At 53.1% G+C, this 99,900-nt stretch carries 108 protein-coding genes, 1 tRNA gene, 2 pseudogenes and 1 other annotated feature (1 of these 112 cut by a window edge); of the genes and pseudogenes, 41 read left to right on the plus strand and 70 right to left on the minus strand.

Going from position 1 to position 99,900, the window contains the following annotated elements; all coding sequences use genetic code 11:
* From OGY62_RS08115 to OGY62_RS08280, 34 genes and pseudogenes are all read right to left on the minus strand, one after another.
* Positions 1–160: pseudogene (locus tag OGY62_RS08115) on the minus strand (phage tail protein) (its annotated part extends 260 nt beyond the left edge of the window); the annotation flags it as partial.
* A 58-nt stretch (positions 161–218) separates the two neighbouring features.
* A complete protein-coding gene (gene gp17 / locus OGY62_RS08120) occupies positions 219–566 on the minus strand; it encodes a tail completion protein gp17 (RefSeq protein ID WP_200040029.1) in 348 nt (115 codons plus the stop codon).
* Positions 563–1,012, minus strand: a complete 450-nt coding sequence (locus OGY62_RS08125) for an HK97-gp10 family putative phage morphogenesis protein (RefSeq protein ID WP_286459503.1) — start codon at positions 1,010–1,012, stop codon at positions 563–565. The genes gp17 and OGY62_RS08125 overlap by 4 nt, the downstream gene beginning before the upstream one ends.
* Positions 1,009–1,347 carry a phage head closure protein gene (locus tag OGY62_RS08130; protein WP_286459504.1) on the minus strand — a complete coding sequence of 113 codons (339 nt, stop codon included), beginning with the start codon at positions 1,345–1,347 and terminating at the stop codon, positions 1,009–1,011. Before OGY62_RS08130 ends, OGY62_RS08125 begins: the two co-directional genes overlap by 4 nt.
* 8 nt (positions 1,348–1,355) lie before the next feature.
* Positions 1,356–1,682 carry a head-tail connector protein gene (locus OGY62_RS08135; protein WP_286459505.1) on the minus strand — a complete coding sequence of 109 codons (327 nt, stop codon included), beginning with the start codon at positions 1,680–1,682 and terminating at the stop codon, positions 1,356–1,358.
* Between the two features lie 48 nt (positions 1,683–1,730).
* Positions 1,731–2,939 (minus strand): phage major capsid protein, encoded by a 1,209-nt coding sequence (locus OGY62_RS08140; RefSeq protein ID WP_286459506.1) that lies wholly within the window; start codon positions 2,937–2,939, stop codon positions 1,731–1,733.
* Positions 2,940–2,948: 9 nt separating this feature from the next.
* On the minus strand, positions 2,949–3,797 hold the full coding sequence (locus OGY62_RS08145) for a head maturation protease, ClpP-related (protein ID WP_286459507.1): 849 nt from the start codon (positions 3,795–3,797) through the stop codon (positions 2,949–2,951).
* A gap of 13 nt (positions 3,798–3,810) precedes the next feature.
* Positions 3,811–5,118: a phage portal protein gene (locus OGY62_RS08150; RefSeq protein WP_286459508.1), complete on the minus strand. Its 1,308-nt coding sequence runs from the start codon at positions 5,116–5,118 to the stop codon at positions 3,811–3,813.
* The gene (locus tag OGY62_RS08155) at positions 5,118–6,860 is read right to left on the minus strand and encodes a terminase large subunit (protein ID WP_284885615.1); all 1,743 of its coding nucleotides are present in this window, start codon (positions 6,858–6,860) and stop codon (positions 5,118–5,120) included. Before OGY62_RS08155 ends, OGY62_RS08150 begins: the two co-directional genes overlap by 1 nt.
* Positions 6,814–7,278, minus strand: coding sequence for a phage terminase small subunit P27 family (locus OGY62_RS08160; protein ID WP_125340033.1), 465 nt, complete (start codon positions 7,276–7,278; stop codon positions 6,814–6,816). Before OGY62_RS08160 ends, OGY62_RS08155 begins: the two co-directional genes overlap by 47 nt.
* Before the next feature lie 181 nt (positions 7,279–7,459).
* Positions 7,460–7,801, minus strand: a complete 342-nt coding sequence (locus OGY62_RS08165; protein ID WP_284885616.1) for an HNH endonuclease — start codon at positions 7,799–7,801, stop codon at positions 7,460–7,462.
* Positions 7,798–8,388, minus strand: a complete 591-nt coding sequence (locus OGY62_RS08170) for a hypothetical protein (protein ID WP_286459592.1) — start codon at positions 8,386–8,388, stop codon at positions 7,798–7,800. Before OGY62_RS08170 ends, OGY62_RS08165 begins: the two co-directional genes overlap by 4 nt.
* On the minus strand, positions 8,370–9,827 hold the full coding sequence (locus OGY62_RS08175; RefSeq protein ID WP_286459509.1) for a glycosyltransferase family 2 protein: 1,458 nt from the start codon (positions 9,825–9,827) through the stop codon (positions 8,370–8,372). Before OGY62_RS08175 ends, OGY62_RS08170 begins: the two co-directional genes overlap by 19 nt.
* An 18-nt stretch (positions 9,828–9,845) precedes the next feature.
* Positions 9,846–10,073 (minus strand): hypothetical protein, encoded by a 228-nt coding sequence (locus OGY62_RS08180; RefSeq protein WP_099433592.1) that lies wholly within the window; start codon positions 10,071–10,073, stop codon positions 9,846–9,848.
* Between the two features lie 28 nt (positions 10,074–10,101).
* Positions 10,102–10,470, minus strand: coding sequence for a hypothetical protein (locus OGY62_RS08185; RefSeq protein WP_286459512.1), 369 nt, complete (start codon positions 10,468–10,470; stop codon positions 10,102–10,104).
* Positions 10,448–10,654, minus strand: coding sequence for a hypothetical protein (locus tag OGY62_RS08190; protein WP_058669108.1), 207 nt, complete (start codon positions 10,652–10,654; stop codon positions 10,448–10,450). Before OGY62_RS08190 ends, OGY62_RS08185 begins: the two co-directional genes overlap by 23 nt.
* Positions 10,611–10,880, minus strand: coding sequence for a hypothetical protein (locus OGY62_RS08195; RefSeq protein ID WP_199947855.1), 270 nt, complete (start codon positions 10,878–10,880; stop codon positions 10,611–10,613). The genes OGY62_RS08190 and OGY62_RS08195 overlap by 44 nt, the downstream gene beginning before the upstream one ends.
* 6 nt (positions 10,881–10,886) lie before the next feature.
* Positions 10,887–11,501 carry a glycoside hydrolase family 19 protein gene (locus tag OGY62_RS08200; RefSeq protein WP_286459517.1) on the minus strand — a complete coding sequence of 205 codons (615 nt, stop codon included), beginning with the start codon at positions 11,499–11,501 and terminating at the stop codon, positions 10,887–10,889.
* The gene (locus OGY62_RS08205) at positions 11,501–11,779 is read right to left on the minus strand and encodes a phage holin family protein (RefSeq protein WP_286459519.1); all 279 of its coding nucleotides are present in this window, start codon (positions 11,777–11,779) and stop codon (positions 11,501–11,503) included. The genes OGY62_RS08200 and OGY62_RS08205 overlap by 1 nt, the downstream gene beginning before the upstream one ends.
* Positions 11,769–12,161 carry a phage holin family protein gene (locus tag OGY62_RS08210; RefSeq protein WP_047462987.1) on the minus strand — a complete coding sequence of 131 codons (393 nt, stop codon included), beginning with the start codon at positions 12,159–12,161 and terminating at the stop codon, positions 11,769–11,771. Before OGY62_RS08210 ends, OGY62_RS08205 begins: the two co-directional genes overlap by 11 nt.
* 161 nt (positions 12,162–12,322) lie before the next feature.
* Positions 12,323–12,889 carry a hypothetical protein gene (locus OGY62_RS08215; RefSeq protein ID WP_286459521.1) on the minus strand — a complete coding sequence of 189 codons (567 nt, stop codon included), beginning with the start codon at positions 12,887–12,889 and terminating at the stop codon, positions 12,323–12,325.
* 12 nt (positions 12,890–12,901) lie between these two features.
* A complete protein-coding gene (locus OGY62_RS08220; RefSeq protein WP_286459523.1) occupies positions 12,902–13,822 on the minus strand; it encodes a hypothetical protein in 921 nt (306 codons plus the stop codon).
* Positions 13,823–14,013: 191 nt separating this feature from the next.
* On the minus strand, positions 14,014–14,850 hold the full coding sequence (locus tag OGY62_RS08225) for an antitermination protein (protein ID WP_286459526.1): 837 nt from the start codon (positions 14,848–14,850) through the stop codon (positions 14,014–14,016).
* Positions 14,851–14,934: 84 nt separating this feature from the next.
* Complete coding sequence (locus tag OGY62_RS08230; RefSeq protein ID WP_286459528.1) at positions 14,935–15,861, minus strand: hypothetical protein; 927 nt, start codon at positions 15,859–15,861, stop codon at positions 14,935–14,937.
* Between the two features lie 42 nt (positions 15,862–15,903).
* A complete protein-coding gene (locus tag OGY62_RS08235) occupies positions 15,904–16,296 on the minus strand; it encodes a single-stranded DNA-binding protein (protein ID WP_200096265.1) in 393 nt (130 codons plus the stop codon).
* The gene (locus tag OGY62_RS08240; protein WP_286459532.1) at positions 16,293–18,434 is read right to left on the minus strand and encodes a DUF927 domain-containing protein; all 2,142 of its coding nucleotides are present in this window, start codon (positions 18,432–18,434) and stop codon (positions 16,293–16,295) included. Before OGY62_RS08240 ends, OGY62_RS08235 begins: the two co-directional genes overlap by 4 nt.
* A gap of 9 nt (positions 18,435–18,443) precedes the next feature.
* Positions 18,444–19,103, minus strand: coding sequence for a hypothetical protein (locus OGY62_RS08245; RefSeq protein ID WP_286459533.1), 660 nt, complete (start codon positions 19,101–19,103; stop codon positions 18,444–18,446).
* The gene (locus OGY62_RS08250; protein WP_286459535.1) at positions 19,096–19,479 is read right to left on the minus strand and encodes a hypothetical protein; all 384 of its coding nucleotides are present in this window, start codon (positions 19,477–19,479) and stop codon (positions 19,096–19,098) included. Before OGY62_RS08250 ends, OGY62_RS08245 begins: the two co-directional genes overlap by 8 nt.
* A gap of 90 nt (positions 19,480–19,569) precedes the next feature.
* Positions 19,570–19,875, minus strand: coding sequence for a hypothetical protein (locus OGY62_RS08255; protein ID WP_286452439.1), 306 nt, complete (start codon positions 19,873–19,875; stop codon positions 19,570–19,572).
* A complete protein-coding gene (locus OGY62_RS08260) occupies positions 19,872–20,621 on the minus strand; it encodes a hypothetical protein (RefSeq protein ID WP_286459537.1) in 750 nt (249 codons plus the stop codon). The genes OGY62_RS08255 and OGY62_RS08260 overlap by 4 nt, the downstream gene beginning before the upstream one ends.
* On the minus strand, positions 20,614–20,841 hold the full coding sequence (locus OGY62_RS08265; protein ID WP_286459539.1) for a hypothetical protein: 228 nt from the start codon (positions 20,839–20,841) through the stop codon (positions 20,614–20,616). The genes OGY62_RS08260 and OGY62_RS08265 overlap by 8 nt, the downstream gene beginning before the upstream one ends.
* Positions 20,834–21,004 carry a hypothetical protein gene (locus OGY62_RS08270; RefSeq protein WP_286459540.1) on the minus strand — a complete coding sequence of 57 codons (171 nt, stop codon included), beginning with the start codon at positions 21,002–21,004 and terminating at the stop codon, positions 20,834–20,836. Before OGY62_RS08270 ends, OGY62_RS08265 begins: the two co-directional genes overlap by 8 nt.
* Positions 20,997–21,395, minus strand: coding sequence for a CHC2 zinc finger domain-containing protein (locus tag OGY62_RS08275; protein ID WP_286459542.1), 399 nt, complete (start codon positions 21,393–21,395; stop codon positions 20,997–20,999). The genes OGY62_RS08270 and OGY62_RS08275 overlap by 8 nt, the downstream gene beginning before the upstream one ends.
* On the minus strand, positions 21,388–21,675 hold the full coding sequence (locus tag OGY62_RS08280; protein WP_286459544.1) for a host cell division inhibitor Icd-like protein: 288 nt from the start codon (positions 21,673–21,675) through the stop codon (positions 21,388–21,390). The genes OGY62_RS08275 and OGY62_RS08280 overlap by 8 nt, the downstream gene beginning before the upstream one ends.
* A gap of 193 nt (positions 21,676–21,868) precedes the next feature.
* Here OGY62_RS08280 and OGY62_RS08285 point away from each other — a divergent pair, with 193 nt between their 5' ends.
* Positions 21,869–22,054: a YlcI/YnfO family protein gene (locus tag OGY62_RS08285; RefSeq protein WP_286459546.1), complete on the plus strand. Its 186-nt coding sequence runs from the start codon at positions 21,869–21,871 to the stop codon at positions 22,052–22,054.
* Between the two features lie 79 nt (positions 22,055–22,133).
* Here the strand turns inward: OGY62_RS08285 and OGY62_RS08290 are convergent, their stop codons facing one another.
* The 6 genes from OGY62_RS08290 to OGY62_RS08315 all read right to left on the minus strand — a co-directional run bounded on the left by OGY62_RS08290 (position 22,134) and on the right by OGY62_RS08315 (position 26,050).
* Positions 22,134–22,751, minus strand: a complete 618-nt coding sequence (locus OGY62_RS08290; RefSeq protein WP_286459548.1) for a BRO family protein — start codon at positions 22,749–22,751, stop codon at positions 22,134–22,136.
* Positions 22,752–22,814: 63 nt separating this feature from the next.
* On the minus strand, positions 22,815–23,012 hold the full coding sequence (locus OGY62_RS08295) for a helix-turn-helix transcriptional regulator (protein WP_286452433.1): 198 nt from the start codon (positions 23,010–23,012) through the stop codon (positions 22,815–22,817).
* A 210-nt stretch (positions 23,013–23,222) separates the two neighbouring features.
* Positions 23,223–23,906 (minus strand): hypothetical protein, encoded by a 684-nt coding sequence (locus tag OGY62_RS08300; protein ID WP_286459550.1) that lies wholly within the window; start codon positions 23,904–23,906, stop codon positions 23,223–23,225.
* Between the two features lie 9 nt (positions 23,907–23,915).
* A complete protein-coding gene (locus tag OGY62_RS08305) occupies positions 23,916–24,281 on the minus strand; it encodes a hypothetical protein (RefSeq protein WP_286459552.1) in 366 nt (121 codons plus the stop codon).
* Positions 24,282–24,619: 338 nt separating this feature from the next.
* Positions 24,620–25,807: a tyrosine-type recombinase/integrase gene (locus tag OGY62_RS08310; protein WP_286459554.1), complete on the minus strand. Its 1,188-nt coding sequence runs from the start codon at positions 25,805–25,807 to the stop codon at positions 24,620–24,622.
* Between the two features lie 166 nt (positions 25,808–25,973).
* A tRNA-Arg gene (locus OGY62_RS08315) sits at positions 25,974–26,050 on the minus strand.
* 257 nt (positions 26,051–26,307) lie between these two features.
* Here OGY62_RS08315 and fimW point away from each other — a divergent pair.
* From fimW to fimZ, 4 genes are all read left to right on the plus strand, one after another.
* Entirely contained in the window at positions 26,308–26,901 is a 594-nt protein-coding gene (fimW, locus tag OGY62_RS08320; RefSeq protein ID WP_047458307.1) for a fimbria biosynthesis transcriptional regulator FimW, read from the plus strand.
* Positions 26,902–27,079: 178 nt separating this feature from the next.
* Complete coding sequence (locus OGY62_RS08325) at positions 27,080–27,805, plus strand: EAL domain-containing protein (RefSeq protein ID WP_286459556.1); 726 nt, start codon at positions 27,080–27,082, stop codon at positions 27,803–27,805.
* A gap of 19 nt (positions 27,806–27,824) precedes the next feature.
* Positions 27,825–28,547, plus strand: coding sequence for a fimbria biosynthesis regulator FimY (gene fimY, locus OGY62_RS08330; protein ID WP_115614992.1), 723 nt, complete (start codon positions 27,825–27,827; stop codon positions 28,545–28,547).
* Between the two features lie 601 nt (positions 28,548–29,148).
* Complete coding sequence (fimZ, locus tag OGY62_RS08335) at positions 29,149–29,781, plus strand: fimbria biosynthesis transcriptional regulator FimZ (protein ID WP_012133449.1); 633 nt, start codon at positions 29,149–29,151, stop codon at positions 29,779–29,781.
* A 55-nt stretch (positions 29,782–29,836) separates the two neighbouring features.
* Here fimZ and sfmF read toward each other — a convergent pair whose 3' ends face one another.
* The 6 genes from sfmF to fimA all read right to left on the minus strand — a co-directional run bounded on the left by sfmF (position 29,837) and on the right by fimA (position 35,927).
* Positions 29,837–30,349: a fimbria assembly protein gene (sfmF, locus tag OGY62_RS08340; RefSeq protein ID WP_058668729.1), complete on the minus strand. Its 513-nt coding sequence runs from the start codon at positions 30,347–30,349 to the stop codon at positions 29,837–29,839.
* Between the two features lie 15 nt (positions 30,350–30,364).
* Positions 30,365–31,372: a type 1 fimbria D-mannose specific adhesin FimH gene (fimH, locus tag OGY62_RS08345; RefSeq protein WP_049011840.1), complete on the minus strand. Its 1,008-nt coding sequence runs from the start codon at positions 31,370–31,372 to the stop codon at positions 30,365–30,367.
* A 13-nt stretch (positions 31,373–31,385) separates the two neighbouring features.
* Positions 31,386–33,998, minus strand: a complete 2,613-nt coding sequence (locus OGY62_RS08350) for a fimbrial biogenesis usher protein (RefSeq protein WP_286459558.1) — start codon at positions 33,996–33,998, stop codon at positions 31,386–31,388.
* 31 nt (positions 33,999–34,029) lie between these two features.
* Positions 34,030–34,722, minus strand: coding sequence for a type 1 fimbria chaperone FimC (gene fimC, locus OGY62_RS08355; RefSeq protein ID WP_101743900.1), 693 nt, complete (start codon positions 34,720–34,722; stop codon positions 34,030–34,032).
* Between the two features lie 44 nt (positions 34,723–34,766).
* A complete protein-coding gene (fimI, locus tag OGY62_RS08360; protein ID WP_286459593.1) occupies positions 34,767–35,300 on the minus strand; it encodes a type 1 fimbrial protein subunit FimI in 534 nt (177 codons plus the stop codon).
* Between the two features lie 75 nt (positions 35,301–35,375).
* Positions 35,376–35,927, minus strand: coding sequence for a type 1 fimbrial major subunit FimA (gene fimA / locus OGY62_RS08365; RefSeq protein WP_130028237.1), 552 nt, complete (start codon positions 35,925–35,927; stop codon positions 35,376–35,378).
* 576 nt (positions 35,928–36,503) lie between these two features.
* Here fimA and folD point away from each other — a divergent pair.
* Together folD and ybcJ are read left to right on the plus strand one after the other, a co-directional pair.
* Complete coding sequence (folD, locus tag OGY62_RS08370) at positions 36,504–37,370, plus strand: bifunctional methylenetetrahydrofolate dehydrogenase/methenyltetrahydrofolate cyclohydrolase FolD (protein WP_286459560.1); 867 nt, start codon at positions 36,504–36,506, stop codon at positions 37,368–37,370.
* A 1-nt stretch (position 37,371) separates the two neighbouring features.
* Positions 37,372–37,584 carry a ribosome-associated protein YbcJ gene (gene ybcJ, locus OGY62_RS08375; protein ID WP_047458327.1) on the plus strand — a complete coding sequence of 71 codons (213 nt, stop codon included), beginning with the start codon at positions 37,372–37,374 and terminating at the stop codon, positions 37,582–37,584.
* 98 nt (positions 37,585–37,682) lie between these two features.
* Here ybcJ and cysS read toward each other — a convergent pair whose 3' ends face one another.
* The gene (gene cysS, locus OGY62_RS08380) at positions 37,683–39,068 is read right to left on the minus strand and encodes a cysteine--tRNA ligase (protein WP_049011837.1); all 1,386 of its coding nucleotides are present in this window, start codon (positions 39,066–39,068) and stop codon (positions 37,683–37,685) included.
* A gap of 173 nt (positions 39,069–39,241) precedes the next feature.
* On the opposite strand from cysS, the gene ppiB reads away from it, so the two are divergent.
* The 5 genes from ppiB to mnmH all read left to right on the plus strand — a co-directional run bounded on the left by ppiB (position 39,242) and on the right by mnmH (position 43,335).
* A complete protein-coding gene (ppiB, locus tag OGY62_RS08385) occupies positions 39,242–39,736 on the plus strand; it encodes a peptidylprolyl isomerase B (RefSeq protein WP_003021875.1) in 495 nt (164 codons plus the stop codon).
* Positions 39,737–39,738: 2 nt separating this feature from the next.
* Entirely contained in the window at positions 39,739–40,461 is a 723-nt protein-coding gene (lpxH, locus tag OGY62_RS08390) for a UDP-2,3-diacylglucosamine diphosphatase (RefSeq protein ID WP_012133460.1), read from the plus strand.
* A 118-nt stretch (positions 40,462–40,579) separates the two neighbouring features.
* Positions 40,580–41,089 carry a 5-(carboxyamino)imidazole ribonucleotide mutase gene (gene purE / locus OGY62_RS08395; RefSeq protein ID WP_049011469.1) on the plus strand — a complete coding sequence of 170 codons (510 nt, stop codon included), beginning with the start codon at positions 40,580–40,582 and terminating at the stop codon, positions 41,087–41,089.
* Positions 41,086–42,153, plus strand: coding sequence for a 5-(carboxyamino)imidazole ribonucleotide synthase (purK, locus tag OGY62_RS08400; protein ID WP_012133462.1), 1,068 nt, complete (start codon positions 41,086–41,088; stop codon positions 42,151–42,153). The genes purE and purK overlap by 4 nt, the downstream gene beginning before the upstream one ends.
* A 99-nt stretch (positions 42,154–42,252) precedes the next feature.
* Positions 42,253–43,335, plus strand: coding sequence for a tRNA 2-selenouridine(34) synthase MnmH (gene mnmH, locus OGY62_RS08405; protein ID WP_286459562.1), 1,083 nt, complete (start codon positions 42,253–42,255; stop codon positions 43,333–43,335).
* 61 nt (positions 43,336–43,396) lie between these two features.
* Here mnmH and OGY62_RS08410 read toward each other — a convergent pair whose 3' ends face one another.
* The 6 genes from OGY62_RS08410 to ybbA form a co-directional block, all read right to left on the minus strand.
* A complete protein-coding gene (locus OGY62_RS08410; protein WP_012133464.1) occupies positions 43,397–44,056 on the minus strand; it encodes a methionine ABC transporter permease in 660 nt (219 codons plus the stop codon).
* The gene (gene sfbB, locus OGY62_RS08415) at positions 44,049–45,065 is read right to left on the minus strand and encodes a virulence-associated ABC transporter ATP-binding protein SfbB (RefSeq protein ID WP_283315505.1); all 1,017 of its coding nucleotides are present in this window, start codon (positions 45,063–45,065) and stop codon (positions 44,049–44,051) included. Before sfbB ends, OGY62_RS08410 begins: the two co-directional genes overlap by 8 nt.
* 62 nt (positions 45,066–45,127) lie before the next feature.
* Entirely contained in the window at positions 45,128–45,958 is an 831-nt protein-coding gene (locus OGY62_RS08420) for a MetQ/NlpA family ABC transporter substrate-binding protein (RefSeq protein ID WP_286459564.1), read from the minus strand.
* A gap of 294 nt (positions 45,959–46,252) precedes the next feature.
* Entirely contained in the window at positions 46,253–47,395 is a 1,143-nt protein-coding gene (locus OGY62_RS08425; protein ID WP_024130578.1) for a porin, read from the minus strand.
* Between the two features lie 302 nt (positions 47,396–47,697).
* A complete protein-coding gene (gene ybbP / locus OGY62_RS08430; protein WP_114847727.1) occupies positions 47,698–50,112 on the minus strand; it encodes a putative ABC transporter permease subunit YbbP in 2,415 nt (804 codons plus the stop codon).
* Positions 50,109–50,795 carry a putative ABC transporter ATP-binding protein YbbA gene (gene ybbA / locus OGY62_RS08435; RefSeq protein ID WP_012133471.1) on the minus strand — a complete coding sequence of 229 codons (687 nt, stop codon included), beginning with the start codon at positions 50,793–50,795 and terminating at the stop codon, positions 50,109–50,111. The genes ybbP and ybbA overlap by 4 nt, the downstream gene beginning before the upstream one ends.
* Here ybbA and tesA point away from each other — a divergent pair.
* Genes tesA through OGY62_RS08450 form a run of 3 tightly spaced genes read left to right on the plus strand, consistent with a single transcriptional unit; the run spans position 50,766 to position 53,103 of the window.
* Complete coding sequence (tesA, locus tag OGY62_RS08440) at positions 50,766–51,389, plus strand: multifunctional acyl-CoA thioesterase I/protease I/lysophospholipase L1 (protein ID WP_248622836.1); 624 nt, start codon at positions 50,766–50,768, stop codon at positions 51,387–51,389. The two genes, ybbA and tesA, sit on opposite strands and share 30 nt — an antisense overlap.
* A gap of 28 nt (positions 51,390–51,417) precedes the next feature.
* Positions 51,418–52,188 carry an SDR family oxidoreductase gene (locus OGY62_RS08445; protein WP_286459567.1) on the plus strand — a complete coding sequence of 257 codons (771 nt, stop codon included), beginning with the start codon at positions 51,418–51,420 and terminating at the stop codon, positions 52,186–52,188.
* A 60-nt stretch (positions 52,189–52,248) separates the two neighbouring features.
* Positions 52,249–53,103 carry a co-chaperone YbbN gene (locus OGY62_RS08450; RefSeq protein ID WP_058668720.1) on the plus strand — a complete coding sequence of 285 codons (855 nt, stop codon included), beginning with the start codon at positions 52,249–52,251 and terminating at the stop codon, positions 53,101–53,103.
* Between the two features lie 72 nt (positions 53,104–53,175).
* Here OGY62_RS08450 and fetB read toward each other — a convergent pair whose 3' ends face one another.
* Together fetB and fetA are read right to left on the minus strand one after the other, a co-directional pair.
* Entirely contained in the window at positions 53,176–53,955 is a 780-nt protein-coding gene (gene fetB / locus OGY62_RS08455) for an iron efflux ABC transporter permease subunit FetB (protein WP_047458353.1), read from the minus strand.
* A complete protein-coding gene (gene fetA, locus OGY62_RS08460) occupies positions 53,942–54,619 on the minus strand; it encodes an iron efflux ABC transporter ATP-binding subunit FetA (protein ID WP_047458355.1) in 678 nt (225 codons plus the stop codon). The genes fetB and fetA overlap by 14 nt, the downstream gene beginning before the upstream one ends.
* A gap of 149 nt (positions 54,620–54,768) precedes the next feature.
* Between fetA and OGY62_RS08465 the strand changes: the two genes are divergently transcribed.
* Positions 54,769–55,686, plus strand: a complete 918-nt coding sequence (locus OGY62_RS08465) for an SPFH domain-containing protein (RefSeq protein WP_012133477.1) — start codon at positions 54,769–54,771, stop codon at positions 55,684–55,686.
* Positions 55,683–56,135, plus strand: a complete 453-nt coding sequence (locus tag OGY62_RS08470; protein ID WP_047458358.1) for an NfeD family protein — start codon at positions 55,683–55,685, stop codon at positions 56,133–56,135. Before OGY62_RS08465 ends, OGY62_RS08470 begins: the two co-directional genes overlap by 4 nt.
* Here the strand turns inward: OGY62_RS08470 and cueR are convergent, their stop codons facing one another.
* Positions 56,136–56,552: a Cu(I)-responsive transcriptional regulator gene (cueR, locus tag OGY62_RS08475; RefSeq protein ID WP_012133479.1), complete on the minus strand. Its 417-nt coding sequence runs from the start codon at positions 56,550–56,552 to the stop codon at positions 56,136–56,138.
* A 282-nt stretch (positions 56,553–56,834) separates the two neighbouring features.
* Between cueR and OGY62_RS08480 the strand changes: the two genes are divergently transcribed.
* The 10 genes from OGY62_RS08480 (at position 56,835) to ybaK (ending at position 68,347) form a co-directional block, all read left to right on the plus strand.
* On the plus strand, positions 56,835–58,961 hold the full coding sequence (locus OGY62_RS08480; RefSeq protein ID WP_012133480.1) for a TonB-dependent receptor: 2,127 nt from the start codon (positions 56,835–56,837) through the stop codon (positions 58,959–58,961).
* A gap of 2 nt (positions 58,962–58,963) precedes the next feature.
* On the plus strand, positions 58,964–59,788 hold the full coding sequence (locus OGY62_RS08485) for a heme/hemin ABC transporter substrate-binding protein (RefSeq protein WP_049010046.1): 825 nt from the start codon (positions 58,964–58,966) through the stop codon (positions 59,786–59,788).
* A 20-nt stretch (positions 59,789–59,808) separates the two neighbouring features.
* Positions 59,809–61,146: a heme anaerobic degradation radical SAM methyltransferase ChuW/HutW gene (gene hutW / locus OGY62_RS08490; protein WP_112002139.1), complete on the plus strand. Its 1,338-nt coding sequence runs from the start codon at positions 59,809–59,811 to the stop codon at positions 61,144–61,146.
* 12 nt (positions 61,147–61,158) lie between these two features.
* Positions 61,159–61,653, plus strand: a complete 495-nt coding sequence (hutX, locus tag OGY62_RS08495; protein ID WP_012133483.1) for a heme utilization cystosolic carrier protein HutX — start codon at positions 61,159–61,161, stop codon at positions 61,651–61,653.
* The gene (chuY, locus tag OGY62_RS08500; RefSeq protein WP_286459570.1) at positions 61,653–62,276 is read left to right on the plus strand and encodes an anaerobilin reductase; all 624 of its coding nucleotides are present in this window, start codon (positions 61,653–61,655) and stop codon (positions 62,274–62,276) included. Before hutX ends, chuY begins: the two co-directional genes overlap by 1 nt.
* A 50-nt stretch (positions 62,277–62,326) precedes the next feature.
* Complete coding sequence (locus OGY62_RS08505; protein WP_049008811.1) at positions 62,327–63,319, plus strand: FecCD family ABC transporter permease; 993 nt, start codon at positions 62,327–62,329, stop codon at positions 63,317–63,319.
* Positions 63,316–64,086: a heme ABC transporter ATP-binding protein gene (locus OGY62_RS08510; protein WP_115181890.1), complete on the plus strand. Its 771-nt coding sequence runs from the start codon at positions 63,316–63,318 to the stop codon at positions 64,084–64,086. Before OGY62_RS08505 ends, OGY62_RS08510 begins: the two co-directional genes overlap by 4 nt.
* Positions 64,087–64,224: 138 nt before the next feature.
* On the plus strand, positions 64,225–66,729 hold the full coding sequence (gene copA / locus OGY62_RS08515) for a copper-exporting P-type ATPase CopA (protein ID WP_286459575.1): 2,505 nt from the start codon (positions 64,225–64,227) through the stop codon (positions 66,727–66,729).
* Between the two features lie 143 nt (positions 66,730–66,872).
* Complete coding sequence (locus OGY62_RS08520; protein ID WP_047458383.1) at positions 66,873–67,667, plus strand: TraB/GumN family protein; 795 nt, start codon at positions 66,873–66,875, stop codon at positions 67,665–67,667.
* Between the two features lie 200 nt (positions 67,668–67,867).
* Positions 67,868–68,347: a Cys-tRNA(Pro)/Cys-tRNA(Cys) deacylase YbaK gene (gene ybaK, locus OGY62_RS08525; protein WP_012133493.1), complete on the plus strand. Its 480-nt coding sequence runs from the start codon at positions 67,868–67,870 to the stop codon at positions 68,345–68,347.
* An 81-nt stretch (positions 68,348–68,428) separates the two neighbouring features.
* On the opposite strand, the gene ushA is transcribed toward ybaK, so the two are convergent.
* Complete coding sequence (ushA, locus tag OGY62_RS08530; RefSeq protein ID WP_110494581.1) at positions 68,429–70,081, minus strand: bifunctional UDP-sugar hydrolase/5'-nucleotidase UshA; 1,653 nt, start codon at positions 70,079–70,081, stop codon at positions 68,429–68,431.
* A 174-nt stretch (positions 70,082–70,255) separates the two neighbouring features.
* Here ushA and fsr point away from each other — a divergent pair, with 174 nt between their 5' ends.
* Positions 70,256–71,476, plus strand: coding sequence for a fosmidomycin MFS transporter (fsr, locus tag OGY62_RS08535; RefSeq protein ID WP_012133495.1), 1,221 nt, complete (start codon positions 70,256–70,258; stop codon positions 71,474–71,476).
* A gap of 279 nt (positions 71,477–71,755) precedes the next feature.
* Positions 71,756–73,432, plus strand: a complete 1,677-nt coding sequence (gene ybaL / locus OGY62_RS08540) for a YbaL family putative K(+) efflux transporter (protein ID WP_012133496.1) — start codon at positions 71,756–71,758, stop codon at positions 73,430–73,432.
* Positions 73,433–73,522: 90 nt separating this feature from the next.
* Here ybaL and gsk read toward each other — a convergent pair whose 3' ends face one another.
* Positions 73,523–74,827, minus strand: a complete 1,305-nt coding sequence (gene gsk / locus OGY62_RS08545) for an inosine/guanosine kinase (RefSeq protein WP_012133497.1) — start codon at positions 74,825–74,827, stop codon at positions 73,523–73,525.
* Between the two features lie 152 nt (positions 74,828–74,979).
* Here gsk and aes point away from each other — a divergent pair, with 152 nt between their 5' ends.
* Entirely contained in the window at positions 74,980–75,939 is a 960-nt protein-coding gene (gene aes / locus OGY62_RS08550; RefSeq protein WP_286459578.1) for an acetyl esterase, read from the plus strand.
* Between the two features lie 2 nt (positions 75,940–75,941).
* Here the strand turns inward: aes and hemH are convergent, their stop codons facing one another.
* The 8 genes from hemH to OGY62_RS08590 all read right to left on the minus strand — a co-directional run bounded on the left by hemH (position 75,942) and on the right by OGY62_RS08590 (position 84,121).
* Entirely contained in the window at positions 75,942–76,904 is a 963-nt protein-coding gene (gene hemH, locus OGY62_RS08555; RefSeq protein ID WP_048902402.1) for a ferrochelatase, read from the minus strand.
* A gap of 176 nt (positions 76,905–77,080) precedes the next feature.
* Positions 77,081–77,725: an adenylate kinase gene (adk, locus tag OGY62_RS08560; RefSeq protein ID WP_012133500.1), complete on the minus strand. Its 645-nt coding sequence runs from the start codon at positions 77,723–77,725 to the stop codon at positions 77,081–77,083.
* A 237-nt stretch (positions 77,726–77,962) separates the two neighbouring features.
* Complete coding sequence (gene htpG, locus OGY62_RS08565; protein WP_286459579.1) at positions 77,963–79,837, minus strand: molecular chaperone HtpG; 1,875 nt, start codon at positions 79,835–79,837, stop codon at positions 77,963–77,965.
* 109 nt (positions 79,838–79,946) lie between these two features.
* Positions 79,947–80,552 carry a recombination mediator RecR gene (recR, locus tag OGY62_RS08570; RefSeq protein WP_012133502.1) on the minus strand — a complete coding sequence of 202 codons (606 nt, stop codon included), beginning with the start codon at positions 80,550–80,552 and terminating at the stop codon, positions 79,947–79,949.
* Positions 80,552–80,881 carry a YbaB/EbfC family nucleoid-associated protein gene (locus OGY62_RS08575; RefSeq protein WP_001515903.1) on the minus strand — a complete coding sequence of 110 codons (330 nt, stop codon included), beginning with the start codon at positions 80,879–80,881 and terminating at the stop codon, positions 80,552–80,554. The genes recR and OGY62_RS08575 overlap by 1 nt, the downstream gene beginning before the upstream one ends.
* A 45-nt stretch (positions 80,882–80,926) precedes the next feature.
* A complete protein-coding gene (dnaX, locus tag OGY62_RS08580) occupies positions 80,927–82,852 on the minus strand; it encodes a DNA polymerase III subunit gamma/tau (protein WP_286459581.1) in 1,926 nt (641 codons plus the stop codon).
* Positions 81,530–81,594, minus strand: a sequence feature (DnaX frameshifting element). It overlaps the preceding gene by 65 nt.
* Before the next feature lie 189 nt (positions 82,853–83,041).
* Positions 83,042–83,593 carry an adenine phosphoribosyltransferase gene (apt, locus tag OGY62_RS08585; protein WP_012133504.1) on the minus strand — a complete coding sequence of 184 codons (552 nt, stop codon included), beginning with the start codon at positions 83,591–83,593 and terminating at the stop codon, positions 83,042–83,044.
* A 150-nt stretch (positions 83,594–83,743) separates the two neighbouring features.
* A complete protein-coding gene (locus tag OGY62_RS08590) occupies positions 83,744–84,121 on the minus strand; it encodes a DUF454 family protein (protein ID WP_012133505.1) in 378 nt (125 codons plus the stop codon).
* Between the two features lie 69 nt (positions 84,122–84,190).
* On the opposite strand from OGY62_RS08590, the gene priC reads away from it, so the two are divergent.
* From priC to OGY62_RS08605, 3 genes are all read left to right on the plus strand, one after another.
* Positions 84,191–84,718 carry a primosomal replication protein N'' gene (gene priC, locus OGY62_RS08595; protein ID WP_286459583.1) on the plus strand — a complete coding sequence of 176 codons (528 nt, stop codon included), beginning with the start codon at positions 84,191–84,193 and terminating at the stop codon, positions 84,716–84,718.
* A gap of 14 nt (positions 84,719–84,732) precedes the next feature.
* Positions 84,733–84,900 carry a pleiotropic regulatory protein RsmS gene (gene rsmS, locus OGY62_RS08600; RefSeq protein ID WP_012133507.1) on the plus strand — a complete coding sequence of 56 codons (168 nt, stop codon included), beginning with the start codon at positions 84,733–84,735 and terminating at the stop codon, positions 84,898–84,900.
* Positions 84,901–84,969: 69 nt separating this feature from the next.
* Positions 84,970–85,917 (plus strand): Rpn family recombination-promoting nuclease/putative transposase, encoded by a 948-nt coding sequence (locus tag OGY62_RS08605; protein ID WP_060815857.1) that lies wholly within the window; start codon positions 84,970–84,972, stop codon positions 85,915–85,917.
* A gap of 36 nt (positions 85,918–85,953) precedes the next feature.
* Here the strand turns inward: OGY62_RS08605 and mscK are convergent, their stop codons facing one another.
* Both mscK and acrR read right to left on the minus strand, forming a co-directional pair.
* The gene (mscK, locus tag OGY62_RS08610; RefSeq protein ID WP_049009802.1) at positions 85,954–89,316 is read right to left on the minus strand and encodes a mechanosensitive channel MscK; all 3,363 of its coding nucleotides are present in this window, start codon (positions 89,314–89,316) and stop codon (positions 85,954–85,956) included.
* Positions 89,317–89,435: 119 nt separating this feature from the next.
* Entirely contained in the window at positions 89,436–90,089 is a 654-nt protein-coding gene (gene acrR, locus OGY62_RS08615; protein ID WP_012133511.1) for a multidrug efflux transporter transcriptional repressor AcrR, read from the minus strand.
* Between the two features lie 141 nt (positions 90,090–90,230).
* On the opposite strand from acrR, the gene acrA reads away from it, so the two are divergent.
* From acrA to OGY62_RS08645, 6 genes are all read left to right on the plus strand, one after another.
* Positions 90,231–91,424, plus strand: a complete 1,194-nt coding sequence (acrA, locus tag OGY62_RS08620; RefSeq protein ID WP_012133512.1) for a multidrug efflux RND transporter periplasmic adaptor subunit AcrA — start codon at positions 90,231–90,233, stop codon at positions 91,422–91,424.
* 22 nt (positions 91,425–91,446) lie between these two features.
* A complete protein-coding gene (gene acrB / locus OGY62_RS08625) occupies positions 91,447–94,593 on the plus strand; it encodes an efflux RND transporter permease AcrB (protein WP_012133513.1) in 3,147 nt (1,048 codons plus the stop codon).
* Positions 94,594–95,094: 501 nt separating this feature from the next.
* Positions 95,095–95,469 carry an Hha toxicity modulator TomB gene (gene tomB / locus OGY62_RS08630; protein ID WP_012133514.1) on the plus strand — a complete coding sequence of 125 codons (375 nt, stop codon included), beginning with the start codon at positions 95,095–95,097 and terminating at the stop codon, positions 95,467–95,469.
* A gap of 27 nt (positions 95,470–95,496) precedes the next feature.
* Entirely contained in the window at positions 95,497–95,715 is a 219-nt protein-coding gene (hha, locus tag OGY62_RS08635; RefSeq protein WP_002892050.1) for a hemolysin expression-modulating protein Hha, read from the plus strand.
* A gap of 183 nt (positions 95,716–95,898) precedes the next feature.
* The gene (gene maa, locus OGY62_RS08640) at positions 95,899–96,450 is read left to right on the plus strand and encodes a maltose O-acetyltransferase (RefSeq protein ID WP_012133515.1); all 552 of its coding nucleotides are present in this window, start codon (positions 95,899–95,901) and stop codon (positions 96,448–96,450) included.
* A 113-nt stretch (positions 96,451–96,563) separates the two neighbouring features.
* Complete coding sequence (locus tag OGY62_RS08645; protein ID WP_024130587.1) at positions 96,564–97,034, plus strand: YlaC family protein; 471 nt, start codon at positions 96,564–96,566, stop codon at positions 97,032–97,034.
* A 77-nt stretch (positions 97,035–97,111) separates the two neighbouring features.
* On the opposite strand, the gene ykgO is transcribed toward OGY62_RS08645, so the two are convergent.
* Both ykgO and OGY62_RS08655 read right to left on the minus strand, forming a co-directional pair.
* Entirely contained in the window at positions 97,112–97,252 is a 141-nt protein-coding gene (gene ykgO, locus OGY62_RS08650; RefSeq protein ID WP_003859006.1) for a type B 50S ribosomal protein L36, read from the minus strand.
* 1 nt (position 97,253) lies between these two features.
* A complete protein-coding gene (locus OGY62_RS08655; RefSeq protein ID WP_012133519.1) occupies positions 97,254–97,514 on the minus strand; it encodes a type B 50S ribosomal protein L31 in 261 nt (86 codons plus the stop codon).
* A 225-nt stretch (positions 97,515–97,739) separates the two neighbouring features.
* Between OGY62_RS08655 and OGY62_RS08660 the strand changes: the two are divergent.
* Both OGY62_RS08660 and OGY62_RS08665 read left to right on the plus strand, forming a co-directional pair.
* Positions 97,740–98,570, plus strand: a pseudogene (locus OGY62_RS08660) (CSS-motif domain-containing protein); the annotation flags it as partial.
* A gap of 90 nt (positions 98,571–98,660) precedes the next feature.
* Positions 98,661–99,862 (plus strand): IS3 family transposase gene (locus OGY62_RS08665; protein ID WP_096913407.1). Its coding sequence is split into 2 segments (ribosomal slippage): positions 98,661–98,976 and positions 98,976–99,862, totalling 1,203 coding nucleotides; the frame shifts between segments, so codons are not numbered across the junction.
* Positions 99,863–99,900 lie beyond the last annotated feature (38 nt).

The raw sequence follows: 99,900 nt of genomic DNA on the forward strand, positions 1-99,900 counted from the left end.
TCGTAACGTCGATGTCCTGCTTTTGCCCACCAGTAAATTGCACTTCTTTGATCGTGCAATGGAGGTCAAGAAAGGTTGCATCGTCGACAGTTTCTGACGTTACAGGGGCAGAGGTAATCTGAATCTTTGTGCCCTGAGATTTTTCATAAAGTGAGGACATAACTGTCTCCTGGATAAAAAGAAACCCGCCGAAGCAGGTCTGTATGGTTACTGATGAATCAGGCGACGACCTGAAATTCTAGCGAGGCTCGGTAATAACGATTTTCTGGCTCATAGCCAGGGATTTTGGATACATTGGCTGGCTTAAGAGGCAGAACAGCCTGCAATGCCATATCCCGAATGGTGCGCGCCTCTATAATATCCAGAGAATAAACATCAATCTGGACAGAAACACGGGACTCAGCCTGCCCACATAAAACATCAGAGGACACGTCTGAAATAATGGAAAACACCACCCACGGCGGCGTAAGGGATGGCTCCCCATTGCTGGTTAAAGGTGCAACGTAAGGATAAACCTGCCCTCCGGCGAGATGTTCCAGCAAAGGGGAAATATCATCTTCCGTCATTTGCTCAATACCTCATCGATAGCCTGATTCATTCGTTTCAAAGCAACCTGTGCCGCCAGTTCCTCTTTGGTGTCAAAAGCGGGACGAACAAAAGGATGTGGCGGCATGTTAATCGTCCCCATCTCGACAAATCGCCAGTAGAAAGCATTGCGTCTGTCGCTGGGCTTCATCGAGTTATCGCTGTTTCCAGTTCGCATATTTCGACCACGAATATGAACACCGGAAGAGATTTCTCCCCGTCTCCGTGAACGTTGTGTCAGCACAACAACGTTTTTTTTCAGTTTTCCGGTTTTCTCCGGTGCTCTGGCAATGACTTCCTCTTTCAACACCTCGGCTCCGGCGCGAGTGGCATCGCGCAGAACCTTGTTATTCTCAGCGCGGCTGAGCAACTCAAGATCGCGGGAAATGTCTTCAAGACCAGAAAAATCAAGATTAATATCAATCATTTTTCAGCCCCCTGTTTGCACAGTATCTCCATCTGAACCCCTTTTGCATCAGGAATGGGAGGGCCGATGATATTCAAAATCGCGCCTTTAAATGGGCCGGTATTAACCTTCAGGCGTGACGCTGCGGTAATGTCGCGCCTGAAACGAATCCATACGCGGATCGTTGCCTGTGCGCTCTCGGCACCTGCGGCTACCAGTTCACGCCCGCTTATCCCCTTCACTTCCGCCCATGTGGTTCCGCCATCATGCCAGGTTTCTACGGGCTGACCTGACGGCGCTCTGGTGGTCGTAGCGTTCTGAATGGTAACCTGATCTCGCAATCTTCCTGCTTGCATAACACCTCCTACAATCCATAAATCCTATAGGGCTGCAAAAGTGCTTCTACGGCGAAAGGAATTTCTGACGTAATGTTTCCGATGTTCACTGCTTCCCGGTTTGCATACCAGTGGCCGATAAGCAGGAGCATGGCCGCCTTAACATCATCATTGAGCAGAATAGGGTCCGGGTCGTCTGCGTAGCCAGGGGAGCTTTGATTTTCATAGAGCGTTCGCCTCGTCCATGTCTGGACGTACCGCGCAGCCGCACCGGTGTATAAAGTCAGCAGAGCATCATCACCTGTGAAATCGGTATCAATGCGGCAATGCTGTTTCACCACATTTTGATCAAGCATTTGTTTGCCCCGAAAAAAAGCGGCCCGAAGGCCGCCTGTCAGTGGTTATCAGCTACCAGCCCCGGAGAAAGTACCGAAGACAAATGCTTCAGGACGTTTAACAGCCAGTGCCAGACGTTCTTCGCAACGAATGGTGATCATGTTTTTCTCAAAGTCGTCGGCGTTTTCGGTAGAAATAACCACATTCGTTTCTTCACGATCGAAGATTTGCGCACCGGCATTAAATGCCCCGACCAGGAATTTACCCAGGAACTTAGCGGCCTCAGTCGCAACCACCGGCAGCCCCCACAGAGTGGGTCCGGTCAGCGCCGCCGGGTTCGCCAGAATGTAGCGGCCCAGGCTGTCTTTGGTCAGTTCGATTTTCGCCCAGTCAATGAAGTGCAGGACATGCCCGGACGCCGGGAAGCGAGCCAGTTGCGCCTGCAACATTGCCAGACGGAGATCGTCAATCCCGTTCTGCTGCTCAACCTGGAAGGCCGGATTAAACGGAGAAGCCTGCGGAACAATCCCGTCGAGATGGGCGCCAGTACCATCACCAAAGAGAATTTCCTGCTCTTCAACGAACTTCAGGCCATAACGCATTTCGGCGTCAATGGTGGACTGCAACTGCGCGAAATCGTCCAGGATCTGTTTGGATGCTTTAAACAGATGCGCGACGGTGGTCACTGGCGTGATCTTCGTTGCGAACTGAATATCGCTGTATGGCTTCTGCGTATTTTCAGGAACTACCGCAGCATTGTTGGTAAATCCGGTCTGTTGCACCCAGAAGATAGCCGGAGAAGAAGTACGTCCCGGCGCGATCAGATCGCGAATGAAAAGACGCTGTTTCGGCGCGGTATCAATGCCGGGCAGTCGCTGCGGCTCAACCACACCTTCGGGAATGTCGGTAGAAATGGTTGCGGCTTTGACCGGAATGCTGACACGCTTGCCACCATCAATACTGGCAGCGAATGTTTTCAGTGCTTCAGCAGAGATAACCTGATGACCGACCGTTTCAACAACCTGCTTTGCATTTGCCAGCGGCATCTGCGCAACGTGTTGTTCCAGTTCACCCACGGCGGCTTTCAGCGTTTTTTCAGCTTCACGAAGGGCATTAAATTCAGAAGCCATCTTGTCTACCGCCGCTTTTGTCTCCTCGGACAGCGCACCTGACTTTTTGGCCTCTTTCAGCGCGTCTTCTGCCTTTGCATTAAATTTGCTGGTTGCCTCTTCAATGCTGGCGGTGACTTTTTTCAGAATTTCATTTACTTCAGACATAAAAGGTCCTTATTTGATTAACGCAGCCAGTGCGTTTTCAAGTGAATTTAGGGTTTCAGGTTTAATGTCGTCGGCAGCGCACGGCGTACCGTCAGGGTTGGTAACAGCGCCAGGCATGCCACCGGAGAGGGCCTTAATCAGTTTCCGCCGCTCAGAGCGCGGAGTGTTGGTTTTTGCCAGCAGCGCATCGAGTTTTCTCAGCGCCGCGGCGGGTGATTCATCACCGTCACTGACGGCATCGGCAGAAAGAAGGCTGTCAGCAAGCCCCTTTTCAACGGCATCACTGCCGCCGATGTAGCTTTCTGCATCCATCAGTTTCTGTACTGTCTCCATTTCAAGACCGGAGCGGGCAGCGTAGATATCTGCCATTGCTTTATCGAAAGGCTCAAGCGAGACGGCCAGTTCTGCAAAGTCGTGACGATTACCTACAGCAAACACCCAGCAGTTGTGGATCATCAGGAAGGCACCACGGCCAATCTGAATTTCATCACCCGCCATCGCAATTATCGAAGCCGCGCTGGCAGCAATGCCCAGCACTTTCACGGTGACCTTCCCCTGGTACTCCCGCAACAGGTTGTAAATCGCCAGGCCTTCGAACATGTCGCCGCCGGGAGAGTTGATGTTAACGGTCACATCAGCGCCATTCAGCGAACGAAGCGCACCGGAAATGCGTTTTGCTGTCACACCTTCATCCCAGTAATCTTTCCCGATCACATCAAAAATTGAGATGGTGTTGTCATCGCCCGATGCTGCACGAATGCCACCATTCCAGCGCTCAAGCGCTGCTGGCATCGGCTCGCTGGTAACACCCGCGCAGGGACGTCCCGCCGGTGCTACCGGAAGTTGTTTTTTACTCATCAGGAAAGTGCTCCTAAGCGGCCTGTTTGAGAGGCGACTGCTCGTAAGGAATGTCAGGGAATACGTGGTTGTGCAGTTCTCTGATAGCGATCGCCTGAACTGCCGGGTTACTGTTTTCGAGGTTTTTAAGTTGCGTGAGATTAAGCTGAACAGTGTAAATATCACCACCCTCTATCGGCGGCATATTTTCAAGGCGGCGAACATCATTACGCGACATCCAGCCATTCTGCAAAGCACTGGTATAGTACGCTGCACGCCCGGCGCTGTCGGCGCGCAGAAGCCCCTCAACGGAAAACTCTGCAAATAAATCCTCATCGCTGTTCAGAAGGCAGCGCGAGATTTCCTGTTCAATATTGACCAGCAAAGGGCGCAGTGTATGAGTCAGGAACAGCATATTCATGCCTTCAAGACTCGAAGCCCAGCTGGACTGTTTTGTCGTGTGACCAACCATAAAGGGCGGCACGCGAAACCAGCGACAGATTTCTTCGATGCTAAAGGAACGGCTTTCCAGCAATTGTGCGGCTTCCGGGTTCATCGTGACATTCTGGTATGTCAGTTCATTTTCCAGAACCATCAGTTTCCCGGCGTTTTTAGAGCCAATAAAGGACTGAAGACTCTTACGAAGTCTTTCACGCTGATCCTTATTCAGCGCTGTTTTTGAAGAAAGGAAACCGGTACTTTGCAGGCCGTTTTCGAAGATTTTCGCCGCCGCCTCATCCACCGACATGGCCGCGCCGAAGACGTCAACCCCGGCCATTGTCGGCATCATGCCGCACACGCCATCAAGACCAAACCCGCGAATGTGCATCATCCTGTCTACAGGAATGATCCGCTCAACGCCGTTTTCCGTGTAGGTGTACTGTAATTTTCTACTATCGAGCCGCTTTACAACCATATTCTGAGGAAGCAGTGGAACCAGCGATACCAGCTTGCTGCCGATGAACAGCTTTTCGACAAAAGCATTACCACGCAGACAAACGCTGGCCACAATCATCAGCATGAAGCGGGAAGGTGTCATTTCCGGGTTAGGACGCCTGCATAATATCTGGTAGGCAGGGTTGTTCTGGGCCAGCTTTCGTGATCCATCCGCCTGCCTCTCGTAAATTTTAAGCGGAAGCGTGGAGACAGACTCGCTCAGGAGCCTCACGCACGCCCATACAGCAGAAAGCCGGATAACTTTGTCAGCGGTGACTACTTTTCCGCTACTGCTGGTTCCGAACCACTCCCGCCAGAATTCACCAGTCGTCAGGCTTATTGGAACACCAAGCCAGTTTAAAAGAGCGCTCTTTATGCGCCCTGGTTGCTGTTTATTCTTCGCCATCAGATACCCACTATGATCGGATCGTCAAAAAAGCCCTCAATATCGCCATCATCCTCTTCATCTCCTTCTGCTGCGCCAATCGCCATCGCACCAGAAACAACGCCATCTATACGGCCATTACTTCTGCGCTTGCTGAAAACCCGGTTGCCGTTTTTATCCTCTTCAATAACAGCATTCGCGGCACACCATCGCAGGCAGGGATTCAGAACAATACTGATTCGCTTCTCCATAATCAGTTGCTCAAACAGCTCAATTGAGTGCGGCATCCACAAACCTGATTCCGCCGATTTACCAAACCCCTGCCCGTGCGGCACAAGAGGAACCGTAACACCTTCGTCATCCAGTTCAGGAGTCAGATAGTCAATGTGATAGCGGTCGAAAGCGACTTTTCGTATATCAAACATCGCAGCCAGCTCAGCCATGCGCTTTGCGACAAATCCGTAGTCAATGGCCGTGCCGGGAGGCGCATGGATATGACCATCACGCTCCCACACATCGTAAGGAACCCGATCAACGCGAGCGCGATCGTATAAAGTATCTTTCGGGGTCCAGAACTCTGTCAGCATTACGCTGATGTCAGGAAAATAGAGAGACAGTGATGTAAGGTCCCGCTTGCCCGATAAATCCAGCCCGCCATAGCAAGTTTTACCCCGTAACTGCTCAATACTGATTTCCTTTTCACAGGCCATCCAGATATCGCCGCCGATCCACGGATTCTCTGCATCCACCCACTGACAGAAGTTCAGTCGGCGCACCAGGCTTTCTTTCGCAGGCATGCCGCGGGCATCTTCTACCTGCTCGCGCAAGTAATCAGGGAGAAAGGTATGCCCCATTGATGGGTTAGCTTTCCCCCAGCATGACTCATCTTTAAAGGGATCGTCGCCTTCATCCAGTGAACAGATAAAGGCAAAGAACGCATCATTTTCACGCTGACCAGCGGCTACCTTCTGCCCGTACTGGTGGTAGTCGTAGCAGACGCTGGTTTTGTCATGTCCGCTGTTGGTTATCATAAAAATTAACGCCTGCCGCCGACCTTTAGTCCCGGCACGCATCATCTCAACCGCACGGTTATCTTTATGCTCGTGAATCTCATCAATCAGGGCGCAGTGAGGACGCGGCCCCGACTGCCCATCATCAGAGCTGATAGGCCTGAAGAAAGAACCGTTTTGAAGAAACGCCAGGTTCCACTCTTTACCGGCTCCCCCTGATTTCTGAATTCTGGACAGAAGCGCAGGCGACTGATCAACCATAGCCACAGCATCACGAAACAGGATCATAGCCTGGTCTTTTTTCGTCGCGGCGGCGTACACTTCTGCGCGCGGCTCTTTGTCAGCCATCATGCAGTAAAGGCCAACCCCCGCCGCCAGCGGCGATTTACCAGAACCTTTCCCGGACTCAACATACACTGTGCGGAAACGACGCGTGCCGTTCTCACGCTTCCAGCCGAAAACAGAGCCGACGATAAAACATTGCCAGGGCAGAAGAATAAATGGCGCACCTTCGTGCTCACCGCCATTCAGTTTCAATACCTGAGCAAAAAAGTTGATAGCCCGCGTAACCGATTCAACATCCCAGGTCAGACCGCGTTTTTTCCCCTCTTTTAAATCACGCAAATGGCGCTTACAGGCATTACGGATATCAGGGCCGGCAACTACTTTTCCCTCTGTTACATCCATTGCATACTGAGTTGCAGGATCAACCGAAGAACTGGTTGAGCGGGTCTTCTTCTTTTTCTCCACCATCAACTTTCACCTTCGTTCTGGCGGCCGGGGTAAGACCGAATTCAACCAGGTAACTTTTAAAGCGGCGATCCGCGTCGGCCAGCATTGCAACCGCCGGGTTAGCCTTAATTAAAAAACCGCCTTCAGTCTGAACGGTATACGTCCTCCCCTCGTCAGCGATCGTAAGCCGCAACTGGAGTATGTCGGCGTAAATATCGCAAAGGCGCTCCAGCGCCAGCACGTCAGCCACGGTAAGTACGCCCATACCGTCAAGCAGCACAGTGAGTTTTCCCCAGGCGACTTTTCCCCAGTCGGTAAGGTGGGCCGGAGGGCTGGGTATTTCTCTCGCGGGCTGGGGCTCTTTATCGTTAAGTTTTCGCTTGCCCGGATTGCCGGTCACCACTTTCAGGTGGGACGGTTTCGGGCGACGTCCTGCCATCGGAACCTCCCGGAAAAAAACTTTTCATTTCGCGGTTATGCACAAAAAGGACGAGCGGCGGTCATTTGGGGTCAGGCTTCTGAACTTTTGACCCGCCCCTCCCCATCAGATGAGAATAGATATCATTTGATTCGAAATGATTTCATTTGCAATCATTTTCCCACCAAAATGAGATTTATTATCATTTGAACCAGTGTGAGTTAGGATCAAGCGGCACGCCATGCTCATCACATCCGATGACGGCGCCGCGTTTTTCCATCCGCTGCTTTGTTGAGTCGTGATGCTGCTTGCAGAGTCCCTGCCAGTTCTTACGGCTCCAGAATAGCTTTTGCGCCTTCGCTATTGCCCCGGCGTCTCCGCTGTTCAGCGCCTCTTTCAGCTTGTGCGGAATGATATGGTCAACGACGGTTGCCGCCGTCACTCTTCCCTGCTCATGGCACATCACACACAGGGGATGCTCGCGGAGAAAGGCAAGTCGTTCACGATCCCACTTGCTGCCATAGATGCGCGGTTCTTTCTTCATGCCAGCCTCCACGCCCGGCGGCGCTCTGTGCGCGGTGTTCTGTCTGGATGACGCTCTACAGGTTCACCGTCGGCATGATCCACCAGTGAGTAACACGGATAGACCACTGCGCCGCCATAAGCATCACCCACTGCATAATCAGCAGGCTTGCTGCTGTCCCAGCGATACAGCACGCGGTTAATATGTTGAGGCGGTACGCTATAGCAAACGCCATGTATCAGGCGCGGTAGCGTGATATGGTGGGACTGAATCTTGTCAGCCACTATAAACCGTTCGGCAATCTGCATCTGGTACTGCGGTGGACGGCCAGTGCCCAGATAGAAGCTCACCAGTGAATCGGGGAAGCGGTTAAGCCACTCGCCCACCAACTCAGCAAACCCAGTCACAGGTATCGCGTCGTCTTCCAGAATCACTACCCGACAGGGTTGGCAGGCAGCCCATTCCAGCGCGCGGCGGTGATTCCAGTTAGCACCACGGTCACTGTTATCAATTAGCAGGACAGCACCGATAGACTCAGCCAGACACAACGCCTGCTTGTACCTTGAGTGGTGTCCGACCACCACAAACTTCACTTGTGTTTCCACCAGGCGTACTCCTTACCAACACCATCAGACTTGAACACGGTGTGGATGCGCGGGCCGATTACTATCCGATCACCGAAAGACTTCGCCACGATACCGAACGCCAGCATGTCACCTACAGCTGCGACATCCCGTTCTTTCTTCCAGAAACGATAACTCTCGATCCGGTAGTAAAGGCGAATAATGCCGTGGGCGAACGCCATAACATCGGCGCGGGTGCCACCCAGCAGACCAGCGTTAAGCATCACATCGTTGCGGTGTTGTTCGATGAACTCCTGATAGATGCGTTCCGGGTGATTCTGTCTTGCCCAAGCGTCGGCGTAGGTCTTCGGTTCTGAACCGACATAAACCTTGCCTGGTTCCATCTCATCCCACGGCGCACAAAGCATTTCGACATCAGTACCATCGGTACACCAGACGAACCGGTATTCAGGATGATCGCGCAGGTACTGCCAGATGTGCAGCCAGCGCCGGAAATAGACGTTCATCGCGACATCTGGAACTGTCACCAGTTGAGCACCATCAGGAGCGGCGGTTAGCTGATCGGCCAGCACTACGGCATCGGAACCCCGGATTGATTTAGCCCAGGTGGTCAGCACCGCCGGGTCAGGCTGCATTCTGCTACCGCGCTGCGGATCGGGCTGACTGGTAAGCAACGTTGTGATCACAACGTCGCGCTGGCACCGGTATTCAACGTAACCGGTAAATCCCGTATCGCGCCGCGAGTTGTGGATCTTCACGTTACGTTCCACCAGCGCTTTCCGGTCTGCCGTTGGTACTGAACGGTCTACGGCTTCATGCTCATCGAGCGAATGAATCAACTTATCTGAGCCGATTACATCGGCATAAGCCCACGTCGTCAGCCCGGCGTTATGGATGCGCAGGGCAAGGTCACTGTGTTCGTACATGCCGCGCCCGTAAATCCAGTCGAAGCCACCGACACGCTCGATAGCACTGCGGTGGTAATACAGCATCACGCCACGCTGCCCCGTGTACGCCACATGTTTATCGTCGCTATAAAGCACAGCGAGATCGTTAAGCTTGCGCGGTCCGGCAAGGTCGAGGAACTGATACGCCAGATGCGGCTCAGGTGATTCGATATACGGAAGATGCCAGCCATCGGCAATCGGCCATGCGTCGTCGTCCCACAAAAACAGATGCTCGCACCCGGCATCAATCAGCGCTGTAAGGCTGGCATTCTTCGAAGCAACAATGCCTAGTGATGTTTCATTGCGAAGCAACTGCACACCAGCAGGAACCACGGCAGCAGGTTTTGACCCGTCGTCTATAACAACCACCAGCGCGCCAGCAGGTAAAAACTTCATATGCTGAGTCAGGGCGCGGCTCAGAACGTCAGCACGATTGTGCGTTGAGATTGCTATTCCGATACGGGCAGAAGAATTACAGACAGGCGCATACGGGACATTATCAATAATGACCTGCATATTTTCTCCGGTAGGGAATTATCGGCGTTGAATGATTACTGTCCCGTAAAGCGTCTGCCGCTTCACTTCGCCGTTTTCTGTTGTCACGTAACCACGCTCATCGAGAACCGCTGAGATCACTTCACCTTTCTCATCATCAGCCGTGTAGACGTGCTTAACCTCAACGCCATCGAGAAAGACAGCGTATCGCTCGACTCCGGGATTAATCTTCCTGCCGGGATCGTCATCCAATACAGTGAGACGCATATGACCTCCTGTTAAATACCACGGCGTCTTATGCCCCAGACGCACCACCTGGACGGCATTCATTACGAATGGCTTTGCGGATAAAACTGGTTAGGTCATCCATCGCTTTCTGATGTTCAGCAACGTTCTTTGCTACATCTTTAGCCGCACAAGCAGCAGCATTATTCTGCGCGTTTTCAAGCACCGCTTCGAGATTGGTATCAACACCAGAGTGAACTTCGAACCGATCAGCGGTAAAAGTTACCGTGTTCTGTGCTGGCTTATCTTTGCGAACACCAAGGCTGATGTTGTAGATATTGGTCGCCGAGCGAGTATCTTCGGGGTCCGCAGCGTGAATTACATCGCCAATGAATGCGTTATTGATGTAATACGCTTCACTTAGGTTCTCTGCGTTCACGAGCAGACTCCTTCTTGCAGTTAGCCTGCACTGATTTGTTATGCGTCAGGATGTCTTTCTTGGTCTGCTTATCCAGCACATCGATGTCGTGATCGGTGAGATAGATGATATTCACCCAGTCACAGGCCGTGTCCGTTACTTCATGTTTTGCGGGTAAAGTTCTCACGCAACTCGCGGTCAACATCGTCATCAGGAAGATGATTAACAGTCTGCTGTACATCCCTGGCTCCTTTTGTTGTCTCTACCCGGCGTTCTGCAACGGCTTCAGTGGCTGCTGCACGCTCTTCAGTGCGTTGCTGGTTCGCTTTTGTCTCAGCGATGTTAGTACCGCGTGATTTACCCAGACCAAAAGCACCTGCAATTGCGGCCAGCACAGCAACAGCCAGGCCGATAATCATTTCAAGTCCCATATGACCTCACACCAGGGCGGCTTTTGCTTTGGCGTAACGTTCACGGCGGTCTTTAATGCCGTTCTGCCCACCGTTGATGATCTGCGTGACGCGTTCCACATCACCCGAATACAGGAGGCAACCGCGCAACGTGAAGTACCATGCTGCCGAACGGGCCGCATGTCGCTCTTGCGTTAGCAGTTCCGGCGTACTGACAAGGTCAAGTTTCAACGCTGTACCGCACCGGGTATAGTTCTCACGGCCAGTGATTTGCAGCAGGCCGCGACCGCGATATTTCCAGCCATCACCCTGGCTGTGATTACCCATGCGGTCACCGTAAACCAGATTGGCTATTTGCGGTTGGTGGGCGACCTGCTTACCATCGACGCGCCCCAGCATTTCACACTGATACGGCGTCAGGCGTTTACCAAAGGTTTTTTTCAGCCCGTCTACCGAGTAGTTAAAACTCTCTGCCAGTGAGGTAAAGCCAGCAGACTCATGTCCAACTTGTGCAATGAACATGGCCTGATCGTTAACTGCTGTAATTCCAAATTCTTTCATTGCCGCGTCGATGTGCGGAAACCAGCGCGCAGCTAATCCGGCGCTTATATCAGCCGCCTGCTGAAACTGTGATTGGTTCATTAGTGCCTCAGCGTATCTATGAGACGCGCCACATTGCCTCGTGACCTAAGCACGGCGGCGCAGATGATCAAATTAACGATGACTACCATCCAGTGCGATTCCTGATAGAGACCGAACAGATACCGGAATGGGACGCTGGCATATACCAGCACTGTGAAGTAGGCCACCAGCGATATCAGAGGGCGATGTCTCGCGCCGCCACGCTGGTAGAACATCAGCGCAACCACAATCACCCCACAAATTAACGCATTAAAGAAAGCAGAAGGATCATTTAACATTGCCCCCTCCTCCGCGCAGACGCGAAAGCATACCGAACAGGCTGTTCAAATCCTGACTGTTGATGAATGTCAGCACCTTGATAGTGATGGCCGATACAATCACGGCGCCGAGAGCATCAAGCGGGCGATCACTGTAGCCTGTCCATGCTGAGAGTTTTGAGCCTAATAATCCGGCCCCAAGCACACCAACAATGAACGATGTCATGAAGTATGCAGCCAGACGACCACGGGTAAGATTTGCAGCCGTTGCAACGTAGAAAACCGCGCCACCAAACGCACCAAATACAACGCCAAAATCGGTATGAGTGAAGATTCCGTAAATTACGGAACCCACCAGCCCACCTCCGAGCATCGCGCCGGAGCCAGTTACAGGATCGGACATTTAGCCCCCTCTATTGCTGTGAGTCCTCTCAGAAATGAGGGGAAATAGAATCAGGCTTCACGGGCTGGATTTATCAACAAAGCACGTAGTGAGTGATTCCCGCGAGCCTGAACACGAAAAAGGCCGCCTAAGGGCGGCCTCATAAAGATTGGAAACTTACTTTATGACTGATGAAATCTTACAGCAAGAAAGTAAAGACCAAGCAGAGTGGTTGTTATGATATTCATTAATATGAATAAATACACCCCCACGAAGATAGTTTTAAGCCATATGATTACTTCTGAAGACAAAAATGTTAGTAACCATAAATGGAACGGCTTACCCACCAATATTGAAACCATTCCCAGACAAAAAAGCATAAAGCTTACAAGAGCAAGGTATCCAAATAGGTAACAAACAAAGCGTCTGCGAGTTAGCTCCACAGTGATTTTTTGACCACGAAATTTTTCCACCAAAGTAGGCGGATCACCAGCCATCACTTCATCAATGGATGGGCTTGAAAAGGTTGCTACAGCGGCCAACGCAGCAATGTAAAAACCTATCAGTACTTGAAGTAAACCATTAACTTGAAGAAGAAGTCCATTGGTTGCTATCAGAGGTATTTTGTTAGCATGGTAATGATACACAATCGTTACAATAAATGACACCGCGCAGGGTACTTTGAAATCATACCAATTCTTTTCCTCATGCTTGATAAGGAGATAGCTTAGCGGCGAAAAAAGTTTCATCTGAAACTCCCTTTAAAGTAACCCAATCATCTTTGTTTCAAGCTGAAGATGTACTCTGCTTTCACACTGGTTGATTAAATTACCTAATATGATTTTCTCACTTTTAGTGAATAGTTTAGTTGCTGCGTCCTCGTTACGGTCCAGATCTAAGCTGGCTTGTTTACCGTCTTTAGAGTAACTAATTGAAACTTTGGAATATCCTGATTGTTGTCCTTTCCTTCTCAAGATCTCTAATAATCTTTCTTTGTCTTTTAACGGCGGCTGCTTAATGATTTTGTACCTTACGGATCTTTCTGAGAGTTCAGTGTACGCTGTTTGGTCCAGACCGCCTTTTCTTCTTGTGCTCACAAGTTTAACATTATGAAGTTTTGCCCCTTTCAGGGCATCCATCAGTGTCTGTGAGCCGTGAGAGTATATATCTAGCTTTGGCCTATGTTGGCACATGGCCTTCGTTGCGGGGTTTTTGAACTCACAACCAGTAAACGCCTCTCTGAGCATTGCGTTTAAAAATGGTTCAAGAACAGATTTACTTATACCCGGAACGGACTCTACAAGCGTTTTGTAATGGTCTGCTGAATGGGGCTCAACAGTGGTGGAAATCACAATGTGGCAAGACACCGCGATGCCTTCCCCTGCAAGCTTGGGTTCTACCCTGAGGTTACCTGTTGTCAACTCACCAAAAACAGGATCAGAACCATTCTTGTCACTGAGCTGAATTAGCATGGTGGCTTGGGCTACGCCAGCAATATACTTCATTTCTGAAATTCTAAGCGCCCTAGTCCCATTGTTGTACAGCTTCACGGCGTTACCGGAGTTCACCAGCAGACTGAGCTTTGTAAGTATGTCCGTAATAGGAATACTTGGAGCAGCTACGTGTGTAGGCGTCAAAGCAAAGTCAAAAAAAGAAACCCAGCGTTCATTATTGGAAAGCACATCGTCACCACTTAGATTTTTAGTTCTTGCCTATACAATAACTTAGCAATACCAAAAATAAAGTGATCACAAATAAAAAAACCCGCAACGTGGCAGGTTTTTAGAGGTTAATTATCTACAGGCGTTATACTCCATAATTAGAAGCATACACGACAACTTCGGACAAAATCAAGCTTTGTGAAGTGAAAGTGCTAAATTTTGTCCACATCATCACTAAAACTGGTCGCTTTTTGAAAAGCAGTATCGGCCTTATGCTCTTCCCGGCTGCAAATGTCCACCAGCGACTCAAGAAACGGCTTCCAGTTGCGGGTCCATGTTCTGACGTGCAACTCTGGTACACGCTTCAGAATCGCTTTGTACGCAGCCGTGGACGGCACAGAAGAAAAGCCATTCCCACCACAACGTTCGCAGGTTTTGAACACTGGCGCCCCATGCTCTTTCGTAGCCTTGCGATCGAGTACCTCTCCTTTACCACCGCAGCGACACCGGGCGCTTATCGTTCCCTTACCTTCACAAACTTCACAGACAGCCGGGACACTCTCTGTGACCTCGTTCCATTGCTCCCAGTCTGAAGGACGAACAGCGCGGGACTTGCTGGCCCAGTATGGAGCTTTACCCCACGGGTAAGATACCTTGCGGATTGTCCGGGTCACCGTTACACGCCCGGAACCATTGCAACTGTGACATGTCGCGCTGGTGGCCGCAGAACGGGAATACTCAGAAAATGCAAACTGCGCCAGTACCTGCATGCACCAGCCGAACTCAGTCCCTGCGGCCTTTCTGACATTCTTCGGAGCCGTCGCCATCGCGTGACGCGCCAGTGCCTGAACCGCCAGTTGTTCATCCGTCTTGCTGATCCCCGCTTTGCCGAAGAAAGCAGCCAGGCCGAATCGTGCACGACTGCTGGTGGTGCCGATGGCCGCCATAACATCAGTGCCGGTGATCCGATCCGGAGAGGTTCCTTTCACGCCGTCGCTGATGTGCATCCCCTGAGGGCTGAAATGTTTAAGGGCAGACTCAAGCTTCACAATAATTTCCTCCGGCGATGGGATGCTTTTATTATCTCATTTATTGCAACATTCATCCATTTTGATGCAATAAATGAAATATAATTAATCACCCTGATGTGAGCCGATCAGGTTCAGATAAACGCCGTCCTGGCGCCTGCCCATATCTGCAAAGTTCTCACTCTCCAGATACCATTTGAGTACATTCAGCGCCTCCTCGCGGCTTATCGGCCTGATGGTTTCCAGCTGTTTTTCCAGCCAGTTTTCCCTGTGCCAGATGTGTGAACTCTCCCAGGTGTACTCGTTGGGATGCAGTTCTTTGTACGCTGCCACCCGCATCTGCGACAACCAGTCCCAGTACTGGTATTCCCGGACTACGTCGCTGAGGGTATAAGGTGCCGGAAGCACGTCTGTATAAATAAACTCTCCGTCTCCCTCCCGCATGTAATCACAGTAAATCCCCTGGTAAGGCCCATACCGGGACTCAATGAGACACTCAGCCGGAACAGGATCAAAAACAGCCTCATGACTGCCAAAAGCACCACGAACCTTCGCGGCCTTCTCCCGCTGTAATTTCGCATTGCTGATGAAATGCTGTGGGTTATCGAGCCACATTGTCGAAAACACGGAGGTCCAGCCCGCGCCGTTCTGCTGAAGGTATCGCGTATACCGCTCCTGTGCCTCTTTCGGTGTGATGGTCAGTTTCTCCAGCGCCGCTTCCGCTGCGGCAATATGGACAGGCTCGCCCGTTTTGATAACCTCCAGCACCCACAGGTACGCATCCGTCTGTTTATGTCCGGTGATCACCTGCTGCGGTGGCAGGGGCTTAACCGTCGCCAGTTCAGTGCTGTATTTTGGTTCCGGTATAGTGAAGAGCACCCGGTGTTCAGGGTTGTCCCGAAATAACCCGGAACGGCGGCAGATACTTTTCACGGTATTGATATTGACGCCCGTTTCGCGCGAGATGGTTTTGTACCCTTTGCCGCTACGTTTAAGATCGAGTACGGTTTCTTTTATATCTTCTTTTTTCATATGCACACCCTGTATTCGGGCGGGCTTCCCCGCCCCCGGCAATCAGAAAGGCACGTCATCCGAAAAATCATCTTCCGGTGCCGGTTGCCCGCCTGCGCTTTTCTTCCGGCCTCCCGGACGGACAGTCCTGGCGCTGATCACTGAATCCGCCACCATCTGATAGCCCGTCTGCAACACACCATTATTCCCTTTCCACTGACTGGCCTGCATATTCCCGGAAACACTAATCAGGTCACCTTTCTGATGTTTCAGCAGATAATCAGCCTGTTTGCCGAATGCCGTTACCGCCAGCCAGAATGTAAGTTCACCACTCTCGGCATCCCGGCAGGGGAGAGACACCGCAAGCCGGGTAAATGCCATACAGTTACCGTTGCTGATCGTTTTGCTCTGCACATCGACCACCAGCCGGCCATGTGCCGCGATATGTGCTGTCACTGGACTGCCTCCTCACTTTCGTCAAGCTGAACCAGTAAATATGAACGCAGGCGAATATTCCCCAGATGCCGGAGCCGCGGGGTCAGCGTCTGATAGCCTTTATCACTCGGTGATTTTTTCAGTATTCCGGCATCACACAATGTGCGTGCAAACTGTCCGCTGTCGAATCCCCTGGCAACTTCAGCCTTAAACACCGAAGGTAAGACATAAAACAACACCGGATCATCATGATGATTTCCTTTATTCCGGTATCCGGCCAGCTCGCTAATCGGCAGACTTTGTTCGTCATAGGGTAACGGAGCAAACCTGCGCATACCGAAGGTACTCAGGAACTGCACTGCCTGTTCAATAATCTGTTCAATCTCTTTGTTACCTGTACCAAACACGCTAATCCACGCGTTATAGCTGTGCTGAATGGCATCCCGGCAGTGCTGCTCATCCCAGCCTGTAATTACCTTTCCGAGCAGCAGCGCAGCCTCAAGAATGGCAAACCGGGAAGCCACACGGTGAACCTGCTCGCCATAATCGGACGGGACAAGATTACGCCAGCGCTCTTCCGCTGACCGGACTATCGCAACGGCCTCTTCGCGGTTTTCTGCCAGCCATCTGATCCACTCCCGCCCGGCGGCGCCATGATGATTCTGGTAAGCATCCTTAATGGCATCGGCATGTTGCTTGCCATTTTTGTGCCCGTGGAAAGCAACAGCGCGACTCATGGGAATGTTGAGCAGACGCACCAGTTGCCCCGCTTTAGCCTTGCGACCCGCTCCGGTCACGAACGTTTCCATATCCACTTCACCGGTACTGACCGCCACTGTGCGCCAGCGTTTCAGCTCACGGTTACCCCCTTCTTTGGCCCCCTGTAGTTTTCCGGTTCCGTTGAACAGGGCATAAGCTGACTTCCAGACCTCCACCGGATCGGCTCCCTGGCCGATTTCATCCAGCGGCATGAGAGCATCATTGTGAGCCGCAGCTTCATTTGCCAGCCCCAGCGCGGTTCCGTACCAGGTCAGGCGCAACACATCCGGATTGCCATACAGACTGGAGGCAACGTTGGCCGTGGTGGTTTTACCTGCGCTGGACTGCTCATAGAAATGGATCCCAAAGCCATCAGCACCAGACAGCCCGATAAGTGGAGCGGCCAGCGCAGCCGCAACGGCCGTCATCATCGACCAGTTACCGTCAGCGAGAGCCCCCACACTGTCGCGCCAGCTTTTACTGTCACCTTTAATCGTGTACCCGGCTGCCGCAGAGCTGCGCCCGTTAAAGAGCACCGGATGTTCAGGTTTTCCAATGATTTCGCCATCCGGCATGATATAGGCGCCACACTGCCAGCCGGTGGCATGTGCAACCCGCCACAACTGACCTGTACCGCTACGCTGCATCCAGTCAGCCAGGACAGCCCGGAGGTTATTTTTGGTCGTGACATTCACGCCGCCCGCCTTTAACATCCGCCACCCTTCCCGTTCACCAATATCCGCCTGCGGAATGGCGCGGGTTACTGGTGTATTTTCGCCTTCCGGCTGCCAGCGCAGGATCAGATAACGATCCCGGCCGTCACTGCCAATACTCACCACGTCCAGCGGAGAACACAGCCAGCTTTCGTTACTGATAATTTCGCCACTTTCCTTATCGACTTTTGGCGTAACCCAGAAGACACCATCATCGCGGCTTTCAACGCGCGGCTTAAGTTCATCATCAGTTTCTGACGCCGTGCCTTTTTTGAACGCAGGAAGTTGCAGAACCATGTGTTCTCCACGCTCAGACTGCTCACGTAACCTGGACAGATATTCTCTCCAGTCTTCAGGGTGGCGGTCAGGAATACCCTTGTATAATTTCGCCTCCTGCACGCCCGCCAGCGCCAGTTTTTCACCAATGGCATTAATCAGAACCGGCTCAATATCACCTGCCAGATAGACGCGGGCAGAACGACGTCCGTCATCAACAATTCTCAGGTTCCCCAGCTCCTGGAGTTGCTTCGGGCCAAGATAAACCGGAGGCGTTGAGTCCCGTGCCACCTGTTTACCCATCCCCTCTTCCCAGCCTCTGGCGTGAGAATAAGCCTCAGATCCGGCAAAAATAACGGCTTCAGTAAACTTATCCTCTGGCAGGCACTTAAAATTAGGTGCTTTTTTCATCATAAGCCCTCAGTGAACTACCGGTGCCGCCGGAATACCTTCCGTTTGCAGCGTCTCAATAAAACCGTCATGAAGAAGCGCCATCCCCTTCAGTCCCTGTACCGACATGCGAAATCCGGTCACCGGATCGTGCTCAAGCATGCTCCGATAAATTGCCATCGCCATTTCCGCAGCCTTTTCTGTTGGAAACATTTCATACGCCAGCCCCTCGATATGATGTGCCAGAGCAAAACGTTCCGACCACGGGTAGATGACGATGCCGCCACGTTCTCCGGTATACACCGTGACCTCTTCAGGCTCTCCCTGCTCATTTTTCACGCTGACCTTTCCGTTGGCATCCCGCATCTCGCGGATATACACGGACACCACCACCCAGCGCCAGAGTACAAGGTGCTGCTCATCCGTCAGCGTGAAGCAGCCCGTACTCATTCCCGCCCACAGCGCGGCCGCCAGGCGCATGCCTGACACCGGATCCGCGTCATACCGTCCGTTGTCCAGTTCCTCAATGACCGTTCCGGGGGATTCTGATTTCATAAACTGATCGCTGCCGTCCGCCTGGCAACAAAAATAAAGAATGTTATTTTTCTCCGCTTCCGCACGACTTATTTCTCCGCATTTATCATGCGGCTCCGTATTACCCCTGACGTTTTTCATCTCTGTATTACGCATGATAAATCTCCAGGCCAAAGTTATTATCTTTGGGGTTATCCAGCGCCGCTGTCACCGCTTCTTTCATGACTTCATTCATGAACTCAACCCCTTCTGATGTCAGGCGACTGTTGTCTTTGGTCAGCATCCCTGCGTAGGTTTCGCTCAGCATCGACAGCCCTTTATCCCTGCCGAACTTGCGGAAGCACTGGAGTTCAATGCTGTTGATAAGGCAACTGGCTATTGCCTCCCCTGTCAGGTTATCCAGCGCCACGACCTGTTTTTTCACCATCAGGTTGAGAACTGCTGATCCACTGTTACGCAGACGACAATAATGAATAAAGGCGTCAGCGATATGCTTCCGGTTTAATTCAAGAGAATTATTTGACTGGCTCATAAATATTGTTTCTCCTGCCATCAGGGCGAGTAATCCCCCGACCCGATGGCCGTTAATTTCTGGATAAAAACTTATAGGGTTATGCCGGAATTATTTCCCGCTTTTTTGTCTGCGTTCGCTGATATTGAAACCCGCCTCATCCGCATTAAATTTCAGCGCTGCCGCAATACCCGGTAAATTCATCAGCATTTCGCCCAGATTACACAAATCCTCACGCGCCATTTCATCGGTGTAGTTTTTATTGTCACAGGCCCAGAACACAATATTGCCGACAGACCCCAGCCCGGACATGATGCCCTCATAAGCGCTTTCGGAATGCATACGGATCGCCACCAGCGCCTCATCATCCTCTTTATGCAAATCGCAACGGGTAAGCAGTTGTTCGATGTTGCTCATACACCACCTCCGGCCAGTTTTTTCAGATCAATCCCGTAAACAGCCAGCCATGCTTCAGCGGGCCACGCCTTTACACTGCCGTAGCGCTCATCAGGCACATCCCTGGCCTCAACACCGTTGTCGCGGCACCAGCGGCGTAGTGGTGCGAATTTAAATTCACCCTTGCGGCCGGTTGCCTTTTCAACCCTGGTGATGGTTGCGTGTTTTATGCTTTCGCCAAGCTGCTCTTCCAGATCCCGGCAGCGACGGGTTACGGCGCTGAGTTTTCCGAGGGCGGAAGCTTCGCGTTTACGGCTGATTTGCGCTTTTGTTCTCTCGGCGTGATCGGCCCGCTCTTTTTCTGCCAGACGGCCCTGCTCAGACGCCATCGCAATCTGAAGGATCTCCATCGTGGATAATTCACGCTGCACAGGTACAGGTTTGCAACGGGCTTCCAGCTTGTCGACCAGCACGCGGCGCACAGCTTTTGACTCACGGGCAGCAACGCGGAGAGCCTGCTTACGGCGCATTCCTATGACTTCCTGATCCGCACCACCTTTTTTACTGTCCATAGGGGTTACGAAAGTTTCGTAACCCTCCCCGGCAAGTTCATCTTTGATACGGGCAACAAAATCATTATTGCGAATCGGCTTTTGCCCACACTCTTTGCGCGCTTCATTAACCAGCACCAGCAATTCCCGGGAGTCGATATAATCAGAGTCGGCCTCCAGCACACCACCAGCCATCAGTTCAGTTTTATCAGCCATTGCACACCCCATGTTCATTGTCAGCCTGTTCACCCAGATCCAGAGCATTCGTCGATTGCTGCGTCAGATGGGCTGCAACATCAACAAGTGATATCACGTACATCTGCAAATTCTTCTCCCCGGAACCGAGAATGCGGGTAGCACAATTCATCAGATCCAGTGAGCGTTGCAGGTTCATCAGTACATCTTCATCGGTATGGTAGGTATGTGGTTTATCCATTGTCGGCCTCCGTTGCTTCTCGGGCGATCTTTTCAATCAGCTCGATGAGTTCAAGGCACAACTGCTCTTCTTCCGCACTGGAAGTGAGAAATCCGGCCGCGGACGCAAGCGCCTGAATCTTGTGCAAAGCATCAAGGCCAATACCGACTTTAACGTTACGCATTGCACACCCCCTGTTCAGGTGTGACAGACCAGCCAGCCCGGCGAGCCATTTCCAGAAACGACGGTAACGTTGCGATATGCTCGCCATTCACCAGCGGGTAGTCACACACATGACGGCCTTCTTTAAGCTGAACCACCACGCATCCGGTAAAATTCGGAGCGACATGAAGGTTTACGTTCAGAAGAGTACGAAGCCCTTTCAACAACACCCGCTTTTCAAACTCAGCGGCATCGCCATAAGCACCACATCCCAGGCAGCGGAATGTCTGAGTGACAGGATCGACAGTGAATGATGGCGTTTTCTCGCTATGGAAAGGGCAGAATCCGACGTAATTCTTTCCCTGCCGATCCAGGTGAACGCACAATCCGACGGTTTTAAGGATGTCAGACATGTGCCACCTCCTGAGCACCAGAGGTGCATGCTTCAAAACGCTGCTCGAAAATCCATGAGAAGTGATCGTCACCGTCTGTCAACTGGAGACGGCATGGTGCCTTAGTACGAATCTGCGCGGCGAACACCAGATCCCAGTTAAGAAAGTGCGAGCGGGCCTGCTGTTCTGTGTTTGCTTCGGCACGAAGGACAACGGGTGTGACGTTGGGTTTATCTGATGGGGCGCCCAGAAACAGATATGTAAATTCAGGGCGAGTTTGGGTATCATGTGAACATGCCATAATGTTACTCCAACTAACGTTGTGGTTAGAGGCCCAACCTGGACGGGCATCCGGTTGGGCTTCGCAATATCTGCACCATTTTATTAACTTGGTGAACACCACCAATATATTCACAGGTGAACACCACGTCAACAATTGAATTAGATTTTTTTTCGTGCATACTGAACACCACCTACCAACAAGAGATTCAGTAATGGCAACGGGAAGGAAGAACAACAAGTCTTTACAGGTATCCGTAAGGCTCCCACTTGACGACCTCGAACTAATCGAGAAAGTTAAGGAAGAGGGTGAAAGTACAGCCGGATTTTTGATTACAGCAGCAAAAGGTGAGATCAAACGCCGACAGCGCAAAAAATCGAAAGACGATCCTGACCAATGATCGTTCTGGTTCCCAAAGGCAGCGCCGCAATCGCTGCCTTTTTCTTTGTGCGTACAGGGTGTGCTACCAGTAAAACCGCTCATACTGATACCCCGACTTTCCCGCCACCAATCAGCTCGAATGGAATCTGACCAATTTCATCCACCAGCTTTTGCGCCTTAACCAGTTCAGGCAGATCATCCTGGCGCTTACGAAGACGGCGGCCAGCATCGGAAGAATCTTCGTCTGAAGCCTTCCAGGCTGCTGCAACAATATTTCGCATCTGCTCAATCGTGTGATGAACGCCAAGCTGAGGCACCGAACCCTCCTTCTCAACTAAATCCAGCAACCACACACGAAGCTCTTTCGCTACTTTGGTGCGTGCAAACATGCCGATGAGATGAGCGCCTCGTGACGAAAAAAGACGAACCTGATTATATTGCAATTCATTGTTTTCATTACGAACCCTCACTTTGGCGATGGTTGTCATACTTTCGGTGAATTCATCCTTGTGCCGGTAGTAAAGGTTCAAAACCTTATCTTTGCTGGCATACTTCAGAAGCCCGGCCAGAGTGTCAGCAGTGAACCATATTTTCCCGTCACCATTGTCAAACGGAATTACCACCTGGTCATGAAACTTCAGTTCGCGGCAATTAACGCCCTGACCGATTTCAGAGTGAGCAAGGCCCTGCCCGGAGAGGGCATTTAATTTATTCATGGTATTTACCTGTCGTTAATTAGTTGGTAACTGTCGCAACAAGTGCGCATAGGGGGTTCTTATTCAGGCTACCTCCTTGCGGGATTCTTCGATGCGTTGGTTAATCCAGTCATCAACTTCACTTTCGACGAAGGCGATGGCGCGCGAGCCAATTTTGACAGAGGACGGGAATTTCCCCTGACTCATAAGGCGATAAATCCAGGCTTTGCTGTAACCAGTGCGGCGCTGGACTTCGGAAAGGCGAATAAATGATTGCGACATATTTACCTCGTAACGTCTATTGCGGTTTACGAGATTAATTTAATCATATTCAATCTATTCAGTGTGGAAATCACGACAAGAAAGATGGAAGGCCTAATTTATGCTAAGCGATAAGGAAACAGTATTTTTATCGTAACATTGGAAATGCAGTAAAGGCAAATGCGGGACTTTAGAAATGTCGCCCCGCATTGAGCTTATCTTTAGAAGTGGCTACTGTTCACTATCAGGCAAAGTGATTTCTAAAGCTTCTTTTATCAAGTTAGTCATTTGCTTCTCTGTTACAACCATCCCCTGATACCCCAATGCCGCTAGGTTCTGAGCGACAGCCCTAGCTATAGCGAGTTTATTCAACCGCTCTCCATTCCGAAAGGATTTACTCGCTTTTTCAAGCGCAATAGCCATACCGGCAATCATCATAAGTGCTGTATTTTTACCCGGAAACTCTCCCCACTGGTCAAGATATATCTGATTGTTATTTTCAATAACCTGTGGTTGTTGTAGAGGTAGAGGCCAATTGAACTCATGATCAGCAACCCATTTCTCAACTTCACTTCGAACAAGCACACAATCTCGGCGGTCGTGATCCATATTATCGTAGTACGAAATATCTTTTGCACTTAATTTTCCATTGTCAATGGCATCCCATAAAGATTCTTTGTAAGCTTCACATTCACTATTTTGCTCTCCTCTTAAACCCAATCGAGGATTAGCGCCAATAATTAAACAAGCTGCATCACTCAATAGAATATTGTCGCGAGAAAGATAAGGCACCAACCAACTATCTAAGTTTTTTTTCAACCCAATATTATATTCTAATAGATTATCATGGAGGTTTAATCCTAAAGTTTTCTCTATCTCCGAACGATTAAAGCCCAAAAAATCAAATGAATTCATATCATCACCTCAAAATGGAATATCATCTTCAAAGTTAAGGTCTGTGGTGCTTTGTTCCTGCTCTGTCCTAGTCATAGATGGTGTCCACCCTTCGTAAGGCGGGTTATCCATATTGGGGCTAGCCATTACACGGCTTAAAAGTTCATAAGCACTAAACGATGGATCTCCGAAGGAAGGCCTACGAGTTATTCCTCGGGCATCTTGTATTAGCAGGCTAGGAGCATACTCTTGCTCTTCATCTAGCTTGATAATTATCCAGTTCGCTATCTGATCCCGCGTCATATCGGGATATTTTGACTCGATTCTAACAATTAGCTCTCTGATGCTTATGAATTGTTGCTTTTTAGCTTTCAACTCGATCGCTGGATTAAGCATACACCACCTCGCGCCTCCAAATTTTGTGGCTATGTCAGCCCGCAGAGGTATCCGGGGTATCGGGGATCAACCTAGACATAGCCATTTTCTTTGGAAGGATTATCGTCTACTGAGGTATACATGTCTAGCTTAGCTGTATGCATAACCAGTAAAATAATGACTGTGACACAAAATCGCTCGTACACAGTTGTTCCAAAACCCCAAAAAGTTGTTCCAGAGTTGTTCCAGCCTTAATGCATATATAACAATAAAAACAATAAGTTATATTCATAAAAATACATATGGAACAACTGGAACGACTGGAACAACTACTTTTCTCTTACATGTGAGTAAGTGGCTTAGCCAACAGACTTCTTAGCCAGCTCATCCAGATAGTCCGCGTACCACTGGAGCATCTCCCGTCGGCCATCAAGGTACTGAGCATGGTTGTAGGTGCCGCGTATCGTATTTCTGTCAGCATGTGCCAGTTGCGCTTCTATCCATGCAGAATTGAATCCTTTTTCATGTAATACAGTGCTCATGGTGTGCCTGAATCCATGTCCTGTGACCTTCCCTGCAAAGCCTATGCGCTTGATCACCTGATTAATGCTGGCCTCACTCATTGGCTTGCGGGCATCATTACGTCCGGGAAAAACATACTTACCCCAGCCGGTGATCTCTTTCAGCTCTAACAGATGTGATTTAACTTGCCGTGAAAGCGGTACAAGATGGGGGCGTCGCATCTTCATGCGTTCTTTTGGGATCTGCCACAAATCGTTGTCCAGGTCGAACTCAGCCCATTCAGAGGCGCGAAGCTCAATAGTTCTGACGCTGGTATACATCAACAATAACGTGGCCGCTCGCGTAGCCTTACTTCCGGTATAAGCATTAACGGCCTGAATGAAGGGACCGATCTGCGCTGGCATCAGGTGAGGAAAATGTTGTTGCTTCGGAGTTTTCAGGGCACCAGCTAAATCAGCAACAGGATTAAACTCGGCTCTTCCGGTGATGATTGCATAAGTGAATATCTGGCGGCAGGCCTGCCTGGTCTTCTTTAACTTATCCAGTACACCACGCTCTTCCATCTTTTTCAGCACGGAGAGCATGCTCATTGGCTTGATATCCGTTACGGCTTTTTTCCCGATATACGGAAATATGTCTTTTCTCAGGTATTCAAGAATGTCGTCAGCATAGCCTGAAGACCAGTTCGGCTTCTTATGCTCATGCCATTCAAGCGCGAGAAGTTCAAAGCTATTATTAACCGCGAGACTCTTTGCCTCTCTGGCGGCCTGTTTTACTTCAGATGGATCGTCACCCGCAGCAAGCATGCGTTTAGCTTCAGTCCGTTTGTCTCTGGCCTCCGCAAGCGTTACATCAGGATAAACGCCAATGGATAACAGTTTCTCTTTACCTGCATAGCGGTACTTCATGCGCCAGTACCTGGAACCGTTCGGGTTAACCAGCAGATACAAACCACCGCCATCAGACAGCTTGTATGGTTTTTCCGTTGGTTTCGCTGTACTGATCTGGCGGGCTGTTAACTTCATAATGGGGGTATCTCACTTCATTGAACCTGAACATACCCCCGAATGTACCCCCATGTGATCGTAGATTTCAATAGACGATAAAAGACGTTGAGATAATGATATTTTGTTTAATGCCTTGGTATGTCTAGATTTAGTAGACTTTAGGAGAGGTTGGTAGAAGTGAAAATGGCGCGCCCTGCAGGATTCGAACCTGCGACCCACGGCTTAGAAGGCCGTTGCTCTATCCAACTGAGCTAAGGGCGCACTGTGTGAAGCGATGGCTTCATGCGGATGAAACGCGTGAATTATACGGTGAGCGCCTGCTGAGTCAATGGCTTTTGTTCTGGTTGCTGAGGAAGTGTACGAATATCTTTTTTTCTGGCGCTACGCAACTATCCAGGAAATCACCTGGTAAGAACTCGGCCTGCATAAAGTGGCATTTTAAGGATAAATGTATTTAGAAAATTAATGCGTTTACTTACTATTTCCTCCCCACTTCCCAGCTGTTCAGGATATTTTTTATGCTGAGTGTCGCCATAAAAGAACAAAATAGCCATTTCGAACACGGTCTTAAAATCATCATGACTCGTCTGACTCATCAGTGGCATCAGAAAATTCAATTTCTACCTGCTGATGATATAGACAAAGCGGATATCGCATTTTTATCGCTGGATGAAGACTGGTTTAGTGCCGGATGTTATCAGATACCGGTACATACCCGGCACCAGCAGAGAGTCATTATTTGTAATGAATACGATAAAGACAAACTTATGTTCAGGCCGTGTCTCTATATGCTGCCGCATATTTATCGGGAGGACGATGTTGATGAGATAACCAAAAAGATGGTGCTTATCCTGCATAAACGGGCACTTCGCCGCAGCGTTCCCCCTTCTGTTTGCCATTACTGTACGACTCGCCATTTCTCCATTCTGGAACGCCAGTTTTTAAAGATGGTCGCCCGCGGGCACCGGTTAAGCGAAATTGCCGTACTCCTTTCGCTGAGCGAAGAACAAACCAAATCAATTCGCCGCAGCATCATGAAGAAACTGCACGTAAAAAATGAACAGCAGTTCTTAAATTACATCAGAGTTAACCTGGGTTTTCTGCAAGAATAGACATATTCTCAATTTTCCATCCATCATGTTGAGAAATATCTCACAGATGATTAAGTAACGTCATCTACAGCGATTTTTCACATACTGCCACAATGACACTTATCATATTTCCTGATTGCACAACCGTCAGGAACCGAAAATATTCGGCGGCATTCTTTATGCCTACAGGAGTGTTTTTGTGGCAACTCGCCCGGTATTACAGGGAAATATTCTTGACTCTGCAACATTGCGCACTCAAAAGGAACGTCCTTTTTGTTGGGAATATCCTTTAAAGCTTGAACCGATAGTTCATTTATCTTCTGCCCGCACCTTTGGCTATGAAGTTCTGACTCAGGTTCCTTTTCATGTCAATACTGAGCATTTTTTTCACCACCTCTCGTCAGAAAAAATAGTGGCGAATTTTTATCAGCAAGTCGCCACTATTACGCATTATCCCAAAGGCGTACATTATTTTCTTAATTTACCGCTAAAGGTATTTTTACACCTGGATTTTTTTAATTCAGGAGTAACCCCCTGCCCATCCAATCTGATCCTTGAAATCCAGGACCCAGAAACGCTTTTTTCACTTAATAGCCGCCAGCGTTCCCAACTCTATGAAAAAATAAAACAGGTTGAGTCTATCGGAATTCCCGTCTGGCTGGATGATGTCGATGAAAATTTGATCAAAGAAGTGGCTGCCGCCCGCTGGCATTTTAGTGGTCTGAAACTGGATAAAAATGCGTTCTGGGATCTAATTCTGCATCCTCAGAAACTGCGCCAGGTGATTTTTATGGGGTATAACATTGCAGATGTCATACTCATTGAAGGTATTGAAAATCATGCGCAAAAAGAAATTGCTTTTCATTCTGGTGCCCAATTAGGCCAGGGATACTTATGGCCCGCGCTTTTGCAAAACAAAGAGTAGAAAAACGGAAAGGGAAAGGATGCGCAGCGCACTTCGCAAAGAAAGACATCGCCGTTTAAGAAATACTGATTGCACTCACCACTACCATCACCTTGAACCACAGGTATTTGATCGTCTGGAATATCTGACCCAACGTCTCAATTATGCCCTACCGGACAATACAATCTCTCAGGTTATTATCACGACGGATAACTATCTCGGATATACACTGAATCGCTATTTATTTTCTGGAAAACGCACGGCGGTGTTCAGCTCTCTGGAATCACCCTCACGCAGGCTGGAAGAGACGGGCATCAGACAATTGATTGTTGATATGGCTGGACTGGCAGTCTCCTGCTACGAAACGCTTGAGCGATTACGCCTGCTTATCCGAGAGCGAAGCGATATCCAGGTTTACTTACTGGTGCCGGATAAGGATGTTAGTCTGACGCGTTTTATGCAAAAAGCCGGTAAGTTTTATATTCTGCAACGTCGCCAGAATCTCTCATCATTACGTAACGCCTTATTATCTCCCCCCACCGTTAAAAATACTGATGGCACCTTTAGCCATACTGACTGGAAGATCATTTCCGCGTTATCTCAGGGTATGTCTTTAAAGGAAATCGCGCTTTTACTCAATACGCCTTATCACCGGGTGATCTACCGACTCAATCAACTTATTACTCAGTTGGATCTGCCGCATCGACACAGTTTGCTGTATCTGATACACCGCCTTAGCGTCACTTCTCTTCACTTAATTTAACATGCTAACCTCTTAAGCTATAAGATTTTTTAAGAAATTACTTATTTTAACGCCTGACTAAATGTAAATTTTTTACATAAAATTAATATTTACAACTATTCCTGGTATCATAGGAAAATCCCTCTTTCTCTATAATCCTTCAATTGACGGGCTCTCACGGCCTCATCGTTGAAAATTCGCCCAAAAATCACATAACAGAAACTAAACAATTGGTTTTTTATGTTGTTTTTATATTTAAAAAAAATACTTTTAGCCACAAAACATTGATTCAACAGAGAATAAAACCAAACGCTATTAAACAGTCTAAAACATGCAGAACATCCTAACAGCCAGCACCGATTTGTGTACCGTAAGCCTTTTCCGAAAAAATAGACCAGGTATAATCTCCCTATTCTTAGTTAATCAGAATTTTCTTTTTTGTTGGTGCGAAATGGATATTCCCCACGCTTATTGCTCTTACGCAAAATAGTCAGTTAACAAGGATGGTATTACCTTCACTACTTCCCAGGTTCGTGAGGTATATTCTGGCTATTTGATAATTAATAGTGTCTGACGCTTATCCGCAAACGGAAGACGCGCAAACAGTCTGAGGCATACAACAATGAAACCTGCATCCGTTATCATTATGGACGAACACCCTATTGTCAGAATGTCGATAGAAGTGCTTCTCGAAAAGAATAGTAATATCCAGGTTGTCCTGAAAACCGATGACAATCGTACCGCGGTAGATTATCTGCGCACATATCCTGTGGATCTGGTCATCCTGGATATAGAGCTGCCGGGTACAGATGGATTTACACTGCTTAAACGAATCAAATCAATACAAGAAAATACCAAAATTCTTTTCTTGTCGTCTAAATCTGAATCTTTTTATGCCGGGAGAGCTATCCGGGCGGGCGCAAACGGATTTGTCAGTAAAAGAAAGGATCTCAATGATATTTATAACGCAGTGAAAATGATCTTATCAGGATATTCTTTTTTTCCTTCAGAGACGCTAAATTTTATCAGTAATACCAGTTCACGAAAAGGTGAGCACAATGATATGCCGCTCTCAAACAGGGAGGTTACGGTACTGCGCTATCTCGCCAACGGTTTATCGAATAAAGAAATCGCAGAGCAGCTCTTGCTGAGTAACAAAACCATCAGCGCGCATAAAGCGAACATCTTTTCGAAACTCGGCCTGCATACCATTGTTGAGCTTATTGATTACGCGAAGGTACACGACTTGCTGTGATCGTGGCTGACTCCCGACGAGAGATCGTTCGGGAGTACGTTATCGGGATCGGACTTCAGTTGTAATTGATCATAAAAGTCGCATCCGCCTTTGCGACTCCCGGCTGAACGCCATCGGCCAACGCAATGTAATTCGCATAAAACGTCATCGTAGCATTACCGTTTTCATCAACGCTTACCGCCTGGCTGGCTTGCTCAAGCGGTAATCTGCTGCGATCGCTGTCGCGGATCTCAATGGCCACTTTTTGCGCCATGACCGCATCATCCAGCGCCAGCAGCGACGTCCCCGCCGCTGGCGTTCCTGAAAAGGTCATCGACGCCGCGCCCGGCGGGCAGCCCTCAAGTTTGATGCTGAAAGGCACGGGCTGGGTGGTATCGCCGCTGGTTTTCAACTGCTTCGTGGGCCAGGTGCCCAGCTCGACCGTTTTGTTACTGTCACCGGTCACTGCGGTGCAGGTGAAGTCCACAACATTACCGCGCAGTTCAATATTAATCTCGCCCAGAGCGGTGTCAGCCCGGCAAAGCGGGCTCAGCAACACGCTGCAAAAAATAGCCAGCAAAAGTCTCATGGCTGTGCGCTCCCCTTAGTCGTAATCCACACGCAGATACCCACGAGCGGTAAAAGGCCCTTCCGTCGGTTTACTCCCCGTGATGCTTACCGGCCATGCGCGGATCCCCACGCTGGCGGCGGCGCTGTCATCCAGACGGAATGGAATTTTGCTGGCCAGATTGTTAGGCGTCAGCGGCACGCCGCCGCTGTCGGAAACGATAAAGCCTAAGTCGGGATTATCAGAGACCATCGCCTGCCCGGAGATTTTCTCCGCCTCCAGACGCATCGACAAATAGGCCTGCGCCGCGACGTTCGTACATTTTATGGCGACCGTTTTTGTCTGCGGCGTCACCCCTTCCGGGCGATTTCCCGCCCCGGCTTTGCTGAACAGCGCGGCGCCGATATCGCCAAAATCAAATTCCACAACCTGCCCGGCATTCACTTCACAGCTTTGCGGAACCTCGACTTTACCGCTGTAGCTGATGGTATAAACCGGCGTGCTCAGAGCATCGCCGGTGCTGGTGGTGACATACACCGAGAACATGGTCTGGCGGGGAATCGGCACCATGTTGATAAAAGGCCGTATCACTTTGAGTTTAAAGATCAGCTTAGAGTCCATCACGCCGAAGGGCTTTTGTTTCGGTACATTGGGGTGCGTCCCCATGCGAATATAATTACGGGGCGGATAAAATAATCCGGCATAGCTGTCGGTGATGCTCATCGCCCCCAGCAGGTAGTCATTGAGCTTGAGATACTGGAATCCCCCTTCCGTACTTTGCACGGGAAGTTCGGTCACATAGCTTCGAAAGGTATAATCCACATTCGTACCAGCAGGACACGTCGCCTGTACGCCAACCCAGCCCGATTTCTCCGGCAGCGTCACCACCTGTCCTACCTGATTATTGCTGCTGGTAAAAACATTCGACAGATCGTAAAACACATCGGTCGGCGTACCGTTCGAGTTATGGCAGACCGTCGCCCATGCCGGATTCGCCAGCAATAATGCGATGGCGCCCGGCAACAACCCTGATTTCATTTTCATCTTTTCTTACCTTTCATGACGACGGACGTTTACAGGTTGCATTAAGCAGCGTCACCGCCTGCTTCAGGCTCTCTTCGGGCAGGGAATAATGCGCCACGCAGCGGGCGTTCGCTCCCTCTCCCCACTGAATCAGCAGTTCCCCTTTCAGCGGCAGTCCGCTCAGATAAATTTGCCCGTCATCGCCCGTCATACTGGTGACGCCGCTGGCGGTTTCGCGCACAATTGAGCCAAACGGCACCGGGCGATCGCCCTGTTTTGCGGTGACAATTGCGCGCACGCCGATTCGCGTGTCAAAGGCAGCGCGTACCAGCGCCCCTTGCGTCGGCACCACGCTGCTGACGTTATTCTCCACATCGGTGTGGTTATCCATTGAGTTGGTATCCAGCGCGACACGGTTATAGCGATATACGGTGGCATAAGGCATGACCGCATATCCGCGCCAGTCAGTTTGCACCCCGGTCTGGTTTTCTATATGCACCCCTTCGGCGCCTGGCGCTTTAATCAGGACGTTGGTATCGCCTAAAGGCTGACTGAGCGTGATGCCGTCCGCATGACCGACCACGCCGCCAGACAGCTGCCAGTTGTAGTCATGCTGGTCTCGATCGTAGTTGTACCCCACGCCGAGCGTCCCGTAAGCCGCCTGCCAGTTCGCGCTGGCGCTGCCGCTGTAGCCATTGGTGCTGCTGTGTCCCTGGTTCACGCTGTAGCTCAGGTTACGCCCGTCTAACAATGTCCCGCCGATGCCGGTCTGCCAGCTGTTCTGTCCATTGCTGTTCCGGTTCGCGTTAAAGGTGGCGTAGGTGCGATCCAGGGCATTGTCGCGCGAGTAGCGTCGCCCGGTGAGCACGCTGAACGGAACCGACATGTTGAATGCCAGAATGCGATCGGTGCCGGAAATCCCTACGGATTCATTCCACGACCAGGAAAGGGAGTAGCTGATCCCTTGCCAGCCGCTGGCATACCCCAGTTGATACCAGGTATTGGCATCCGACGTGTTCCAGTATGTTTGCTGACTGCCGGAGATATACAGCGAGCCGTAATCCCCCAGATTCTGTGAAATGTTGACCTGGAATCGGCCTTTTTTGCTGTAGTTCAGGTTGTGATAGCTCTGCACTACCGGCACTTTATGACGCTTACCTTCGCTGTCATATTCATACTCGTACCCTTCCATACTGCGGTACGCCACATCGTCAAGCGTGTAGAATCCGCGCGTGGAATAGCGATAGCCCAGTAACTGGAAGTTAGTGCCGTAGTTGTTCAACGATTTGGCGTACAGGAAACGCAGCGACTGCCCCTGGTGGGTGCTGTCATCCGCCAGTTGGCTGCGGGCGTGGGTGACGTCTACCGAAACCGCGCCCCAGTCGCCCAGGTTCCGTCCGGCCCCCAGCACCACCGAGCTGTAGCGCGAAGCCAGTTGCGTGCCGCCATAAGCGGTATACCCTTCAGGCAGACCGGTGATCAGCGTTCCCTGGAAGAAGAATGGCGAAGATTGCTGGCTATTACCGCTGCGAAAATCCCCCGCCACCAGGTCGAACTTCATACGTCCTTCGCGCTGCAACAGCGGAACGGTGGAGTACGGCACCGTATAGCGCTGCTGACTGCCGTCTTTCTCATCAACCGTCACTTCCAGGTCGCCGCTTGAAGACGTTGGGTTGAGGTCGGTGATCGCGAAAGCGCCCGGTGAGACATAGCTCTGATAGATCACATAGCCGTTCTGGCGGATAGTCAGTTTTGCGGCGGTACGGGCGATCCCACGCACGGTCGGCGCATAGCCTTGCAGGCTATCAGGGTACATATTGTCGGAAGAGTAGAGCCGCGCCCCGCGAAAGCCCACGCTGTCAAACACGTCGTTGCCGGTGTTGCTGTCCCCCATCACCAGTTCGCTTTTCAACGGGATGATGGCGCGTTGTACCCAGGTGCCGATGTTTTTCCAGCTTTGCGAGTGGTATCCGTCGCCTTTGGAATAGCTCCACGCGCCGTTGTTACGCAACCGCCACGGGCCATAGTTCAGGCCGCTCATCAGGCTTAAAAAATAGCTGTCGCTGTTCGTCCCGCGACTGCCGGTAAAACTGTAGTTGATAAGCGCGGCGGGAATCCCTTCATCCCACTCTTCCGGCGGGATATACCCGCGCGCGCTGTTCAGCATTGACGCCTGCGGAAGACTGATATTTAAACGCATTGAGGAAAAATCAAAAGCGATTTCAGCGCCGGGAATCGCCTCTGGCAAATTGATGCAGGTCTCCTCCTGGCTTTGCCCAAGCGCAGGAAAGGCGGTGGTATTTACCCCCAGCCTTTTGATCCACGCCAGATCAAAACAGGGCATTAATCCGCCTGATTTTTCACCGGTTTTCGTCGACGAGGTTTCAAAGCGAATATCCTGGGTCGCGACGAACTCATCGTTGCGCCAGATATCCACCCGATAGATGCCCGGGGGCTGGTGATTGCCTTTCTCAAAACGTGACAAATCTGCCACGGACGCAGCATCTGCCGACAAAAAAGCCGGGTTAAAGTAACTTTCGCCATGACTTATCGCCGGATAGAGCGCCGCCAATATGGACAACGCCACCCCCGTCAGATGTGGCGTATACCCCGGCAGTGAACCGGGAAGATACGTTATCTTCTTCATCGTTTTCTCAGTGTGGCTTCACACGTTCCGATCAGCGCAAGCTAACCGTTTTCGCCGGTGTCAGCGCACCGTAATCATTTACCGTCTGGAACGTCACACTTCCCTGCGCGCCTGCCGGAAGCAGAATCTGGGTATTGTTCTTCGGCGCGACCATGACGTTATCAACCTTCTGATTTCCCACTTTGAGATTGACCAGCGTGAGATAGTAAGCAGACGGATTGGTGATTTTCAGGTGGTTCCCGGAACGGGAGAATTGCAGCATTCCTGGCGCGTCTTCCTGCACCTGCGGCAGATTGGCAGGGCGAACAAACAGCTTAATGCGCGACAGGATCGCCAGTTGCAGGACGTTTTTGCCTTCAAGGCTGTTTTTATCCACCGACGGTATCGCTTTCACGTTCATCCAGAACAAAGACTCCCGATCGGCAGGCAGGGGTTGTCCGGCATAAATAATACGCAGCGTGTTTTCACTTTTGGGTTCGCTGACAAACAGCGGCGGTGTAACAACGAACGATTTTTCTTTGACGCCGGCGCTGTTCTCAATCCATGAATTAACCAGATAACGCTCTTTCGATGCGCTGTTGCTAATTGCCAGCGAGGTCTGTTTGGCGTCCGCCGGATAAATAACGCGGGTGGCGCCTAATGCAATTCCCCCGGCCGCCTGCGCACTCATTGAAGTCAATAAGGCAATAAAAATAATAAGGCCTGATTTTATATAATTAAGCATGGCAAAAAATACCTTTTGCGTTTTATCAACGCCCGGAAAACAAATCAGGGGTAAACCAGCGTAAACCACACATCTGAATGAATACTTCCCGGCGTCATATTTTCCGAGATTGCCCGATAGCGAGCCGTGAAATGAAATGTCATTTCTTGCGTTAAAATAGGGGCATAATGAAGCGGCAAGGAATTGGGTATGATTTGCCGTTGTTCTTCATCAAATAATGCCAGACCAATACCGGAGGTCGCCGCCGTGTCGCTGCGCGCCAGGAATACCTGCGGATCTTCTGCGGGAGTCACACCGGAAAAAGCGATCCCAACATGGCTATAAACCTCTGAACTACAATCGGTTAATCGCAGCGAGAAAGGAATACTGGTCGGGGCGAAACTCCCGGTGCCAGAAAAGACATTGGTGCGGTATTGCCCCATCTGTACACGGAGATCCTGGCTTTCGGAATTCACCGCGCAGGCACCGTTTACCAGCTGGCCTCGCAGGTGAAGATTACCGCTCTCCAGTATCACCGTATGCGCGAATGCGGGCATCGCGCAAATCAGCCCCACCAGCGCCACGCCTTTGCTAATCATCTGCTGTATCACTTATCGTCCCCGGATAGCGCCTCATCCATTGAGGCTTGCCACATCCCTGAATCCCTGGTGGGTTTATTCGTACTTCATGATGAAGGTTGCGTCGGCGTTAGCCTGACCCGGCGTGGTGTCCGCAGCAGTCGCTTTATAACGCGCGGTGAAACGCAGCGTGTTGCTACCTTCTACCAGCGCCTGAGCCGTAGAGAAGGTCGCGCCGTCTGGCTTCAGCGGAGAAGAGGTGTTATCAAGAATTTCGATCCCTACGCCACCTGCCGTGGTGCCATTGTCACCAGACACGACTGCCAGCAGGCTGTCGTTTGTACCGTCAGCCTGACCAGAGAACGCAACGGCAGCGGTCGCTGCTACGCTCGGATCGCAGTCATTCAGTACAATGGTGAACGGAATCTGTGCGCTGGTATCGCCAACAGCGGTAAAGCTGGCGGTACGATACTGGCCCAGGGTCACGGTCTGATCGGCAGATTTCGTGCTAACGGCACACGCTGCATTGACCAGCTCACCTTCGAAGTGAACCGTACCGCCGCTAACGCTTACCGGATCGGCATGAACCGCACCAGCAGCAAACATCAGGCCAGCAATAACGGAAGAGGTCATTAATTTAAGTTTCATGGATTTCCCTTGAATTACGCACATTCGGCTCCAGTTTCCTGCGGGAACCGTTTGAATCAAAATCGACATAATAATGTCAGGCTAATTATCTCTGCATCCTGTAAAGATATATATCGAAAGAGAATTAGCTAACCTTTTTACCCCAACTCTCCTGAGCATTAGATTCACTAATTAATCTTTACGAATATGACAATTCGTCACAGGGATAAATTAAACATTTCAATAAGTGAAAAATACCTTCAATCTCTTTAATTAGCCCAGGTAAATTCTTATTGGGATATAGGACAGGTCTAAGCCTTTTTTATATAAAAGTGTTCAATATCACACTTAACGCCACGTTTTTCGCGGCATTCCCCCTAATTTTAGCAGGGTGATGAATTGTTTCTTTTAGGTTAATTTTGATTAGGTTGCTCATTAATCACCCACAGGATTTTACCCCTCTCCGTAGCCCGTATCGCAGTGGTCACTGCACCGATCACACGTAAAGACGCAAACGATAACTGACAGCGCGCCCCGCTTCTGACAAAATAGCCACATCCCCTTCGACTTAATGTAACAGACGGAATCCTCTCTCTGATGGCAGCAAAGATTATTGACGGTAAAACGATTGCGCAGCAGGTGCGCTCTGAGGTTGCTCAAAAAGTTCAGGCGCGTGTCGCGGCCGGACTTCGCGCCCCAGGGTTGGCCGTTGTATTGGTAGGCAGCAACCCGGCTTCGCAGATTTATGTGGCGAGTAAGCGCAAAGCCTGTGAAGAGGTGGGATTCGTCTCCCGCTCCTATGACCTGCCCGAAACCACCAGCGAAGCAGAACTGCTGAAGCTGATTGATACGCTTAACGCCGACAACACTATCGACGGTATTCTGGTGCAGTTGCCGTTACCGGCGGGCATCGATAACGTCAAAGTGCTGGAACGCATTGCGCCGGACAAAGACGTAGATGGTTTCCATCCCTACAACGTAGGCCGTCTGTGCCAGCGCGCGCCGCGTCTGCGCCCCTGTACGCCGCGCGGCATCGTCACGCTGCTGGAGCGTTACAACATCGATACCTTCGGACTGAATGCCGTCGTCATCGGCGCCTCGAATATCGTCGGTCGCCCGATGAGCATGGAACTGCTGCTGGCAGGCTGCACAACGACCGTGACTCACCGTTTCACCAAAGATCTGCGTCGCCATGTTGAATACGCCGATCTGCTGATTGTCGCCGTCGGCAAACCCGGATTCATTCCCGGTGAGTGGATTAAAGAAGGCGCTATCGTGATTGATGTCGGAATCAACCGACTGGAAAATGGTAAAGTGGTCGGCGATGTGGTCTTTGAAGACGCTGCCGCGCGCGCATCCTATATCACCCCGGTGCCGGGCGGCGTCGGTCCGATGACGGTCGCAACACTTATCGAAAACACGCTACAGGCGTGCGTTGAATATCACGATCCACAAGGTAAATAACATGGCAACATTCTCTTTAGGCAAGCACCCGCACGTTGAGTTGTGCGACCTGCTCAAACTGGAAGGCTGGAGCGAAAGCGGTGCCCAGGCGAAAATTGCCATTGCAGAAGGTTTAGTGAAGGTTGATGGCGCGGTTGAAACCCGCAAACGCTGCAAAATTGTTGCCGGGCAAACCGTCAGCTTCGCAGGGCAAAGCGTTAACGTCGTCGCCTGATTCAGAGTGCCGGATGGCGACGCTATCGCGTCTTATCCGGCCTACTGGTTATGCCAGTGTAGGCCGGATAAGGCGTTAGCCGCCATTCGGCAATGACGTTATTTACGGCGCCAGGTTGTCCCTTGCGGACCATCTTCCAGCACGATGCCCATCTCATTCAGACGGTCACGCGCCGCATCCGCCGCCGCCCAGTCTTTGGCTTTACGCGCATCCAGACGCTGTTGAATTAACGCTTCAATTTCAGCCACTTCGCCATCATCCGCCTGCGCTCCGCTTTGCAGGAACGCTTCCGGCTCCTGCTCCAGCAGCCCCAGCACGCCGGAAATTTTACGCAGATGTGACGCCATCGCATTCGCGGCAGCCATATCCTCACTCTTCAGACGGTTCACCTCACGCGCCATATCAAACAGCACAGAGTAGGCTTCCGGCGTGTTGAAATCGTCGTTCATCGCCTCCACAAAACGCGCTTCAAACGCTTCGCCGCCCGCAGGCGCAACGGTTTTGTCCGTTCCGCGCAGCGCGGTGTACAGACGTTCCAGGGCGGAGCGCGCCTGCTTGAGGTTCTCTTCGCTGTAGTTGAGCTGGCTACGATAGTGGCCGGACATCAGGAAGTAGCGAACGGTTTCCGCGTCGTAATATTTCAGCACATCGCGCACGGTAAAGAAGTTGCCCAGCGATTTCGACATCTTCTCACGATCCACCATCACCATGCCGGAGTGCATCCAGTAATTCACATACTCGCCGTCGTGCGCACAGGTAGACTGGGCGATTTCGTTCTCATGGTGCGGGAACATCAGGTCGGAACCGCCGCCATGAATATCAAAATGGTTGCCCAGCTGTTTGCAGTTCATGGCGGAACATTCAATGTGCCAGCCTGGACGACCCGCGCCCCACGGCGACGGCCAGCTCGGCTCGCCCTCTTTGGACATCTTCCACAGCACGAAATCCATCGGGTTGTGTTTTACGTCAACGACGTCAACGCGAGCGCCCGCCTGTAGCTGTTCCAGATCCTGGCGCGACAGCTGACCGTAGTTCGGGTCGGTCGGCACGTCGAACATCACGTCGCCATTGTCCGCCACATAAGCGTGACCTTTGGCGATCAGCTGTTCGGTGATCTCAATAATTTCGGCGATATGGTGCGTTGCACGCGGCTCCAGATCCGGGCGCAGAATATTCAGCGCATCAAAATCTTTGTGCATCTCCGCAATCATACGATCGACCAGCGCGACAAAGCTTTCACCGTTTTCGTTCGCCCGTTTAATGATCTTATCGTCGATATCGGTAATGTTACGCACGTACTTCAGCGTATAACCGAGGAAACGCAAATAGCGCGCGACGACGTCGAAGGCGACAAACGTACGCCCGTGACCGATATGACAGAGGTCGTAAACGGTAATACCACACACGTACATGCCGACTTCCCCGGCATGAATAGGTTTGAATTCCTCTTTTTGGCGCGTCAGTGTATTAAAGATTTTTAACATCGAAGATTCCGTATAGACGTGTGTGGGTAATAATATCCGTATGATACATATTATTCGTAATCGAAGCAGCACACTTTGCGAGGTGATCGCAGCGTGCGGTTATGCTATAACACCCCCCTATATGTGACCCTTACCAGGGTCGAAGCACCACTATATCGGAACAGGATGCAAAAATGGTTACTTTCCACACTAATCACGGCGATATCGTAATCAAAACGTTTGATGACAAAGCGCCTGAAACAGTTAAAAACTTCCTGGACTACTGCCGCGAAGGTTTTTACAACAACACCATTTTCCACCGTGTTATTAACGGTTTCATGATTCAGGGCGGCGGTTTTGAACCTGGCATGAAGCAGAAAGCGACCAAAGAAGCGATCAAAAACGAAGCCAACAACGGTCTGAAAAACACCCGTGGCACGCTGGCAATGGCGCGTACTCAGGCTCCACACTCCGCAACGGCGCAGTTCTTTATCAACGTGGCCGACAACGACTTCCTGAACTTCTCTGGCGAAAGCATGCAGGGTTGGGGCTACTGCGTATTCGCTGAAGTCGTGGAAGGCATGGACGTGGTTGATAAAATCAAAGGCGTATCAACAGGCCGCAGCGGTATGCATCAGGACGTGCCGAAAGAAGACGTTATCATCGAAAACGTGACCGTCAGCGAGTAATCGTGGCGACACTGTTTATTGCAGATCTTCACCTCTGCACGGAAGAACCGGCGATCACCGCCGGTTTTCTGCGTTTTTTAGCCGGTGACGCGCGCCAGGCCGATGCGCTGTACATTCTTGGCGACCTTTTCGAAGCCTGGATAGGCGACGACGATCCCAACCCGTTGCACCGAGAAATGGCCGCAGCCATTAAAGCCGTTGTAGATTCCGGCGTTCCCTGCTTCTTTATTCACGGCAACCGTGATTTTTTGATCGGCAAACGCTTTGCCCGTGAAAGCGGAATGACGCTATTGCCGCAGGAAAAGGTGCTCGACCTCTATGGCCGTCGCGTATTGATTATGCACGGCGACACGCTCTGCACCGACGATGCCGGTTACCAGGCGTTTCGCGCCAAAGTTCACAAACCCTGGCTACAGACGCTGTTCCTCGCCCTGCCGCTGTTTATCCGCAATCGTATTGCCGCCAGAATGCGCGCAGGCAGCAAAGCCGCCAACAGCAGCAAGTCACTGGAGATCATGGACGTTAATCCACAGGCCGTGGTGGTCGAAATGGAAAAACACCATGTGCAATGGCTGATTCATGGTCATACTCATCGCCCGGACGTTCACGAACTGAGCGCTAACGGCAAACCCGCGTTCCGCGTTGTTTTAGGCGCCTGGCATAGCGAAGGGTCGATGGTAAAAGTCACGCCGGATGACGTTGAGCTTCTCCATTTCCCGTTTTAACCTCGCCCGTGAATTGACGACGTCATAAGGTACGCAACCGTTTTCCTTGGCGTATTTCCGTGCTATTCTCTGTGCCCTCAAAAGCCGAGAGTTGTGCACCACAGGAGTTTTAAGACGCATGTCTTCCCGCAATAATCCGGCGCGTGTCGCCATCGTGATGGGGTCCAAAAGCGACTGGGCTACCATGCAGTTTGCCGCCGAAATCTTCGATATCCTGAACGTTCCACACCACGTTGAAGTGGTTTCCGCACACCGCACCCCCGATAAGCTGTTCAGTTTCGCCGAAAGCGCCGAAGAGAAGGGTTATCAGGTGATTATTGCCGGTGCTGGCGGCGCGGCGCATCTGCCGGGAATGATTGCGGCAAAAACGCTGGTGCCGGTACTGGGCGTGCCGGTGCAAAGCGCTGCGCTGAGCGGCGTGGACAGCCTCTACTCTATCGTCCAGATGCCACGCGGCATTCCGGTCGGCACGCTGGCGATCGGCAAAGCGGGCGCGGCAAACGCGGCGCTGCTGGCAGCGCAAATTCTGGCGACACACGATAAAGACCTGCGCCAACGTCTGGCGGACTGGCGTAAAGCCCAGACCGATGAGGTGCTTGAGAATCCCGACCCACGAGGTGCGGCATGAAGCAGGTCTGCGTACTGGGTAACGGCCAGCTAGGACGGATGCTGCGTCAGGCGGGCGAACCGTTGGGCATCACCGTCTGGCCTGTCGGGCTGGACGCGGAACCTACCGCCGTCCCGGTTCAACAAAGCGTGATCACAGCGGAAATCGAACGCTGGCCGGAAACCGCGCTGACCCGCGAACTGGCGCGCCACCCGGCTTTCGTCAACCGCGACGTTTTCCCGATTATTGCCGACCGCCTGACGCAAAAGCAGCTTTTTGACAAACTCTCGCTGGCGACGGCACCCTGGCAGTTGCTGGCAAGCCGGGACGAGTGGCCCGCCGTATTTGCGCGTCTGGGCGAACTGGCTATCGTCAAACGGCGCGTCGGCGGTTACGACGGCCGTGGGCAGTGGCGTTTACGCGCGGATGAAACAGCTCAGTTCCCGGACGACGGTTACGGCGAGTGCATTGTTGAGCAGGGCATTAACTTCTCTGGCGAAGTGTCGTTAGTCGGCGCACGCGCCCATGACGGCAGCACCGTGTTCTACCCGCTGACGCACAACCTGCACCAGGATGGGATTCTGCGCACCAGCGTAGCGTTTCCACAGGCCAACGCAAAACAGCAGGAACAGGCGGAAGCCATGCTCTCCGCCATCATGCATGAACTGGGTTATGTCGGCGTCATGGCGATGGAGTGTTTTATCACGCCGGAAGGGTTGCTCATCAACGAACTGGCGCCGCGGGTACACAACAGCGGGCACTGGACGCAAAACGGCGCCAGCATCAGCCAGTTTGAGCTGCATCTGCGCGCGATTACCGGCCTGCCGTTACCGTCACCGGTCGTGGACAGCCCGTCCGTGATGGTGAACCTGATTGGCAGCGCTCTGAATTACGACTGGCTGAAACTGCCGCTGGTGCATCTGCACTGGTACGACAAAGAGGTTCGCGAGGGGCGTAAAGTGGGCCACCTGAACCTGACCGACAGCGATACCGATCGCTTAAGCGCAACGCTGGAAGCCTTAGTTCCCTTGCTGCCGCCGGAATACGCCAGCGGCATCATCTGGGCGCAAAGTAAGCTTAAGTAATACATAAAATGCCGGGAAAGGAATCTTATCCTTTTCCGGCTCCTCTTTCAGCGCGTAAAATCCCCATCATTGCCGTTTGTTTTTTTTCAGGATTCCACAATGAACGATGGGACGGACTATCGCGCCATTCTGGCGGCCGATACGCCTTTAATCGACGTTCGCGCGCCGATAGAATTTACGCAGGGCGCCATGCCCGCCGCGATTAACCTGCCCTTAATGAATGATGAAGAACGCGTGGCAGTCGGCACCTGTTACAAACGCCAGGGGCCGGAAGCGGCACTGGCGTTGGGCTATAAACTCGTTGCCGGCGACGAGCGTCAACGGCGGCTGGAGGCCTGGCGAAAAGCCTGTATTCAACATCCCCGGGGTTATCTCTGCTGCGCGCGCGGCGGTCAGCGTTCGCATATCGTACAACAATGGCTACATGAGTCCGGCGTGGATTATCCGCTGATCCAGGGCGGCTACAAAGCGCTCCGCCAGGCGGCCATGTACATCACCGACACGCTGGTACAAAAACCCATGATCTTAATTGGCGGCTGTACCGGCAGTGGAAAAACACAGCTGGTTCGACAGCAGCCGAACGGCGTGGATCTGGAAGGGCTGGCGCATCATCGCGGTTCGTCATTCGGCCACACGCTGAAGCCGCAGCTGAGTCAGGCCAGTTTTGAAAACCAGCTCGCCGTGGAGATGTTGAAAACCGACGCCCGTCAGGAGTTGCAGATGTGGGTGCTGGAAGACGAAGGCCGGATGATTGGCGCAAATCATCTGCCCGAATGTCTGCGCGAACGCATGGCGCAGGCACCCATTGCGGTTGTGGACGATCCGTTCGAGCTGCGTCTGGAACGGCTGCGCGAAGAGTATTTTATCCGCATGCATCGCGATTTCACCCATGCCTGCGGGGAAGAAGACGGCTGGCAGGCGTACAGCGACTATCTGCATCATGGGCTTTCCGCTATTCAGCGCCGCCTTGGTTTGCAGCATTTTAAAGAGCTGACGGTAAAACTAGACGCTGCGCTGGCCATGCAGCAGGCCAGCGGCAGTACCGACGGGCATCTGGCCTGGCTGGTGCCGCTCCTCAACGAATACTACGATCCAATGTATCGCTATCAACTGGAAAAGAAAGCCGCGAAAATCGTCTTTCGCGGCATATGGCAGGACGTTGCGCAGTGGCTTCAAAGCTAGCGATTGCTGGCATTCTGCCGGATGGCGGCTAACGCCTTATCCGGCCTACAAATACTATGCCCTAATGTCTGTCGCGTTTATCGGCGCGTTTCGCCAGCCAGTCGCCGAGCATCTGTACAACCTGCACCAGAATAATCAACGCGACCACGGTGACAATCATCACCTGGGTTTCGTAGCGGTAATAACCGTAGCGAATCGCCAGGTCGCCGACCCCGCCGCCGCCGACAATCCCGGCCATCGCGGAATAGCCAATCAGGCTCACCAGCGTGATGGTCAGCCCGCGTAGCAGACCGGCGCTGGCCTCTGGCAGCAGTACGGTGCAGATAATGCGCATAGGACTGGCGCCGAACGCTTCTGCCGCTTCGATAATCCCTTTATCAACCTCACGCAGCGCGCTATCAACCAGACGCGCATAGAACGCTATCGCCGCAACAGAGAGAGGGACGGAGGCGGCAATCGGCCCGATGGTATTGCCGAGCAAAAATTGCGTGAGCGGCAACAGCAGCACCAGCAAAATCACGAACGGCACCGAGCGGATAATGTTCACCAGAACCGAACTCACCAGATACACGAAGCGATTCTGCCAGAACAGATTCCGGTCGGTGACAAAGATAAGGAAGCCGAGCGGCAGCCCGCCGACAACCGCCAGCACCGTTGAAATGCTCAGCATTTGAAAGGTTTCATTGAACGCCAGCGTTAAATCCGGCAGTAAATCATCCACGAATCACCTCCACCTGCGCAGTACGTTGCCGAATATGCGCTACCGCGGCATCCACCGCTGACGGGTTGTGCGGCGCAGTCAGTTGCACCACTAAAATCCCCAGCGCGCGTTCGCCGATATATTCAATTTTGCCGTGCAGAATGTTCACCGCTACGCCGAACTTCACCGCCACATCAGACAACACCGGCTGCTCCGCCGAATCACCGATAAACAGAATTTTCAGTAACTGACCGGGCAGATGCTGGCGCAGACGTTCCGGTAGCGTCAGATTGAGGGTGTGCGACACCAGTTGCTGTGTGAAGGCGTGCTGCGGATGAGCGAAAACATCAAACACGTCGCCCGACTCCACCACTTTGCCGCCGGACATCACCGCCACGCGATCGCAGATGGACTTGATCACATTCATCTCATGGGTGATCAGCACGATCGTGATCCCCAGTTGTTCGTTAATCTGTTTGAGCAGCGCCAGAATGGTCGCTGACGTTTCCAGATCCAGCGCGGAAGTCGGCTCGTCGCAGAGCAGTACATCTGGATGGTTGGCGATCGCGCGGGCAATCCCCACTCGCTGCTTTTGACCGCCGCTAAGCTGTACCGGAAAGCGGTTCGCCTTATCCGCCAGCCCGACCAGCGCCAGAATTTCGGCGACGCGCGGGGCGATCCTGCTGCGCTCCCATCCGGCGGATTTCAGGCTGAAAGCGACGTTTTGCGCCACCGTGCGGGTATGCATCAGATTAAAGTGCTGGAAAATCATCCCAATACGCTGGCGGGCTTTACGCAGACTCGCCCCTTCCAGCGCAGAGATCGCCACACCGTTCACTTTCACGCTTCCCTGACTCGGGCGCGTTAAGGCATTAAGGGTACGCAGCAGCGTACTTTTTCCCGCGCCGCTGGTGCCGACAATACCAAAAATTTCGCCCGCCGCTATCCGCAGGCTAACGTCATCCACCGCGCGGGTCGATGCGCCACGGCCTGCCGTAAAATCCACGCAGACCTTTTCAATCTCAATCATGCTCACCTCAGAAATGCGAAAAGGGCAGTCGCCGCTGCCCCGTTAATTCCCTTGCGCAGCGATTATTTGTCTGCGGTCATCCATTCCGGTTTCTGGAAGGCGCTGTAAATATTCTTCGGATCGTCAATAACTGCACGGTAGGCCGGAGATCTCACCGCATCGACAATATCTTTCGCGAACGGCTTGTCGGCATCTTCACTGCGTACGGCAATGATATTTTTCAGGTTTTCATCCAGTTGCTCTTGTTTTAGCGCGCTGGAAAGATCCAGCCCCGCCGCAACGGCGAAATTACCGTTAACCAGCGCGCCGGTCACGCCATCCAGCGTGCGCGGCAGCTGTGCCGCTTCCAGCGGTTTAAACACCAGCCCTTTCGGGTTGCTGGCGATATCACGCTCGGAGGCTTTCGTCGGGTCGATATTGTCTTTAATGGTGATAAGACCGATTGATTGCAGGAAACGCAGACCGCGCGCCAGATTGGTCGGGTCATTCGACAGGGTAATAATGTCCCCTTTCTTCAGCTCGTCCAGGCTGTTGATTTTACGGGAATAGAACCCCATTCCGGCCGTCGGCACGACGATCAGCTTCGTCAGTTTCAGCCCTTTATCGGCGGTGAATTTTTCAAAATAGAGCGTGTGCTGGAACAGGTTAGCGTCAATGCTGCCGTTGGATAACGCCATGTTTGGCTGAACATAGTCGCTAAATTCGCGCACCACGACCTTGTAGCCTTTCTCTTTCAGCGTTGGCGCGATGGCCTGTTTGACCATATCGCCATACGGCCCCGGCGCGACGCCGAATACAATAGTCTGTGGATCGCTATTAGCATGAGCAAATTGCAGGCCGCAGGCCAGCAAAAGCGCCCCGGCGGCAACGCGTAAACTCTGACGCAGTCCCATAACTTCTCCCTTTTAAATGTTGTGATGCAGTGCAGTACGCCGTGCGATGCGACGTTGTTCATTTGGGCCTGAATACAAGGCTATTTGTTAACATGACACAGTTCACAACCTGTTGTCCTTGAAATTATTTCATGATGTTGCAGAGTATGTCGTTGAAAGGGGATGGGCAGAAATGAAAAAGCCGGATAGCAGCATAAATGCCTTATCCGGCCTGGACGCTCTATTATTGCGCTGCACTCGTAGGCCCGATTAGCGCAAGCGCCATCGGGCATTCGGTTTGGCAGGCGTCAATGATTAGAAGTCGTAACGCAGACGAACCAGGTTCATATCGCCCAGATCGTCGGTGCTGGAGGTGAATACGTGTTCGTAATCCACGCGGAAACCATAATCCAGCTGGAAGCTAATACCGACGCCATTATCAATACGCTGGTAGTTACGGCCGTTCACATATTCAATACGGTCACCCATAAAGTACGGCTGAATAGATTTCACCGCATACTGGTTGATCGGGAATTTATAACCGGCAAAGTATTCAATACCCCATGCGTCGCCCGCAAAGTAGTCATGCGCGTCTACGCGTTTGGTGGTCATGAAGTTCTGATACCAGCCGCCGCCCAGCGCGAAGGTCCAGTTATCCGGCGTCCAGCTAAGCGCAGTACCAACGATATTTTGATCGTAGTCTTTACCGTCGCCGCCGTTACCTGGGCGCATTTCCGCACGCGTATAGTTCCACGCCGTACCCCAGGTCAGATCGTCCGTGATGTGGTAATCCGCACCCAGAGAACCGCCGCCTTTACGCTTGTAGCGCAGGCCGTTGTTCGGGTTGTAATCATCGCTGAACAGATAAGACGCGTAGAGATCGACGTCGCCGACTGTTTTCTTATACTTCAGGGATTTACGGGTACGGTAAGAACCGTCGTAGTCACCGTTGATACCGTTGCCTGGCGCCTGACCAATCATGTCATAGTCCCAGATATCGGTTTTCACGCCAACCACATCATAATAAACGCTGTTCTGTTGACCGAAAGTCAGCGTACCCCAGGTATCGCTTTTCAGACCGGTGTACAGCATACGGCGAGTGGTGTCGTTCGCGCCGTCTGCGTAGTGGTTATCCCAGTTGAACATCGCCGGGAAGTTAACGCCCAGCTCGTAGTAGCTGACCCAGCTAATGTCATCAAACAGATAGTAATCAGCCGCAAAACGGAAACGGGTGCCGCCATCGAAGCCATTACGTTTGTAACCATTTTTACCGTCATCGCCAGCCATATTCTGGAACTGAGGACGAATACTGCCGCCAACGGTGAAGTTAAGACGGCTCAGCGGATTACCCGCCTGTGGATCTTGTTTCAGAACAGTGATTTCCGCCTGAGATGCGAAAGACGTTAATGCCACTGCCGCGCCGATCGATGCCGCCAGCGCTGTTTTTTTTATTGTCATTATATTTTCCTTGATAGATTTACCCGCCATTATTCGCACTGCCGGCAAAATACCGGCAACGTAAAAAACAACAGGCATAGCCCGCTAACTATTTAGCAATTAAATATTAACTGGTATTAATCCTGTCGTGTTGGCGGGTTTTTAATGTTTTGTGCTACTAAAAATCGAGGGGTTAACAATTCGTGCCACATAGGGAGTACACACCAGTATAAACACCGATGCGTAATCATCACGTATATAAATTATATTATTAAAACTACACACCGGTATAAAAACCGGTGTGTGATCATCACATCTATAAATTAATTATTAAATTGGCGAAATAACGCTTTGCCTTTTAACAAACGCGCGCCGAGCCATCCGCCGCATAATGAAAGTAATAATGCGCCGCAGACGGGCAAAATAATCCACACGCGCCAGTCCGGTTCCCACGGAAAATCGAACACCTGGCTTTGCAGCACCGCCAGCGCAGTTTCCGCGCCGATCGCCGCCACCAGCCCGGAGACCATACCCAGCATGGCAAATTCACACCAGAGCGTGGTGCGCAGCAGTTTTTTGCCCGCGCCTAAAGTGCGCCAGACCACCAGTTCCTGATGACGTTGACGCATTCCGACCTGAACCTGCGCCAGTAACAACAGCATGCCGCAAGCCGTGACCAGCACCACCATCACCTCCAGCGCCCGGCTGACCTGCTCCAGCACCTGACCGACCTGTTTCAGGATCGCGCCGATATCCAGCAGGCTGATGGTCGGAAACTCGCGATTAAGCTGCGTCAGCATGCCGTTGCCATTTTCCCAACGGAAGCTGGTAAGCCAGCTCTGCGGCTGCCCGTCCAGCGCGCCGGAGGGGAAGATAAAGAAGAAGTTAGGCCGCAGACTTTCCCAGTCTACTTTGCGCAGGCTGCTGACCGTCGCGCTAAAGTCCTGGGTATCGCCCATAAAGGTCACGCGATCGCCGAGTTGTATATTCAGCCGCTTCGCCAGCCCTTCCTCTATCGAGACCTCTCCCGCTTTTGGCGGCCAGCTTCCGGCGGTAATCGGGTTATGATCCGGGCGCGTATCCTGCCACGTCAGATTCAGCTCACGGTTAAGCGCTTCGTCCTGATTTCCTTCGGTCGGCAGACCATTAATCTCCGTCAGTCGCGCCCGCACGATCGGGAAGAATGCCTCCGGGATCACCTGATGCTCAGACAGGAAGGCTTTCAGCGGCACCACCTGTTCAGAAGCGATATTGATGAGGAAATAGTTCGGACTTTCCGGCGGCAGTTGTTGTTGCCAGCGATCCAGCAGATCGCCGCGCAGCACCAGCAGAAGCGCCAGCAGCATAAAGGAGAGCGAAAAAGCCGAGAGCTGGCTTAACGTGGACCACGGCTGGCGCAGCAGTCGGCTTACGGCCAGGCGCAGAGGCAGCGATGTCAACGTCATACCGCGCAGCACGTTCAACAGCATCCAGCCCAGCACACCGCAAAGTAGCGCCAGCACCACCGCGCCGGCCAGCACCGCCCACAGCAACATGCTGCCGCCCATCAACCCCGCGAGCAGCGCGACGACGACAACCGTGACCACCGGAAGATACATCTTCAGCGGCCAGACACGCGCAACCACATCACGCCGCAGCACACGCAACGGCTGCGTCGCCAGCAGCAAACGATACGGACGCAGTCCAACCAGCAAAGAAATGATGATCATCGTTCCCAGCGCCCACAGCCACGGCCAGAGGCTGGCTGGCGGCAGAACGGCGGGTAACACCGGTTTAAGCAGCACCATTAGCACGTTCTCGAACAGTAACCCAATGGCGCCTCCCGTCACGGCGGAAAGAGCCAGCAGCATCCCCCACTGCCCGACGATCAGTTTGCGCAGCTGCGCCCTGCCCGCCCCCAGCGTTTTGAGGATCGCAATCAGATCGTAGCGGCTGCGGCAGTAGTGGCTCATCGCCACCGCCACGGCCGCGACTGCTAACAGCAACGTTAACAGCGCCGACAGCAGCAGGAACTGCTGCGAGCGTTCAAGCGATTTGCCCAGCGCGCCTTCATCTTGTTCCAGCCCGTACCAGCGATGTTCAGGCTTAAGCTGCGGCAATAGCCACTTTTCATAGCCGTCCAGTTGCTGCGGCGTACCGCCAAACTTATAGCGCCACGTCACGCGACTTCCCGGCTGTACTGCGCCCGTTTTTTCAACATCCGCAATGTGCATCATCAGGCGTGGAGCCATCTGGAAAGGGTTAAACCCAGAGTCCGGCTCCTGTACCACCTCGCCAGCAATACGCAGCGTGGCGTCGCCGACGTCGATGCTGTCACCCGTTTTCAGGTTGAGGAGCGCCATCAGTCTTGGCGCCAGCAACACGGAACCCGGCTGCGGTTTTAACCCCGGCGGATTCGTTTGCAGCTCACCGTACATCGGATAAACGTCATCCACCGCTTTGACGCTGGCCAGCTGCGGCGTATCGTCTGCAAAGGTCATGGTGGCGAAAGTCATCTGTTCGCCCACTTTCAGACCGCGTTTGCGCGCCTCATCGATCCACGCCAGCGGCACCTCGCGCGAACTGCGCAGCGCCCGGTCTCCGGCCATAAAATCACGGCTTTGCTGACTTAAACCCTTTTCCATACGATCGCTGATATTACCCAGCGCCAGCACGCAGGCCACCGCCAGACTCAGCGCCAGCCAGACAATCAGTAAGGAAGGTGAGCGCCATTCGCGCCAGAACCAGCGTGCAATCATGCCTCCTCCTGCAACTGCCCATCCACCAGGCGTAATCGTCGGTCGCAACGCGCCGCCAGCTGCGGGTCGTGCGTCACCAGAATCAGGGTGGTGCCATGTTCGCGATTAAGCGAAAACAGCAGGTCGGCGATTTTATCCCCGGTCTGCCGGTCAAGGTTTCCCGTCGGTTCATCGGCAAACAGCACGTCTGGCCGCCCGTTGAACGCTCTCGCCAGCGCCACACGCTGCTGCTCGCCGCCGGAAAGCTGAGCCGGAAGATGATCAAGACGTTTTCCCAGACCTAACTGTTCCAGCAACGCTTTCGCGCCATCGCGGCTTTTCCCGCTGTTCTCCCCCCGCAGCAAGGCGGGCAGTTCAACGTTTTCCAGGGCATTCAGCGTGGGAATCAACATAAAAGACTGGAAAACAAAGCCGACATGCTGCGCGCGCAGCTGCGCCCGCGCCTCTTCATCCATCGTGTGCAGAGACTGCCCGACCAGATTCACCTCGCCGCTGCTGCCATCATCCAGCCCGGCCAGAATCGCCAGCAGCGTCGATTTCCCCGATCCCGACTCGCCGATCAGCGCAATGGTCTCGGCGCGTTTGACAACCAGTTCAACTCCGGTAAGGATGGAAAGCTCATGCTCACCCTGACCGACGGACTTCTTAAGACGATGAACTTCAACAATGTTTTCCGCTGGCATTTGCCCTTCCTGTTTCTGGTCCTGTTAACGTTCCGCGCCGCCGCAGCGGACACGTTATTAATTCTGGGTGACAGCCTGAGCGCCGGATACCGCATGTCCGCCAGCGCGGCCTGGCCTGCGCTGCTTAACGACAAATGGCAGGACAAAACGCCGGTCATCAATGCCAGCATTAGCGGCGACACCTCGCAACAAGGCCTGGCGCGTCTGCCTACGCTGCTGAAGCAGCATCAGCCCCGCTGGGTTCTGGTCGAGCTTGGCGGCAATGACGGCCTGCGCGGTTTTCAACCTCAGCAAACCGAGCAAACCCTGCGTAAAATCCTGCTGGATGTGAAGGCCGCAAACGCCGAGCCGTTGCTCATGCAAATTCGTCTGCCCGCAAACTATGGTCGCCGTTATAATGAAACCTTTAGCGCCATCTACCCACGGCTTGCCAAAGAGTTTGATATTCCACTTCTACCCTTTTTTATGGAAGAGGTTTATCTGAAACCACAATGGATGCAGGACGACGGTATTCATCCTAATCGCGACGCCCAGCCGTTTATTGCCGACTGGATGGCGCAACAACTAACCCCATTAGTTAACCACGACTCGTAAATCAACGGAGATCCTGACAGGTAAAGTTATGCAAAAATCGGTCTTAATTACAGGATGTTCCAGCGGAATCGGTCTGGAAAGCGCTCTTGAACTGAAACGTCAGGGTTTTCAAATTCTGGCAGGTTGCCGTAAACCCGATGACGTCACGCGGATGAACAGCATGGGATTCACCGGCGTGCTGATCGACCTCGACTCGCCGGAAAGCGTGGATCGCGCCGCAGACGACGTGATCGCCCTGACCGATAATCGTTTATATGGGATCTTTAACAATGCCGGATACGGCGTGTATGGCCCGCTTACCACTATCAGCCGCGCGCAGATGGAGCAGCAGTTTTCCGCCAATTTCTTTGGCGCGCACCAGCTCACTATGCGCCTGCTCCCTGCTATGCTGCCGTACGGCGAAGGGCGTATTGTGATGACCTCATCCGTAATGGGGCTGATCTCCACGCCAGGGCGCGGCGCCTATGCCGCCAGCAAATATGCGCTGGAAGCCTGGTCTGATGCGCTGCGCATGGAGCTGCGCCACACGGGGATTAAGGTCAGCCTGATCGAACCCGGCCCGATTCGTACCCGGTTTACCGATAACGTCAGCCAGACCCAGAGCGACAAACCGGTAGAAAATCCGGGGATTGCCGCGCGTTTTACACTCGGGCCGGAAGCCGTTGTCGCTAAAGTCCTCCATGCTTTTGAGAGCGACAAACCGAAATTACGCTACCCGGTTACGATGGTGACGTGGGCAGTCACGCTGCTGAAGCGCGTGCTGCCGGGACGCGCGATGGACAAAATTTTGCAGGGTTGAGTTGAAGCGCGCGCGTCAGCCCCCATGTAAAAGAGAACCAGACATAAAGAGAGTGACTCCATGTCCGTACAAAATATTGTCAATATTAACGAATCTAACCTGCAACAGACCCTCGAACAGTCGATGACCACCCCGGTTCTGTTCTATTTTTGGTCTGAACGCAGCCAGCATTGTCTGCAACTGACGCCGGTGCTGGAAAGCCTTGCCGCACAGTACAACGGCCAGTTTATCCTCGCGAAGCTCGACTGCGACGCCGAGCAGATGATCGCCTCCCAGTTTGGCTTGCGCGCTATTCCTACCGTGTATCTGTTCCAGAACGGTCAGCCGGTCGACGGCTTCCAGGGGCCGCAGCCGGAAGAAGCGATTCGCGCGCTGCTCGACAAAGTGCTGCCGCGTGAAGAAGAGCTGAAAGCGCAGCAGGCGATGCAACTGATGCAGGAAGGCAACTACATTGAAGCGCTGCCGCTGCTGAAAGACGCCTGGCAGCTCTCTCATCAGAACGGCGAGATCGGCCTGCTGCTGGCGGAAACCCAGATTGCCCTCAACCGTACGGAAGACGCCGAAGCCGTGCTGAAAACCATTCCGTTACAGGATCAGGACACCCGCTATCAGGGGCTGGTCGCGCAGATTGATTTACTGAAACAGGCGGCCGACACCCCGGAAATCCAGCAACTGCAACAGCAGGTTGCGGACAATCCAGAAGATGCGGCGCTGGCGGCGCAACTGGCGCTGCAACTGCATCAGGTCGGGCGTAACGAAGAGGCGCTGGAGTTATTGTTCAGCCATTTGAAGAAAGATCTCGCCGCCGCAGACGGTCAGGCGCGGAAAACGTTCCAGGAGATCCTCGCCGCGTTAGGCACCGGCGATGCGCTGGCGTCGAAATTCCGCCGCCAGCTGTACGCGCTGTTGTACTAATCCGCTACATTTTGCCCGATGGCGCTACGCTTATCGGGCCTACAAACGCTAAAAATACCGATCCCTCCGGCATCACATCTTCTTTAAATGCGTCACCACCAGTTGGTGGCGCGAATTATAGAATTTCCGGTAGGTTAAATAGCAGGCGATAATGGTCGACAGGCTTGCTGTGGATAGCAGCATAAAAGTCACCATTATCTGATATTTAATCGCTTTTACCGGATCGATACCGGCAAAAATCAACCCGGACATCATCCCCGGTAAGCTCACCAGCCCAACCGTTTTTGCCGAATCAATGGTAGGGATCAGCGACGCGCGAATACTGTCGCGAATAAGCCCCGCAGACGCCGTTTTCGGCGTTGCGCCCAGACTGAGCTTCTCCTGAATTTGCTGCTGCTCGCTGCTGAATCGCTGGCCCAGATTGTTGTAGCACAGCCCTACCGCCACCATCGCGTTACCCGCAATCATGCCGGAAATCGGGATCACCTGCATCGGCGTAAACTCGATAGATCCTGACAATACCAGTACCGCCAGCGTCAGCCCCGCTCCGGTCGTAATCGCAATAAACGACGAGGTAAACGCTTTATCAATATATTTACTGCGTTTTTGCGCGTTATACGCCGCGTTAAAACAGATAAACAGCACCATCAATAATGTCAGGATGGCGTGATTGACGCCAAAAATGTATTTCAGAACATAGCCGACGATAACAAGCTGGATTACCGCACGGGCAACGCTCCAGAGAATATCTTTTTCCAGCGCCAGTTTCTCTTTGTGGCTAATCAGAATAGCCACAACCACCAGCATCATCGATAACGCCAGCGACTCATTCGTTATATTATGCTCGTTCATAGGTAGCTTCCTGCATTTCTCCGGCATGAGGCTGAAGCGTAATCACATTATCCGCATGATTAATTTCATCTTTATCGTGTGTTACCCACAGCACGGCAATATTTTTATCGCGAACATAGCGATGAATAATGTCATTCACATTCTCTTTATTACGCTCATCCAGCGCACTGGTGATCTCATCCAGCAGCAGAACCTGCGGCAGAAACTGTAAATTACGGATCAATGAGATACGTTGTTTTTCCCCGCCGGAAAGCGCCGTAATGTTTTTCTGTAAAATGGTTTCCGGTAGCTCAAACTGCGCCAGATCGGCAAGAAAAGCCTTCGGTTCCGGCGTTTTGTTGCGGATCTGCCAGGGGAAAATCAGGTTGTCATACACCGTATCGCCAAACAGCACTGGCGTCTGGGCGCAATAAGAGACCTGCTGGCGGTAAGTTTCGGGCTTAAGCGTGGCAATCTCTTCGCCTTCAAACAGGATATCCCCCGTATCCGGGCTGATTAATGACGCCACAATCTTTAGCAATGTGCTTTTACCGCACCCGGATGGGCCGGTAATCAGTTTAAATTCCCCGGCATTCAGCATGAAACTGATGTTATTGAGAATTTTCGTGGCGCCAGCCTGGTATCCCACCTTTCTTAGCTGGAGCAAAGGGCTGCTCTCTTTCATCTCACATCCATTTTTCACATCTTTAAAGTAAACAGTGTATCCCTGTAATTTATAAGAGGGGAACTCACTTTGATTAATCGGGTATAATTTGATTAAACAGACCGCAAAGACCGTTTTTTTACATGGACAGCACGACAGGAGGTTTATCAATGCTTATTTTTATCCCTATTCTCATTTTCGTGGCGTTGGTGATAGTCGGCGCAGGCGTCAAAATTGTCCCACAGGGATACCAGTGGACCGTGGAGCGTTTTGGCCGTTACACCAAAACCCTGCAACCAGGCCTGAGCCTGGTGGTGCCGTTTATGGACAGAATTGGTCGCAAGATCAACATGATGGAACAGGTACTCGATATCCCGTCGCAGGAGGTTATCTCAAAAGATAACGCCAACGTCACCATTGACGCGGTGTGCTTTATTCAGGTTATCGACGCTCCGCGCGCGGCCTATGAAGTCAGCAATCTTGAGCTGGCCATTATCAACCTCACCATGACCAACATCCGTACCGTACTGGGGTCAATGGAGCTGGATGAAATGCTTTCCCAGCGCGACAGCATCAACACGCGCCTGCTGCACATTGTCGATGAGGCCACCAATCCCTGGGGCGTCAAGGTTACGCGTATTGAGATCCGCGATGTTCGTCCACCGGCGGAATTGATTTCATCCATGAACGCCCAGATGAAAGCAGAACGTACCAAACGCGCCTACATTCTGGAGGCGGAAGGGGTGCGCCAGGCTGAAATTCTGAAAGCTGAGGGTGAAAAACAGTCGCAGATCCTGAAAGCGGAAGGCGAACGCCAGTCTGCCTTCTTACAGGCTGAAGCGCGTGAACGTTCCGCCGAAGCGGAAGCCCGCGCCACCCAGATGGTCTCTGAAGCGATCGCCGCCGGGGATATTCAGGCGGTGAACTACTTCGTGGCGCAGAAATACACCGAAGCGTTGCAGCAGATTGGTTCGTCGGGCAACAGTAAGGTTGTCATGATGCCGCTGGACGCCAGCAGTCTGATGGGCTCCATTGCCGGGATCACCGAACTTATCAAGGACAGCACCAGCGAACGGAACAAATCATGATAGCGATGATTCTGGTTCACCCGCATATTTTCTGGCTGAGTCTTGGTGGGCTACTGCTGGCCGCCGAGATGCTGGGAGGGAACGGCTACCTGCTGTGGAGCGGTGTCGCCGCCGTGATTACTGGCCTGGTGGTCTGGCTGGTGCCGCTCGGCTGGGAGTGGCAAGGCGTTATGTTCGCCGTATTGACGCTGCTGGCGGCCTGGCTGTGGTGGAAGTGGCTGGCACGGCGCGTGCGTGAGCAAAAACCGGCTGACAGTCACCTTAATCAACGCGGGAAACAGCTGGTAGGCCACCGCTTTATTCTGGAAACCGCGCTGGTCAACGGACGCGGCCACATGCGCGTCGGCGACAGCTCCTGGCCCGTCAGCGCCGACGCGGATCTGAGCGCCGGAACGCAGGTGGAGGTGATTGCCATCGAAGGGATAACGTTGCGCATTAAGGCCGTGTGATCAACGGCGGGCTTTACCTTTGTGATGACAGCAGCCGGAAAGATTATCAATGATCGGGCAATCGGCGCTGTCATCACCCGGGCATGACTCCGCCAGGGTCAGTAATTGCGTGCGCATAGCCTGCAATTCGCTGATGTGGCGTTCAATCTCAGCGACCTTTTCCAGCGTGCGTTTTTTCACATCTGCGCTATGGCGCCCCGGATCGTTAAACAAATTCACCAGTTCACCGCACTCTTCCAGGTTAAAACCGACCTGACGCGCCTGACGCAACAGCGTTAACTCGTTTAAATGCTGCTGGCTGTAAGTGCGGTATCCGTTTTCACTGCGCAGCGGCGGCGTCACCAGCCCTTTCTCTTCATAAAATCGAATAGCCTTGCTGGTTAAGCCTGTTTTTTTCGCAACATCGCTAATATTCACATCTCCCCCCGCAGAGCATGTTGATGCCGAAGCTCATTATAACCCACATCGCCCCCATGCTATCACGGGGTGGAATGCCCCTGGCGCCTGTGCAATAAATCCTTAGCAATCCTACTGTTATGTGCGATCTCGCTCACACTTATGGCTGTCTTGCTTGCAACATATTGATACAGATCAAAGGTGCATTAATTATACACCTTTCAACCTTGAACTTGTGGATACATCTTCTATATAAACGCGAATGATAATGATGATCATTTACATACTCATAAAGGTTCTCACATGTTGCCACGGATTAGCCAACGGCCATTTATTCTTTCGGCCCTGACATTATGCGTTTCAGGTGCTGTTTCAGCAGCCACGACAACTACAGCACAACATCATAAAGTATCGGATGACGACACGTTAATCGTCACCGCTAACCGCTCAGAAAGTAGCCTTTGGGAAAGCCCGGCCACGATTCAGGTTATCGACCGCCAGGCCATACAGAATTCTACCAGCGTGTCGATTGCGGACGATCTACAGGACATCCCCGGCGTTGAGGTTACTGATAACTCTCTGGCAGGACGCAAACAGATCCGCATTCGCGGCGAAGCCTCTTCACGCGTATTAATTTTGATTGACGGCCAGGTCGTCAGCTATCAGCGCGCCGGGCAAAACTACGGCGCTGGCTTGCTCATTGATGAATCGTCGCTTGAGCGTATTGAAATCGTTAAAGGCCCCTACTCGGTACTCTATGGCTCGCAGGCCATCGGCGGCGTGGTGAACTTTATTACGAAAAAAGGCGGCGATAAGCCGCTCGGCGGAAGCGTCAAAGCCGTTTACAACTCCGCGACCGCAGGCTGGGAGGAGTCGGCCGCCGCCTGGGGCAGCATCGGCAACTTCGACTACCGCATTAACGGCAGTTATTCCGATCAGGGCAACCGCGACACGCCTGACGGCAGATTGCCCAACACCAATTTCCGCAACAACAGCCAGGGCGTCTGGCTTGGCTACAATCTCGATCGCCATAAATTTGGACTATCACTCGATCGCTACAAAACGTCCACCCAAACCTGGATTAGCGATGCGGATAACCAGTATGACGAATTCAGCGTCCGTATTCCGAAACTGGAACGCGAAAAGGTCGGCGTTTTCTATGACTATGATGCCGATGGCGATTACCTGAAAAAAATCCACCTCGACGCTTACAGCCAGACCATTGAGCGTAAATTTGAGAATCGGGTAAAAACCACCCAGGTCATCCCAAGCCCGATGATTCAGGCGCTGACAGTCAGCAATCAGACCAACACCAATGATAAACAGTACACGCAGGGTGTGACGTTACAGAGCAACTTCTCACTGCCAGCGAACAACGAGCTGGTTATCGGGACGCAGTATCAGCACGACAAAGTGAAGCAGGACACCAATAGCAGCACGCGTCAGACAGCGGCAACCGGCGTCTTCGATATCCAGACCAATACCCTGTCACATATTGAGGCTGAACAAGGTAACGCCTCAATATTTGCGCAAAACGACTGGCGTTTTGCCGATGACTGGACCTGGACCGTCGGCGCACGTCAGTACTGGCTCTCTTCTAAACTGAACCGTAGCGACAGTCTGAGCGGCACAACCTGGCAGTCATCCGGTGGAAAGTCAGCGCATGACGATGAGTTAGTCACCTCAACCAGCCTGCGTTACTCCGGTTTTGATAATCTTGAGCTACGCGCAGCCTATGCTCAGGGATATGTCTTCCCGACGCTGGTTCAGTTGTTTATGCAAACGTCTGCGGGCGGCAGAATCACCTATGGCAATCCTGACCTGAAGGCTGAGCACTCCAATAACTATGAACTGGGTGCGCGTTACAAAGGCAATATGTGGCTGATTGACGGGGCGATTTACTACTCCGAAGCCAAAGACTATATCGCCAGTCTCGCCTGTTCAGGGCAAGCGATTTGTAATGGCAGCAGCACCTCATCCTACTACTACGACAACATTGACCGCGCCAAAACCTGGGGGATGGAGCTGACAGCGGAATACAACGCCTGGGCCGTATCACCTTATCTGAGCGGCAACCTGATTCGTCGTCAGTATGAAGGCGACGTGCAAAAAACCTGGGATACCGGCGAACCGATGCTGACAGGCCGCGCAGGTCTGAAACACACGCTGCTGCTCAATGCCGCGAATATCACTTCCGATCTCTTCATCCGTGCGGCATCCAGCGCCAAAGACAACACGGGAGAGACTGAAATTCGCTATCCGGGCTGGGCGACGCTTAACCTCGCCTTTAATACTGAGTTTGGTCCGCAGGATCAGTATCAGGTCAATCTGGCGCTGAACAATCTGACCGATAAACGTTACCAGACCGCTCATGAATCCATTCCAGCGGCGGGCTTTAACGCAGCGATTGGTTTTGCGTGGAATTTCTGACGATGAAGAGACTTGTCATTGGCTTACTGGCGCTGGTTAGCGCCTTCAGCGTGCAGGCGGCCGAACGACTGGTGGTGGCGGGCGGTTCTCTCAGCGAGCTTATTTTTGCAATGGGCATCGGCGATCGCGTTGTCGGGGTGGATGAAACCACCTCTTATCCCCCCGAAACCGCTGCACTGCCGCATATTGGCTACTGGAAGCAACTGAACAGTGAGGGCATTTTATCGCTGCGCCCGGACAGCTTTATCACCTGGCAGGACGCGGGCCCGCATATTGTGCTGGAGCAGTTGCGCACCCAAAAAGTCAACGTTGTCACCCTGCCGCGCGTTCCGGCCACCGTTGACCAGATGTACGCCAATATTCATGCCCTGGCGAACACACTCCAGGTTCCTGAGCAGGGCGACGCGCTGGTTAACCACATTCGCCAGCGGCTGGATCGTGTGCAGGACAGCGTGAAGGCGAAAGGCGCGCCGGTTAAGGCGATGTTTATTCTTTCTGCGGGGGGCAGCGCCCCGCAGATCGCCGGTAAGGGCAGCGTCGCTGACGCGATTCTGACCCTCGCTGGCGCGCAGAATGTCGCCCAGCATGCGCAATATAAAAGTTACAGCGCTGAATCGCTGATTGCGGCAAACCCGCAGGTGATTGTTGTGACATCACAGATGGTCGAGGGCGACATCAATCGCCTGCGCGCCATTGCCGGTATCACCCATACCTCCGCCTGGAAAAATCAGCGGATCGTCGCCATTGATCAGGCGTTGATTCTGGGGATGGGTCCCCGCGTCGCTGACGCCGTTGAAACTCTGCACCAGCAACTCTGGCCTCATTAAATGGATTTGGCATTACAATTATGAATACTCAACACACGCTGGATCTCACTCCACATTTCGCGCTGGAGGGGAACCAGCCCTTTAAGGATCGTCGGGCCACGATGCCGTGGCGTGGTGCGATTCCTGTTGCAAAAGAGCAATTGTCGCAAACCTGGCAGAACGTCATCAGCCAGACCGTTCCACCGCGCAAAAGACTGGTGTATTTACATATCCCTTTTTGCGCAACTCACTGTACTTTCTGCGGTTTTTATCAGAACCGCTTTGAAGAGGATCATTGCGCACGCTATACCGACGCCCTGCTACGTGAAATAGAGATGGAAGCCGACAGCACGCTGCACCAGTCAGCGCCCATTCATGCGGTGTATTTCGGCGGCGGAACGCCATCTGCGCTGTCGGCTAGGGATCTGGCCAGGATCATCACTACGCTGCGTGAAAAACTGCCGCTGGCGCCGGATTGCGAAATCACTATCGAAGGTCGGGTGCTCAACTTTGATGATGCCCGCGTTGATGCCTGTCTTGATGCGGGCGCCAATCGGTTTTCTATCGGCATTCAGTCTTTCAACAGCAAGATCCGCAAGAAAATGGCGCGCACCTCGGACGGCCCAACCGCCATCGCCTTTATGAACGGCCTGGTGCGGCGGGATCGCGCCGCCGTGGTGTGCGATCTGCTGTTCGGCCTGCCCGGTCAGGATGCCGCCCTGTGGGGTGAAGATCTGGCGATAGCCCGCGATATCGGGCTGGATGGGATCGATCTGTATGCGCTGAATTTGCTTCCCAATACGCCGCTCGGTAAAGCGGTTGAAAGTGGCCGGACGAGCGTTCCTTCCCCCTCAGCGCGTCGCGACCTCTACCTTCAGGGCTGCGATTTTATGGATAGCGCGGGCTGGCGCTGCATCAGCAACAGCCACTGGGCGCGTACCACCCGAGAACGCAACCTGTACAACCTGCTGATCAAGCAAGGCGCTGACTGCCTCGCCTTCGGCTCCGGCGCAGGCGGTTCAGTCAACGGCTACTCCTGGATGGTGGAGAGAAACCTTTCCACCTGGCATGAAACTATCGCCGCCGGGAAAAAGCCGTTAATGATGATGATGCGTACCGCCGAACGCGGCTTTCAGTGGCGCCATACGTTACAGGCGGGGATTGAAACGGCGCGCGTACCGCTTGATGAGCTGACGCCTCACGCGGAGCAACTGATTCCGTTACTGACCCAATGGCACAACGCGGGGCTGACCCGCGATGCGTCAACCTGCCTGCGTCTGACCAACGAAGGACGCTTCTGGGCAAGCAATATTTTGCAGTCTCTTGACGAACTGATTCAGGAACTTAACGCACCGCGCATCGCGGTAGATAAACCATAAAAGGAGTAACTTATGAGCCATGTCTCTTTACAGGATTTTTTGCGCACTGAGCCGGACGGAACGCTGGAAGCGATCGCCGCACAGTACAACACCACGCTTTTAGACGTAGTCAAAAACCTGCCCTCTCATACCCTGGTCAGCGGCGATAAATTCGATACCGTCTGGGACACCGTCAGCGAATGGGGCAAAGTCACAACCCTGGTGCACACTGCCGATGTCATTCTCGAATTTACCGGTGAACTGCCCTCCGGCTTCCATCGTCACGGTTATTTCAATCTGCGCGGTAAAAAAGGCATGACCGGCCATATCAAAGCGGAAAACTGCACGCACATCGCCTTAGTGGAGCGCAAATTTATGGGCATGGACACCGCGTCTATTCTGTTCCTCAACCAGGCGGGCAGCGCCATGTTTAAAGTCTTCCTCGGTCGCGACGAGCATCGTCAGCTACTGGGCGAACAGGTTGACGCCTTCCGCACCCTGGCCTCCTCTCTGAAGGAAAACGCCTGATGACGCCGTGGTTACTTTTCGGTGCCGGCGGTACGGGCGTGGGTGCCAGAACGCTTGAACTCGCGCTGACGCAACAGCGCCCGGTCGTTGCCGTGATTCGTCACCCGGAAACCGCGGCCCTTTTGCAAAGCAAAGGCGTTCAGGTATTTATTGGCGATGCCTGCGACGCAAGCGTCGTGTCCTGCGCCTGCCATGCCGCAGGGCCGGAGGCGCTTGTCATTTCATCAATGGGGGGAAACCAGGATTATCTGGCGCACAGAACCGTTATTGATGAAGCCGAGAAAGTAGGCATCAAACGCATGATTCTGGTGACGTCGCTGGGATGCGGCGACAGTTGGGCATTTTTATCCCCTCGCGCGAAAGCCGCATTCGGCCAGGCCGTGCGGGAAAAAACGCTGGCGGAAAGTTGGCTGCAAACCAGTCAGCTGGATTATGCCATCCTGCGGCCAGGCGGTTTACTGAATGGCGATGCGACAGGTAAAGCGCAGCGCTACCAGGGACAGGAGTGCCACGGGTTTGTGATGCGTGCGGATGTCGCCGCCCATATTCATGAACTGGCCTGCGAGCCTGCGCTTAACAATCAGATCTACAGTCTGGTTGAGCCTGAACTAAAGCCGGTGTGATCCCCTCGCGGCGCGGACATCCGCGCCGCAATGACGTTATGGAGATTCGAGTGTTCAAGGATTCACTCTCTTCCCTCAGTGTATTGACGGGGCTTTCACTCTTGCTGATCGCACTGGTGCTGTTCGGCGCCAGCCAGGGGGCGCTGAACATCAGCTTCAGCGCGCTGTTTAACCAAGAGTACCGGGATATCTGGCTGAACATCCGTTTGCCCCGCGTTCTGTTGGCCGTGCTGGTTGGCGGCGCGCTGGCGACGGCGGGCGTGATCATGCAGGGACTGTTTCGCAACCCGATGGCCGATCCGGGGTTGCTCGGCGTCAGCAGCGGCTCTGCGTTAATGGTCGGCGTCGCGATCGTTTTCCCTCTTTCGTTGCCCGTCGTTCTGGCTCTCTATGAACAGATGATCTTTGCCGTCGCCGGCAGCGTGGTGGTCTGCGCGGTTATTTTTCTGATCAGCCTGCGCCACGCTCACGGCGGCATGATGCAACTGCTGCTGGCCGGGATTGCGATTAATGCGCTGTGCGGGGCGGCTATCGGCATACTGAGCTATGTTGGCGACGAACAGCAATTACGTCAGTTGACGCTATGGATGATGGGCAGCCTCGGTCAGGCGCAGTGGCCGACGCTACTGGTGGCCAGTTCGTTCGCACTGCCCGCCATCGCCGCCACCGCCTGTCTTTCCGGGACGCTGAACCTGCTGCAATTAGGGGATGAAGAGGCGCACTATCTGGGGGTAAACGTAAAGCGTAAACGTCAGCAGCTGTTGTTGCTCAGCTCCCTGCTGGTGGGCGCTGCCGTTTCGGTAAGCGGCGTGATTGGCTTTATCGGTCTGGTGGTTCCCCATTTAATTCGCATGATCATCGGCGCAGACCATCGCTGGCTCATTCCCTGCTCTACACTTGCAGGGGCATGTTTGCTCCTGGTTGCCGACACGCTGGCACGCACGCTGGTACAGCCTGCGGAGATGCCGGTCGGCCTTCTGACCAGCCTGATTGGCGGCCCCTGGTTCCTGTGGCTCATTCTGAACAGCCGGAGGGTGGTATGATTGATGCCCAAAATCTGGTTTACAGCATTCATGGACGCCGTTTAACGGACAATGTTTCGCTGACTCTGCCTGGTGGTGAAATCGTCGCTATTTTAGGGCCGAATGGCGCCGGGAAATCCACGCTGCTGCGCCAGCTTACCGGGTATCTGAAACCCGACTCTGGTCGCTGTACGCTTCTGGGCAAGCCGCTGACCGAATGGCCGCTGACGGAACTGGCGAAGACCCGCGCGGTAATGCGCCAGAACAGCCACATGGCGTTCCCGTTCAGCGTTCGGGAAGTCATTCGCATGGGCAGGCATCCTCATCGGACGCATAATCCACGCGATGAAACCGAGCACATCATGGCGTTGTGCGATTGCAGCCAGCTGGCCTCGCGTGATTACCGGCAGTTGTCGGGCGGCGAACAGCAGCGGGTACAGCTGGCGCGCCTGCTGGTTCAGCTCTGGGAACCCGAGCCCTCGCCCAAATGGCTGTTTCTGGATGAACCCACCTCCGCGCTGGATATTCACCACCAGCAGCATCTTTTCCGTCTGCTGCGCCAACTGGTGCGTGAACGGCAGTTCAACGTCTGCTGCGTGCTGCACGATCTCAATCTTGCCGCACGCTATGCCGACCGGGTGGTGCTGATGGCAAACGGCCGCCTTATTGATAACGGCAGGCCGCAGGAGGTGCTGAAACAACAGGCGCTGAAAACGCTTTACGGCGCGGATATCACGGTTTTAAACGAACCGGGAAATCACACTCCGTTCATCGTTCTGGATCACTGACTTAGCGGGAGCGTCAGCCGTGGCGCTCCCGTTTTTACAGAAATGTTTCCCTGCTTAATAAAACTCGCTTGACCTTCCCCTTGATGGAAGGTTTACCCTTTATCACAGTCAGTTAATCCTGTCATAAAGGAGTGTGTTATGTCTCAAACTATCGACCTGACCCTGGACGGTCTGTCCTGTGGTCACTGCGTCAAACGCGTGAAAGAAAGTCTTGAACAACGTCCTGACGTTGAACAGGCGGACGTCACGGTAACCGAAGCGCACGTTACCGGCAGCGCCAGCGCCGAAGCGCTTATTGAAACCATTAAACAAGCCGGTTACGGCGCGGAGTTAAGCCACCCAAAGGCTAAACCGCTGGCGGAGTCATCAATCCCGTCGGAAGCACTGACAGCGGTTCCCCCTGAGCTTCCGGCAGCGACGGCCGATGATGATGAAAGCCAACAGCTGCTGTTAAGCGGCATGAGCTGCGCCAGCTGTGTTTCCCGGGTGCAAAACGCGCTGCAAAGCGTACCGGGCGTCACACAGGCACGGGTAAACCTGGCGGAACGCACTGCGCTGGTAATGGGCAGCGCGTCCGCCGCAGATTTAGTGCAGGCGGTAGAGAAAGCAGGCTACGGCGCAGAAGCGATCGAAGATGACGTTAAACGCCGCGAACGCCAGCAGGAAACCGCACTCGCTACCATGAAACGCTTCCGCTGGCAGGCGATTGTCGCGCTGCTGGTCGGCGTGCCGGTGATGGTCTGGGGGATGCTCGGCGACAACATGATGGTCACCGCCGATAACCGCAGCCTGTGGCTGGCAATCGGCCTGGCGACCCTTGCCGTGATGGTTTTTGCGGGCGGACACTTCTACCGCAGCGCATGGAAAAGCCTGATGAACGGCACCGCCACGATGGATACGCTGGTGGCGCTCGGCACCGGGGTGGCCTGGCTGTACTCGATGAGCGTCAACCTGTGGCCGCAGTGGTTCCCGATGGAAGCGCGCCATCTCTATTATGAAGCCAGTGCGATGATCATCGGTCTGATCAACCTCGGACACATGCTGGAAGCCCGCGCGCGTCAGCGCTCTTCTAAAGCGCTGGAAAAATTGCTCGACTTAACTCCGCCGACGGCGCGCGTGGTCACTGATGACGGTGAAAAAAGCGTACCTCTGGCGGATGTACAGCCGGGCATGTTGCTGCGTCTGACCACCGGCGACCGTGTGCCGGTAGACGGTGAAATCACTCAGGGTGAAGCCTGGCTGGATGAAGCGATGCTCACTGGCGAACCCATCCCGCAGCAGAAAGGCGAAGGCGACAGCGTTCACGCCGGAACCGTGGTGCAGGACGGCAGCGTGCTGTTTCGCGCAAGCGCAGTCGGCAGCCATACCACTCTGTCGCGCATTATTCGCATGGTACGCCAGGCACAGAGCAGCAAACCGGAAATCGGCCAGCTTGCCGATAAAATCTCCTCGGTGTTCGTGCCAGTCGTGGTGGTGATTGCCCTGGTGAGCGCAGGTATCTGGTATATCTTTGGGCCAGCGCCGCAAATTGTTTACACGCTGGTGATCGCCACCACCGTCCTGATTATCGCCTGTCCGTGTGCGCTGGGTCTGGCGACACCGATGTCGATTATCTCGGGCGTGGGGCGAGCCGCTGAATTTGGCGTCCTGGTACGCGACGCCGACGCGCTGCAACGCGCCAGCACGCTGGACACCGTGATATTTGATAAAACCGGTACGCTGACGGAAGGTAAACCGCAGGTCGTCGCCATCAGGACATTTGGCAATACCGATGAGGCGAGCGCCTTACGTCTGGCGGCCGCGCTGGAACAAGGCTCCAGCCACCCGCTGGCGCACGCTATCCTGGAAAAAGCCGCCGACGCCACCCTGCCTCAGGTGAATAACTTTCGGACGTTACGTGGCTTAGGCGTTAGCGGCGAAGCGGACGGGCATACGTTGCTGTTAGGCAATCAGGCGCTGCTGAATGAACAACAGGTTGTCACGACCGCAATGGACGCTGAAATTTCAGCACAGGCTTCTCAGGGGGCAACGCCCGTATTGCTGGCGATTGACGGAAAAGCCGCGGCGCTGCTGGCGATCCGCGATCCGCTGCGCAGCGACAGCGTCGCAGCGCTTCAGCGCCTGCACCGCGCCGGGTATCGTCTGGTGATGTTAACCGGGGATAACCCGACCACCGCCAACGCCATTGCCAAAGAAGCCGGGATTGATGAGGTGATCGCGGGCGTGCTGCCGGACGGTAAAGCCGATGCGATTAAGCGTCTGCAAAGTCAGGGACGTCAGGTCGCAATGGTCGGCGATGGCATCAACGACGCACCGGCGCTGGCGCAGGCGGATGTCGGCATCGCAATGGGCGGCGGCAGCGACGTGGCGATTGAAACTGCGGCGATAACCCTGATGCGCCATAGCCTGATGGGCGTAGCTGACGCGCTGGCCATCTCACGGGCGACCCTGCGAAACATGAAGCAGAACCTGCTCGGCGCGTTTATCTATAACAGCATCGGCATCCCCGTTGCCGCCGGGATTCTGTGGCCGTTCACCGGCACGCTGCTTAACCCGGTTGTGGCAGGCGCGGCAATGGCGCTTTCCTCAATTACCGTGGTGAGCAACGCCAACCGGTTGTTGCGCTTTAAACCAAAAGAATAAGGCGCCTGCGCTAACGCTTATCCGGCCTACGCAGCACTCTCATCGTAGGCCGGATAAGATGCTTTTGCGTCGCCATCCGGCATTTCACGCATTGCACCTTCCAGAGCCACACGCTAGCATGGTTTTCCACTAAGGGAGGGCGTATGGATCTGTTATACCGGGTAAAAGCGTTATGGGCTGCACTGCGCGGCAACCATTATACCTGGCCTGCCATCGACATCATGTTACCCGGCGATCGCTGTTTTCATCTTGTGGGCAGTATTCACATGGGAACGCGCGATATGGCCCCCCTTCCGGCAAAACTGCTTAAAAAGCTCAGGCAGGCGGACGCGCTAATTGTTGAAGCCGATGTTTCAGGCAACGATTCGCCTTTTACCGACCTGCCTGCCTTTGCCGACCTGGATGAGCGAATTAGCGACGAGTTACGTCAGCGCCTGCATAAAATCACCCATGAACTGGGCATTTCCCCTTCTCTCTTTTCGACCCAGCCGTTATGGCAAATCGCCATGATATTGCAGGCGACTCAGGCGCAACAACTGGGGCTGCGACCGGAATACGGTATTGATTACCAGTTGCTGAAAACGGCAAAACAGGCGCAAAAACCGATCATCGAACTGGAAGGCGCTTCCAGCCAGATCGATCTGCTGTGCCAGCTCCCTGATAACGGACTGGCGCTACTGGATGATACCCTGACGCACTGGCATACCAACGCCAGACTGCTGCAACAGATGATGAGCTGGTGGCTGAAATCGCCCCCGCAGAATAATGCTATTTCGTTGCCGAATACCTTCAGTCAGTCGCTGTATGATGTGCTGATGCATCAGCGAAATGTCGCCTGGCGGGAGCGTCTGCATGCCATGCCGCCAGGGCGGTACGTCGTGGCGGTCGGCGCGCTTCATCTTTACGGGGAAGGCAATTTGCCTGCGCTAATGCGTTAAAAAAATGGCCAATATTTCTATTGGCCCGTCAAAGAGGAATTTCATCGTTATTATTATGCCAGGACGTAGCGCCCTGGTTATGTCGATTGTCGCTCAAAGTCACCATCCTGCCAATACTATTGCGCAAGATGGTACTATTTTTTAGACCACCATCAGGCGTATGCTTTAAGGGTATTTTGTCTGGGCCAGGAATAATTGCTATGACACCCGCCGTAAAATTACTCGAAAAAAACAACATTACTTTTCAGATCCACGCCTACGATCACGATCCGTCAGAAACCAATTTTGGCGATGAAGTGGTGCGCAAATTAGGCCTGAATCCTGATCAGGTTTACAAGACGCTGCTGGTTGCCGTAAACGGCGATATGAAGCACCTGGCGGTCGCGGTAACGCCCGTTGCCGGACAGCTGGATTTGAAAAAAGTAGCGAAAGCGCTGGGGGCTAAAAAGGTCGATATGGCCGATCCGATGGTCGCCCAACGGACGACAGGTTATCTGGTCGGCGGCATCAGCCCGCTGGGGCAGAAAAAACGGCTGCCGACGCTGATTGACGCGCCGGCCCAAACGTTTGCCACCATTTATGTTTCCGGCGGCAAACGCGGGCTGGACATCGAGCTGGCGGCGGGCGATTTAGCCAAAATTCTGGATGCGAAATTCGCCGATATCGCTCGCCGGGATTAAGCGATTTTAGAATGATAGCCTGATGGCGCTACGCTTATCAGGCCTACAAACCGCATTGACCCGTACCGGCACTACGCCTTATTACTGCCAGCTGACTTCGCCCTTCGGCTCATACGCGCTGGCATCCAGCGGTGAGTTCTTCTGCACGTACTCTTTCAGCACTTCCGCATCAATAAACCCGGTATTCACGTATCCCGGTTTATTATCAATTTGCGGATACCCGTCGCCGCCCGTCGCATTGAAGCTCAGCGTCGCCATCCGGTAGGTTTTCGCCGGATCAACAGGCTCGTCTTTAATTTTCAGGTCATTAAGTTTGCCGTCTTTCGCCACAAAACTGACGTTCGCAAACTGCGGATACGCCCCGGAATCCGGCTTCATCTGCGCGACGGCGGTCAGGTAATCAATTACTTCTTTACCGCTCATGTCAACATAGACCACAACGTTGCCAAACGGCTGCACCTTGAGCACGCTTTTATAGGTAATGTTGCCGCCTTCAATCGAGTCGCGAATCCCCCCGCCGCTCATCACGCCGAAATCGGCGCTGGTGCGCGCGATTTGCGCGGCCAGAATCAGATGGCCCATATTAGTCTGCACAAAGCGAACTTTGTTGCGATCCCCTTCAAGACGACCATTGACGCTGCCAATCTTCACGTCCAGTTGCGCTTTACCTTTGTTCTGGAATGGCGTCAGAAGCGAGAGCATTTGCTGATTTTCTGAAATTTCCGGGGTGTAAAGTACGCGCTCACTTTTCCCGTTATCCCAGGTGACTTTCTTCTTCAGGTTTACCGGAATGAGCTGATAGTTGACCATTTTCATCTCGCCGTTACGGAACTCAAAGTCCGCGCGGCCAACGTATTTCCCCCACTCATGCGCCTGCACAATCCAGATGCCGTTCTGCTTATCCGGCGCGCAAGGCGTACCCGGCACATAATCAACCTGCTTTTTGTTTTCAGACGCCATGCACACCGGGTCCTGTGAGTGACCACCCACAATCATCGCCAGCGAGCCTTTTGGCAGACTACGCGCCATTTCAACATCGCCCGGCGCGTTCGAACCGTGATCGCCGTTGTCATAGTGCCCCATGTGGGTAGTGGCGATAATGATGTCCGGCTTTTCATTCACTTGCAGTTCCTGAATCACCACCTTCGCCTCTTCGGCCGGTTTACGGAACTCGATATCGGTGAAGAATTCCGGGTTACCGATCTTCGCGGTGTCGTCCGTCGTCAATCCGAGGACGGCGATTTTCAGATCCTGGCGTTTAAAAATAGCCCAGGGCTTGAACAGGCGTTCTCCGGTACTCTTTTGGTAGATATTGGCGGAGAGGAAGGGGAATTTGGCCCACTTTTCCTGCTGACGCAGCACGCTGAGCGGATTATCAAACTCATGATTACCGACGGCCATCGCATCGTAGCCAATCAGGTTCATACCACGAAAGTCAGGTTCCGCGTCCTGCAGGTCGGATTCCGGTACGCCAGTGTTAATGTCGCCGCCGGAAAGCAGCAGCACGCTGCCGCCTTCAGCCGCAACCTCTTTGCGAATGCCGTCCACCAGCGTTTTTTGCGCCGATAAACCGTACTCGCCGTATTCGCTGCGCCAGAAATGGCCGTGGTGATCGTTAGTATGCAGAATGGTGATTTTATAGGTTTTATCTTTTTCATAAGCCTGAACAGGCTGGCTTGCCAGCGTAAACGCGGCAAACAATGCCAGCGCCACACCCCGTTTCAAAAATTTCATGCTTCTCTCCCTGACTCAATATCAACCGCTGAAATTACAATGATCTGAAATAATAGTCGAAAATGTTTTCAGAATTGAGACTTCCTTCAAACACCGTCCACAGGTATGTTAGTCGAGTAATAATTACAAATTCGATTATCCCCAACATCGCAAACAAAACAGAAGTGACATTCTATGGCAATGAGTGAACCAACCCAGCCGTTAGCGGGCGCCTCTGCTGCGGCGACTAAAGCACGCACCTCGTTTGGCATCTTAGGCGCGATCAGCCTGTCTCATTTGTTGAACGATATGATCCAGTCGCTAATTTTAGCGATTTACCCGCTGCTGCAATCAGAGTTTTCCCTGACCTTTATGCAGATAGGGATGATTACCCTGACCTTCCAGCTCGCCTCCTCCCTGCTCCAGCCGGTCGTCGGATACTGGACGGATAAATATCCCATGCCGTGGTCGCTCCCCATTGGGATGTGCTTTACGCTGAGCGGTCTGGTACTGCTGGCGCTGGCGGGCAGTTTTGGCGCCGTGCTGCTGGCGGCGGCGCTGGTCGGCACCGGTTCTTCGGTATTTCATCCAGAATCTTCCCGCGTGGCGCGTATGGCCTCCGGCGGGCGCCACGGGCTGGCGCAATCCATCTTCCAGGTTGGCGGCAACTTCGGCAGCTCGCTGGGGCCGCTACTGGCTGCTGTCATCATCGCGCCATATGGCAAAGGTAATGTGGCCTGGTTTGTATTGGCCGCGTTGCTGGCCATTATTGTGCTGGCGCAGATCAGCCGCTGGTATGCCGCGCAACACCGGATAAGTAAAGGAAAACCGAAGGCGACCATCGTCAATCCGCTGCCGCGCAATAAAGTGATACTTGCCGTCAGCGTGCTGTTAGTCCTGATTTTCTCCAAATACTTCTATATGGCGAGCATCAGCAGCTATTACACCTTTTATCTGATGCAAAAATTCGGATTATCGGTACAAAACGCACAGTTTCATCTGTTTGCCTTCCTGTTTGCCGTTGCGGCTGGAACGGTAATCGGCGGGCCTCTGGGTGATAAAATAGGCCGAAAATATGTTATTTGGGGCTCAATTCTGGGTGTAGCGCCGTTTACTCTCGTTTTACCCTATGCAACCCTGCACTGGACGGGGATTTTAACCGTGATAATTGGTTTTATCCTCGCATCGGCCTTTTCTGCCATCCTGGTGTATGCGCAGGAACTGCTTCCGGGGCGTATCGGTATGGTTTCTGGGCTCTTTTTCGGTTTCGCGTTCGGTATGGGAGGCCTTGGCGCTGCGGTATTAGGCCTGCTCGCCGACCACACCAGTATTGATTTGGTCTACAAAATATGTGCTTTCCTGCCACTTCTGGGGATACTGACCATATTCTTGCCTGACAACCGACATAAAGCCTGATTTTCCTGCGGCCAAAGGTAAACTTTGGTCGCACCCTCTTCCAGTCACCGTAAGCCTTTAGCTCACAGACACCCCGCCAGTTTTCCAATCCGTGCCTTTTTTATTCTAAATTCCACTTTTCATCAAATTTCAACAATTATTCATAAACATAAACATCGAAATTGTCATAAACTATTACCTGGAATTTTGGTTTCTCTGGCGCCATCGTTTGTGAGGCTGTGCGAGCGATGACGCCAGGGCGACCAAAAATGGATCAACATAACGACCAAAGGAGACGGAATGCATCACGCCACCCCGCTTATTACCACCATTGTTGGCGGCCTCGTGCTCGCTTTTATACTCGGCATGCTTGCCAATAAACTGCGTATTTCTCCTCTGGTGGGATATCTGTTAGCGGGCGTTCTTGCGGGGCCATTTACTCCGGGTTTTGTCGCGGATACCAAACTTGCGCCTGAACTGGCGGAGCTTGGCGTAATCCTGCTGATGTTCGGCGTCGGGTTGCACTTTTCATTGAAGGATCTGATGGCGGTAAAGGCCATCGCCATTCCCGGCGCGATCGCCCAGATAGCCGTGGCGACGTTGCTGGGTATGGCGCTTTCAGCGGTGTTGGGTTGGTCGCTCATGACCGGTATCGTCTTCGGGTTATGTCTTTCAACCGCCAGTACCGTGGTGCTGCTGCGCGCGCTTGAAGAGAGACAGCTCATTGACAGTCAGCGCGGGCAAATCGCCATCGGCTGGCTGATTGTGGAAGATCTGGTGATGGTTCTGACGCTGGTTCTTCTGCCCGCCGTGGCGGGAATGCTGGAAAAAGGCGATGTCGGCTTCGCGTCGCTGGCAGTTGATATGGGCATCACCATCGGTAAAGTGGTGGCGTTTATCGCCATTATGATGCTGGTTGGGCGCCGTCTGGTGCCGTGGATTATGGCGCGCAGCGCCGCTACCGGCTCCCGTGAACTGTTTACCCTTTCCGTGCTGGCGCTGGCGCTGGGCATCGCCTTTGGCGCCGTCGAGCTGTTCGATGTCTCCTTTGCGCTGGGTGCTTTCTTTGCCGGGATGGTGTTAAACGAATCAGAATTGAGCCACCGCGCCGCGCACGATACGCTGCCGCTTCGCGACGCCTTTGCGGTCCTGTTCTTTGTCTCCGTCGGGATGCTGTTTGACCCGTTAATCCTGATTCAACAGCCGATGGCAGTACTGGCTACGCTGGCCATTATTATCTTTGGTAAATCGGTTGCCGCTTTCTTCCTGGTTCGCCTGTTCGGGCACTCGCCGCGCACCGCACTGACCATCGCCGCCAGCCTGGCGCAGATTGGTGAATTTGCCTTTATTCTGGCAGGTCTGGGCATGGCGTTGGATCTGCTGCCGCAGGCAGGGCAGAACCTGGTGCTGGCGGGCGCGATTCTGTCGATTATGCTCAACCCGGTGCTGTTTGCGCTGTTAGAGAAATACCTCGCCAAAACGGAAACGCTGGAAGAGCAGACGCTGGAAGAAGCGATCGAAGAAGAGAAACAGATTCCGGTGGATATCTGCAACCACGCGCTGCTGGTCGGTTTTGGCCGCGTCGGTAGCCTGCTGGGCGAAAAACTGATGGCGGCAGGCATTCCGCTGGTGGTCATTGAAACCTCACGTACCCGCGTGGATGAGCTGCGTGAACGCGGTATTCGCGCCGTACTGGGGAATGCCGCTAACGAAGAGATCATGAACCTGGCGCATCTGGACTGCGCTCGCTGGCTGTTGCTGACCATTCCAAACGGTTACGAAGCCGGTGAAATCGTGGCCTCCGCCCGCGAGAAATGCCCGCATATTGAGATTATCGCGCGCGCGCATTATGACGATGAGGTGGAATACATCACCGAGCGCGGGGCGAATCAGGTGGTAATGGGCGAGCGTGAAATTGCCCGCACCATGCTGGAGCTGCTGGAAACCCCACCCGCAGGCGAAGTGGTAACGGGTTAAACGGCGTGATGCCGGATGGCGGTGTAATCACCTTATCCGGCCTACGATTTTCTTGTAGGCCCGATAAGCGCAGCGCCATCGGGCAATAACTCAGCGATCCCAGTAAGACTCTTCGAGGCTGTCTTCCCGTTCCGGCAGACCGCGCGTCAACCGCGGGGAATGCTGGTTCAATACCTGATAACTCACACGGTTCGCATACTTACACACCTGCGCCAAAGACGAATAGGTCAGCCAGGTGAATTTATGCTTGCTGGAGTTAGGCACATTGGTGCGGTGATAATTATTGGCGGTAATATCATGTAACAGCGCCGCCAGCGCGCCGTCTCCCGCGCCATTGGTGTTCATGATTTTTTCCGGCCCGCCCATGTACGGGGCGATGTGCGAGTAGACCCGCAGCGGATGGAGACAATCTTTATGCCGCATCGCACGGCTGAACTCATACTGATTAAACTCGGCAATCGCCCCCGGCAGCAGCGGGTGCTGGGTTTTGCGTTTCGCTTCATCTTCGGTAAAGCCCGCCATATACAACCCAATCGGCCCGGCGGTACACAGCACCAGATCCACCCAGTCCAGCGCCTTATCAGACGCCAGCAGCGGATCGTTCTCGCCGGTTAACGCTTCCGCCTCTTCTTCATTCATCGCCAGAATGGAGACATGCTCTTTGAGGAACGCCTGCCACCACTGCGGATTATCGGCGATAACAAACTTCGTCCCCAGGGTCAGCACCACCGGCACATTATGCTTTTTCGCGTACTCAATGGCTTTCATGGTCGCTTCCGGCATCGGCTCGCCCGGTTTACAGCGCACCAGATAGGAGGTCAGCACCAGCGCAGATGCGCCCGCAATCACCGATTCCGGGATGCTCTCCGCCCGAAGCTGGTTCATGTGGCCGGGACTGATGGCGAAGGTACGCTCGCCGGATTCGCCAATCAGCGTAAAGCAGCGGCCAATGGGGCCATCAACCCCTTGCAGGTGGTTGAGGTCGGTACGGCTCGATGTGTTACATAAATAGCGATAGGCGTAGCTGCCAATCTCAATGTTGCTGCACATCACGCCCAGCAGAACGGAGCGATCGTCCGCCAGCACCGAGTAGTTGTGCATGGTGTTACCAATGGTGCCACCGGCAAACTGGTGGGTGATCAGGTTTTCACGCACCAGCTCCTGATACAACGCTTCTGCGACATCATCCTCAATCACCAGAGAATGCCCGGCGCTCAATCCATAACGTGTCACAAAGTCATCATCGACTTTCGCTTCAATATCCACCAGCGTCTGATCGATACCAACCACCCATGACGCGCTGGTTTCATTTTCAGCCTGAATTTGTTGCAACAGCGGGTCACGGGCATTAACGGGGAAATAGTGTTTGGATTTACGTTTACCGGGAAATTTCATGATTGTGTTTACAGGTGGATAACTGAGCGGTGCATGGTAGCACATTCCCCCCTGCCCGCGCGACGAGGCGCGGAGTTTCAATATCGGACGGTGAGATCGCAGTTTATTGGCGATCGCTTTCTACAATGGAGGCATTTCACAAGGAGCGCGTTATGAAGCCGGAAAACAAAATTCCCGTTCTCGATCTTATTTCTGCGCAGATGAGGGCCGTCATCAACGTTCATCAGGCGGAGCTGCCGCCATGGCCTGCGGATGACATTGCGGCGCAGCGCCAGCACTACACCCGCGAGCGCCGGTTCTGGAACGCCGGAGCGCCGCAGATGGCAACGCGGGCGGCGGCGGTTCCCACATCCTACGGCGAGGTCGCCACGCGTCTGTATTATCCACAGCACAACAGCAGGGCAACGCTGTTTTATCTGCATGGCGGCGGATTTATTCTCGGCAATCTGGATACCCATGACCGCATTATGCGGCTGCTGGCGAGCTATACGCGGTGTACGGTCGTCGGCATCGACTATACGCTCTCTCCCGAGTCGCGTTTCCCACAGGCGATTGAGGAGACCGTCGCGGCATGTCGGTTCTTTCATCAACATGCCGATGAATACGCGTTGAACATGGCGCAAATCGGTTTTGCCGGGGATTCCGCAGGCGCTATGCTGGCGCTCGCCAGCGCGCTGTGGCTGCGCGATAAGCAGATTGTATGCGGGAGCGTGGTCGCCACGCTGCTGTGGTATGGTCTCTACGGGTTACAGGATTCGCCCAGCCGCCGTTTATTTGGCGGAGAATGGGACGGCTTAACCCGTCAGGATCTGGAGAGGTATGAAAACGCCTATCTGCGTGACGAGCAGGATCGCGAATCCCCCTGGTATTGCCTGTTCAATAACGATCTGACCCGCAATGTGCCGCCCTGCTTTATTGCCGGTGCGGAGTTCGATCCGTTACTTGATGACAGCCGTCTGCTGCACCAGACGCTCCAGGCGCATAATCAGCCCAGTGAGTACCGGATGTACCCCGGCACGCTGCACGCCTTCCTGCACTATTCACGCATGATGAAAACCGCTGACGATGCGCTACAGGATGGCGCGCGTTTCTTTATGGCGCAGTTAAAATAGCCTCAGAGGTACGGCGCGGTCAGCTTCAGCATCATATCGATGTGTTCCGGCGCGGCATTGAGCGCCGGAATGTATTCGTATTTTTTACCGCCCGCCTCAAGGAAGATTTCCCGGTTTTGCAACGCGATCTCCTCCAGCGTTTCCAGACAATCCGCCGCAAAACCAGGACACATCACCTGAATATGCCCGATGCCTTTTTCGCCCAGCATTTTCAGCGTTTCGTCAGTATACGGCGTCAGCCACGGCTCGCGGCCAAAGCGCGACTGGAAGGTCATCATCACTTTTTCTGGCGCCAGACCAAGCGCGGAGACCAGTTCACGGGTAGTATCGCGACAGCGTTGCGGGTAGTCGTCGCCTTCGTCAGCGTAACGCTGCGGGATGCCGTGATACGAGAGCAGCAGCAAGTCCGGCTCGCCATGTTGGGCAAACGAGGCACGGGCGCTATTTGCCAGGGCGGTGATATAGCTATTGTCATCAGCGTAGTCACGAATAAACGAGACGCCTGGAATACTGCGTTTACGCGCCAGAATACGCGCCAGTTCGTCCCAGACGGCCGCCACCGTCGAACAGGAGTATTGTGGGTAGAGCGGCAGCACCACGATGTGATCGACGTGGTTCGCCAGCAGTTCATCGACCGCGCTTTCCAGCGACGGCGAACCGTAGCTCATCCCCAGCGCAACGGGCGTATCCGGGAGACGCTCTGCCAGCGCCTGCTGTTGCTCCCTGCTGTAAACCAGCAACGGCGATCCGCCTTCCTGCCAGATAGACTGGTACAGTTTTGCGACACGCGGCGCGCGCAGCGGCAAAATTACACCACGCAAAAGCGGCCACCACAGCAGGCGGGAAGTATCCACCACGCGCTCATCGCTTAAAAATTGCTTCAGATAGCGTTTAACCGCTTCAGGAGTTGGGGCATCGGGAGTGCCGAGGTTAGCCAGCAGGATACCGGTTTTCGTCTGACGCATTACCGCCTCTTATTGATTCAAATTGTTGATAATTGTAGCGGAAAAGCGAGGAAGAAGAACTAATTGCTGTGAGAGGTAAGATGAGAATTTGCCTGATGGCGCTGCGCTTATCAGGCCTACAAGAAAATCGTAGGCCGTAGGCCCGATAAGCGCAGCGCCATCGGGCAATTTACGGATTAACCGAGGATTTTTTCAAGGTCGGCACGCACATCGGCAACGGCCTGAGTACCGTCCACTTTCGCGTATTTAGTGTTACCCGCTTCCGCTTCTTTCTGGTAGTAACCAATCAGCGGCGCAGTCATCTGATGGTATTCCACCAGACGCTTACGAACGGTCTCTTCCTGATCGTCTTTACGGGTGGTCAGCTCTTCGCCGGTCACATCGTCCTTGCCTTCCACTTTCGGCGGATTGAATTTGATGTGATAAACACGGCCAGACGCCGCGTGCACGCGACGGCCCACGATGCGGTCAACGATCAGCTCGTCCGGTACGTCGAATTCGAGAACATAGTCAACCGCAATGCCCGCTTCTTTCATGGCGTCAGCCTGCGGGATTGTACGCGGGAAGCCGTCCAGCAGGAAACCGTTGCGGCAATCGTCCTGCGCGATACGCTCTTTTACCAGCGCAATCACCAGCTCATCGGTCACCAGCTTGCCGGCATCCATGATGTCTTTCGCTTGTTTACCCAGCTCGGAGCCAGATTTCACGGCGGCACGCAGCATGTCGCCAGTGGAGATTTGCACAATACCATATTTCTCCATGATGAACTGAGCCTGAGTTCCTTTACCCGCGCCCGGAGCGCCAAGCAGAATGATACGCATTACGAAAATCCCCTTAAAGGTTGTCGATATTTTTTAAAAAAGCGCTAAACGATACCACCATCACGCAATTCGCTCAAGGAAGGCGCCCTGCGCTGAAACGGTTAACGGCGGGAAAATGAAGAAAAAGAGAGGATAAAATAAAAAATGCCCGATGGCGCTGCGCTTATCGGGCCTACATAAGCAACCTGCTCGTAGGCCGGATAAGCATTAGCGCCATCCGGCATGACGCGGTGCCGATTAAGACACCAGCAACTGGTTCATACGACGGATAAACTGGTTCGGATCTTCCAGCGTACCGCGTTCGGCAAACAGCGCCTGATCCAACAGCAGCTCTACCCACTCGTTAAACTGCGCTTCGTCCTGGGTATCCGCCGTGCGTTTCACCAGTACGTGATCCGGGTTGAGTTCAAAGATGTATTTCACTTCCGGCACGGCCTGACCGGCAGCGGCAAACAGCTTCGCCATCTGGGTACTCATCTCATCAGCGTCAGTGGTGACAATGGCCGGAGTATCGGTCAGACGATGCGTCAGACGCACCTCTTTCACACGATCGCCCAGCAGGGTTTTCACGCGCTCAACGAACGGCGTCAGCGCTTTTTCCGCTTCTTTTGCGCTTTCATCGACTTCATCCGCCAGTTTTTCCAGCGATTCGTCAACTTTAGATACGGACTGGAACGCCTTACCGTCGAACTCGGTCAGGTAATTCATCATCCACTCATCAATGCGATCGGAAAGCAGCAGCACTTCGATGCCTTTCTTACGCAGCAGCTCCAGGTGCGGGCTGCTCTTCGCCGCCGCGTAGCTGTCTGCCGTGATGTAGTAGATCTTCTCCTGCCCTTCTTTCATGCGGGAGATATAATCTTCCAGAGAGACGGTTTGTGCGGAAGAGTCCGTATGCGTTGAGGCAAAGCGCATCAGTTTCGCGATGGCTTCCTGGTTGGCATGATCTTCCGCCGGGCCTTCTTTCAGCACCAGACCAAACTGTTTCCAGAAGGTCTGGTATTTTTCCGCATCGTCTTTCGCCAGTTTTTCCAGCATTTGCAGAACACGTTTGGTCAACGCGCTGCGCAAGTTGCGGGTAACGGTGCTGTCCTGAAGGATTTCGCGGGAAACGTTCAGCGGCAGATCGTTGGAATCAATCAAACCACGCACGAAGCGCAGGTAGTTCGGCATAAACTGCTCGGCGTCGTCCATGATAAAGACACGCTGTACGTACAGTTTCAGCCCATGTTTGTGATCGCGGTTCCACATATCCCACGGCGCCTGAGACGGGATGTACAGCAGGCTGGTGTACTCCTGCTTACCTTCCACGCGGTTGTGGCTCCAGGTCAGCGGGTCGGTGAAGTCGTGAGCAATGTGCTTGTAGAACTCGTTATACTCGTCGTCTTTGATTTCTGACTTGTTACGCGTCCACAGCGCCTGCGCCTTGTTGATTTTCTCCCAGGAGACGATCGTTTCACCGTCTTTTTCTTCCTGTTTTTCAATCTCTACCGACAATGCGATATGGTCGGAATATTTGCTGATGATGGAGCGTACGCGCCAGTCATCAAGGAACTCGTCTTCGCCTTCACGCAGGTGCAGGGTGATTTCCGTACCGCGATCGTCTTTAGTGATATCCGCAACGGTGTACTCACCTTCGCCCGCCGATTCCCAGAACACGCCATTTTCCGGCTTATCGCCCGCCGCGCGGGTACGCACGGTCACTTTATCCGCGACGATAAACGCAGAGTAGAAGCCGACCCCGAACTGGCCGATCAACTGGCTGTCTTTCGCCTGATCGGAACCCATTGATTCGAGGAAAGATTTAGTGCCGGATTTCGCAATGGTTCCCAGATGATCGATAACGTCATCACGGTTCATCCCCACGCCATTATCGGCGATGGTCAGCGTACGCTTATCTTTATCGAAGGAGACACGCACGCGCAGCTCGCCGTCGCCTTCATACAGATCCGGGTTCGACAGCGCGCGAAAACGCAGCTTGTCCGCCGCATCTGAGGCGTTAGAGATAAGCTCACGCAGGAAAATTTCTTTATTGGAGTACAGAGAATGGATCATCAGGTGCAGAAGCTGTTTTACTTCTGACTGAAAACCACGAGTTTCTTGTCCTTTCATTGGATAAATACCTCAACAATGCCATTTACAAGGTCAAAATGCGTTGAGGGAGAGATGGGGACGGGAAATGAGTTTTCAAGCGGGAGAACGCGAATGTTCTCCCGTTTGATTAAAAACGAATCTTATGACGCCCGGCAAGCGAGTGGGACAGCGTGGTGCCGTCGACCATTTCCAGTTCGCCGCCCACCGGTACGCCGTGGGCGATACGGCTGGCTTCAACGCCATATTGCGCACAAAGTTCGGCAATATAGTTCGCGGTAGCCTCCCCTTCGACCGTCGGGTTGGTCGCGAGGATCACTTCGCTGAGCTGTTCTGACGCCAGACGCTGCTCCAGACGATCGAGACCGATATCGTCCGGCCCGATACCATCGAGCGGCGACAGATGCCCCATCAGCACGAAGTAGCGGCCAGAGAATTGCCCGGTCTGCTCAATGGCGTAGATGTCCGCCGGACTCTCCACCACGCAGATTTGACCGTTTTCCTGACGACGCGGATTCGAACAGATATTGCACACGTCCTGCTCAGTGAAGGTGCGGCAATCGGCGCAGTGGCCGATTTCCGACATCGCCCGGGTGAGCGCTTGCGCCAGACGCATCCCGCCGCTGCGGTCACGCTGAAGCAGCGTAAACGCCATGCGCTGCGCTGACTTCGGGCCAACGCCCGGCAGACAGCGCAGTGCTTCCATAAGCTGAGTTAACAGCGGGCTGGTTTGCATCAGAACGGCATCTTAAAGCCAGGCGGCAGTTGCATACCGGAGGAGACAGACGCCATCTTCTCTTTCTGGGTCTCTTCAATGCGACGCGCCGCATCGTTGAACGCCGCAGCGACCAGATCTTCCAGCATCTCTTTGTCGTCTTCCAGCAGGCTTGGGTCGATTTCCACGCGACGGCAGTTGTGCGCACCGTTAATGGTCACTTTCACCAGACCTGCGCCAGACTCGCCGGTGACTTCCAGTTTGGCGATTTCTTCCTGCATCTGCTGCATTTTTTCTTGCATCTGCTGGGCTTGCTTCATCAGGTTGCCCAGACCGCCTTTTCCAAACATAAGCTCTCTCTCTTGATGGTTTACAATCGCAAGCCGGGCTTACGATCAAATGGGGCGAATACTCTCTTCATCCAGATCCGCGTCAAAGAATCGACGCAGCGTCTGAATGTTGTTATCCGCGATAATCGACTCACGCGCCTGCGCAAGTTTCTCTTCATAAATCGCCTGACGCCACTCCAGCGGCGTTCGCACCGCCGGATTATCATCTTCAACGATGGTCAGTTCAACCGTCGTTCCCGTCAGGGCGCTCAATGCTTCCGCCAGCTTTTGCTGCGCGCCAGTGGAGTTAAGGTGTCGCTGCGTGGAGCGCAGATGCAGGCAAATGGTATTGCCGTTCTCCTCTTTCCAGGCGTTTAACGCCACCTGTTCCACCAGCTTCGGCAGGGAGAGCTGGCTAATTTGTGCCGCCCACGGATCGCGTTCAGTCGCTTCCGCGGCCAGTTTGGTCGCCAGTTCCGGTGTTTTTTCATGCTCCAGCGCCTTTTTCAGCGCTTTCGGCGTGGCCACAACCTCTTTTACTTCCACCACCGGATTGGTCGCCTTCCAGCGGTAGGCTTCTTTCTTCGTCGGCGTCTGTTCCAGCGCAGACGGCGCCGGACGCGCCTGAACGCGTTCAGAGACAGAGGCTAATCTTTCCAGCGCAGCGTTATTTACCGGCCGCGCGCGGGAAGCGGCTGCCGGTTCACTCTTTTTTGTTTTGGTTGCTCCCTGAGCACGCTGAAGCTGGTTGCGCGCCGCCAGCACCTGGCTGGTGGCATCTGGCAACGGCACCTCCTGGCGTACCGGAGCGGACTGTTGCGAAGGCACCTGCGTCGGCGTCATCACCGCCGTTGGCGCGACCGGCGCAAAAGATTGCTGCGGTCTTTCCGGTTCCGGCAGCGGCATACGTGGGTGGAATGCCAGCGCGCGTAATAGCGTCATTTCAACGCCCATCCGTCTGTCCGGCGCGTAAGGCAACTCTTTGCGACCAATCAACAGCGTCTGGTAATAAAGCTGTATGTCCGCTGGCGGCACGGTTCGCGCCAGTTCGCGCATGCGCTGCTCAATCGCCGCCATATCGTTACCCAGCGCGGCAGGCGACAGCTGCACCATCGCAATGCGGTGCAACAGCCCCAGCATTTCGATCAGCAGCGCTTCCCACTCAATACCGCGTGCGGCGGCATCATTCACCAGCGACATCACGCGCTCGCCATTGGCGGCAACCACCGCCTCGACCAGCGAAAGCGCCTGGTCATCATCCAGCGTACCGAGCATCGTGCTCACCGCCTGGGTGGAGACCTGCCCGTCACCGCTGGCGATCGCCTGGTCGGTCAGGCTGAGCGCATCGCGCAGGCTGCCGTCCGCTGCGCGGGAGAGCAGTTGCAGCGCGCGCGGCTCATGCGCGATATGTTCTTCGTTAAGGATATGCTCAAGCTGATGGCGAATTTGTTCGACATCCAGCGCCTTGAGATGGAATTGCAGGCAGCGCGACAAAATCGTCACCGGCAGCTTCTGCGGATCGGTGGTCGCCAGCAGAAACTTAACGTGCGCGGGCGGTTCTTCGAGCGTTTTAAGCAACGCGTTGAAGCTGTGCCGCGAGAGCATATGCACTTCGTCGATCAGATAGACCTTAAAGCGGCCGCGCGCGGGTGCGTACTGGACGTTATCCAGCAGGTCGCGGGTATCTTCTACTTTGGTGCGCGACGCGGCGTCGATCTCAATCAGATCGACAAAACGCCCCTGCTCGATTTCCCGGCAGTTGTCACATACGCCGCACGGCGTGGCGGTGATGCCGGTTTCACAGTTCAGTCCCTTCGCCAGCAGACGGGCGATGGAGGTTTTACCGACGCCACGGGTACCGGAAAAAAGATATGCGTGATGAATACGCCCTAACGACAAGCCGTTCGCCAGTGCGGTCAGCACATGTTCCTGGCCGACGACGTCAGCAAAGGTTTGTGGGCGCCATTTTCGGGCTAAGACCTGATAACTCATTGGCTGGCTCTGAAACGCTGGAAGGTGGATTCATGGGGGGAATGCTAACACAACCTCGCAAATACAGCGAGGTTGTGAGGCTTTATTCGCGACGCTCACCCTTTTGAGCCGCCGCAAGCGGCGTTCAAAACGCAAATGCGTTTTGTCGAGCGCTGGCCGGAACCAGAGTGGCGAATAAGATAGCCTGAATCAGTGCCCCGGGAAGGGAACCAGGCTATAACAGGTAATCCCCTGTTTTGCCAGACGCTGCTCACCACCCAGATCGAACAGATTGATGATGAAAGCGGCATCGGTCACTTCCCCACCCAGGCGACGGATCAGCTTCACAGTCGCTTCGATTGTGCCACCGGTCGCCAGGAGATCGTCCACCACCAGCACTTTATCGCCCGGTTTGATGGCATCAACGTGGATTTCCAGCTGATCGGTGCCGTACTCCAGCTCATAGCTTTCAGCGATCGTTTCACGCGGCAATTTGCGCGGTTTACGCACCGGAACAAACCCGACGCCCAGGCCCAGCGCGACCGGCGCGCCAAACAGGAAGCCACGCGCTTCGGTGCCGACAACTTTGGTGATGCCTGCATTTTTGTATCGTTCAACCAGCAATTCAATGCTGAGCGCATAGGCTTTCGGGTCTTCCAGCAAGCTGGTGACATCACGGAAAAGAATGCCCGGTTTCGGGTAGTCGTGAATGCTTTTAATGCTATTTTTGAGAAACTCAAGCTGCTGTGCAGTCGCGGTCATGGATATATGCCTGCTATTACGGTGTTACTCACGGCGCGAATTAAGGGGGTCAAAGTAACGATTGTTTAACCTTTAACCGTCTGCGCCTGTGCTCGAAAACGGTCGAATTTACTGGCTGCGTAAGACAATTGCAACAGCGATTATTGCGCTTCAGTGCTTTTGTTGCTTTTCATCAATCACCGGTATCCGCCACATAAAAATCAACAGGCAGGCCAGGATCGCCAGCAGCAGTATTCGTACCCACATCATATGCACCAGCCAAAGCGAGATACCGAATGTAATCAATATCAACGCAATAGCGCGCGGTTTCGCCCCCGGCGGCATCGCGCGATGCTTTTGCCAGTGACGCAAATAGCCGCCAAACCAGGAGCGGTAAAGCAGCCAGTCATGAAAGCGCGGCGACGAACGGGCAAAACACCAGGCCGCCAGTAAAATAAACGGCGTAGTAGGCAATAGCGGCAACACGACGCCCAGCGTCCCTAACACTACCGCCAGCCAGCCAATGATGATTAAAATAGTACGTTTCATAATGACAGTACGTAGCACACAAGGCTGCTACTGTAGCATAACAGTTATCATTTTCATCGGAGTGTTACATTGAAAACCGCCATGCTGTTACACAGGCTGGAAAGCCAGCTCGCCAGTCTGCGCCAGCAGAGCGCGCCGCTGGCACAGCATGCGACGCTCAGCGCACGCTTTGACAGGCATCTTTTTCGCACCCGCAGCACGCTATTGAAGGCGTATCTGGATGAAGCCGGAACCAACCTTGACGCGTTGCGCCATGCGGTTGAACAACAGACGCTACCGCAGATTGCCTGGCTGGCGGAGCGCCTGGTTTCACAGATTGAGGCGATAACACGAGAAACCGCAACCTGGTCGCTCAGGGAGTGGGACAGCGCCTCCCCGGGGCTGGCGCGCTGGCAACGTAAACGCGTAAAGCATCAGGAGTTTGAGCGTCGTCTGCTGGAAATGACCGAGGAGCGTAAAGCCCGTCTGGCGCAGGTCACCAGCTTCACCGAGCAGCAGGCGCTGCACCGGGAAATCGAGGCGTTTGAAGGCCGTCTGGCGCGCTGTCGTCATGCGCTGGAAAAAATAGAGCACGTACTGGCGCGCCTGACCCGTTAACCACTGGAGAAAATATGTCGCTTGAGAATGCCCCAGACGACGTCAAACTGGCCGTCGATCTGATCGTCCTGCTTGAAGAGAATCAGCTGCCCGCGCAAACCGTGCTACGCGCGCTGGAAATTGTGAAGCGTGATTATGAAAACAAACTAAAAAACGCGGAAGACGCCTCGCAAAGCGATTAAAAGGGAGCTGGTGCGTCTCCACCGTCAATGTCAGAGTCTGCGTTGGGACACAATGACGACGGACGGTTCATGGAACGACTTTCAACCACGCCACATGATGCGGTATTTCGGCAACTGCTGACGCAAAAAGCGATCGCGCGGGATTTTTTACAGATCCATTTACCTGACACCTTTCTTCGCATCTGCAATCTGGATTCCCTGACGCTGGAGTCAGGAAGCTTTGTCGAAGAGAACTTACGGGCCAGCTATTCAGACATCCTCTATTCCCTGCAAACTACGCATGGACCAGGCTACGTTTATGCGCTGATTGAGCATCAAAGCAAACCCGATAAATTCATGGCGTTTCGCCTGATGCGTTATGCCATCGCCGCCATGCAGCGGCATCTTGATGCCGGGCACGACACGCTGCCGTTAGTGGTTCCCTTACTGTTCTACCACGGGTCAATTAGTCCGTGGCCCTACAGCCTGAACTGGCAGAATATGTTTTGTGAGCCCGCGCTTGCCAATAGCCTTTACAGCAATGAATTTGCGCTGGTAGACCTGACCGTAATGCCGGATAATCAGATCATGCGGCATCGGCGAATGGCGATGCTGGAGTTGCTGCAAAAGCATATACGCCGACGCGATCTGGCCGAATTACAGGATCAATTAATCACGCTATTAACGCAGGAACACCTGACCCGTAGCCAAATCAGCGTGCTGATACACTATATGTTGCAGGTTGGGAATACCACGGACCCCGGCGCGTTGATCCGCAAACTGGCCAGCTGCGCCCCCCAGTATAAGGAGCAACTGATGAGCATTGCCGAATGGCTGGAAGAGAAAGGCAGAGCAGACGGCCTGCAAAAAGGAATGCAACAGGGAATGCAGCAAGGACGGCAAAAGGGCTTAGAAGAAGGTCGTCAGGCCGAAGCGCGCAGCATCGCTCTCAAAATGCTCGACAGCGGTCTGGCCCCCGATCTGATCACCCACCTAACCGGACTCTCGCCAGAAGAGCTGTCTGCGCTCTCCCATTAGAGGCACTCAGGGCGGCCTGGCCGCCCTGAACAGAACTTAGCCCACCGACGGCGTCGGATCGTCGCCTTTGATTTCGCGTTTAACTTCCGTCACTTCGTCACCTTTCTCATTGCGCAGATGCACTTCCAGCTGGTTAAAAGCGATGTCGATGTTATTTTCACGACACAAACGATCGATGGTCCGGTTCAGCTCATCCACCGTATGGCTGCGATCGCGCAGTTCACGCACGTACAGACGCAGTTCATGATCGAGCGTACTGGCGCCAAACGTGGTAAAGAACACCGCAGGTTCTGGCTCACGCATCACTTTCGGGTGCTCCGTCGCCGCCTGCAACAGCACTTTTTTCACTTTGTCCAGATCCGAGCCATAGGCGACGCCAAGGCGGATCACCAGCCGGGTGGTGGTGTCGGACAGCGACCAGTTGATCAATCGTTCGGTCACGAAGGCTTTGTTCGGAATGATCACCTCTTTACGATCGAAGTCGGTAATGGTGGTCGCACGAATACGGATCTTGCTGACCGTCCCGGAGAAGGTGCCGATAGTCACCGTATCGCCAATGCGTACCGGGCGTTCAAACAGGATAATAATGCCAGAGACGAAGTTACCGAAAATCTCCTGCAAGCCGAAACCAAGACCGACCGATAACGCCGCCGCCAGCCACTGTAGTTTGTCCCACGATACGCCAAGCGATCCGAATACCGTCATCGCGCCAACGGCAATGATGATGTAGTTGAGGATAGTGGTGATCGCATACGAAGCCCCCTGGCGCATTTTCAGTCTGGAAAGTACCAGAACTTCCAGCAGACCGGGTAAGTTACGGATCAGCGCCCAGGCCACCATTGACACAATAATGGCAAACAGCAGGCTGCCCATCGTAACATTTTTAACCACCGCAGCGCCCGCTTCCGTGCCGTTGTAGTGCCAGAGCGTGATGCTGTCGAGATAGCTGAACACGGTGATCAGATCGGACCAAATCGCCCAGAACATCACCCCGAACAGGGCAATCATCAGCAGCATGGTGATGCGCAGCGTTTGCTGGTTAACCTGTTCCAGCGCAATGGTCGGTTCTTCCTGCGGCTCCGCGCCTTCCGCCCCCTCTTTCACCAGATTCTGACGACGCGCCAGCGCACGGCGCCAGGCAATACGACGCGCCGCGACGCTCAGGCCGCGTAACACGGTCTGATACAGCAGGTTCCAGATAATCACCAGATAGACGGTTTCAATCCAGCGCCCGGACAGGCGTAGCGTGGTATAGAAATAGCCCGTCGCGGTCAACACCATCAACGCGACGGGAATGATGGAGAGCACGGTAATCGTGATCAGACGTAAACCATGCGACTCCTTATCACGCCAGCTATCGCGGCACATTGGCCACACCAGCAAAGTAATAAGCAGAAGGTTGAGGAAAATCACCACCTGCCCCAGCACATCGTCCATCAGGTGCAGCGGAGAAAGTTCAGCGACCACCGACCAGAAATGCAGCGGCAGTAGCGCCAGACTGATGCGCACAATCTGACGGCGCCAGTGGCTGGTCAATTTCGCCGGCATGCCGAAGTGCCGAATGGCAACGCCCTCTTTTTCCAGCACCTTCCAGCACAGACCGAATACCAGCCAGAACAACGCCAGCTTTTTACTGAACGCCCATAACAGGTCGCTAATATTCAACTGCATGGTGAGGAGGATCAGCCCCACCGCAAGGATTATCAGACAAACCGGCAAGGCGCGAATCAGATCGATGAAAATCGCTTTCGGCGTATTGAGCTGGCTGTCGTTACGCAATGATCCCACCGCGGCCGCCAGCTTCTCCTGGTACGCTTTAAGCCATTTCAGTCGCCAGCGAATCACCCCGGCGATCAGCAGCAAAGGCAGCCCCGCGAGGAATGCGATGAATACCGCAGGCCAGGCCTTTTCCCAGTTCACCGTAATTTTCATCGACCTGAACTGATCTTTCAGCGTTTGCGGGAAGGCTTTAATCCAGTCCCAGTCCATCGGGCGGTTACTGTTAACCCAAAAGATTTGCTGAGTCAGGATCTCTTTAAGGTTTTTCGAGACGCTCATCAGCTGCTGTTGATTGATTTGCAGGTTAATGGCCATCATCAGCTGATTGCCCAGTTGCTTATTCAACTGATCCAGCAATTCCCTGCGCATATCAACCACTTGCAGCAGCGCATCATGCACTTCGTCATTAACCTCGTCAGTGTGCCCTTCTTCCAGTTTGGCCACAAAGGCATCGTTCTGGAACAAAGCGTCACGCTGCTGGTTAACTTCAAACTGCTCCAGACGCAAATCCGCAATCCGGTTGGTCATATCGACAAGTTCATCTGCCGACGGCAGCGTTTGCTGCTGCTGATACAAGATACGCGACAACAGCAAACTGCCTCTCAGCACCGCAATCTGCTCTTTGATATTGCGCTCTGATTGCAGCGCGCGATCAAGCCAGTTTTTGACTTTGATGTTCTGCTGCATGAGCGCGTTGCCGTTTTCGGTTGCCGTGATCAGGCGCTGGCTCAGTTGATGATTGACATCCAGCTCCTGCTTCACAAGAGGGTTAGCCTGAATACGCGCCGTTTCATCCGGCGAGATCGCCTCCTGCGCCGTCTTCTCGGTTAGCGTCAGACGTTTGCTGTTGACCGCTTCCTGCAAAAGCTGGAGCTGGTGTTCCAGTCGATTGGTGTTCGCCGTGACGTAATCGCGTTGCTTTTGCAGGGTATCCTGCAAAACCGTATTGCCTTCCAGACTTTTGCGCTGCTGATCGATTTGCGCGTTAAGCAACGCCTGTTGCGCCTGTAGCAGAGCCTGTTGACTCGGGCGCAATGCGCCGTCCCCGACACTGGTGCCGTCCAGTCGATTACGGATTTGCTGCATTTGCTGCGACGCGGTATACATCGCGTTTTGCACACGCTCAGGCTGCGTCTGGAGCGAAACCAGCTGACTATTGTAAGTCGCCAGATCGTTTTGCGAGTTCTGCAAATCATCCAGCACCTGCGCAACCCGAAGTTCCAACTGGCGCAGCGAAAGCGTGCTCAACGTTTTTCGCGTTTCGTCGTCATTATCCACATCGCTGAGGGCATTCAGCGCGTCCGTCGCCTGACGCATTTTTTCCGGCGCCTGCGCGACTTTCTGACGTAATTGCGTGGTCTCCTCTTTTACCCGATCGATTTTATCAAGCGTGGCGAGCGTATCGATGAGATCCTGCTGGACCAGTTTATCCAGCGCGGAGAGGTCTTTCTGTTTACCCAGCGCATCCAGCTGGCTTTGCACGTCCGCTTTCGACGGCAGATCGCCATTCGTTTGCGCACGGGCAAACGCCAACGACTGACCGCACAGCAATAACACAAAGAAAATGATTGAGATAAAAACAAGATGCGATGAACGTTTATAGAGCTGCAACATAGTCATGGGAGTGAAGGTTTCTGAACCGGAAGAATGACCGGAAATAGTCAAGCCGCAAGAATATCACGGCGGTGACGGACAGAATAGCGGAACGGAAAATGTCCAGGATAATTCCTGGAATGATATCAGGGGCTTTCGAGGGCAGGCGCCGCTCTCAGCGTCGGGCAAAGCAGATACATTTCCAACAAGATGGCGACGTAATCTCGTGCTTCTTTTTTCAGATCAAAGGATTGCGGCGCAAAGAGCCAGTTTTCCATGATGCCGGAAATATAGCCGCGCATTAATATTGCCGCACGACGCGTCATCAGGTTTCCCGGGAGCATTTTTGCTTTAATACAATGTGTTAGCGTTTGTTCAATGCGATCATAGCTTTCCACGCAGATGCTTCGCTGCGCCTGTTGCACTACCGCCATTTCACCCACGAATTCGCATTTGTGGAATATAATTTCCATCAATAAACGTCGGCGCTCTTCCGTCACGGTTGCTTCAAGAAGATGGACTAAAATTTCTCTTAATACTGATAGTGGATCGTCGGGGAATTTTGCCTGATACTCAATCTCAAGCTCACCAATATTGGATTCTGATAGCTCCCAGATTTCACTGAATAAATCCGACTTGTTTTTGAAGTGCCAATAGATTGCACCGCGTGTGACGCCAGCGGCTTTTGCAATCTCCGCGAGCGAAGTGGATGATACCCCTTGTCGCGAGAACAAACGCAGAGCTACATCCAGGATGTGTTGCCGAGTTTCCTGTGCTTGTTGTTTGGTTTTTCGTGCCATATGTCGGTGAATTTACAGGCGTTAGATTTACATACATTTGTGGATGTATGTACCATAGCACGACGATAATATAAACGCAGCAATGGGTTTGTGGACTTTTGACCATTGATCAATTTGAAATCGGACACTCGAGGTTTACATATGAACAAAAACAGAGGGTTTACGCCTCTGGCGGTCGTTCTGATGCTCTCAGGCAGCTTAGCGCTAACAGGATGTGACGACAAACAGGCCCAACAAGGTGGTCAGCAGATGCCAGAAGTTGGGGTTGTGACGCTCAAAACTGAACCTCTACAGATCACTACTGAACTCCCGGGTCGCACCAATGCATACCGTATTGCGGAAGTTCGTCCTCAGGTAAGCGGAATTATCCTGAAACGTAACTTTACGGAAGGCGGCGACATTGAAGCGGGTGTGTCTCTCTATCAGATTGATCCTGCGACTTACCAGGCGGCTTACGAAAGCGCCAAAGGCGATCTCGCTAAAGCGCAGGCGGCTGCAAATATCGCTCAGTTAACGGTTAAACGTTATCAGAAACTGTTGGGTACGAAATACATCAGCCAACAAGACTACGATAGCGCGCTGGCAGATGCGCAACAGGCGAATGCGTCTGTTGTGGCGGCAAAAGCGGCCGTTGAAACCGCACGCATTAATCTGGCGTATACCAAAGTGACCTCCCCGATTAGCGGCCGTATCGGTAAATCATCCGTAACGGAAGGCGCGCTGGTACAAAACGGGCAGGCTACCGCCCTCGCGACAGTACAGCAACTCGACCCGATCTATGTGGATGTAACGCAGTCAAGCAACGACTTCCTGCGCCTGAAACAGGAGCTGGCGAGCGGCAAACTGAAGCAAGAGAACGGCAAAGCGAAAGTCGAGCTGGTCACCAGCGACGGCATTACCTATCCGCAATCCGGTACGCTTGAGTTTTCTGACGTCACCGTCGACCAAACCACCGGTTCTATTACGTTACGCGCAATCTTCCCTAACCCGGACCATACCTTACTGCCTGGTATGTTTGTTCGCGCACGTCTGGAAGAAGGCACCAATCCTGATGCATTGCTGGTTCCCCAGCAGGGCGTTACCCGTACGCCACGCGGTGATGCCAGTGCGTTGGTTGTCGGCGCCGATGACAAAGTGGAAACCCGTCAGATCGTCGCAAACCAGGCGATTGGCGATAAGTGGTTAGTCACTGATGGACTCAAATCGGGCGATCGCGTGATTGTTACCGGGCTGCAAAAAGTGCGTCCTGGCGCGCAGGTTAAAGCGCAGGAAGTCACCGCGGATAATGAACAGCAAGCCGCAAGCGCTAACCCGTCTGAACAGTCTAAGTCTTAACTTAAACAGGAGCCGTTAAGACATGCCTAATTTCTTTATCGATCGCCCTATATTTGCGTGGGTGATCGCCATTATCATCATGTTGGCAGGGGGCCTCGCGATCCTCAAACTGCCGGTAGCGCAATATCCAACGATTGCGCCGCCCGCAGTGACGATCTCCGCGACTTACCCTGGCGCTGATGCGAAAACCGTGCAGGACACGGTGACGCAGGTTATCGAACAGAACATGAACGGTATCGATAACCTGATGTACATGTCCTCAAACAGTGACTCCACGGGTACCGTGCAGATCACCCTGACCTTCGAATCCGGTACGGATGCAGATATCGCGCAGGTTCAGGTGCAGAACAAACTGCAACTGGCCATGCCGCTGCTTCCCCAGGAGGTTCAACAGCAGGGTGTGAGCGTTGAGAAATCATCCAGCAGCTTCCTGATGGTTGTGGGCGTCATCAACACCGACGGCACCATGACCCAGGAGGATATTTCTGACTACGTTGCGGCGAACATGAAAGACGCCATCAGCCGTACGTCAGGTGTGGGTGACGTGCAGCTGTTTGGTTCGCAGTACGCGATGCGTATCTGGATGGACCCAACGAAGCTGAACAACTTCCAGCTCACGCCAGTGGATGTGATTAACGCGATCAAAGCGCAGAACGCCCAGGTTGCGGCCGGTCAGCTTGGCGGTACGCCGCCGGTGAAAGGCCAGCAACTGAACGCCTCCATCATCGCACAAACGCGTCTGACCTCTACGGAAGAGTTCGGTAAAATTCTGCTGAAAGTGAACCAGGACGGCTCCCAGGTTCGCCTGCGCGATGTAGCAAGAATTGAACTGGGCGGTGAGAACTACGACATCATTGCGAAGTTCAACGGACAGCCTGCGTCTGGTCTGGGGATCAAGCTGGCGACCGGTGCGAACGCGCTGGATACCGCAAACGCCATCCGTGCAGAACTGAAGAAGATGGAACCGTTCTTCCCGTCAGGGATGAAGATCGTTTACCCGTATGACACCACCCCGTTCGTGACGATCTCCATTCACGAAGTGGTGAAAACGCTGGTAGAAGCCATCATCCTCGTGTTCCTGGTCATGTACCTGTTCCTGCAAAACTTCCGCGCGACGTTGATTCCGACAATCGCGGTGCCGGTGGTGCTGTTGGGGACATTCGCCGTGCTTTCGGCATTCGGTTTCTCGATAAACACGCTAACAATGTTCGGGATGGTGCTCGCCATCGGCCTGTTGGTGGATGACGCCATCGTGGTGGTAGAGAACGTCGAGCGTGTAATGTCCGAAGAAGGATTGCCGCCGAAAGAAGCCACGCGAAAATCAATGGGCCAGATTCAGGGCGCGCTGGTGGGGATCGCGATGGTGCTGTCAGCGGTATTTATCCCGATGGCCTTCTTCGGCGGGTCTACAGGGGCTATTTATCGTCAGTTCTCCATCACCATTGTGTCCGCAATGGCGCTGTCAGTGCTGGTGGCACTGATCCTGACGCCAGCCCTGTGCGCCACCATGCTTAAGCCGGTTGCCAAAGGCAGCCACGGGTCAACCAAAGGTTTCTTTGGCTGGTTCAACAACATGTTCGAGAAGAGCACGCACCACTACACCGACAGCGTAGGCAACATCCTGCGCAGCACCGGTCGTTATCTGCTGCTCTATCTGATCATCGTGGTCGGCATGGCTTACCTGTTCGTTCGTCTGCCAAGCTCCTTCTTGCCGGACGAGGACCAGGGGGTCTTCCTGAGCATGGCGCAGCTGCCAGCGGGCGCAACCCAGGAGCGTACGCAGAAAGTTCTCGATGAGATGACCGACTATTATCTCACCAAAGAGAAAGATAACGTTGAATCCGTCTTTGCGGTTAACGGCTTTGGTTTTGCTGGTCGTGGTCAGAACACCGGTATCGCGTTCGTCTCGTTGAAAGACTGGGCCGACCGTCCGGGGGATGAGAATAAAGTCGATGCGATCACCGGTCGCGCGATGGGCGCATTCTCCCAGATTAAAGATGCGATGGTGTTCGCCTTTAACCTGCCAGCGATTGTCGAACTGGGTACGGCAACGGGCTTCGACTTCCAGTTGATTGACCAGGGCGGCCTCGGTCATGAAAAACTGACGCAGGCGCGTAACCAGCTATTTGGCGAAGTTGCAAAACACCCGGATCTGCTGGTCGGCGTTCGTCCGAACGGTCTGGAAGATACGCCGCAGTTCAAGGTCGATATCGATCAGGAAAAAGCGCAGGCGCTGGGTGTTTCCATTAGCGATATTAACACGACGCTGGGCGCAGCATGGGGCGGCAGCTATGTGAACGACTTCATCGACCGTGGTCGTGTGAAGAAAGTTTACGTCATGTCTGAAGCGAAATACCGTATGTTGCCGGAAGATATCGGAAACTGGTATGTGCGCGGTAGCGATGGTCAGATGGTGCCGTTCTCGGCCTTCTCCTCCTCGCGCTGGGAATACGGTTCACCTCGTCTGGAACGCTATAACGGTCTGCCTTCAATGGAAATCCTCGGCCAGGCGGCACCAGGTAAGAGTACCGGTGAAGCAATGGCGATGATGGAAGAGCTGGCAAGCAAACTGCCATCCGGCATCGGCTACGACTGGACCGGGATGTCTTATCAGGAACGACTGTCCGGCAACCAGGCGCCTGCCCTGTACGCCATTTCACTGATCGTGGTCTTCCTGTGTCTGGCGGCGCTGTATGAGAGCTGGTCTATTCCGTTCTCCGTTATGCTGGTGGTGCCGCTCGGGGTTATCGGCGCGCTGTTGGCGGCAACCTTCCGTGGCCTGACCAACGACGTTTACTTCCAGGTGGGCCTGCTCACAACCATTGGGTTGTCGGCGAAGAACGCGATACTTATCGTCGAATTCGCCAAAGACTTAATGGATAAAGAAGGCAAAGGTCTGATAGAAGCAACGCTGGAAGCGGTACGTATGCGTTTACGCCCGATCCTGATGACGTCTCTGGCGTTTATCCTCGGTGTTATGCCACTGGTTATCAGCTCTGGCGCAGGTTCCGGCGCGCAGAACGCTGTGGGCACCGGCGTAATGGGCGGGATGGTCACCGCAACAGTTCTGGCTATCTTCTTCGTTCCGGTCTTCTTTGTGGTGGTACGCCGCCGCTTTAGCCGCAAGAGCGAAGACATTGAGCACAGCCATTCGGTAGAGCATCATTGATTCATCTCCTGTGAAAAGGCCGCGCAAGCGGCCTTTTTTCTGGATAAAAATCATAAAAAGCGCTTATTGTTAGTTTGTTTATTCACCGTAGAATAAATAAGACATATAATCCCCAGCGTGCTAAAGGCTATTCTTAGAGAGTCTGGTCATTTCTTATTTTTTCCGTTAATTAAGAAATCATTAAGATTATTCCTGGTATATCGTGAGTGTAACAGCCTTCTTAACAATCGTTGTTAGCACAAATGACGATAACTCAATGATTGCAAAAACAATAAAAAGATCGCCTCATTTCAGGCATCGTCTTTTACGGTTAAAATGTAAAATTGCGTTGGGGCAACATACTTTTACCTAATTGTAATTTTTCGTAATAGGACGATGAAATCTTTTTTAGAGTGGATTATAGTTAAAACATCAGGAGAAGAGCGCAAGTTCCAGGTCAGTTAGTTGTATCCATCCCGAAAGGTGTTCGGTTAGTTCAAGCCACTAAGAAGGGGATGCGTTATGGATGAGTACTCACCCAAAAGACATGATATCGCACAGCTTAAATTTCTCTGTGAAACCCTGTATCATGACTGTCTTGCAAACCTTGAAGAAAGCAACCACGGTTGGGTTAATGACCCTACTTCGGCAATCAATCTTCAGCTCAATGAACTGATAGAGCATATTGCAACCTTCGCACTTAATTATAAAATTAAGTATAATGAGGACAATAAGCTGATTGCACAGATAGATGAATATCTGGATGACACCTTTATGTTGTTCAGCAGTTACGGCATTAATGCGCAGGATCTGCAAAAATGGCGAAAATCAGGAAACCGCCTGTTTCGCTGCTTCGTCAATGCCACCAGGGCGAATCCTGTTAGCTTGTCATGTTAAAAATTATTACAATCATAGGTAAGATTTATGTCCGATAAACCATTAACGAAAACAGATTATTTGATGCGTTTACGACGCTGCCAGACAATAGACACGCTGGAACGTGTAATAGAGAAAAATAAATATGAATTGTCTGACAATGAATTGGCTGTATTTTACTCAGCAGCAGATCACCGTCTTGCAGAATTGACGATGAATAAGCTCTACGACAAGATTCCCACCTCCGTGTGGAAATTCATTCGCTAATTTTTGCATAACGCTATGGAGAATACGTTCGTTCTGCCTGACCGAGGGTTTCCCTGTATTTACCGTTAATTCCTATTTTACGTCTCGTGATTTAGATCACATCAAGGTAACGGGAACGTTCCCTTAAAAGGCGTTGCGCTTTACTGTACTGCGGCAGTTAATCCACAAACAGAAGAGTGCATAATGAGCGAAGAAAAGCAGAAGATGATTGCCGGTGAGTTATATTGCCCGGCCGATGAGACATTGCGCAACGACCGCCTGCGGGCGCGCCAGTTGCTTCATCGATACAACCACTCCGCACCGGACGAGAAGAATGCGCGACAGGCTATTCTGAGCGACCTGCTAGGCCAGAGCGACGGTGCGTATATTGAACCCTCCTTCCGCTGTGATTACGGTTACAATATTTACCTCGGCAAAGCATTTTACGCTAACTTCGACTGTGTGATGCTGGATGTCTGCCCGATTCATATCGGCGACAATTGTATGCTCGCGCCTGGCGTGCATATCTATACGGCGACGCACCCGCTGGATGCCACAGAACGCAATAGCGGTAAGGAACTGGGTAAACCTGTAACCATCGGGAATAATGTCTGGATCGGCGGTCGCGCCGTGATTAACCCTGGCGTCACCATTGGCGATAACGCCGTTATCGCATCAGGCGCCGTCGTGACCAAAAGCGTTCCGGCCAACGTTGTGGTCGGTGGAAATCCCGCGCGAATCATTAAAACGCTGTAAAGCGAATTGTAACTGTTATGATAAATTGTGGTTAATCTGTTACTTTTTTCATGAAGTTCGCCCTTCTAAAATGGGCTGTTCCCTGAATGTTACAGAAATCACAAAGGCAAATGATGACAGAAATACAGCGCCTGCTGACGGAAACGATTGACGATCTCAATGCTCGCGAGAAACGCGACAACAGACCGCGTTTCAGTATTAGTTTTATTCGCAAACATCCGGGGCTGTTTATTGGCATGTATATCGCCTGGTTTGCCACGCTGGCCGTCATGCTGCAATCAGACACGCTGGTGGATTCAGTGTGGCTGCTGGTCGTATTATTCGTCCTGTTGAATGGTTTTTTCTTTTTTGATGTCGCCCCGCGTTATCGCTACGAGGATATCGACGTGCTGGATTTCAGGGTTTGCTATAACGGAGAATGGTATAACACGCGCTTCGTTCCCCCTGCGCTGATCCACGCTATTCTTCAGTCACCGCATGTTGGCAGCGACCAGAAAGCACAATTACAGAAGATGATAACGCGTAAAGGCGAACTCTCTTTCTACGATGTTTTCACGCTCACTCGCACAGAAACAAGCCACTAGTTTTCTCACTGTTGCAGATGTAAAAAGTGCGTACCGTCCCTGGCACGCACTGTAGTCCCTGCAATGTTGGCAAATCATTAACGTCTTTTTTTACGACCCTGCACCGCTTTAAAACGTGGATTGGATTTGCAGATCACATATAAACGCCCTTTGCGTTTAACTATCTGGCAGTCCGGGTGCCGCTGCTTTGCGCTACGCAATGAATTCAGTACCTGCATCTTATCCTCGCTTAGCGCCAATAAAATTTCCGAAACGTTTCTGGAAACGTGCTGCGCTGCCTTCGTTATCAAAGGTTTTTTGTTTTCCGGTGTAATAAGGGTGTGATTTAGAAGACACCTCAATGGTGACATACGGATAAGTCACGCCCTCAAGCTCAATCTCACGCTCGGTTTTGATCGTTGACCCCACCTTAAAGTATTCATTCGCACTGGTATCGTGGAACACCACGGTGCGATAGGCAGGATGGATATTCGGTTTCATGACAGCCTCAATATTATGTTATAACGTAACAATAAAATACGCCGCAAATTGCCGCTTTTCAACCCTCATAATGATGTGGTTATCCTTCAACATTGTACGTTTTAAGTCGAAACAAGCCCTTATTGAGCCAGAAAGAGCAAAAGCAGTTAGAATAACGTGATTAAACGAAGGGCTTTTTTACGTTCAGATGTACTCGCCATATGCTGCATCAATAAGGATATCACCGTGACAACACGACATTTGGTCAGCCTGGTCACAGGGGTGCTCATTCTGTCTGTCCTTGCCCCTGTGGGATTAAGCCTCTGGCTCGCTCATCGCCAGGTTGAAAAGAAATTTATTGAGGAACTTAACGTCTATTCATCACGCGTAGCCTTACGCGCTGACAAAGTTGCCTCCCAGAGCAAACTGGCGTTAGACCAGCTAAACGCCTTTCGCGGTACGCCTTGTAGTAATGCGCATTTACTGACAATGCGCCGAATATCTTACAGTCTGCGCTACATTCAGGAAGTGCTATACCTCGACCAAAATATGCCTGTTTGCTCATCGCTGGAGCAAAAAAGCGCCCCCTTCGTTTTCCCCAAACCGGAAAAAATCACCCAGGACGGCTACCGCATATGGCTTACCTCGCAAAATGATTTAGGGCTCAAGCGCTTTATGGTCGCTGTGGGTAAAGAACACTATGTGGTCATGATGGACCCCGCCTCCTTCATTGATGTGATCCCATTTAGTTCATGGCATATTGATGCCGCTATTATTGGCGAAGCAAATAACATCGTGGCCGCCAGTAGCAATCGGCTCGATCCCGACATTATTCGACAATTGCAGCAGTCGCCCGGTCAATACCGGGAAGATCGCAACAGTGTCTACACAATTCAGCGCTCTCCTGAAATGAACATCGCCATCGTGACCTGGGCCTCCACGCTGCCACTACAAAAGAACTGGTATCGCCAGGCTTTTATCTGGCTGCCGCTGGGGATGATGGCGAGCCTGCTGGCGGCGGCGTTTATTCTGCGCATTCTTCGCCGCTTACAATCACCACACCACCGTTTACTGGACTAGACTGGCCCCATGAATCTCCAGACAGTTGGTATCACTTAAATTAGTGATAGTCTTAATACTAGTTTTAGACTAGTCGTTGGAGTCCGAATGATTGATGTTCTAGGTCCAGAGAAGCGCAGACGGCGCAGCGTTCAGGAAAAAATCGCCATTGTTCAGCAGAGCTTTGAGCCCGGAATGACCGTGTCGCTGGTCGCCCGTCAGCATGGCGTTGCTGCCAGTCAGCTGTTCCTGTGGCGTAAGCAATATCAGGAAGGCAGTCTCACTGCGGTTGCCGCGGGTGAACAGGTTGTACCCGCGTCGGAGCTGGCATCTGCAATGAAGCAAATTAAAGAGTTACAGCGCCTGCTGGGCAAAAAAACCATGGAAAACGAGCTGCTGAAAGAAGCCGTTGAATATGGCCGACAAAAAAAGTGGATAGCGCACGTGCCCTTGTTGCCGGAGGATGGCGAATAAGCCTTGTCAGTCGTTGCCTCCGGGTCTCACGTGCGCAACTGCATGCCATGGCCCGTCGGTCGAAGGGCTGGCAGGATCGTCGGTGCAAGCGCAAGCCTGATGATACTGAAGCGCTGGCTCGTATCCATACCGTTATCGACGATCTGCCCACCTATGGTTATCGTCGTGTATGGGCACTGCTGCGCAGACAATCAGAAACTGACGACATGGCGGTGATCAATGCCAAACGCGTATACCGCATCATGCGTCAGAATGCGCTGCTGCTTGAGCGTAAACCGGCAATACCGCCCTCGAAGCGGGCGCATAGAGGGAAAGTGGCCGTTGGAGAAAGTAACCAGCGGTGGTGCTCCGACGGCTTCGAGTTCAGCTGTGATAACGGTGAAAAACTGCGGGTCACGTTCGCACTGGACTGTTGCGATCGCGAGGCACTTCACTGGGCGGCAAGTACCGGTGGATATGACAGTGAAACCGTGCAGGACGTCATGCTGGGTGCAGTAGAGCGTCGCTTCGGTAACAGGCTGCCGACATCCCCCGTTGAGTGGCTGACAGACAACGGTTCAGCCTACCGTTCTCATCAGACGCGTCAGTTCGCCAGAATGGTAGGACTGGAGCCAAAACATACGGCGGTACGTAGTCCAGAAAGCAACGGAATGGCGGAGAGCTTCGTGAAAACGATGAAGCGCGACTACATCAGCATCATGCCAAAACCTGACGGGTTAACAGCGGCAAAGAACCTTGCGGAGGCCTTCGAACATTACAACGAATGGCATCCGCACAGTGCACTGGGATATCGTTCGCCACGGGAATATCTGCGGCGGCGAACCAGTAATGGGTAAAGCGATAAAAAGTGTCTGGAAATATAGGGGCCAATCCA

This window comes from Citrobacter sp. CK198 (genome assembly GCF_030333295.1).
Taxonomy (GTDB): domain Bacteria; phylum Pseudomonadota; class Gammaproteobacteria; order Enterobacterales; family Enterobacteriaceae; genus Citrobacter_B; species Citrobacter_B koseri.

Coding starts and splice junctions, on each gene's coding strand:
- gp17 (WP_200040029.1), bottom strand. CDS start 566: ATGACGGAAGATGATATTTCCCCTTTGCTGGAACATCTCGCCGGAGGG.
- OGY62_RS08125 (WP_286459503.1), bottom strand. CDS start 1,012: ATGATTGATATTAATCTTGATTTTTCTGGTCTTGAAGACATTTCCCGC.
- OGY62_RS08130 (WP_286459504.1), bottom strand. CDS start 1,347: ATGCAAGCAGGAAGATTGCGAGATCAGGTTACCATTCAGAACGCTACG.
- OGY62_RS08135 (WP_286459505.1), bottom strand. CDS start 1,682: ATGCTTGATCAAAATGTGGTGAAACAGCATTGCCGCATTGATACCGAT.
- OGY62_RS08140 (WP_286459506.1), bottom strand. CDS start 2,939: ATGTCTGAAGTAAATGAAATTCTGAAAAAAGTCACCGCCAGCATTGAA.
- OGY62_RS08145 (WP_286459507.1), bottom strand. CDS start 3,797: ATGAGTAAAAAACAACTTCCGGTAGCACCGGCGGGACGTCCCTGCGCG.
- OGY62_RS08150 (WP_286459508.1), bottom strand. CDS start 5,118: ATGGCGAAGAATAAACAGCAACCAGGGCGCATAAAGAGCGCTCTTTTA.
- OGY62_RS08155 (WP_284885615.1), bottom strand. CDS start 6,860: ATGGTGGAGAAAAAGAAGAAGACCCGCTCAACCAGTTCTTCGGTTGAT.
- OGY62_RS08160 (WP_125340033.1), bottom strand. CDS start 7,278: ATGGCAGGACGTCGCCCGAAACCGTCCCACCTGAAAGTGGTGACCGGC.
- OGY62_RS08165 (WP_284885616.1), bottom strand. CDS start 7,801: ATGAAGAAAGAACCGCGCATCTATGGCAGCAAGTGGGATCGTGAACGA.
- OGY62_RS08175 (WP_286459509.1), bottom strand. CDS start 9,827: ATGCAGGTCATTATTGATAATGTCCCGTATGCGCCTGTCTGTAATTCT.
- OGY62_RS08180 (WP_099433592.1), bottom strand. CDS start 10,073: ATGCGTCTCACTGTATTGGATGACGATCCCGGCAGGAAGATTAATCCC.
- OGY62_RS08190 (WP_058669108.1), bottom strand. CDS start 10,654: ATGTTGACCGCGAGTTGCGTGAGAACTTTACCCGCAAAACATGAAGTA.
- OGY62_RS08195 (WP_199947855.1), bottom strand. CDS start 10,880: ATGGGACTTGAAATGATTATCGGCCTGGCTGTTGCTGTGCTGGCCGCA.
- OGY62_RS08200 (WP_286459517.1), bottom strand. CDS start 11,501: ATGAACCAATCACAGTTTCAGCAGGCGGCTGATATAAGCGCCGGATTA.
- OGY62_RS08205 (WP_286459519.1), bottom strand. CDS start 11,779: ATGTTAAATGATCCTTCTGCTTTCTTTAATGCGTTAATTTGTGGGGTG.
- OGY62_RS08210 (WP_047462987.1), bottom strand. CDS start 12,161: ATGTCCGATCCTGTAACTGGCTCCGGCGCGATGCTCGGAGGTGGGCTG.
- OGY62_RS08215 (WP_286459521.1), bottom strand. CDS start 12,889: ATGAAACTTTTTTCGCCGCTAAGCTATCTCCTTATCAAGCATGAGGAA.
- OGY62_RS08230 (WP_286459528.1), bottom strand. CDS start 15,861: ATGAAAAAAGAAGATATAAAAGAAACCGTACTCGATCTTAAACGTAGC.
- OGY62_RS08240 (WP_286459532.1), bottom strand. CDS start 18,434: ATGAAAAAAGCACCTAATTTTAAGTGCCTGCCAGAGGATAAGTTTACT.
- OGY62_RS08245 (WP_286459533.1), bottom strand. CDS start 19,103: ATGCGTAATACAGAGATGAAAAACGTCAGGGGTAATACGGAGCCGCAT.
- OGY62_RS08250 (WP_286459535.1), bottom strand. CDS start 19,479: ATGAGCCAGTCAAATAATTCTCTTGAATTAAACCGGAAGCATATCGCT.
- OGY62_RS08255 (WP_286452439.1), bottom strand. CDS start 19,875: ATGAGCAACATCGAACAACTGCTTACCCGTTGCGATTTGCATAAAGAG.
- OGY62_RS08260 (WP_286459537.1), bottom strand. CDS start 20,621: ATGGCTGATAAAACTGAACTGATGGCTGGTGGTGTGCTGGAGGCCGAC.
- OGY62_RS08265 (WP_286459539.1), bottom strand. CDS start 20,841: ATGGATAAACCACATACCTACCATACCGATGAAGATGTACTGATGAAC.
- OGY62_RS08270 (WP_286459540.1), bottom strand. CDS start 21,004: ATGCGTAACGTTAAAGTCGGTATTGGCCTTGATGCTTTGCACAAGATT.
- OGY62_RS08275 (WP_286459542.1), bottom strand. CDS start 21,395: ATGTCTGACATCCTTAAAACCGTCGGATTGTGCGTTCACCTGGATCGG.
- OGY62_RS08280 (WP_286459544.1), bottom strand. CDS start 21,675: ATGGCATGTTCACATGATACCCAAACTCGCCCTGAATTTACATATCTG.
- OGY62_RS08285 (WP_286459546.1), top strand. CDS start 21,869: ATGGCAACGGGAAGGAAGAACAACAAGTCTTTACAGGTATCCGTAAGG.
- OGY62_RS08290 (WP_286459548.1), bottom strand. CDS start 22,751: ATGAATAAATTAAATGCCCTCTCCGGGCAGGGCCTTGCTCACTCTGAA.
- OGY62_RS08295 (WP_286452433.1), bottom strand. CDS start 23,012: ATGTCGCAATCATTTATTCGCCTTTCCGAAGTCCAGCGCCGCACTGGT.
- OGY62_RS08300 (WP_286459550.1), bottom strand. CDS start 23,906: ATGAATTCATTTGATTTTTTGGGCTTTAATCGTTCGGAGATAGAGAAA.
- OGY62_RS08305 (WP_286459552.1), bottom strand. CDS start 24,281: ATGCTTAATCCAGCGATCGAGTTGAAAGCTAAAAAGCAACAATTCATA.
- OGY62_RS08310 (WP_286459554.1), bottom strand. CDS start 25,807: ATGAAGTTAACAGCCCGCCAGATCAGTACAGCGAAACCAACGGAAAAA.
- fimW (WP_047458307.1), top strand. CDS start 26,308: ATGCTGAGTGTCGCCATAAAAGAACAAAATAGCCATTTCGAACACGGT.
- fimY (WP_115614992.1), top strand. CDS start 27,825: ATGCGCAGCGCACTTCGCAAAGAAAGACATCGCCGTTTAAGAAATACT.
- fimZ (WP_012133449.1), top strand. CDS start 29,149: ATGAAACCTGCATCCGTTATCATTATGGACGAACACCCTATTGTCAGA.
- sfmF (WP_058668729.1), bottom strand. CDS start 30,349: ATGAGACTTTTGCTGGCTATTTTTTGCAGCGTGTTGCTGAGCCCGCTT.
- fimH (WP_049011840.1), bottom strand. CDS start 31,372: ATGAAAATGAAATCAGGGTTGTTGCCGGGCGCCATCGCATTATTGCTG.
- OGY62_RS08350 (WP_286459558.1), bottom strand. CDS start 33,998: ATGAAGAAGATAACGTATCTTCCCGGTTCACTGCCGGGGTATACGCCA.
- fimC (WP_101743900.1), bottom strand. CDS start 34,722: ATGCTTAATTATATAAAATCAGGCCTTATTATTTTTATTGCCTTATTG.
- fimI (WP_286459593.1), bottom strand. CDS start 35,300: ATGATTAGCAAAGGCGTGGCGCTGGTGGGGCTGATTTGCGCGATGCCC.
- fimA (WP_130028237.1), bottom strand. CDS start 35,927: ATGAAACTTAAATTAATGACCTCTTCCGTTATTGCTGGCCTGATGTTT.
- folD (WP_286459560.1), top strand. CDS start 36,504: ATGGCAGCAAAGATTATTGACGGTAAAACGATTGCGCAGCAGGTGCGC.
- ybcJ (WP_047458327.1), top strand. CDS start 37,372: ATGGCAACATTCTCTTTAGGCAAGCACCCGCACGTTGAGTTGTGCGAC.
- cysS (WP_049011837.1), bottom strand. CDS start 39,068: ATGTTAAAAATCTTTAATACACTGACGCGCCAAAAAGAGGAATTCAAA.
- ppiB (WP_003021875.1), top strand. CDS start 39,242: ATGGTTACTTTCCACACTAATCACGGCGATATCGTAATCAAAACGTTT.
- purE (WP_049011469.1), top strand. CDS start 40,580: ATGTCTTCCCGCAATAATCCGGCGCGTGTCGCCATCGTGATGGGGTCC.
- purK (WP_012133462.1), top strand. CDS start 41,086: ATGAAGCAGGTCTGCGTACTGGGTAACGGCCAGCTAGGACGGATGCTG.
- mnmH (WP_286459562.1), top strand. CDS start 42,253: ATGAACGATGGGACGGACTATCGCGCCATTCTGGCGGCCGATACGCCT.
- sfbB (WP_283315505.1), bottom strand. CDS start 45,065: ATGATTGAGATTGAAAAGGTCTGCGTGGATTTTACGGCAGGCCGTGGC.
- OGY62_RS08420 (WP_286459564.1), bottom strand. CDS start 45,958: ATGGGACTGCGTCAGAGTTTACGCGTTGCCGCCGGGGCGCTTTTGCTG.
- OGY62_RS08425 (WP_024130578.1), bottom strand. CDS start 47,395: ATGACAATAAAAAAAACAGCGCTGGCGGCATCGATCGGCGCGGCAGTG.
- ybbP (WP_114847727.1), bottom strand. CDS start 50,112: ATGATTGCACGCTGGTTCTGGCGCGAATGGCGCTCACCTTCCTTACTG.
- tesA (WP_248622836.1), top strand. CDS start 50,766: ATGAACTTCAACAATGTTTTCCGCTGGCATTTGCCCTTCCTGTTTCTG.
- ybbA (WP_012133471.1), bottom strand. CDS start 50,795: ATGCCAGCGGAAAACATTGTTGAAGTTCATCGTCTTAAGAAGTCCGTC.
- OGY62_RS08445 (WP_286459567.1), top strand. CDS start 51,418: ATGCAAAAATCGGTCTTAATTACAGGATGTTCCAGCGGAATCGGTCTG.
- OGY62_RS08450 (WP_058668720.1), top strand. CDS start 52,249: ATGTCCGTACAAAATATTGTCAATATTAACGAATCTAACCTGCAACAG.
- fetB (WP_047458353.1), bottom strand. CDS start 53,955: ATGAACGAGCATAATATAACGAATGAGTCGCTGGCGTTATCGATGATG.
- fetA (WP_047458355.1), bottom strand. CDS start 54,619: ATGAAAGAGAGCAGCCCTTTGCTCCAGCTAAGAAAGGTGGGATACCAG.
- OGY62_RS08465 (WP_012133477.1), top strand. CDS start 54,769: ATGCTTATTTTTATCCCTATTCTCATTTTCGTGGCGTTGGTGATAGTC.
- OGY62_RS08470 (WP_047458358.1), top strand. CDS start 55,683: ATGATAGCGATGATTCTGGTTCACCCGCATATTTTCTGGCTGAGTCTT.
- OGY62_RS08480 (WP_012133480.1), top strand. CDS start 56,835: ATGTTGCCACGGATTAGCCAACGGCCATTTATTCTTTCGGCCCTGACA.
- OGY62_RS08485 (WP_049010046.1), top strand. CDS start 58,964: ATGAAGAGACTTGTCATTGGCTTACTGGCGCTGGTTAGCGCCTTCAGC.
- hutW (WP_112002139.1), top strand. CDS start 59,809: ATGAATACTCAACACACGCTGGATCTCACTCCACATTTCGCGCTGGAG.
- hutX (WP_012133483.1), top strand. CDS start 61,159: ATGAGCCATGTCTCTTTACAGGATTTTTTGCGCACTGAGCCGGACGGA.
- chuY (WP_286459570.1), top strand. CDS start 61,653: ATGACGCCGTGGTTACTTTTCGGTGCCGGCGGTACGGGCGTGGGTGCC.
- OGY62_RS08510 (WP_115181890.1), top strand. CDS start 63,316: ATGATTGATGCCCAAAATCTGGTTTACAGCATTCATGGACGCCGTTTA.
- copA (WP_286459575.1), top strand. CDS start 64,225: ATGTCTCAAACTATCGACCTGACCCTGGACGGTCTGTCCTGTGGTCAC.
- OGY62_RS08520 (WP_047458383.1), top strand. CDS start 66,873: ATGGATCTGTTATACCGGGTAAAAGCGTTATGGGCTGCACTGCGCGGC.
- ybaK (WP_012133493.1), top strand. CDS start 67,868: ATGACACCCGCCGTAAAATTACTCGAAAAAAACAACATTACTTTTCAG.
- ushA (WP_110494581.1), bottom strand. CDS start 70,081: ATGAAATTTTTGAAACGGGGTGTGGCGCTGGCATTGTTTGCCGCGTTT.
- fsr (WP_012133495.1), top strand. CDS start 70,256: ATGGCAATGAGTGAACCAACCCAGCCGTTAGCGGGCGCCTCTGCTGCG.
- ybaL (WP_012133496.1), top strand. CDS start 71,756: ATGCATCACGCCACCCCGCTTATTACCACCATTGTTGGCGGCCTCGTG.
- gsk (WP_012133497.1), bottom strand. CDS start 74,827: ATGAAATTTCCCGGTAAACGTAAATCCAAACACTATTTCCCCGTTAAT.
- aes (WP_286459578.1), top strand. CDS start 74,980: ATGAAGCCGGAAAACAAAATTCCCGTTCTCGATCTTATTTCTGCGCAG.
- hemH (WP_048902402.1), bottom strand. CDS start 76,904: ATGCGTCAGACGAAAACCGGTATCCTGCTGGCTAACCTCGGCACTCCC.
- adk (WP_012133500.1), bottom strand. CDS start 77,725: ATGCGTATCATTCTGCTTGGCGCTCCGGGCGCGGGTAAAGGAACTCAG.
- htpG (WP_286459579.1), bottom strand. CDS start 79,837: ATGAAAGGACAAGAAACTCGTGGTTTTCAGTCAGAAGTAAAACAGCTT.
- recR (WP_012133502.1), bottom strand. CDS start 80,552: ATGCAAACCAGCCCGCTGTTAACTCAGCTTATGGAAGCACTGCGCTGT.
- OGY62_RS08575 (WP_001515903.1), bottom strand. CDS start 80,881: ATGTTTGGAAAAGGCGGTCTGGGCAACCTGATGAAGCAAGCCCAGCAG.
- dnaX (WP_286459581.1), bottom strand. CDS start 82,852: ATGAGTTATCAGGTCTTAGCCCGAAAATGGCGCCCACAAACCTTTGCT.
- apt (WP_012133504.1), bottom strand. CDS start 83,593: ATGACCGCGACTGCACAGCAGCTTGAGTTTCTCAAAAATAGCATTAAA.
- OGY62_RS08590 (WP_012133505.1), bottom strand. CDS start 84,121: ATGAAACGTACTATTTTAATCATCATTGGCTGGCTGGCGGTAGTGTTA.
- rsmS (WP_012133507.1), top strand. CDS start 84,733: ATGTCGCTTGAGAATGCCCCAGACGACGTCAAACTGGCCGTCGATCTG.
- OGY62_RS08605 (WP_060815857.1), top strand. CDS start 84,970: ATGGAACGACTTTCAACCACGCCACATGATGCGGTATTTCGGCAACTG.
- mscK (WP_049009802.1), bottom strand. CDS start 89,316: ATGACTATGTTGCAGCTCTATAAACGTTCATCGCATCTTGTTTTTATC.
- acrR (WP_012133511.1), bottom strand. CDS start 90,089: ATGGCACGAAAAACCAAACAACAAGCACAGGAAACTCGGCAACACATC.
- acrA (WP_012133512.1), top strand. CDS start 90,231: ATGAACAAAAACAGAGGGTTTACGCCTCTGGCGGTCGTTCTGATGCTC.
- acrB (WP_012133513.1), top strand. CDS start 91,447: ATGCCTAATTTCTTTATCGATCGCCCTATATTTGCGTGGGTGATCGCC.
- tomB (WP_012133514.1), top strand. CDS start 95,095: ATGGATGAGTACTCACCCAAAAGACATGATATCGCACAGCTTAAATTT.
- hha (WP_002892050.1), top strand. CDS start 95,497: ATGTCCGATAAACCATTAACGAAAACAGATTATTTGATGCGTTTACGA.
- maa (WP_012133515.1), top strand. CDS start 95,899: ATGAGCGAAGAAAAGCAGAAGATGATTGCCGGTGAGTTATATTGCCCG.
- OGY62_RS08645 (WP_024130587.1), top strand. CDS start 96,564: ATGACAGAAATACAGCGCCTGCTGACGGAAACGATTGACGATCTCAAT.
- ykgO (WP_003859006.1), bottom strand. CDS start 97,252: ATGCAGGTACTGAATTCATTGCGTAGCGCAAAGCAGCGGCACCCGGAC.
- OGY62_RS08655 (WP_012133519.1), bottom strand. CDS start 97,514: ATGAAACCGAATATCCATCCTGCCTATCGCACCGTGGTGTTCCACGAT.